Raw genomic sequence first — 115,343 nt, 5'->3', positions numbered from 1 at the left:
TAGACTAATTTTTTAAAAGATGGCAAAAAGAGAGATCTATTTAGGAGATGCTAATTTAAACGACAACTTTGAGAAAGTGGACGGTGAATTTGTCGTTTGTGACAGTGAGAAGTATTACAAGATAAGTCATTACGATGTGATGGATGATTTTTTCATGAGCATCGTTAGTGATTCTGATCACTGGATGTTTTTGTCAAGTAATGGCTCACTGACTGCCGGTAGAAAAGATCGCGACAATGCTCTTTTTCCTTATTATACCGATGATAAAATTCATGATTATCAAAGGATGACCGGGAGTTATACCAGTCTTTTGGTTGAAAAAGATAATAAAACCTACTTATGGGAGCCTTTTTCGAAGGAGACCTCTCAGGTATATAAAATAGTACGTAATCTATACAAAAGCATATACGGTAATAAAATCATTTTTGAGGAAGAGAATCTTGACCTTGGTGTGAGCTTCCAATACTCATGGGCCAATAGCGAAAAGTTTGGTTTCATTAGAAAATCCTCGATTCAGAATACTGGGAATAACAACCTTAAAGTAGAGGTTTTAGATGGCATCCGTAATATATTGCCTTATGGTTTAGATTATGCCTTTCAAAATGAATTCAGCAATTTGCTCAATGCCTACAAGAAAAACGAACTTTTGGCAAAAAGTAAATTAGCAGTCTTTTCATTAAGCTCCATTCCGGTTGACCGTGCTGAACCCAGCGAATCACTAAAAGCTACAACGGTTTGGTCGTGGGGACTTGAGAACAGCACTATTCTTTTGTCTGACAACCAAATTAATAACTTCAAGTCAGGACAAAGTTTAGCCACTGAGGAAGATGTAAGAGCGGCTCGTGGTGCCTACCTGATTAATAATGTTTTTGAGTTGAAAGCTGATGAATCGCAAAAGTGGGGTCTTGTCGCTGAAATTAATCAGGACAATGGTGCTGTAGCTGAACTCAATGATTTTATCCAAACCGAAAATGATATTGACGGAGTTATTGCAATTGATATCGAAAAGGGTACCAGGAATTTGATTGAAATAGTGGCTGATGCCGATGGCTTACAGCAGGGTAGCGATGATTTAAGTTGCGCGCGTCACTTCTCAAATACCCTCTTTAATGTCATGCGGGGTGGAATTTTTAATGATGGCTACCAGATTGATGTTGTTGATTTCAAACTGTTTGTTAATAAGGTCAATAAAAAGCTGGAGGCTGCCTTTTCATCCTGGCTTAAAGAATTGCCGGCTAAATTAACTTATGATGAACTCATTGATAAAGCAAAAACAACTGCTGATACCGATTTAATCCGTATTTGCTATGAGTATTTGCCATTAACATTTAGTCGTCGTCACGGTGACCCGAGTCGCCCCTGGAACAAATTCTCAATTGAAACGAAAAATGAGGACGGCAGTCCCAAATTGAGTTACGAGGGTAACTGGCGTGATATTTTCCAAAACTGGGAAGCGCTGGGACTCTCATTTCCTGAATTTGTGGAAGGCATGATCGCAAAATTCCTGAATGCTTCAACACCCGACGGATACAATCCTTACAGAATTACCCGTGAAGGTATCGACTGGGAGTGTCCCGATCCTAATGATCCATGGGCCTATATCGGTTATTGGGGCGACCACCAGATTATTTACTTACAGAAACTTCTTGAGCTGTCAGATAAATATCATCCTGGACAGCTTGGAACGCTTTTGACTAAGGATATTTTTGTTTATGCCAATGTCCCATATCGAATTAAGTCTTACAAAGATATAGTTGCCAATCCTCAGGATACCATTCAATTTGATGCCGAATTAAACGCAAGTATCAAAGAAAAAGTGGCAGAACTGGGTGCTGATGCACGTATGCTGGCCAATTCCAAGGGCGATCTTTACAAGGTTAATCTGACAGAAAAGGTTTTGGTAACTCTGCTGGCCAAGTTAAGCAATTTCATTCCTGAAGCAGGAATATGGCTCAATACACAACGGCCCGAGTGGAACGATGCCAATAATGCCTTGGTGGGCAACGGTGTATCGATGGTTACGCTGTATTACATGCGTCGCTTCATCAAGTTTTGGTCCGATCATTTAGAAAGCTTATCCAACATTGAAATAACTCTTTCTGGTGAGGTTAAACAATTACTGGATACCATCCATAACTTATTTGCCAATAATACCGCCTTGCTCGAAAAAGGATTCAGTAAAGCGGATAGAAAACTCTTTGCTGATACATTGGGTATAGCAGGAGAAACTTACCGTAACAGCATTTATGAGAAATCCTTTAAAGGCGAACGTATCAGTATCTCTACCAATGAGCTGAAGCAGTTTATGGACGTGGCCCTGGCTTATATGGATCAGTCGATTCGTGCCAACAAGCGTGAGGATGGTCTTTATCATGCCTATAACCTTATTGCTTTTGATTCAGAAGGAATTGCCATCCGCTATCTGTATGAGATGCTGGAAGGTCAGGTAGCTGTGCTTAGTGCCGGTTATTTAGATGCCAAAGAAAGTCTGAGCGTTATGGATGCATTAAAATCTAGTGCTCTGTTCCGTGAAAATCAGTACAGCTACATCTTGTATCCCGATCGTCAATTGCCTCTTTTTGTAGAAAAGAACAACATACCAAAGAATAAAGTTGAAGGTTCATCCTTGCTGTCTAAGTTGGTTGCAGATAATAATACTACAGTTTTATCGCGTGATAAGCTTGGCAACTATCATTTCAATGGTGTAATGCGCAATGCAGATGAGTTAGTAAAAGCTTTGGATGCATTGCCAAAAGAAAAATATGGTAAACTGGTTGATGAAAATAAAGAAGGGGTATTGGCCATTTACGAATCCATGTTTGATCACCAGTCATTTACCGGTCGTTCAGGTACTTTCTATGGCTACGAAGGGTTAGGGAGCATTTATTGGCACATGGTGTCGAAACTTTTACTGGCTGTTCAGGAGAACTATTTTGAGGCTGAAAGAAACAATGCTGATCCAGCAGTGATCGGTCGTTTAAAAGATCACTATTACGAAGTCAAAGCGGGCATTGGTTTGTACAAATCACCCGATTTATACGGAGCTTTCCCAACAGATGCCTACTCGCATACACCCGGTGGCGCAGGAGTTAAACAACCCGGCATGACCGGTCAGGTTAAGGAAGATGTCATCACTCGCATGAATGAACTGGGCGTAGATGTTATCAATGGAGAAATTGTGTTTAACACCTCATTGTTGAACCCGAAGGAGTTACTGGAGGGTGATGCAGAGTTTACCTATTTCGATGTGGATGATAAAGAGCAACGATTGAATCTTAAGGCTGGACAACTGGCATATACCGTTTGTAAAGTGCCGGTTATTTATTCCAAAGCTAATAAAAATGAGGTGGTTGTGACAATGGCTGATGGTAAGAAGAAAACATCCGCCGGCGTTGTAATTGACACTGAAACCTCTGCTCAAATTTTTAAGAGAAATGGTGTAGTTAAATCGATCGAGTTAAAAATAGAATAAGCAAGTAAAGAGGCTGATCTGAAGCCAATCTGTCATGAGAGACAAAACGGCGGATCGGAATCCGCCGCACCTGATCTGTCATTGAAAACAAAGACAAGAACCCCACTGTGGGCGATCTTAATGTTCAGGAGAAGCGATAGTGAAATCAGGTTCCCGAATGCCAGCCTGTCGGGAAGAAGGAGGCCAACTATCCGGGAGTAGTGTTTAATGAAGAATGATAATTGATAAAATTAAAATGAGTATGTCCAGGTTTCTAATCGTATCAATAATACTAGCCTCAACTCTTTTAGCCGGAGTTTCGGGTTGTCGTTCAGGCAATAAACAGCAAAAAGACACAACTGATTCGGAAATGAAATCAGCCTCCATTCAACAAAATGAGGAGGATTTATTGGCCGGAACGTACCGGGCTGTGTGTTATTCAGGGTTTCGCAGCGGACAACATCCCGACAGGGGAGATGGAGCTGTGTTGCCAAGCGATGAAGAAATACTCGAAGATTTAAAGATTATCAGTGAAGACTCTCTTTTTAACCTGATTCGTTTATATGATTCTCAGGAAAACTCAGCTTCAGTCCTTAGGGTTATCAAGGAGCATAATCTGCCGGTTAAAGTGATGTTGGGTATTTGGCTTAAGGCCGAGTTAAGCAATCACGAAGGCTGTGCATGGCTTAATGAGCCCATTCCGCAAGAGGTGCTAGAACAAAACAGACAAGACAACCAGGAAGAAATTCAACGGGGGATAAACCTTGCTAATCAGTATCCTGACATCGTTGCTGCTGTAAATGTGGGTAATGAAGCGTTGGTGGATTGGAATGACCATTTGGTAGAAACAGATTCAGTGATTGCTTATTGCCAAAAGGTAAAAGAGGCCATTAATCAACCTGTCACGGTAGCAGAGAATTATGAGTGGTGGGCTGCACATGGAGAGAAGCTTGCCAATGAACTGGATTTTATTGCCATTCACATTTATCCTGTATGGGAAGGAAAAGATATTGATGAAGGTTTAAGCTACTCCATCGAAAATGTGCAAAAGGTGCGGGACGCATTGCCCAACAGTACCATAGTTATCAGTGAGGCCGGTTGGGCCAGTGAGGGATCAGAATTTGGAGAACGTGCCAGCGAAGATAAGCAATTGAGGTATTACAACGAGTTAATGGCCTGGGCTGATAAAATGAATATTACCACTTTCTTTTTTGAAGCTTTTGACGAGGATTGGAAAGGAGATCCGAATAATCCCCTTGGGGCAGAGAAACACTGGGGCCTGTTTAATATCGACAGGAGTCCCAAAAAAGTTATGACACAGAATAATTAGAAAAAATGCCCTGATCTCTGTTTTCAATTAATCCATTTTTAAAAGTACCGCATATGAATGCCATTAAGATTGCAAAGGAAGATAAAGTACCCGTTTTTCAGAAGGTAGCCTTTGGCTCGGGGCATCTGGCCAATCAGTTATTCCCGGCAGCACTTGGGGTATTTATGGTTGTTTTGGTGATGTCCCTGGGCATGAATCCAATATTAGCAGGAATATTAGGCGCCTTACCAAGAGCCATTGATGCACTGACGGACCCTGTTATGGGCTTTATTTCCGATAATACTAAATCCAAATGGGGACGAAGGAAGCCATATATTTTGCTGGGAAGCGTTATTGCCGGTGTTTCCTTTATGATTATGTGGCAATTAAACCCTCAGAATTCAGAGCTTTATAATTTCGTTTATTTCCTGATTGTATCACTTTTCTTTTACCTTGGCTACACCATCTTTGCCACACCACTTATTGGTCTTGGTTATGAGATGACTCCTGATTATAATGAGCGTACACGGCTCATGGCGGTTTCTCAGTTTATGGGACAAATTGCCTGGATGATAGCCCCCTGGTTTTGGGTGATTATTTACAATCAATCGCTTTTCGATTCGGCACCTGAAGGAGCTCGTATTTTGGCTGTATGGGTAGGTGGTCTTTGTATGGTTTTAGGCATCATGCCTGCTCTGTTTAATAAAGAGATGATTGTGCCCGAAAAGGATAAAATGAAAACTTTATCCATGAGTGAAATGGCCGCTAATTTCAAGCACTTCATGTCCGGCATTAAGAAAACATTCAAGAATAAGCCGTTTCTTCGTCTTTGCGGAGCTACCTTTTTGATTTTTAATGGCTTCCAAACCATTGCCCAATTTGCCTTTTTCATCATTGTCTATTACTTGTTTAATGGTGATAAAGTGGCAGCCGGTAACTGGCCCGCATGGTTTGGTACCATCAGTGCTCTGGCAACCGCCTTTTTGGTTATTCCCATTGTTACCAAAATTTCAGAAAGGATAGGAAAGAAAAATGCGTTCATCATAGCTACATTAATTTCTGTAATCGGATACTCACTCAAATGGTGGGGCTTTAATCCGGATAATCCGTGGCTCATGTTTATGCCAATCCCTTTCTTGTCATTTGGTATCGGAGGTCTGTTTACTTTAATGATGTCCATGACTGCCGATGTTTGTGATTTGGATGAGTTGAAAAACGGTGAACGTCGTGAAGCCATGTTTGGAGCTGTATACTGGTGGATGGTTAAACTGGGTAACGCATTGGCTCTATTGCTGAGCGGTATTGTATTGCACTTTGTGGGCTTTGATGAGCATGTTGATGTGCAAGCAGCTGATGCCATTGTGAATCTCCGCATTGCAGACATTGTAATTCCAATTGCAACGGCCTTATTGGCGATCCTTATTATTTTTCCTTATGACATCACTGAGCGCAAGGCAAATGAGATACGTGAGGCATTGATTGCCCGACGTGGAAAAGTGCATCATGAGGATGAAGAGATTTAATAAAAAATATAAGAACATGGGTAAGATAGGATTTTTTGCAATTATCGGGCTTTTAGTATCAGCAACAAGCTGTAACAGCCCCAAAGAAGAATATAAATTGATATGGCAGGACGAATTTGATTATACAGGTCTGCCTGACTCTGCCAAATGGGATTATGATCTGGAAGGGAATCCCCATGGATGGGGGAATAACGAATCGCAGTTTTATACCAAAGCCCGAAAAGAAAATGCATGGGTGGAAGATGGTAAACTACATATTACTGCTGTCAACGAACCTTATGAAGATAAAGAATTTACCTCTGCCAGGTTAATCTCAAAAGCTGACTGGCAGTATGGTAAGATAGAGGTGAGAGCCCGCCTGCCCAAAGCCAGAGGCACTTGGTCGGCCATTTGGATGATGCCCGGAGGATGGACTTTTTCAGATGGTAACTGGCCTGATGTAGGCGAAATCGATATAATGGAGCATGTGGGATATGATTTGGGCGTTGTGCATGCATCAGCACATTCCAAAGATTATCAATGGCAAAAAGGGACTCAGCAAACAGGTACAATTAATGTCCCTGATGTTGATACTGAATTCCATAATTATAAGCTGGAGTGGACTTCAGATACCTTAAAAGCCTTTGTTGACGATCAGCAATACTTTAATTATGTAAACGAAGGTTTAGGCGTTGATAAATGGCCATACAATAAACCTTTTTACCTGATATTAAATGTCGCCGTTGGCGGAGAATGGGGAAGTGTTGAGGGCATTGATTCCATTGCCTTTCCTCAAACCATGGAAATCGATTATGTGAGAGTTTATCAAAAAAAGTAAGACCATTTTAATCTATACAAGATGTCGAAAACAGTAACAAAATTGTCATTCAAAGAGAAGCTGGGCTATGGCCTTGGTGATACCGCATCCCATTTTGTTTGGGATATGGTCGGTTTTTGGATATTAATTTTTTATACCGATACTTTTGGAATTTCGGCAGCTGCAGCCGGTACTATCATGCTGATTGCCCGCATCTGGGATATGGTTAGCGACCCGCTCATGGGAGTTATTTCCGATAGAACAACCACAAGATGGGGGAAATTCCGTCCATATATTTTATTCACTGCTGTCCCCTATGCTATTTTAGCAGTGTTAACATTCACCACTCCGGATTTAAATCAAACGGGTAAGGTGATATGGGCTGCTGTAACTTACTTTCTATTGATGACTGCCTATACAGCCATTAATCTGCCGTATTCATCGCTAATGGCAGTGATGACCTCAGATTCAACCGAAAGAGCAGGGATTAATACTTTTCGCTTTATCAGTGCGTTTTCGGGGCAGTTAATTGTAACCGGTCTGGCTTTATCTATGGCCATTTACTTTGGCAAAGGCGATTTTAAAACACAAATTGTCGATCATCAGGCCACTGGTGGTGTAGCAAAGGTGGTCAACGCTGATAGTATTCTTTATAAGCTCAATCCGGGATTTGTAGGTATTGATACTATTCGTTATTCAATCGAAGACGAAGAAGAAAAAGTTGCTGATGGGGTTGCCTATGTAGTAGTAACTCCATCTGAAAAAGATACTTTGGATTATGGAAATGGCTTTATGGCTTTTGACTCAACTGCGATAAAAGAGAAGGCCAATGTGGCAGGTGTAATTCCTTACCCGCTGGCCCGTGAAGATGTACATTACATTGACACAGGAATGCTTGAGTCAGTGATTGATGTGCGTGCCAACGACAATATTGTTGATAAGGCTAAAGGCTACCAGTATACGCTTATGGTATTAGGCTTTTTAAGTGTGGTTTTTTTCTTTATTACATTTTTTTCCACAAAGGAACGCGTGCTGCCGCAAGTTTCGAAGCAACAATCGATTCGTGCTGATTTTAAAAACCTGCTGAAAAATAAGCCATGGGTTATTCTGGCTTTAGTTAGCATTGTGTCTTTTATCATGTTTGCTCTTCAGAACCTATCCATTGCGTATTATTTTAAGTACTATATAGGTACGGAGGAAAATGTTCAATTATTTAATGTAGTGAGCAGTATTGCCTTAATTGTGGGATTACCTATCGCAAAACCATTGGCAAAACGTTTTGGAAACCGGAATGTATTTATGGGCAGTACCATTTTGTCAGGTATTTTCTTTGGACTGCTCTACATTCCCGGGCCGGGTGATTATACATTAATCTACATCTTTAATATTTTGGCGAAGTTTACTTATGCCCCTGCAGTGGTTTTACTATGGACGATGTTGGCCGATACCGCCGATTACTCAGAGTGGAAAACCGGCCAAAGAGCTACCGGTCTTATTTTTTCTGCTGCTACCTTTGGTCAAAAAGCAGGATGGGGCATTGGAGGAGCTTTGGCAGGATGGCTTTTGGTATTGTTCAATTTTGAAGCAAATGCAGTTCAAACAGCCGAAACCATCAGTGGCATTAAACTCATGGTTTCCGTTATTCCCGGTATTTTGTATATGTCGTGTGCTGCCCTGCTGTATTTCTATACCATTGATAAGAATACAAATCTTCAGATTCAGGCCGATCTGGAGAAAAGACGAGCGGAGGATAATGGTGAATAATCTGATGCCAGAAGACGAATTTGATGGGTTTTTACTTAAACATGAACTATAATAGAAATATGAGATACCAAATTGTTCATAAATGAGCTGGTTTGCAATGGGCGTTGGCATTTTCCTGTGCTTTGCCAATGCCTTTTTAATCTTTTAAATTTGATAGCTATGATTTCCTGGAAAAATTTACTTCTTTTTATTTGGTTTGGTGTGCCTCTCTTAACGGTGGGATGCACCGAAACGGATAAAGATAATTATGAATTGGTATGGAGCGAGGAGTTTGATTATACCGGACTTCCTGATGAGACAAAGTGGAATTATGATACCATTGGAAATTCATACGGATGGGGTAATAACGAGCTTCAATGCTATACTGTTGGTCGTAAGAAGAATGCATATGTGGATGGCGAAAACCTTGTAATTACTGCAAGAAAAGAAGCCTGGGACGATTTTAATTATACTTCAGCACGACTGACAACAAAAGAAAAAGGAGATTGGCTTTATGGACGCATGGAAATTAAAGCCAATATTCCCGGCGGCAGAGGTATTTGGCCGGCCATCTGGATGCTCCCTACAGATTGGGCTTATGGAGGATGGCCCGAAAGCGGGGAAATTGATATCATGGAGCATGTCGGGTATGAGTCTGATTCAATTTACACCACCGTTCATACCGGAGCTTATAATCACGCAATAGGAACTGAAGTTGGGAAAGCAACTTTTGTGCCTCATTGCGAGGGTGCTTTTTGTGTTTATGCTATTGAATGGAAGAAGGACAAAATTGATTTTTTTATAGATGATGAAAAAGTATTTACATTCGATAAACATAAAGGGGGGACGGATGTATGGCCTTTCGATAAACGTTTTCACTTGATACTGAACGTTGCTGTAGGGGGCCATTGGGGTGGCCTTCATGGAGTTGATGATGACATCTTTCCCGCTAAAATGTTGGTGGATTATGTGAGGGTTTATAAGTTTCTTGAATAATTGTTTATTTCTAAAACCCCTGCAGATATTGGACTGCAGGGGTTTTATTTTTCATCTTGAAATAACAATCTGTCTATTTACCATTCCCTTTCGGGTGATTAGGCTAACTATATATTTGCCGGGCAATAAATGGCTGATATCAATCGAATTTGCACCTTGAGCTGGTATTATTTTTTCAACCACCATTCCATTCAGGGTAATAATTTTAAGACTTTCTATTTCTTCATGATTTGAAAAGAAGAGCCTTTCACTTGCAGGATTTGGAAAGACTGAAAACGTTTCATTTTGTATTGAATGGATATCTGTTGCCACTGACATCACAACTACTGGGTCGGTGTTGCCGGTTATATCAATGGTCCCGGTGTAAGTGTCATAGTCGGGATGGGTTACGGTAATATCATAGACGCCATCAGGGAGATACATGAAAAAGCTGCCGTTTTGATCGGTGGTTACAGTACTTCCGGCATAGGTTTCGATCTCAATGTTAGCCCCACTTATATAAGTAGGTTCCGGATCTCCTCCATCATGTACGGTGAAAGTAACTTCACTTCCGTTCTCAAAATTTAATTCATCAACCAATAAAACAGATCCGGCAACCTGGCTTTCGCCTGCACTGACTCCTACTGAGGTTGACACCGGATCATTATTGGCTGGGTTCCAGTATATGGGCAGGACAAAGGTTTCATAACCTGTTGTGGCATCAATGTCTACCAATGCACCTGCCACGCCCATATCTTCACTATCGTAAAAGTTAACATAGATCCTTGCCATGTCATCACCAACAGGGGTGTAGTTGTAAGCACCGGTCAGAAGCCGAGGCTTTTCATTATAGGCTGTTTTTCCATCCCACGGTTCATCGCCATAAGTTAGTCCTCCGGTCATTACATAACCATCCATTTGTACGTTGGTCAATTGGGCTGCATAGGTTCCGCTGTATGCATTGGTAGTCGGTTCTACATTGGTGACATTGTCTTCCGAAAGCTCCATGTTTGTTGAGGACCAACTCTCCGGATCATTTATCGTTATATCCGACCATGTTTCAAAACTGAAATTTGGTAGAGTTGTACCAACTTCAGATCCGTTATTAAACAGTCTGACATTATCAACCTGAAGCCAGCTGCCATCAATGGGGGTTCCTTCAAAATTACTGCTGGTAAAACCGACAAAAAGCTCAGTGGGTGTGCCGCTTAACGTCAGATCGACATATAAAGAAGACCAGGAACTCTCAGTTCCGTTTATCAATAATTGTCCTCCTCCAATTTCTGAGCCATTGTTATAGGCTACTACAAGGATGAGAGCATCATCTCCGGTCTGAATGTCATATTTTACATCACAAACCAGTTGGTCAACATCCTCTGTCCACGGAATACCACCTGCTGCTCCGGTCTGATTAACTTCACCCTGAATGGCATATCCTGAATAGGTATAGGATTCACCACCCGGGTCGTCCATGGTAACAAGCCGGATTGATGAACTTCCTTCCGTGGCATCTGCTACTTGATAATTGACCAAGGATCCTGCTTCATGGTCCTTTTCTATGTTCCAATTGTCAGGGCCGGAGAGTAAGGCAACGTCCTCCCAGGTTTCAAAACCTCCGTTGGCGATTGGAGATTGAGCATGGATTGAAACTATAATAATACTAAAGGAGAGGATTAAGGAGAACCTTAGTAAACTTTGTTTCATAACTGAATGGTTTTTAAGTTTGTAAATTAGGTAGCTGAAAATTTGATTTTAAAAACAATTCTTGTAAATAATTGTTAAAAGTAGAAATAAAAACTAAGAAATAAAAATGTCGACAAATATGTACATATCTATTTTTTAGTTTCTTAAAGGAAAATCTGTGGGGAATGAAGTGGACTATTGTTTATTTAGGGGCTGCTGAAAAAGTCAAAAGGGCAAAATTTACAAGCCGCCCAATCGAAGGAGTATTGAAATACTTCGAGATTCGGGCGGTGAAGAAAATTTTGTTCTTTTGATTAGCTGTTATTTTAGGATTAAGTGCAAAGAAATTCGAGTGTGATGCGAAATAAGCTTGCACTTTGGAGTTTGTTGATGTGACTTAAGATTTTAGTATTTAATAATGTAAGCGTTTTTCAGCGCCCCCTATTTATGCAGTAAAGCGGAGTACAGGTAAATGCTTTAAAGTATGTTTACGGATCTAAAACAAAAATATTCAAACTGCTAAAATGCTGTTGTGTTCATGGTGTGAAAAGAGTAAAAAGTAGTTGTTCCCTCTACTATATTGACTTCAATTTGTTTTCTAGCAGAGCTATTGCCTGAAAAGTGGAGGTCAAGAGTGTGTTTTCCTTCCGAAAGTGGAATTCTTGTATAGAAAATGGTGTGTGGCAGGGATTGCCAGTTTCTTGTATCTGCCTTTTCTGTAAGTGAATTTAAAATACTAACAATAGTTCCCAGATTTTCATTTTCATTATTGGCCAGCTCTTCCATTGCGCGTTTGGTGGCTACTCTCAAAAGCATATTTCCAAGCTCTCTTACCATTCGGTCTCTAAGGCATTGAAACGCTATCTGGTTAATGTCTTCTGCCTCCTCAAACGATTGAGAGGTGTCGTTGTAGCTCACATAGCCCTGATTAAAAACGGGGGGACGCTCCTCATACTTTGGGAATGCAACACTGAAAAAGGACAAATTCTTAAAGGCTGTCCTTTCACGCGGAGAAAGATTGTCGGAGTGATAGGAGTAATTAAGTCCCAAGTGAGGGTTGCCCAGATGCACCATATTGTTGCTAAAACCAAAATTGGAAATAGTAATGTTCCATTCCGATTTTACAGGTCCCATTCCATTCAGCCAAAAGATCAGAAGTTCACCATCACCTTTTGAAGACATTTGAGGAGCATCCATTTCAAACCTCTCTTCATAATAGTTAACCTGATCTTCAAATCCCGCACGCTGTGCCGACCTTAGCAAATCCTCTTTCAGCTGCTTTGGAGAGTTCATGTTAAATAGCTCTGAGTAATCATCCCGGTAAGTTTCCAGTGCATTTCGGTAGGCTATGAAAGCATTATTGTAATCACCGGCAGCTTCGTAAATCATGCCCATCAGATTGTGGGCAAACGCATCCCGCTGGTATTTGTTTTTGTGGTATTTGTATTTGTCGTTCAATTGATTGAGGCGAATGTTGATTCTTCGGGCTTCTACCAAAGCACCTTCAAGATCCTTAAGGGCCAAAAAATTGAGTGCTTTGTAGAAGTGAACCATAATGGCTTCAAAATCCTCGGGGCGATAAGGCTTTACCATCGGGTTGGAAACCATGGAGAGGGCTTCCCAGCCAAATTGTTTGGTAAAGTCTTCGATGTAGTAATCTGCCTGGTTCAGAAAATCAATACTTTCCTGATAATCTCTCATCATATAAGAGACAACGCCCCGGTTCATGTAATATAAAACCCGGTGATTATTTCCAGCCCATTGTGAATCGTTTTCAAGCAGCCGGTCAGCCTTTTCAAAGTTGCCCTGAGCAATATTCGACTGAACCTGAAAAGTTTTTTGATAAAACGTAGCGCAGGCAGCGGCTAAAGCCGTCAACAGAATGAGTAATATTACTTTCAGGTATCGGCGCATAAGAATTCTTTTGGTACTCTGGTGAGGAAAGAGGAAATAATTGGTTCCTCAACGTAAACCAATCAGTTCTTAATGTATTTACGAATTTTTTTATCGCCAAGCCACACTATTTCGCTGGTTTCAATATCTGTCAGTTCCAGATTTACCTGGTAGAAATTAACACGTTCTTTTTTATAGGTATCTACAGTGGAGTTAATATCACCATTCATCATAAAGTCAGCACCTAATTCTTTTCCCCAGGCTTTTACGGTCTCAGGCGAGGCAAATTCCTGTTGGGCAGCTCTTTCCCGACGCAGTTCTTCTCTTTTATCTCCGGCCTGAACCAGTCTTACTTTTCCCGAATTGATGAAAGCTTGTTCAATGTCTTTTATAAAAGTCTCAGCTTCAATGTGTTCGTGTGATTTGTTGTAAACGAGGCCTACAATGACTACCGGCTTTTCCCCTTCATGGTTTTCCTGATAGTTTGAAAGCCAATTCCCGTTCAAAACCTGCTCGACCATAGCATCCGCTACCATTCTGGAATCTGTATCATTCCACCTTCCGCTAAGATCGATTACTTCTTCTGTGTCAATACGCTCAACTTTTCGTGTTCCGCAACTTTGCAATAGCACTGCAATTGCCAGAATTGAAAGAAAATAAATGGTTGACTTCATGATCCTTGTTGTTATTGGGTTATTAATATTGAAACTATTGTTTCTTAAAAACATCAATTATTCAAGATAGTTTTCAATTTGTTCTATCAATTTTTTCGGTTCGTTACCATTTATCTCAAAAGTTAAATCCATGACATTGTCAAATGTATCCGTAATTCCAACTTTTAAATGAGCCAAAGACATTTTGATAACTGCTTTGGCAGGGAACGCATCATTATCTGAAAAGACAAAAAGAATGTCCACCTTTCTATTGATAAACTCCTTTAATTCATCCGATTTGGGTAAAAAGAAAAATGAAAAATCCTTCAAAGTTGAAAAATAAAGGTTTTTATCACTTATGAAATTTTCATCCGGTTTTTCTGTATCGAAATAGCCCACCGACCAGGTTTGAATATTCTTTGATTTAAGCCTTTTTATGAAGGATTTGGCTTCTTTGCGGCACTCCTCTGAGGATGCATCAAAAAATATGCCGGCACTGTCTATCTCGTTAATTTTTTTCAATTCAACGATGCGATTTATCTTTTTTAGTTTTCTTTTCAGAAAGAAACGGCCTGCTATTTCTCTTTGTTTTCTAAATAAAATCACGGGGTTCTGTTTTCAATGTCACGGGAACCAAACTATTCGGCTCCTATTAGTTTAAGAAATTGGTCTTCATTAAGGATTGTTATCCCTTGTTTATCAGCTTTTTCTCGTTTGCTGGGGCCCATATTCTCTCCGGCTACCAAAATATCTGTATTGCCGGTAATAGACCCGGTATTCTTTCCACCATGGGCTTCAATCAGTTGTTTTATTTCATCACGTGAGTGTTTGGAAAATTTGCCACTTATAACTACTGTTTTTCCATTCAATTTATCCGAAGCTGAATGTTCTTCTTCAGTGGTTCCTTCCACTTGCAAGCCAAATTCACGGAGTTCATTTATCATTTGTTGATTGGCGTCGGAATTGAAAAATGCCAAAATACTTCCTGCAATTTTCTCTCCAATTTCATCTACTTCTATTAGTTCCTCTTTGGTAGCTTTTGAGAGGGCTTCAGCTGAAGTGAAAGTTTGAGTCAGTTTACGGGCAACTGTTTCTCCAACAAACCTGATACCTACAGCATATAAAACTCTTGGCCAGGGAACTTCCAGCGATTTTTTTATGCTACTTATTATGTTTCGGGCAGACTTGTCACCCAGCCTTTCGAGGGTAATAAGTTGCGATGCCCTTAACCTGTATAAGTCGGGTATGGTGCGAACCAATTCCTTGTTGAACAAAAGGTTAATGGTTTCACTTCCCAGTCCGTCAATATTCATCGCCCGTCTGGAAATAAAGTGTTCAAGTTTTCCTTTAAGCTGGGGGGGGCAACTGGCCGAATTTGGGCAGTAATGGGCTGCTTCCCCCTTTACTCTCATCAATGGGGCACCGCATTCAGGACAGTTTTTGATAAATTCAACGGGTTCACTATTGTCCGGACGCTCCTCAATAATAACCCCGGTGATTTTTGGAATTATTTCTCCTCCTTTTTCAACGGTCACAAGATCCTTTATATGCAAACCAAGACCTGAAATAATATCTGCATTATGCAAAGAAGCTCTCTTGACAGTGGTGCCTGCTAATTGAACGGCCTCAAGATTGGCAACCGGTGTCACTGCTCCTGTTCGGCCTACCTGGTAATCGACGGAAGTCAAGCGGGTTTTGGCCTCTTCAGCCTTAAATTTGTAAGCAATGGCCCAGCGGGGTGACTTAGCTGTAAAACCCAGTTCTTTTTGAAGGGGAATGCTGTCAACTTTGATTACGGCACCGTCAATTTCAAATGGGAGATCACGACGAGCTGTATCCCAGTGATTAATGAAATTGAAAACATCATCAATGGCATTGCAAATTTCAGTATGAGGAGATATTTTTAATCCCCATGATTTTGCTTTCATCAGGTTTTCATAGTGACTCTCTGTAGGCAAATTTTCGGATAACATGTAGTACAAATAACAATCAAGTGGTCGCTTGGCTACCAAAGAGCTGTTTTGGAGTTTTAAAGAACCGGCTGCGGCATTTCTGGGGTTCGCAAAGGGGGCTTCACCATTTTTCTCTTTTTCACTGTTCAGTTTTCGGAAGCCTTCCAACGGAAGAAAAATTTCTCCTCTGATAGTAAATTCATCCGGAAAATCGCCCTTAAGTCTGAGAGGAACAGATCTAATGGTTCTTACATTTTCTGTAACATCGTCGCCTACGGTGCCGTCGCCACGAGTTACGGCTTGTTGAAGCTTTCCGTTAATATAAGTAAGTCCAATAGCTGTCCCATCGTACTTTAGTTCACAAATGTATCTGAAATTATCACCAACTAATTTTACAACGCGATTATGGAAATCCTGCAATTCTTCCTGCGAATATGTGTTGCTGAGCGAAAGCATTGGGTATTTGTGACGAACCTGCACAAATTCCTTATTAATATCACTTCCTACACGCATAGACGGGCTGTCAGGATCTGAAAATTCAGGGAATTCCTTTTCCAGATCAACCAATTCCTTCATTTTCCGGTCAAACTCCTGATCCGAAATATCGGGTTGGTTTTCGACATAGTATTTATGATTGTGATAATTAAGCTCATCACGCAACTGTTGTATGTGCTTTTCGGCAGAAGCTTTATCCATTTTATTCGGTTACATGGTTCGTTTAGCAAATTTAGCTTTTTTGAGGGAATTTGGAGGTAGATATTTCAGGAGATTATCCCGGTTTCCTTAAACCATTTCACTGCGGCTTCTATTCCGGATTCAACTGGCTCAAAATTGACCCCTAGATCATTTTTAGCTTTTTGATTAGAGTAAAAGTTTTTAACGCACAGCATTTTCATGTTGGTTAACGAAAGTTGCGTTTTAAGCCCAAACCATCTCATGATATTCCCAATTACGCCTGCAGATAAGAGAACAGGACATGGGACCTTAATAATGAATGGTGTTTTTTTTGAATGAGCAGAAAGCTTTTGAAAAAATTGCTTGTAGGTAAGGTTTTCTCCGGCCATGAGGTAGGCTTGGCCGCTTTTCCCTTTCTTCAGGGCAGAAACCGTACCTTTTGAAACGTCTGTAACATTTACGAAATTCTTACCCCCAGGAGGACAAAATACTAATTTTTTATTGTACCCCATTATTATAATTTTTCCTGAGCTTGGCTTACTATCATAGGGGCCAATCATAAAAGTGGGATTAACCACCATGGCATCAATTTGATTTTTATATTTTAAAACTCGTTTTTGGCCCTCAAGTTTACTTTTTGCGTAATGAGATTCGGAAAATGGAGGTTTTATGGGGGTATTCTCATTGCCGGGATGCTCTTGATTGCCAAAACCAAATGCATTTGCTGAGCTTACATAGACAAACTTTTTGATTTTTGCTGAGATAGCAGCTTTTAAAAGCCTTTCTGTAGCTTCAACATTTACTTTAAGGTAAGGGGCATAACTGGATATGTCGTGGGCAGTAAGTGCTGCTACATGTATCAAATATTCGCAGCCATTCAATGCTTTAATTATAGAATTTTCATCCGTAATGTCTCCTTCGTTGAGTTCCAGTTTTTGATGACGGGGGCCTTTATATTTTCGGCAATCCCGCAACAAACCACGAACCCAGTAACCTTTCTTTAATAACTCTTCAATAACGTTGGTTGCCAAAAGGCCGTTTGCCCCGGTAATCAATACCTTGTTCATCGTAATTTGTATTAATGATTAGAGAATAACCAATCGGGAACTACGTTTTTCTACTCAAATATTTACTGTTAAAACTGTATTTCCCGGGATGCGGCTTTGGTCATTAATCTCATCCTGATTTTTGCGGGGACAAGTGCTAAAAGAAATTTATTAATATAATTTCTTCTTCCGACAAGGATATATGGCTTTTGCTTAAGCATTCGCCTAATACTGACCCTCGCAGCTCTTTCAGGTGTAATGAGTCCTATTTTTCCCAATAAGCCTTGCTTTTCAATTCTTCCTGTAATTTCCGAATTGGTTTTCATGGGTCCTGGTAATACTACACTCACAAAAACAGAAGTGTCTTTTAATTCATTACATAAAGCCCGGGAAAAATGTTGAATGTATCTTTTTGTGGAGGAATAAACCGTTTTGTACCCAATGGGACTAAAAGACGCCATACTTGAAACATTTAGAATGTATGACTTTTCTTGCTTAAGAAGGTTAGGAAGAAGCTGGTGGGTGATAATAGTTGTAGCAAGCACATTAATTTGAATGAGATTATCTACATAGGAAAGATCACTTTTATGAAAAGTTTGAGTGCCACCTTTTCCTGCATTGTTTATCAATATGTTAATGTTGAAGTTTTTGTTGGCCCAGTCGGTCATTCTTAACAGATCTTCTCTGTTTGTCAAGTCGGCTTCATAAGTTTCAGCTTTTACCCCGAGTTCCCTGCATTTAGCTGCTACCGAAAGGATATCCTCATGTGGCAAAGCCACTAATATGACATTTATCCTGCGATAAGCAAGCTCAAATGCTAATAACTCTCCAAAGCCTTTGCTGGCACCGGTTATGAGTGCGTAGGTCTCATTTTTGGTTTTCTCCATGTGAATTGCTTCAATTTTTTCAACCAATGCATTAAACTTTCGTCTTATAAATGACTAATATAGTAATTATTTTCCTCGTGTGATTTGACTTGATAGTTGATTAAAAACTGAAGAAAAAATAGAAAAGGCATCTGAAGAATTGGAAGAGCAAAAAGAAAAGGGAGCTATATCAGATGAGGAATACAAAATGAAACGGGAATGAATTGAAGTGGCTCAACGCAAGGTAGAAGAACTTAAAGAAAGAATTAAAAAGGGAGATTCAGTTAATCTGTCCGGGAAAAAAGAAGAATCAGCACTCAAGATTTATCAGGGGAGTGATATAAAATAAGAAACAATCCCCTTATTAAGAAATGGCAGCTGGGAAGAAATGGGATAAGAATCCCATTTTTTATTCCGAATGCCGTTTTTTACTTTTACCAAAGAAATATTCTGTGATTCGGTTTTTTAATTCAATCAGCATTGGTTGTGCCCATTCGGTCACCAGTGAAGGCAGCAGTCGGATTGGGTGGAGGTAATAGCCAATTTCCAGCAGGCGCAACTCCAATTGCTTTTCGTTGTATTTAGCTTTATAGGCAAGATGCATTTTTTCAGCTCGCAGATCCTTGTAATTTCTGATATGCCTGTAATGGGCTTTCCTTTTATGCTTCTTCATCTTCATCGTCAAATTTAGGGAACATTAATTCAATAAATCTTTTAACTACAGGGCGTTCTATTAGTCTTTTGCGCAAAAGCCAGAAAATAATGGCAGCAAACAAAAAGATAACTCCGGTAAGGGCAAATCCCACCACATAAGATTCCAGCCATTGGGCCAGCAGAACGGCTCCGGCAAGAGAGAAAAACATAAAAACAAAAAAGAACAGATAAAGCATTACGGTTTTAGTCATAAAACTTGAGAAAAACCGGGACAGCTCACCCGCTATATGAAGTTTGGTCAGATCTATACGAACCTGCACATATTCTTCAAACTCTTTTTTTAGTTCATCTATTTCGCGAGTAATATTTTCCTTCATTAGTCCAGAATTAGTACAATGCAAGGTGCAAATTTTTCATAAAATAAAAAAGTTGCTCCGTTAAGAACAACTTTTTAACCCGAAAAATAATCAGGTAATGACCTGGAGGATTATTTGGCTTTTTCAGGTGCCTTACGGTATTCTTCCATAAGTTTTTCAATCCGTGTTTCAAGCTCCTGAATTCTTTTGCGGGCTTCGTCTTTCATTTCGGAGCCTTTTTCTTTAAGTTTATCACGCATCTTGTCCAGTTCGTCTTCCAATTCATCAATCTTTACCTTGATTTGTCGACGAGTGTCTTCTCCTGTTTGTGGGGCATATAAAAGAGCAAGAGCAGCTCCTGCTGCAGCACCAAAAATGAGTCCTCCTAAAAATAATCCGGTATTCTTCATAATGTATTGGTTTTAACGATTTAACATTCAATTATTTAAATATAAAGGTTTTTTTTGGAAATGTCAAATGGTGGAATGGCTGTTGATGATAAAAGCGATCCTCCAAACGTGGTTGTTAACACTTCATTATTAATTCTTTTTCAAAATGTAGTCGTATGTGCAACTATATTATTGAGTGTTGAATTTTTTTGTTGATTTAACAATAATTAGAATTGAGGTTGATTTTTTTATTCACCTGATCTGAATTTTGTTTCATATGTGCATAACTATATTTTAAAGGAATTGTTTAATTTAGCCACATAAAATTTGAATTCTATTTTAAAGATGTCTAACCTGGATTATTCATAAATTATCTATTACGATGTTCAACTACCTGCTAAATTCAGGCGTCCTCAATGAAATTGACTTGAAAATAGTTCACTATTTCCTTTATCAATTTTCTCTGCGGTTGCCTGAATTTATTGGTATTTAAACATCTCATAACGAAAACTCATGAATAAACCAGGCTAAAATCTTGATTTGTTAACAGCTTCAATAAATTTATTTGGTTTATTTTTTTGCAATTTTTGGAGAGGTTGTTGTAATCAGGTATAATGAGAAAATTTTAAAAGAATTTGGCTTTTTGTGGCTTGGAACCATAATTTTCAAGAACAACATATTTATGAGTAGAAAACTATTTTTATTAACGGTGGCATTTACATTTGCTTTTACTAGCGGTAAAGCCCAAAATCCCGAGGTTGGGGAAAAAGCGCCGGAGATTGTGATGAGTTCTCCAGAAGGGAGCGAGATTGCATTGTCTTCACTTTCGGGGAAGATGGTTTTAATTGATTTTTGGGCTTCCTGGTGCGGCCCTTGTCGTAAAGAAAGTCCATTTTTGGTGGAAGCTTTCGAAAGCTTTAAAGATGCGAGTTTTGGGGAGGCAAATGGCTTTACCATTTATAGTGTTTCATTAGATGTAAAAAAAGAGGCCTGGATGAATGCTATTCAAAAGGATGGTATGACATGGAAATATCATGTTAGTGATTTGAAAGGTTGGAAAAACCAGGCAGCGCAACAATATGGTGTTCGTGGAATTCCTGCCAACATTCTTATTAACGGAGATGGCATTGTTGTTGCAAAAAACCTAAGGGGCAGGGAGCTTAAGGATAAGTTGGAAAAGCTCGAAAAAGGCTCTTTTTCGCCATTTTGGAGTGGTTGGTTTAGTCGAAAGTCAGAAAAATAAAATATACGGACATAAAAAAATGCCGGAGGTCAAATCTGATCTCCGGCATTTTTTTATGCTCTACTTTTTTATTGACAAATAACGGCCGCTCTGGCTTCTGCCATGAGTCTTTTCGTCTGCGATTTTAGTTTCATTTTAAGGTCTTCTGTGTTTACATTGACTGCTTGTGTTTCTCCGGTGCCACACATGTCTGCAATCAATTCAGTCTCTCCGCTGGCAGTATCTTCGTATTTTTTACCATTGTACTCGTAATAGCATACATCATCCGTACAACAGGTGGTAGCCAAATTTGGCGCATCACAATTGGCATCAAACGATTCACAAATTTCTTCATCTTCTTCCTGGCAACCAACCTGAATGGCTCCCAGAATACTAAGAAGAATCAGAGGCAGATAAAAAATTTTCTTTTTCATGATCTTATACTTTTGTAATGTCCGTTTTTGAAATTAGACAAAAGGTCTTAATATTTAAAATATGTCTGCTAATCAAGTGGTACTTTATTAAAGGCACTAATTATACTAATAAGTTGCATCAGATGTTTCATTTTGAAAAATATCTTCAAATTGTTCGAAGTTTCTGAACCCTGAATATATCTTCCCTTCAATAACAAACGTAGGGGTTCCGGAAAAATTATTGGCGCTGAATTCTTTATTGTTTTTGCGAATGTATTCGTAGTCATTGTTCTCCAGCAGGCATTGGGCAATATCCGGATTGGCAGCAATGAAATCATCCAGTAATACCTGGAAGTCTTCGGTTTTAACTACATTCGGGTTGGTAATAAGCAGCTCATGAAATTTCTCAAATTTACCAAACTTATTGACACAAACCGATGCCTGAATGGCTTTCATCATATTTTCATCTTCTCTAAGGTTAACTGGCTTGAGTACCACCTTTAGCGTGCCTGTATCAATGTATTTCTCATTTATTTCAGGAAACACCTCTGTAAAGAATAAGGAGCAGAATTTACACTTATAGCTGGAAAACATATACATGGTCAGTGACGCATCGGGAGAGCCCCAGACAATGTCATTTTCGCTTTCTGTTAACGGCTTTTCCAATGGACGTTCCGAATTGTTTTTGTCGCTATAATAATTGACAAGTTTAATGATGATCAATACAAAAATAATGGCCGAAACAACCAACGAAGTTGCCTGTAAAATCCTGTTCATTTTTGGTGTCATATTTTCTGGCTATTTTTTGGCCATATTTCTATTAATTTGCAGCATCTCCATATCTACTCCGGTATCAAAATCTAACAGTAGGGGATGAAAAATAATATTCAGGATTTTTTCCTGTACGTTAATTTTTGTCTGCATTCTAAACCGGTCTTTTTTGTTGTCAAGACCATTTTTCGAATTTCCGTTTATACTGGATGACTGGATGTAAAGTGATTTTAGTTTTGGCTTTTTGTCATCGGGATTGTCAGCCATTTCTTCCTGTTTCTTGCGTATTCTCCTGGTTTTTCCGTGAAGGATTTCTCCAAGGTAAATGCGCAAATGGTACTGGTAATCCTCTCCAAAAGTTTGCATCCCATATGCTGTAATATCCATGGCATTGCTTCGGATGTCAGTTTTAGGGACGTAAAGTGCGTTTTTAAATATAAAGAGCTGGCTTTCCATCGTTTTAAATTGCATATTATCCAATTCGTCCAAACTGGTAAAATCTGCCAGCTCCATGGCTCGTTTGTAATTGTAGAGACCTCCGTCTTCCAGTTTCATATCGCCTTTTACCTGTATTGAGTCCATGACTAATGAATCTCCATGCATGACAATGCGACCATCCATTTTTGTAGAAAACAATCCGCTGAGTTGTTCATGGGATATTTCTTTCTGATCGAAATCGTCAAATTCCTTCAGCAGGGTTGAGATATCCATTTTGTCTATCTGGCTCCTGAATGCTACTACTGACCGATTATCAGGATACAATTCATATCTTATGGCATTGTTTAAGGTGCCATCAAAAGCATCCGTTTTGAATTGATCAATAATAAACAAGCTATCGCTTAGATTAAACAGGCAGGATAGGTTTTCAAAGGTGGATTTGTTGTACTTGAAACTATTTACTGACAGAGTGCCTTTCAGGTTATATTTGAAGTTCAAAAACTCTTCATTATCAGGAGTGTTTTCTCCGGAAATTTTATCGCTGCCAAGACTGTCTTCTTCCATAAAAGCAGCAAAAGCCGAATAATCAAGATCACCAAGGGCAAATTTTCCTGATATGCCCAAAGGGGAGGAATCTTTTTGCAAAATGGCTCCATAACTATTAGTGACACTGGTCGAATCGACCATAAAATCAATGTTGGCATATGTGCCTGAAGTATTGATGATTTTTAAAGAATCATGAGCCATTGAAAATTCTCCTGTCAAATTCTTTACACTCATTAAAGTATCAGGCATCCTAACAGAAAAATTGTTGGCATTGACAATGAAGCTGCTGTTTTCAAATATCAGTGGTTCAATGTCATTCATCATCGAATCTGGCCTTATTTTCCCTGAAGAAGACATGGAAGCCATGATTTCTCCGTTCATAGACATTATCAGGGTATCCGGAACCATCTTTGCAATTTCTCCCATATCCAGATCCATTTTGGCATAAAGTTCGTAATCAGGTTCATTCAGATTGGAAAGACTAGCCGATCCACTAATTAGACTTTTTGTGGTTTGCAGATGCAGGGTATCCATTTTTACTGCCATATTCATATAATCGCTTATTTGCCCTGAAAAACTAAAATAAGCATCGGCATCATTTATCATTACATGATAGGAGGGAATACGAAGGTTGGCATCTTTTATTCTCAGTGTATCCGGCAGGTATTCTATCTCCAAGTCACATGAATCTACAGAAATAAGGGAGTCCATTGTTAGGTTTACTTCTTTGAAGAACAAAAACCCGCGGCTGTTTTGGGCGATCTTGTCCATAAATGTGGAATCTATCTTGTCGGGCAAAACACCTTCGGTGACCAGACGGGCGTCCATTTTGCCTTCCAGCTTGGAGATGAGGGAGTCAGGAATAAAATGGTTCTTCAATTCTTTTAAATCCATATTGGCAGAGAAACTTCCTGAGTATCGCGGATTATCCAGATCCTGAAGAATGAAATCGAGCTCTCCATTGCTTTGGTCGGTCTCAAAATAAAGCTGATTGATGGACAATGAGGTGGATTGATTGTTGTGTAATGATCCGTTGGTAAATTGTCCGTTGAGCTTGATATTAGACAAAGCAGGATAATCTTTTATTTTTATGCCCCCCTTACTGATTTCAAAATCAAAGCTTAATCCCGGCATTATTGAATCAGAGATTACCCCCTTAACGGTGCCCTCAAGTTTGGCTGTGCCAGAGGTGTTTTCAATACCATATTCCTCCAATAGTTCGATTGGGATGTATTTTTTTAATTCTTGAATATCCAGACTTGGAGATGATATCAGTAAACTGGAAAAGAGATCTTCTTTCAGCCCGATTTCTCCTTCGGCTCTTAATTCAATCCCATCTGAAAAAACATGTGCTTTATTGATAAAGACGGAGTCTTTGAGGTATTCCATTTCAAAAACCAATTTTGTTTGTTTCATCAAACAAGCGTTGGTTTCTCCATAATGGCAGTCGGATAAAATGGCTGTTCCCTCAATGGCACTTTCAAAAATTCCATTTTCAAATTCCCCATCCATATATATTTCCGGAACAGATAAAAGCCCTTTTGCATTTATTGTTTTATCGGAATATTGAAGGCGCATGTTTTTAATAGTCAATTCTCGAAGAGATATTTGAAGACCTGTGGCCGTTGTATCCACTGCCTCAGTATGGGTGGTGTCCATTAAAAAATCAATATTTGAAATTCCCGAGGAATCCACTGCGTAGAAACCTTCAGCTCCTTCAACGTCGATCTCTACAATATCAAATCGCTGCTCACTCACAAGGGGTAACATTCTGACAGATACATAGACTTTTTGAATGTTAGCCAGGGTGTCAATTTTATTTTTTGATTCTCCTTTAGAGGGAGAGCCCAGCCAAATATCATTAATTTCCAAAGTAGCCAAAGGAAAGTCTCGCAACAATGAAAATGATATTTCATCATATGTTACCGGTAGCCCGATGCTTTTATTAATCTGCTCCACACTAATGGAAGCTATTCGGTCTTCAGCAAACTCGGCGATGGCAAAAAGTAATACCACTACAGAGATAAATATTAATGCTAAATATTTAAGGAGATTGAAGAATTTTTTCATGCTAAAATGGTCTGAGTTTGGTTGTGTTACATTAGTTGCTTTTTTCTATACGATTTGAAAAGATAGAGGTTAGGCAAAAATAATTGGTTTTTTTTATTCTTCTGGCGTAAAGGATTGTTTTATCTTTACAGTTCCAAACCATAATTATTATGCCTGATCTGAATAAACCAATAACCAGAAAGGAACAAAGAGAAATATTGCTCAGTTATAAGGCTTTGTTAAAAGCCTCGGAGGGAATCACAAGACCCGGCGATATAAAGATGATTCGTGAAGCCATTGAAGTTTCTTTGCAAAAAGGGACGAATATCAGGCGCATTTCCGGAACTCCTGCGCTGTTACATTCTCTTGAAATTGCCCGCATTGTTGTGGAAGAGATAGGAGTTGGTCGGACTTCTCTTATTTGTTCTTTACTGTATGATGTGTTGCGTAACGGGGAAATTTCAATTGCAGAAATCAGAGAGAAATTTGACGACCACGTAGTGATGATTATGGAAGGACTGGGTAAGGTTGCTGATTTGTACAACCGAAATCCTTCAATAAGATCAGAAAACTTCAGGAAATTATTACTGACTTTTGCACAAGATGTAAGGGTAATCCTCATTATTGTTGCTGACCGTCTGCGCACTATGCGCACACTTGACCTTTACTCTGAAGAAAGTCAGCAAAACATATCGTCCGAAGTTGCATACTTATATGCTCCTATGGCTCACCGCCTGGGCTTGTATTCTATAAAGTCCGAGATGGAAGACCTGGTGATGAAATATACCAACCGGGATATGTACAAATTCATCGCTAAAAAACTAAACGAAACCAAAAGGGCAAGAGACAAATACATAAAGGAATTTATTGCTCCGCTCGAGAAAGAGCTGAATGAACAGGGATTGAATTTTACAATTAAGGGGCGCACGAAAACCATAAATTCCATTTACAACAAGATGCTCAAACAGAATGTGGATTTTGAGCAGGTTTATGATCTTTTCGCGATACGAATCATTATCGATACCGACCTGAAAAAAGAAAAGGCAGAGTGCTGGAAAGTTTATTCTATTGTGACCGATAAATACCAGCCTAATCCAAGCCGTTTGCGCGATTGGCTCTCAGTTCCCAAAAGTAATGGGTATGAGTCTCTGCATACCACAGTGTTAGGTCCCAATCATAAATGGATTGAGGTGCAGATTCGTACCCGCCGCATGGACGAGATTGCTGAAAAAGGATTGGCTGCACACTGGCGATACAAAGGCATTAAAAGCGAAAAAGGGCTTGACCAGTGGTTGACAAATGTTCGTGAAATACTTGAAAACCCGGAGGTTAATGCTGTTGATTTTATTGATGACTTCAAGCTAAACCTTTACGATGAGGAGGTGTTTGTTTTTACGCCAAAAGGTGATTTAAGAAGGCTTCCCAAGGGGGCAACTGTGCTTGATTTTGCTTTTGATATTCATTCTGAAATTGGGAAGAAATGTGTGGGAGCAAGGGTGAATCAGAAGAATGTTTCGATCAAGTATAAATTACACAATGGTGATCAGGTAGAAATACAAACATCTTCTAATCAAGAGCCTAAGCAGGATTGGTTGAGCGTGGTATCTACATCCAGGGCACGTACCAAACTAAAGCAGGCATTGCGCGATATTGAATACAAAGAGGCTGAGATTGGCCGTGAATTGCTGGTCAGAAGGCTTAAAAACTGGAAATTAGACTTAAATGACCAATTAATCGGACAATTGGTAAAAAACTTTAAGTATAAGTCCTTACATGATTTTTTCCGTGATATTGCCGAAGATAAACTGGATGTTGTTGCCGTAAAAGACTTTATATTCAGGGAAAGGGAGAGAGAAAAAGAGAGTCTTGAAAACCAGCAGGCTGTAAAGAGTGCTGAAAATTTTGTGACCCCGGTTGAAGATGATGAAGAAATAGGGCAGGATGTACTGTTGATTGACAAGAATTTAAGTAATGTGAATTTTCAATTGGCAAAGTGTTGTAATCCTATTTTTGGAGACGAAATTTTTGGATTTGTTTCTATCAGTGGGGGAATTCGCATTCACCGAACATCTTGTCCCAATGCCCCTGATATGCGCAAAAGATACGGATATCGGATTGTGCCCGCCAAATGGTCAGGGGAAGCAGGGGGCTCTTATCTGGCGACCCTCAAAGTTACAGGGGAGGATGACATTGGCATTGTTACCAATATTTCCCAGGTGGTTTCAAAAGATATGGGGCTCAAAATGCGATCGATTAATGTAGATTCCTTTAATGGTATGTTTGAAGGAACACTTTCGGTATTTGTGAATAATAAGCAATTGCTCAATAGGCTTATGAAGAAGATTAAGAATATCAGGGGAGTATTTGATGTGTCACGTTTTGACTCTGCCTGAAGATTGTACCCCTTTTTATTTGCTCCTTTGGAAAAAGGGAAGTACCACAACTTAGCTTCTTATAAATCGGGAATTAATTAATTTACACTATTGTCCGGTAAAACAATAGTATTTTCTTTTTTGCGCTCAAGCTCCAGAAGAATCGGGACAGGCTGCGCTGGCTTTTCCTTTTTTGTTCATTATCAGGCTTACTTTTAGAGGTAATCACGATTTCCGCTTCGCTCCAATTCTATGGCAAAAAAAAGGAAACAAAAAATGCCGTCGCTTAAATAATGCCGATTTAAGTTTTGTAAGATTTTTGTTATTCAACAACCACCAAAAACTATTATCGGGATCAAACAGTCCGGATTTCTATATGGAAAACAGTTTGATTTATTTGAGGAGATTTTCTTAATGCGAAATGCAAGCTCCCACTTGAGTTACTCTTATTAAAAAACTTAACATTCAGTCAATTGACAGTATAGAGAACTATTTTTAACGGAAACCAATGATTATCTTATTTCTTTTTAGTATTGGGAGATTTCCCTTCCGAAAGTTTTCTATGGCTTGTATCCTTGATTTTGTCGTGTTTGTTTTTTAAATTAATAACAGAAACAAATCAAAACGATAATGTTATGGCTGAACAAAAAATTATAACACTTGCCACCAGAACTTATGAGCACGCTGAAATCATTCGTTCAATATTAGAAGCCGAAAACATTGAGTGTTTTCTTGAGAATCTGAATCTCATTCAAGGAGCTGTTGCAGAAGGTGTGAAAATCAGAATCCGGGAATCAGACCTTGAAAAAGCTGTAAAAATAATGGAGGACGTTGAAAAGCCTGAGCTGATGAAAGCTGAAGAGAAGAAACGAGGTCGTCCTGCCAAATCCCGTATTCTGTTGCCGGTTGACTTCAGTGACTATTCATCCAAGGCAGCTGAAATGGCTATGGATTGGGCTGAATTGCTTGATGCAGAGATAACTGTTATGCATGTTTTTTACAATCCGGTCATCAATACCCTGCCATTTGCAGAAGCTTACGTTTATGATACCAGTATTGATGAAATGCTGATTGACCTTGAAGAGAAAGCAAAGGAAGACATGAATGCTTTTGTCGGCCACTTAAAAGCGCGTAAAAAGACAAAAGGGTTGGAAAGTATCCCCATAAAGACCAAGTTACTTAGGGGAGTTGCAGAAGATGAAATAATTCGCTTTAGCGATGAGTATAAACCGACGGTTATAATTATGGGCACCCGAGGTAAAGACCGTAAGGCATCCGACCTGATCGGAAGTGTTACTGCTGAAGTGATGGAAGGGGCCCATGTCCCGGTTCTTGCAGTTCCGGAGGACTTTAAATATAAAGGCATTGACAAGATGAAGAAAGTGCTTTACGCAACTAATTTTGAGGAGTCTGACTTCGTGGCTCTTGATAAATTGGAAAAAATAGTTAAACCTTTAGATGTTTCCATTACCTTTGCTCATGTATGTGAGAAAACTTCAGAAAAATGGGATCAGTTGAAAATGGAAGGTCTCCAGAAATATGTGGCAGAGAGGTTCCCAAACACCCAAATTGATTTTGACCTTGTGAAAAATGAAGATTTCTGGGTTGGAATGGAAAGTTATGTGAGGAGCCGGCAGATTGATATAATCAGTCTTACCACACATAGGAGGAATATCTTTTCCCGGATGTTTAATCCAAGTATAGGAAAAAAGATGTTGTTCCACTCAACAACTCCATTGCTGGTTTTCCACGCACGAAGAGGATAACCGAAAAAAATAAATAAACCGTATTATTAATGAAGGGATTTGCAAGTGACAATAACTCGGGAGTGCATCCTGATGTAATGGAATCTGTAATTAAAGCCAATAAAGAACATGCAGTCGGTTATGGCGGTGACGAACTCACCGCCAAAGCCGAACAACTTTTTCAGAAAACTTTTGGTCCCGGGGCCAGAGTTTTTTTTGTTTATAATGGGACAGGGGCAAATGTCATTGCACTCCAGGCTATGGCTAACCCTTTTAATGCTGTTATTGCCGCTCAAACGGCCCATATCAATGTGGATGAATGTGGTGCTCCCGAAAAGCATACAGGATGTAAAATGTTGACCGTGGATACACCTGATGGAAAGTTAAAACCGGAGCTCATTCAGCAACATTTGCATGGTTTTGGCTTTGAGCATCACTCACAGCCCGGAGTGGTTTCAATAACGCAGGTTACAGAGATGGGTACTCTCTATTCGTTGGAAGAGTTAAAAAAAATAGCAGATTTTGTCCATTCCCGGGGCTTGTATCTGCACATGGACGGAGCCCGTATTTCAAACGCTGCTGCTGCATTGGGATGCAGTTTTAAAGAAATGACCACGGATGTTGGAGTGGATGTTCTTTCGTTTGGAGGTACCAAAAACGGACTGATGTTTGGTGAAGCAGTTGTGTTTTTGAACCCTGATTTAGGAGCTAATGCTAAATACATTCGTAAGCAGACTACCCAGCTGCATTCCAAAATGCGTTTCATTGCGGCTCAATTCGTAACCTTTTTGTCAGATGATTTGTGGTATAGAAATGCGCATCATGCCAATAAAATGGCAGCCCTGCTTGCTGAAAAGCTTGAGCCTGTTAAAAGAATCAAAATCACCCAAAAGGTGGAGGCCAATGGTGTCTTTGCAATTTTACCGCCACATATTATTGAGCCACTTCAGGAGTCGTACTTCTTTTATATGTGGGACGAATCCCGTCATGAAGTTCGGTGGATGACTTCGTTCGATACAACAGAAGAGGAGATAAACAGTTTTGTTGAGGCAATAAAAAGATTAGTTTAGTTCCTTATGGTTGGTTTATCAATAAAGTAACCAGTTATATCAATATGCAAAAGCTAAATTTCTATGGATTCAGATCTGAAAACAGAGCGAAAAAGGATATTTTACAGTGCGGTATTTCCAATGTTTATTCTTTTGCTCATGTTTTCAGTTCATCTGATTCAGGAACTGGAGGATGTGCACTGGTTTTTTCTTGGTGTAAAACCACTCTCATTGGAAGGGTTACCCGGAATTCTTTCTTCTCCATTTATACATTCCGATTGGGAGCATTTGGGAGCTAATGCCGGACCTTTCTTGATTCTCACCTCGGTGCTGTTTTACGTATATCGGGATATTGCTTTAAAAGTTTTTATCTGGATTTATGTTCTTGCCGGCATTTGGCTTTGGTTCGGCGCACGTGATGCCTGGCATGTAGGAGCCAGTGGTTTGGTGTATGGGATGGCTGCTTTTCTATTTTTAAGCGGCATTATTCGGAACTATGTTCCTCTAATTGCGCTTTCCATGTTGGTGGTATTTCTTTATGGCGGATTGTTCTGGGGGCTTTTCCCTGTCGAGTGGCTTGTTGAATATTCCTGGGAAGCTCATCTATGGGGGGCATTAGCAGGAGTAGTGGTGTCTGTAGTTTTCAGGAAAGAAGGGCCGCAAAAACCTCCGTCACCCATTCTGGATGAGGACGCTGATGAGCAAGAAGAGCAGGCAGGACTGGAGCAGCCGGAAAAATAAAAAGCGGGAAGCTTTCATCGTAAAAGGTTTTAAGGAAAAAGGTGATGGTGTTACGGCAGAAAAACAATGAAAGTCAAATGCCCAAATGCCCATTAGTTTAATGCTTACTGCTGTAATCAAACATCTGATTACGAATATATTGTAAAATATTGATCCAGTGTTGTATTTGATAAATAAAAACAAAAGCGCCCGGCAAAACCGGGCGCAGCTGCTTTAAACCAATAAGGAGATGTTGTTTTAACGGTTCAGGCGACCTGACAATACCCACGGGCTAACAACCTGTCGAAAACCACGTACGGTATACTGTGTGCCAGGCTCAGCCTCAGCAGCTATAGCTGCAGAAATAACCGCCGCTAACTCGTCCTCATTCTCTTCTTCACCATTGCTGTCGGCATTTGCTTCTTGTGGTGCCTTGGCAGCAGGTTTTTCTTCTTCTGCAGGAGCATCAAGAGTTCCATTTTTGCGCATTTCGAAGAATTTCTTTGCAACCTGAGGCAAAAGCGCATAGGTGAGAACATCTTCATCCTGTTCAATGAGATCTTTGATTTCCTCCCGAATTTTGTCCAATTCAGGCTCGATAAGATCAGCAGGGCGACAAGTAATGGCTTCTTCGTCACCAAGGATTTTCTTTCTAATCTCTTCAGAAATAGGCGCTGGGGTCGTTCCATATTCACCCTTCACTACACCTTTCGATTCTTTAGGAACCATTTTGTAACGTTCACCCATCAATACATTAAATACCGCCTGGGTTCCGACAATTTGGCTCGAAGGTGTTACAAGTGGAGGAAAACCAAAGTCTTCACGTACACGTGGTACTTCTTCCAAAACAGCCTCATATTTGTCCATGGCATTGGACTGCTGAAGCTGAGATACCAGATTGGAAAGCATACCACCCGGCACCTGATAGATCAATGCATTGGCATCAACACCCATCATTTTGGGGTTCAGCAGGCCTGACTCCAGCCACTTGTCTTTCATAGGACGGAAGTAAGCCGCAATTTCACTTAACTTCACCAGATCAAGACCCGTGTCGTGCTTGGTTCCCTGCAATGATGCTACTAAAGGCTCGGTTGCAGGCTGAGAGGTTCCTCCGGCCATTGGCGAAATGGCTGTATCCACAACGTCCACACCTGCTTCAATCGCTTTGAGATAAGTCATTGAAGCAACCCCACTGGTGTAGTGGGTGTGCAACTGAACCGGGATTTTTATTTTTTCTTTAATAGCAGTAATCAACTCATAAGCATCAAATGGCTTTAAAAGACCAGCCATATCTTTGATGCATATTGAATTGGCACCCATGTCTTCCAAACGCTTAGCGTCGTTGGCAAACATTTCCAGATTGTGCACCGGACTCGTGGTATAACTGATACATCCTTGAGCATGACCACCTTCTTTAATACACGCCTGAATAGCAGTTTCCATGTTACGTGGATCATTCAAGGCATCAAAAATGCGGATGATGTCCATGCCGTTTGCAACTGCTTTCTGGACAAAATATTCTACAACGTCATCAGCATAATGCTTATATCCGAGCAGGTTTTGTCCGCGAAGCAGCATCTGCAAGGGGGTCTTTTTTGCTTTATCTTTGATTTTGCGCAGACGCTCCCATGGATCTTCATTAAGAAAACGAATACAAGAATCAAATGTAGCTCCACCCCATGCTTCAAGAGAGTGGTAACCTATATCATCAAGTTTTTCAACTATCGGAAGCATCTCCTCCGTCTTCATGCGCGTGGCAATCAGCGACTGATGCGCGTCACGGAGGATAGTTTCTGTAATTCCAACTTTACCCATATAAAATTGTACGTTTTTTCAATTATTCTACAACAATCAATGTATCGCCGGCAGCGATAGCATCTCCTTCAGCAACATTTATTGCTACAACTTTCCCGTCTGCCGGAGAAGTAAGGTCATTTTCCATTTTCATAGCTTCAAAAACCAACAAAGTCTGACCTTGTTTAACTTCATCTCCTTCGGATACTAGCATCTTAAATACACTTCCTGGCATGGGCGCTGTTACTTTATGCCCATTTGCTGATGCAGCAGGTGCCTTAGGTTTTGATGATTTAATCTGATCCGGGCTTATTCCGGTTTTCATTTTTGGAGCTGATTTCAGATTTTTAAATGCTCCTGAAGTTGTTGTTTTTACTTCTTCAACATCTACTTCGTACTGCTTCTCGTTGACTGTGATCAAATACTTCTTCATGTGAATAAAAATTTTGGTCACATGTAACTCACCACTGAATGGCTCGTTGCATGACAGGTTGTTTTTGTGATTATTTCTTATTTTGGGTGTAAAAGTAGATCACAGGAATTAGAGAAAAAAATCTTTAATAAAGATTAACTACCTAATGTATTTAGATGTAAAGATAATTGGATGTAATATGAAATCAATATGTTGGCTCTACTGAAGTTGTTTAATTAAAGAAATACTGCAGTATTTATCTGCTTTTAAACATCAAAAATCCACTTTTATTATGGTTTTTAGAACCAAGGATCCTTCTTGTTTTTTGCATATATTAACAGAAATGCAGAAATATTTCTTTAATGAAGTGCATGTCCGTTTTCAGAATCTTTGTATTTAGTCGGCAGAAAAGTAAAAAACATATTTTATGAGAGTTTTCACCCCAATAGATCGTTAGATGTATAGATATTAGATTTAAGATAAGTCATAACCAGTTGATAAACTGAGAGTTAACTTGAAAAACCATTAATATATAAACAATTGATTCAAAGTTGATTGCAAAAGTTTAACGGACTATTACACCCCAATTAGCTTAATTTTTTGAAACCATAGATGAAAACGAACGTGAGCAATTGTATAACTTTTAATAAGTGAGGAAAGCAGCAAGAAAGAGTTGCTGATTGAAATGGCCTTAAATAATTTGTTAATACTCCGTTGCAATAGATCGTTAGATTTTTAGACATAAGATATAAGATGAATCGTATGATATTGAAAATCTGCACCATAGCACAAACAGTCGTTTAAATATAAATAACTGACTACAAGTGTCTTATAAAAGTTTAACGGAGTATTGCCGTTGAGCATTTGTGAAAATCTATAGGTCAACTTTTTGAAGTTATATGTATGATTGCTTTAAGCCCTGTTTATTTGCACTATATGATTGGTCTTAAATCTAATATCTAAAAATCTAACAGTCTATTGATTTGTTTGACTTGTAAAAACACTAATTCAGTTGTTCAAAATTTAAAAACTTATCTTTGCGTAAATATTGGAGGGAATTTAAAAACTTTGAGGTGAAAGATATATAACACTTCACTTTGCAAACTCAAAAAAAGTGACTAGCTGATGGTAGAAATCATAACAATAGGTGATGAACTTCTTATTGGTCAGGTGATTGACACGAATTCTGCATGGATGGGACGGGAATTAAACTTGGCCGGCTTTGATGTTCAACGGATAACATCTGTAAGCGATAAAAAAGAAGAGATAGAAGAAGCATTAATAAGCGCCGCCAAAAGGGCTAAAATTGTTTTGATGACGGGAGGCTTAGGCCCAACCCGTGATGATATTACCAAAAAGACGCTATGTGAGTTTTTTAATACCCGTTTGGTGTTCAATGATCAGGTTTTTAAAGATATTCAGGAGTTTCTTAGAGGGCGGGTTAAAAACATCAATGATCTTAACCGCGAGCAGGCAATGGTTCCGGAAAAGTGCCAGGTTATTCGGAATGCACGAGGAACAGCCCCTATTATGTGGTTTGATTATAACGACAGTGTGGTGGTTTCGATGCCCGGTGTACCTTCCGAAATGAAAATAGCTATGTCAGGAAGCATTATTCCCCGCTTGAAAGACAAATATACTCCTGGCCATATTTTTCACAAAACTGTTCTTGTACATAACATCCCTGAAGCCGTTTTGGCTGAAATGCTTAGCCATTGGGAAGATAACTTGCCTAAACATATAAAACTGGCTTATCTGCCGGCTCCGGGTAGGATTAGACTTCGCCTTTCAGGTCGGGGGGACGATCTGAATTTAATAAAAACCGGTATTGATAAAGCAGTAGATGCTTTAAGACCAATTATTGGTAATAATATTTATGGAGAAGAAGATCTTTCTGCTTCTGAAGTTTTTGCTTCTTTTTTTAAAAATACGGGCAAGAGCATATCTCTGGCTGAAAGTTGTTCCGGAGGTTATCTTGCTCATCTGATTACATCTATCCCCGGATCTTCCAAGTATTTTGAAGGTAGTTTAGTTACCTATTCAAACAAAATGAAACAACAGCTATTGGGAGTAAAACCTGAGGATATTCAGGAATTTGGAGCTGTGAGTGAACCTGTAGTAGAGCAAATGGCGCTTGGAGCTCTTAAGGCTACAGGCTCAGATTATGCAATTGCCACATCAGGCATTGCAGGACCGGAGGGAGGAACTGAACAAAAGCCGGTAGGCACAGTCTGGATGGCTTGGGCCGGACCCGGGAAAAAAGTAGTGAGTAAAGTTTTTAGGTTTGGGAAGGACAGGGAACGGAATATTGTGAGGACAGGGGAGACAGCTCTTATTGAATTGATGCAAAGAATAAAAGAAGGTGTTTTGTGAAGCTTTGGTTCCGGGATCATTATTTCCTTTCTCGAATGTTATTTGATCATTTGCGCTTTTTTGAGTAAAATATAAGAGAAAAAGTTTGTTTGTTTTAAGAAAAATGCCGTATTTTGCGCTCTGTTTGAAAAACGTATCGAAGAAAAACGGTTGAGCAATGTCAAAAGTTTGTGAAATAACAGGAAAACGCTTTCAGGTAGGAAACAACGTTTCCCACTCAAAGAGAAGGACAAAAAGGAGATTCAATCCAAACCTTTTCAATAAAAAGTTTTATTTACCCGAAGAGGACCGTTGGGTTAGCCTGAAGGTTTCTGCCTCAGGGCTTAGGCTGATTAATAAACTCGGTGTTAAAGCAGCACTGGAGTCGGCCAGGAAAAATGGTTATATTTCAAAATATTAAAAACGGAGGGTAAATTATGGCTAAGAAAAGCAAAGGAAACCGCGTTCAGGTAATTTTAGAATGTACCGAACATAAAGACAGCGGAATGGCCGGAACTTCACGGTATATTACATTGAAAAACCGTAAAAATACTCCGGACCGTCTAGAGTTGAAAAAGTATAACCCTGTTTTGAAGCGTTATACAGTTCATCGTGAAATCAAATAAAAACAGTGAACCATGGCTAAGAAATCAGTAGCATCGTTACAGAAAGGTGCAGGAAAAGGACATACCAAAGTTATTAAAATGGTTAAGTCCTCTAAGACAGGTTCATACTCTTTCCAGGAAGATGTGATACCTAACGATATGGTGAAAGACTACTTTAAGAAGTAATTTCCTGTCCTCACATTAAGTGAGAGAAACAATATAGCCCTCTTCGGTTTTCCGGAGAGGGTTTTTGTTTTTATATCTAACCTGAATAATTCATAAATAAACTATTGCGATGCTCAACTACCTGCGAACTACAATCGTACTCAATAAAATTGATTTGATAATAAATCATTATTTCCTTCATCAATTTTATCTGCGGTTGATTGTATTTCTTGTTATTTGAACATCTCATTAACGAATATTCATGAATTAATCAGGCTAGGGGGTTTTGAGGTTTTATTTGTGATGCTTAATTGGTCAAAAACGGGTTGTGCTTTATTGTTCCTTCGTTGAGAAATAATACCTTTTTCAACCTGTCAGGTTGGCCTGTATTCCTTATCTTTGCAGCGTTTTTTTAATCTAATATTTTTAATCATGAACATTAAAAAGTATTTTTTAATCTCAAAAACGCTGGTCTTCAAACGCTGGCAACATCAAAATTACTCTGTTTTTAATACTTTGCATCGCCATGTGAAAATTGGCATGCTGGGCTTGGCTTATTTTACCTGTCTGGGGTATATGAACACTTTTGCCCAAACTGATACAGCTTCTATTGCTAACAAAATTCGTCTTGCTGAAGTGCAGGTCACAGCCCACAGGGCACCTTCGCTGTATTCCGAGGTGGGACGTTTGATTACGGTGGTTCCCAGGAGTGAGATAGAAGCTTTACCGGTTCAGAGTGTTCAGGGACTGCTAAAGTACATGATGAATGTCGATGTGCGAGAGAGAGGTCCTTTGGGCGTTCAGGCAGATCTTAGTTTGCGCGGTGGATCTTTTGATCAGGTAATGGTTTTATTGAATGGTGTGAATATCACCGACCCTCAGACTGGTCACCATAACCTAAACCTGCCTGTAGATCTTAATAGCATTGATCGAATCGAAATTATTGAAGGCCCTGCTTCGAGGGTGCATGGTCCAAATGCTTTCAGCGGAGCCATCAATATTATTACCGGAACTTTAAAGAACAACAAAGTGTCGGTAAATACTATGGCTGGAGAGAATGGCCTTTATAATGTTGGAGCCACACTAAATCACAACATTGGAAAAACCACCAGTTATCTCTCAGCTAGTAAGGGAGGTAGCGATGGCTACATAGATAATACAGACTTCGATGTATTAAATCTCTTCTATCAGCTTCGTTATATAAAGGAGCACGAAAGCCTGAATTTCCAGACTGGTTATACCAATAAAGCTTTTGGGGCCAATTCTTTCTATACTGCCACTTATCCCAACCAATTTGAACAAACCCGTACCTTCTTTTCCTCTCTTGGTTTCGAAACCGGAAAAACCATTCAATTAAAGCCTAATGTTTACTGGCGTCGTCACCACGACAGATTTGAGCTGTTCAGAAACAGTGAAAATGCTGCCGGCTGGTATGGAGGCCACAATTATCATATGACTGATGTGTTTGGGGGAAACATCAATGCAACAATCCCCTGGAAACTGGGTAAGACATCCGTCGGTGGTGAAGTGCGTTCCGAAAATATTTGGAGTAATAATATTGGAATCGATATGGATGAGCCACTGGATGTTCCGGGGGAATCTGGAAAGCAATTTACTAAAAGCTACCATCGCTCTAATACCTCCTTGTTTTTGGAGCATAACCTTAAAATAGGCAATCTTTCAGTTTCAGGAGGGGTTATGGCTAACTTTAACTCAGGGCTGGATTATCATTTAAATTGGTTTCCCGGGGTAGATGTGAGTTATTGGATTTCACCACGCTTAAAATGGATGGCAAGTTATAATCAGTCATTGAGAATGCCAACATTTACCGATTTGTTTTATGATGGTCCCACTAATGTAGGAAATCCGGATCTTGAACCTGAGGAGGCCTCAACGATCGAGTCGGGAGTCAAGTATGTAAGCAAAGTTGTTTCAGGTCATATTAATGGTTTTTACCGGAAAGGAGAAAACTTAATTGACTGGGGGCGCCAAACCGGAGAAGAGGAATATACTACTTCAAATGTAAATGAAATTAATGCTTATGGTATTGAAGTGAGTACAACTGTCTTTCCTAAGAAACTTGGAGTGCCTTTAATTGAAAAATTAGACTTGAATTATGCCTGGCTGGATCAGGATAAAAATCCCGAAGAAGGCTATGAATCAGTTTATGTTCTAAATCACCTAAAGCATAAATTTAATTTAGGGGTTCAGCACGATATTGTAAAAAATATCTCCGCTCGCTGGAATTTTCTTTTTCAGGATCGCGTAGGTTCGTTTACCAGGTCATCAGACGATGCTTTGATAGAATACAAACCAGTTTGGCTTACCGATTTGAGAATAACCTGGCATAGCCATTCATGGAGGGTCTTTGCAGAAGCCACCAATTTGTTTGACAAGAAGTATTACGATATGGGAGAACTCGAGAGACCGGGCAGATGGATAAAAGCCGGCGTTCAATTCTCGGTTGGTTATTAGAAAAATTATTATTCAATATATTTGAGGGGGCGGAGTGGCATTTAGTGAAAATGCCGCTTCGCCCTTATTTTATTTATATAATTAAACATTTTTTCCTCTTGGATTTTGGGTAATATTGAAACAATGTTAATTTTGTAATGAATTATCCATAAAACCGAAAGAAAATAATATTAAAGAAAAGGTTTAAGTGGGAGTAATAAGGGGCTTGATTATATGTATTTATATATCTTTTTTTCTTGATATTTAATGAATTAATTAAGCTAATTGTTACTAAAGAACAATTGAGCAATGGTTGATCCAAACAAAGAGTTGGTTGTTGAATTAAGTAATCGGGTTGATCGATTGGTTGAGTTGTACCGTAATACAAAACGGGAAAACGAGATGCTTAAAAATGAAGTATCGCAACTTACCAGTCAGTTGAAGGAGGCGGTTAATTCAAAGGCCGAAATTGAGCAGCAACTGGGGCACACTAAAATAGCAAAAGTTCTGGAGAGTGGCCCCGAAGATGTTCAGCAAACCAAAACAAGGATCAATCAGATTGTGCGGGAAATAGATAAGTGCATTGCGCTATTAAATCGTTAAGTACATTAAATGGATGACAAGCTTTCCATAAGAGTAAATGTGGCAGACCGGTATTATCCGCTGCGTGTTGACAGGGATGATGAAGAAAAAATCAGGAAGGCTGCACGTCTGATTAATGAGAAAGTTTTACAGTATAAACAGCGGTATCACGACAAAGATGTTCAGGACTTTTTGGCTATGGCTTCTTTGCAGTATGTTATTAAGATGTTGGACCTTGAAAACAAACATGATTATTCGCCTATTGTAGATGCCGTAAAGGACTTAAACGATAAATTAGAAGCAATCCTGACCGAAGAGTAAACAATTTTATATATTAAAGTTGCCCGCACTTTTTCCTGAAAATACTTTATTGCCTGGCAATAAGGTGTCTAATGATTCAGGACGAGGTTGCGGTTTTTTTGTACCATTTGTTAAATATGAAGTGATGGAAATAATGGAGATAGTAATAGCAATTGTTGCTTTTCTCGCTGGTGGCGGAGCAGCCTGGGTGCTTATACACAAAGCACTTGGTTCCCGTTCAAGGAAAATAATCAGTGAAGCTGAAGCAGAGGCTGAAGTTATCAAGAAGGATAAGATACTTCAGGCTAAGGAAAAATTTTTACAGCTCAAAGCTGAGCACGAAAAGGAAATAAATGCCCGAAATTCTAAAATTGTTGCTGCAGAGAATAAACTGAAGCAAAAAGAATCTGCCTTTTCCCAGAAAATGGAGGAATTCCAGAGAAAGAGAAAGGAAAATGAAGCCATTCGGGAGAATCTTGATCAGCAGTTGGAGTTGGTTGAGAAAAAGAGTGAAGATCTGGATCGCACGCATAAGAGGCAGGTTGAACAATTAGAAGCTATTTCGGGGATGTCAGCCGAGGAAGCCAGGGAAATGTTGGTGGAATCGCTTAAAGCGGAAGCCAAGACCGAGGCAATGTCATACATCAATGACATTATGGATGAAGCTCGCATCAATGCCAATAAAGAGTCAAAACGTATTGTTCTTCAGACTATTCAGCGTACGGCTACTGAAACTGCCATTGAAAATTCAGTGACCATATTCCATATCGATTCTGATGAGATCAAGGGTCGTATTATTGGTCGTGAAGGGCGTAATATCAGGGCATTGGAGGCTGCTACAGGTGTAGAAATCATTGTTGATGATACGCCGGAAGCAATTGTTTTGTCCGGATTTGATCCCATGCGCAGAGAGGTAGCTCGTTTGGCACTTCACCAGCTGGTCACTGACGGGCGTATTCACCCAGCGCGAATTGAAGAGGTTGTGAATAAGGTACGTAAGCAAGTTGAAGAGGAAATGATTGAGAATGGAAAGCGTACTGCTATTGACCTTGGAGTTCATGGTTTACACCCCGAACTGATTAAGTTGATAGGTAAAATGAAGTACCGCTCTTCATATGGTCAGAACTTGCTTCAGCACAGCCGGGAAACAGCCAATCTGTGCGCAATAATGGCTTCAGAGCTTGGGCTTAACGCCAAACGCGCCAAGCGAGCCGGCCTGTTGCATGATATAGGAAAAGTGAGTGACGAAGATCCTGATTTGCCACACGCTATTTTGGGAATGAAACTCGCGGAAAAATACAAAGAAAAGCCCGATATTTGTAATGCTATTGGAGCTCACCATGATGAAGTTGAAATGACCAGCATGATATCACCGGTTATTCAGGTATGTGATGCCATTTCGGGAGCTCGTCCGGGAGCACGGAGAGAAGTTGTTGAAGCTTATATTAAACGTCTGAAGGATCTTGAAACATTGGCATTATCATATCCCGGAGTCTTGAAGACTTACGCCATTCAGGCAGGCCGTGAACTTAGAGTTATTGTTGGAAGCGAGAAAGTTAGTGATCATGAGGCTGATCAGCTTTCTTCTGATATCGCCCAAAAAATTCAAACGGAAATGACCTACCCGGGGCAGGTCAAAATAACGGTAATCAGAGAAACAAGGGCTATTAATTATGCCAAGTAAAATGATACTTAGGTCAAAAAAAGCGGCAATTGCCGCTTTTTTTTTGCAATTTTATGGGAGTTGATTAATCAAAATGGTTCTTTTCATGTTAGTTATGTTCCAGGGGGATAGCAAACCCTTTTGGTTTTTCCGAATTTGAATAATTGAAAGTTGTAACACTATGGGTATTATTACTAACAAAAAAGTCCTGGTAACCGGAGGTGCCGGTTTTATTGGGTCTAATATCATCGAAAAGCTGCTTCAGCAAAATAACGAAGTAACCTGCCTGGATAATTTTTCTACCGGCAAACGTGAAAATATTTCCGGATTTCTCAATCATCCCGGCTTTATACTGATTGAAGGGGACATTCGCAATCTTGACGAATGTCGCACAGCAGTTAAAGACAAAGAGATAGTCCTTCATCAGGCAGCATTGGGGTCTGTTCCGCGTTCAATCAATGATCCCATAACCTCTAATGATGTTAATGTGGGAGGATTTTTAAACATGCTTGTTGCTGCCCGGGATGAAGGAGTGAAGCGTTTGGTATATGCAGCGAGTTCTTCAACTTATGGAGATAGCGAGGTGATGCCTAAAGTTGAAGATAAAATAGGCAAACCTCTTTCGCCTTATGCCATTACTAAGTATGTGGATGAACTTTATGCTGATGTGTTCAGTAAACTGTATGATATGGAGTTGGTTGGACTCCGGTATTTCAATGTTTTTGGGCCCCGCCAGGATCCCAACGGGGCTTATGCAGCAGTGATTCCAAAGTTTGTAAGTTCCCTTATTGCAAGAGAATCGCCTTTGGTAAACGGAGATGGTTCATTCTCCAGAGATTTTACATACGTAAAAAATGTGGTTCAGGCCAATGAATTAGCTGCCATGGTGGAAGATTCCAAAGCGGTAAATACTGTTTACAATGTAGCTTGTGGCGAAAGAACATCTTTAAATGAGTTAGTCGGTCATCTTAAAAACCTGTTAAGTCAATACGATCAGGCTATAGAGAAGGTTGAAATTAAATATGGCCCTGAAAGAAAGGGAGATGTTCCACACTCATTGGCTTCTGTTGAAAAAGGAGAAAAACTTTTGGGATATAATCCTACATATAAGGTTGGAGATGGATTAAAAGAAGCCATTCACTGGTATTGGACTAATTTATCCGTTGCTGCCGGTTCAAATTCATAGCTTATCAGCTTAGGTTTTATTGAAAGCACCCCATTTTATTTTAATTTTGTAATTGTTTTTTGATAATATATTCACTTAACCAAAACATATTATGGCAAAAGTTGCTCTTATAACCGGGATTACCGGTCAGGATGGAGCCTATTTATCAGAGTTTCTTCTGAAGAAAGGTTATATAGTACATGGTATAAAACGACGCAGTTCTTTGTTTAACACTGAGCGTATTGACCATCTTTATCAGGATCCACACGTTGAACACCGCAATTTCTTTCTGCATTATGGAGATTTAACGGATTCAACCAATTTGATCCGGATAATTCAGGAAGTACAACCGGATGAAATTTACAACCTTGCAGCGATGTCCCATGTTCAGGTTAGTTTTGATACACCGGAATATACTGCCAACGCCGATGGAGTTGGAACATTGAGGATTTTAGAAGCCATAAGGCTTTTAGGAATGACAAAAAAAACACGCTTCTATCAGGCATCAACCAGTGAACTATATGGTCTGGTGCAGGAAGTTCCGCAATCCGAAAAGACGCCTTTTTATCCACGGTCACCCTATGCCGTTGCAAAGCTTTATGGATATTGGATAACCGTGAATTACCGTGAAGCTTATGACATGTATGCCTGTAACGGGATACTTTTTAATCACGAATCACCCATCCGGGGAGAAACTTTTGTGACCCGGAAAATCACACGCGCTGTTGCCCGTATTGCACTTGGATTGCAGGATAAAGTCTATTTGGGTAACATGTCAGCCAAGCGTGATTGGGGGCATGCCAAAGATTATGTGAAAGCTATGTATTTGATGCTTCAGCAGGATAAGCCGGAAGATTTTGTGGTTGCAACAGGAGTTACGACAGAGGTACGTGAGTTTGTTAAACTTGCATTTTCAGAGGCAGGTATTGAAATAGAATTCAAAGGAGAAGGAGTTGATGAAAAGGGTTATGTGGTAGCTTGCAAGAATCCTGAATATCAGCTTAAAAAAGATAAATGTGTGGTAGAGGTGGATCCCAGGTATTTCCGTCCCACAGAAGTGGATTTGTTAATTGGTGATCCTGCCAAGGCTCAGGAAAAGTTAGGCTGGAAACCAGAGTACGACCTCCAGGGCCTGGTGAAAGATATGATGGTCAGCGATCTGAAGTTGATGAAGCGTGATAAATACCTGAACGAAGGTGGATACCAAACACTGAACTATTTCGAATAATGGAATTAAACAGCAAAATTTTCGTGGCCGGCCACAACGGGTTAGTGGGATCTGCCATTGTCCGTGAATTGAAAGCCCTGGGGTACAATAATCTCATACTCCGGTCTCGCAAGGAGCTTGATTTACTTGATCAGAAAGCTGTAGAGGCCTTTTTTGAAAAAGAGAAACCGGAATTTGTATTTTTGGCTGCTGCAAAAGTTGGGGGGATTATGGCCAATAATACTTACCGGGCTGAATTTATCTATCAGAATATCCAAATTCAAAATAACATCATTCACTTTTCATGGAAATCGGATGTGAAAAAACTCTTGTTTTTGGGAAGTTCATGTATTTATCCTAAGAACTGTCCTCAGCCCATGAAGGAAGAGCATTTGCTTACTGATGTTCTTGAGTACACCAATGAACCATATGCAATTGCCAAGATTGCCGGTATGAAGATGACTGAATCATATAACCTTCAATATAGAACCAATTTTATTTCCGTAATGCCAACCAATCTTTATGGTCCTAATGATAATTATAATTTAATGGGATCACATGTTTTGCCGGCATTGATTAGGAAGATGCATTTGGCCAAAATGTTAAAATCAAATGATCTGGAAGGTGTGCGAAACGATTTCAGGAAAAGACCCGTAGAAGGAGTGAATCCTGAAGGATCAGAGAAGTACCTGATAGATAAAATGGAAATTTTTGGTATCTTTAAGGCCGGGAATAACGTTGAATTGCAGTTATGGGGAACCGGATCCCCCCGTAGGGAGTTCCTTCATTCATCGGACCTTGCCAGAGCTTGCGTTTATTTAATGAATGAGGTTGATTTTAACGACATCGTAGAAGAAAGAGGTCTTAAAGAAGTTCGGAATTCTCATATTAATATTGGAGTAGGAGAAGATTTGGCGATATCCGAGCTGGCAGAAATGGTTAAGTCTGTAACTGGTTTTGACGGCAATATTGCCTGGGATGATTCTAAGCCGGATGGTACTTTTCAAAAGTTATTGGATGTTTCCCGGCTCAATAATCTTGGCTTTAAAGCTTCTTTTGATTTGGAAGAAGGAATAAATGAAGTTTATGAAGAATATAAATTATAGTTTTTTTAAAATTGTTGGTTGTATGAAATCTTTTAAATTAAATCTTTTTTTACTTTCATTTGTAATCGTTGCATCAATGTCGCTGGTTGCATGTGGAGGAGACGATGGAGACGATAATGGAAACGATACCCCACCCGAGGATACTACTGATCCTGTAATTTCTCTAACATCGCCAACGACTGGTGATTCCTTTGCGAGGGAAACCGGTGTCATTCTAATAAATGGAACGATTTCTGATGATCAGGGGCTGGAAACGTGCAAGGTATCTGTTGCCTATTCACAAAAAAGCGCATCTTCAGAGCTTAAAAGTATTGATGATCCCGTGCCCTTTGATCGTGGACCCGTTGAATATAGCGATATTTCGGGAAAAGAATATTCCTTTACTGATGAAGATCCTTTTGGATTTGTAACTTACGATGCAACTCTTGGAGAGTATGTTTTTACAATAACTGTAGAAGATACTTCGGGGAATACTGCAACAGAAGATATTACGATTAATATTACTGAATAGTATTACATTACCCTGAAAAAAGTAGCAGGGAATCAAAATTTTTTAAGACATCCGGACTTCTTTGTTTGGGTGTCTTTTTTTATTTTGTGAATTAAAACAATCAGTTTTATGGATTTTGACAGGAAGATAGATCGATCGGGAACCAATGCTTTAAAATATGAATTCAGGAAACGGGTTTTTGGAACCGGTGATGTCATTCCGCTTTGGGTGGCAGATATGGATTTTGCGGTTCCCCCGGAGGTATCGGAAGCTATTCAAAAACGTGCCGAACATCCCATATTTGGTTACACCGCTCGCGATGAAAAGTTTTATCAAGCCATTCAGCAATGGCAAAAGAACCAACATGACTGGGATGTTCCGATAGACTGGCTGGAATATATGCCCGGAGTGGTACCTACGCTGATACTGGCCATTCAGGCCTTTTCAAATCCCGGGGATAAGGTTGTTATTCAACCTCCTGTTTATCCGCCGTTTTTTGACGTTATTAAAGATCACGGCCGGGTAATTGAAGGAAATCCCCTTGTCAATACTCCTGAAGGGTATCGTTTGGATTTTGATCACCTTCAAAAAGTAACAGCCAAGCCCAGTGTGAAAATGCTTCTGCTTTGTCATCCCCATAATCCTGTAGGACGTGTTTGGACCCGAGATGAACTTGTTAAGCTGGGAGAAATATGCTTAAAGAATAACGTGCTGGTTGTTTCGGATGAAATTCATGCAGATCTTGTGCACAAAGGTCATAAACATATTCCATTTGCGTCATTGAGGGAGGATTTTGCGGCCAATTCTGTTACCTGTATGGCTCCGAGTAAAACTTTTAATATTGCCGGGTTAAACACTTCCTACATCGTAACCCCTGATGATAAGATTCGAAAAGCGATGCAAAAGCAATTGCAGGCCTATCATTTATTTACAGGAAATATGTTTGGCGCAGAGGCACTGAAAGCTGCTTATACCTTAGGTCAATCATGGCTGAATGAATTGCTGGATTACATCCAGGGTAACATAGATTATGTGATGGAGTTTGCAGCACAAAATATGCCCGAAGTAAAAATTCACAAACCAGAGGCCACTTACCTTATGTGGCTTGATTTTTCTGCCTGGGGATTGTCGGATGCCAAACTTCGCAAATTTATTATTGAACAAGCCGGTATAGGCCTCAATTACGGCCCTACTTTTGGCAAAGAGCAAGGGGCTAATTTTCATCGTCTGAATGTGGCTTCCCCATATAAAGTGATTGAGGAAGCCATGGATCGATTATTGGAAGCCCGTAATACCATCGCAAAATGAAAATTCTGGTAGCACCGGACTCTTTTAAAGGGAGCATCTCTTCAATAGATGCTGCTAAGGCCATAAAAAAAGGGCTTAATAATCAGGATAAAACCTTATTCTGTGACCTGTTTCCTTTATCTGATGGAGGAGAGGGAACGCTTTCAACCATTCAAACATTCTGGAAGGGTGATTTGATAAAAGAAACTGTTATTGATGCCTTGGGAAGTTCCGTCTCAGCCGTTAGGGGAAGCTATAATGACGGAAAAGTTTCAGTAATTGAACTGGCTCAGGCCTCTGGCTTGGGAAGATTATCAGAGAAATTACCTTTAGAGGCTTCAACCTACGGAACGGGTTTGCAAATAAAGAATGCTCTGGAAACAGGCGCAGAGGAGATTATTCTGACATTAGGCGGTAGTGCCACTGTTGATGGTGGGGCGGGGCTTTTTTCTGCACTGAGAGTCCGTTTATTGGATGAAAATGGTTATGACATTCTTCAGGGCAGCAATCCTTTATGTGTGTTCAAACAATTGGACTTTAGTGGATTGTCGGATCGGTTTTCGAGGGTGAAATGGACCATTCTGGCTGATGTTGATAATCCTGTTTTTGGCAGGAATGGGGGAATCAGGACTTACGGACCTCAGAAAGGCTTGTCTGAAAAGCAGATTGTGGAACTGGAGCAAAAGATGCGGGAGTGGGTCAATATTTTAACGGGTCAATCTGACCCGGAAATTGTAAAAATTCCGGGAAGCGGGGCAGCAGGTGCTGCAGCCCTGCCTTTTTTGGCAAAGGGAAATGCACTGGTGGAAAATGGTTTCGACTGGATCAGTAAAACCTTTGGTCTTGAAAAGCTGATTGATGATTGTGATGTGGTGATAACAGGGGAGGGAAGACTGGATTATCAAACAGCGATGGGGAAAGGACCCGGAAAACTAGCTTCTTTGGCCAGGCAAAAAGGAAAAAAGACAATTGCAGTTGTGGGGCGTCAGGAAATTGAAACAGATCTATTTGATCATGTTGTGTCGCTTCAGCAGTTTTCCAATGATGCTTCAACTTTAATGGCACGTCCGGCTCTATTCCTGGAAAAAGCAGGAGGAGATTTAGTGAAACTACTTAACTCTTTTTAAGCGGGTCATTTTTCTGCTCATTACCGGAAATAAAAAGACAGCCGCAAGAATGATCACCGTTCCCAGATAAAAACCACCTGACATCAACTCAGATTCCCCAAAGAAAAGAAATGCCAGTAAGATTCCGTAGATAGGTTCTAAATTTATGGTAAGAACCACGGTATAAGCCGACAGAACATCCATTACTTTTACACTGGCAGCAAAAGCATAGGCCGTGCAAAGAACACCAAGTAAGGCCAGGTAAAACCAATCACTCAGCAGCGGGACCTGAAGGCCTTGATCAAAAGTTCCGTTTACAACCATGAACAGGGTTATGCCCAGAAAACCGCCTCCCATTTCATAAAAACTTATTACCAAAGGCCGATGTCTGGCTATCATCATTTTATTTAAGACGGTAAACAGGCCGGCCAAAAAAGCTGATATCAGGGCAGTTGCAATACCGGCGATGTAGTTTGGCTCAAACTGGAAAATAAGATACAATCCAGTTATTATCAGAAATCCGGTTATCACCTCAAGCCATACGAGAGGCCTGCGAACAAGTGCCGGCTCAAGCAGACTTGTGAACAGGGTGGTGGATGCCAGACATCCAAGGGTTACCGAAATAGTACTGATTTTGATGGCATGAAAAAAGGTGATCCAGTGAAAAGCGACTACAAAGCCTATTCCTGTCAATTTCCAGAAAACAGGCCAGTTTACTCTTAGTGTTTTCCCTCTGATTTGTAAAATAATACCAAGAGCTAAAAATGCAATAAGCATTCTGTACCATACCAGCTGAATGGCATCCAGAGTAATGAGTTTGCCCAATATAGCAGTAAAGCCATATATGAACACGACCAGGTGCATTTTTAGGAGATTCTTGGTAGTAACTTGCATTATTCTGATTTTCGGCAAAAATGAAAGTTTTCATTAGCAAAGACAATGATCTTTCCCATGTTATGGTATAATTATTGTTATTATAGTCTTAAATGTAAATCCTTTCCACCATGAAAAATTTAAGTTTTTATCTATTAACGGTTCTTTTTCTCGGATTATCATCTTTGGCCTTTGCCCAGGATATAACGGTAAATTCCGATGTTGATCGTGCTCCCAAATTTAAAGGGAAACCATCCAATCCGGAAAAATTCCTTGATAAATATATGAACTATCCGGAAGAGGCTCGTCTGGATATTATTGAAGGCGTTGTTAATGTATCCTTCATGGTTACCAATGATGGAAAGTTGATGGAGCCGCAAATTGAAAAAAGTGTGGATCCTCTTTTAGATAGCGAAGCTTTGCGCCTGGTTAGCCTTATGCAGGAATGGAAGCCGGCCAAAAAAGGTGGCGAATTTGTTGATGCCAGAGTTTCTTTATCTGTTCCATTTGAGCTTTCCCGTGAAGAAAAAGAATTTTTTCAATTGCTTAAAAATAAGGGGCTGAAAGATAAGATGCCACTTTTTGTTATTGATGATAAAATTGTAAAAGAGTACATCCGTTTGCCCCAGTACAATGTGAAATCAATACGTGTAATGAAGGGACAAAAAGCCATCGATCGCTTTGGTCCTGAGGCAAAAAACGGGGTTGTCATTGTCACAACTAAAAGGGGAACTCCACCCGTCAAATAAAGTATTAATTAGTGTCGGTCCATAAAGTACCATTTGTGTCGTTATGCTTGCTCCCCAAATACTCATCCCGAAGCATTCGGGACTCCGTTTTTGGGAGCTTCGCTCCCGAAGCCTCGGGATTGCAATTGGCACTTTCTGAACAGACACATGACTAAAAACAAACTTTGCTTAATTTATAGACGGGCACTAATTAAACAGATAAACTTTTCTTTCCTGACCATCAGGAATCCCAATGATGTTGTTGATGTAATCCTGAAGATTAACCAATGCGGCTCTTTTTACATAACCTTCGCCATAAGGCATGCATACTCCCCAGGCTCCTGATTGGCGACAATTCTCCCAATCTTTAACCAATACTGCGGTGTGGTTTTCTACCACAATAATAGCATTGGTATATTCCATCGCTTTGTCGAAAGTTTTACTTACGTTATCACCGGTAAGAGCAAGGGTAGTGTCAGCTTGCTCTGTTGCCAGCTCATCCAATGTGATAATTGGGTTGTGCTCATTAACGTCCACATTCTGGAAGGAGACAATCTCGCCAAAGAATGACTTTACGGTTTCAGTGTTGGTTTGGGCTCCGGATACTACTGAAACGCTCAGGAACAGGGTCAAAAAAATTTTCTTCATAATAATGTAATTTGTTTAGATTAATACAATTCAGGTATAAATTTAAACAATTATGATTGTTTTGTCATGTATTTCAGGTATCAATCCGACTTTTTGATTTAATAATTTGATTGCGCAAGGGCTTCGTCAAAAAAATCAAGCTCATAAGCAATGCTATGGCCAAATACTCTAAGCATTTCCTGCCTTTCTGTTTTGTTGGTTCCTGCCATCTCGCACTCCAGAATATTTATAAATTTTGACACATATTCTCCATAAACATCATCGGCATATGTGTCAAGCCATGGTTGATAAGGATTATTAATTATTGAGGATTGACGGATATTCAGGCCTGTTTCGCGATATACCCAAAAGCATGGCAGAAGAGCGGCTGCCGAAATCGCAGATGATTCATTTAGAGCTGTATTTAAAAGAAAGGAAGTGTAATTGCAACAAGCCTTTGACATCTTCTTTGCAGGTTCAATTTTAAATGCAGGCATTAAGTTTTGGTGAAGAGCTCGCTCAATTTCCAGACCATCTTTTGCCATATGCAGAAAAAAAGAAAACGATTCACGGGTTTTTGATTTGCCGGCAGTAATGGCAAAGGCTCTGGCATCTTGTTCGATGTATAAAGCATCTTGCTGCAGATAATGCTTGAAAGACTCCACAGGCAAGGAGCCATTAGATAATCCCCGGCAGAAGGGATGATTAAAGATTCTTTCAATGAGTGCCTCATTCTCATTCCATAATTGTGCGGTAAATGGTCCGGCGGGCGGTGTATTTAGCTGAAGTAGGGTTTTCATATTAATTCCACCAGTTATGAAAATGATGAACCGGCCCGTGTCCATGACCAATTTGGTAATCCCGTCCGGCTTTAATGGCTTGGTCAATGTACTCTTTACCTTGTTTTACGGCTGTTTGTAAATTTTTGCCTTTTGATAAATGAGCAGCTATGGCAGAAGAGAGAGTACAGCCGGTTCCATGGGTATTTAGAGTTTTGATCCGGTGTGATGGTAAACGAATGATTTCCTCTTTTTCAGCATCGTAAAAAACATCTACAAGTTCATCTTCGGTGAGATGACCCGCTTTGAGCAAAACGGAAACGTTTTGATTAAAGGACAGTTGCTTTGCCACCTCGGGAAGGTCTAACTGGGAATGAATTTCACGACCGAGCAGAATGGAAGCTTCCGGGATATTTGGGGTGATGATAGCGGCCAGGGGCAGTAATTCGTTCTTTAAAGCGGCAATGGCTTCGTCCTGTAATAATTTATCTCCCGAAGTTGCTGCCATAACGGGGTCAATCACAAGGTTTTTGATATTGTATTCCTTAATTTTTTCAGCTACCAGATTTATGACTTCAGATGAATGAAGCATGCCAATCTTTACCGCATCTGCTCCAATATCACTTAGAACTGCATCCAATTGCTTATCAATTGTTGAAATCTGTACGGGGTAAATATCGGAAACCCCTTGCGTGTTTTGAGCGGTGATAGCAGTAATTACTGACATTCCGTAGCATCCACAGGCCGAGAATGTTTTTAGATCGGCCTGAATGCCTGCTCCGCCACCGCTGTCGCTTCCGGCAATGGTGAGGGTTGTATTGTATTTTTTCATATTAACGTTTCATTTTAAGAAATAGAATTTGTCCTCATTATCTCAGACAACTCTTTGGCTGCTGATGCTGGGTCAGTGGCTGAACAGATGGCTGAAACCACTGAAATGCCATTTACACCGGTAAGAATTACATCTGCTGCATTGGTTGGATTAATGCCACCAATGGCGACAGATGGATGGCGGGAAAGCTTGGCTATCTGTGTAGTTCCCCCGAGCCCCAGGCCATGTTCCAGATCGCGTTTTGTGGGAGTGGTGAAAACCGGACTGATACCTATATAATCAATATCAGCATTATTGGCATCTTCGATCTGAGCCTCATTTTCAATAGAGAGACCAATGAGTTTGTCAGGTCCTAATAGTTTACGAGCCATTTTCCAGTGCATATCGCTCTGTCCCAGATGCACGCCATCGGCGTCAATGGCCATTGCAACATCGACACGGTCATTTATTATCAGGGGGATTTTTGCCTGTTTTAGCAGTGATTTTATCTCTAAAGCTTCCCCTATGAATTGCCGGGTGGAGGCGGTTTTTTCTCTTAACTGTACCATGGTGATTCCACCTTTGATGGCTTCTCCTATCACTTCGTTTAGAGGTCTTTCCAGTGATAAGTCCCTGTCAGTAACCAAATACAGGCTCAAATCGAAATGGGGCCTCATAACTTTAAGTGTTTAGAAATGTCTTCACTATTCATATTGTAAAGCGCATCTAAAAAATGCATCTGAAATGATCCCGGACCCTGAGCTTTGGGCGTAACAATTTCGCCGGCTACAGCCATTATGCCCATAGCACAGGCAGCCGCTTCAAGTTGATTTTCGCACACTGCAGCCATGGCTCCTGTAAGGGTGCTGGCAGTACACCCCATGCCTGTTACCTTTGGCATCAGAGGGATATGGTTTTTTATCCTGATGACCTTATTTCCATCAGTAATGTAATCTTTAGGGCCACTAATGCTAACTACGGCACCTGTTTCAAGGCTCAGAGTTTTGGCCATTTCCAGAGCATCATCAGAAGATTGTGTACTGTCAACTCCTTTTGTTTGAACTTCACTACTGATTAGTGCCATTACCTCAGACGCATTGCCACGGATAATGGTTGGTTGGCAGTGCTTAATTATTTGGTGGCAGGTTTCTGTGCGAAAAGAAGTGGCACCAGCACCCACAGGGTCCAGTATAATTGGGATGCCTCTTTCTGAGGCTTTTTTGCCGGCAATTAACATGCCTTCCACCCATTCTTCGCTCAGAGTGCCTATATTCAGTACCAAGGCTGAGGCAATACCAGCCATGTCTTCCATTTCACGGGGGGCATGAGCCATTACCGGACTGGCCCCGATGCTTAACAATGCGTTGGCTGTTGAATTCATCACCACGTAATTAGTGATGTTATGCACCAGAGGGGCTTGATCTTTGAGCTTCCTGAGGTTATCGCTAACGGTTTGTGCTGTAATCATATCAAATTGGTTTTGGTTCAGAGAATTTTAATTTCTTCAATCTCACAATGGTAATAGTCTGTTAAATTTTTGCAATTAGCTTTGAATCAATTGTTTGCAGTGTTACAGTTTCTGGTGTTAATATTCAGATTATCAATTAGTTACGAGCTGTCTTGAATCTAATATCTAAAAATCTAACGATCTGTTGAATGGTTAATTATCAGTTAATTTGAAGGGCTGGTTCTAAGTATTTCATTAAGTTGATCTTCTTCATTTCAAATCTAATAGGTTCTGATATACCTTATAAGGTTAAGAATTATATGTTTCTTTTTTGCCTAATGTGTTTAATATATATTTCTGGACACAAAAAAAGCTGCTTTGCTAATGGCAAAACAGCTTCAATGGATATTGTATTTGATCAGATGTCATTGAAAGACTGTTTCCCTACGCTGTTATTAAACATTTCAGGTGTAAGGGTGTATTCTCAGCCCCCAAAGGAGCACCCCTAACAGTTACCATACAAATTTAAATAATCTGTATCGAATTCAAAATAAATATTTCTTTTATCAAGGATAAGTTGGGAGCCATGAATGATCCTTTGAATAGCGCATCATTTGCTCGGCATATCCTTCGGAGTAATCGGGCACCACATCAATGATGTTGCCATGGTCATCTGTGGTTACATTATAACCAGGGTTGAGGAAGCCGCTGTACGGCGCCAGGTTCAGTTTTTGATATCGTTCCAGAACTTCCTTATGCAAGTCATATTCAATTTTTACGCCGTAATTCTCAACCAGTTTTTTAGCGGTTTCAAAATCACCTTCTGATTTGACCCGCTGAATTTCTGCCAGTAACTCAGCAAAGATATCTCTTAATGCCTGATAATCATTAATGGTGAAAAAAGTCTTCCCGTCTTTCGTTTTCCGTTCGATGACATTACTTGGTTTCCCTTTCTCCATAGCCCATGAAGATATTAACTGACGATTTCGCATGTGGGCCTGCTCAATTTTGTCTCCCAGCTTGATTCGGGTAATCTGCGTTAAAAGGCCATTGCGAATATAATTGTCATATTCAGCCTTAAAAGCTTCATTGTCGGGAAGGAGGTCAATTTCAATCAGCTTAGGATCAGCCATGTAGTACAGTGCAAATAAATCGGCTCTGGTTTCTTCAATGACTGCCCCGTACGCTTTGAGTTCATTTCCTGTTATGCCTTCAAGTAACTGGCCTGAGCCGTGGCCCAGACACTCATGAAGATCGGTATGCAAATTACCGGCAAGAAATCCATATTTGTTATGACGATCAATTTCTTCCTGACTGTAACAGAATTCTTTTAGAAAACCAGTGCCTTTGGCGGCTTGATTGTAGGCATAGGTAATGTTTTCGATAGTAACCGATTTGGAACCATATTCTTTTCTGAGCCAATCGGCGTTCGGCAGGTTGATCCCTATTGGGGTATGCGGATAGCAGTCGCCGCCAAGCATAGCTACATTAATCACCTTTGCCGAAACTCCTTTTACTTTCTTCTTTTTGTGTAGAGGATTGGTAGGGGAATTGTCTTCGAACCACTGGGCGTTTTTACTAATGATTTCGGTTCGATGAGTGGCTTCCAGGTTTTTAAAATTCACCACACTTTCCCAACTTGCTTTCAATCCTAGAGGATCGCCATAGGTTTCAATAAAACCATTGATGAAATCAATCCGTGACTCCTGATCCTGGAGCCATTCAATATTGTAAGCATCGAAAGTACTGAGGTCTCCTGTCTTATAAAAGGCAATCAGTAAGGATATTACCTTTCGTTGTTGCTCGTTTTCTGCAACCATTGATGCTTTTTCAAGCCAATTAACAATCTTTTCTATGGCTTCTGAATAAAGCCCCCCAATTTTCCAGATCTTTTCTGATATTTGCCCGTTGTCTTTTTCAAGGCGAGTGTTCAATCCGTGAGAAACAGGTGCTTTATCATCAGCATTTTTCAGAGAATTGTAATACTCCTCAGCCTCTTGTTGTGTAACACCTTCATAGTAGTTGTTGGCCGAAGTAGTGATCAGATCTTCACCTTCGGCCTGGTTGACCTGTTGGGCATCTATATTTGGGTCAAAAATAACCGGCGTCAGCCTCATAATCAGATCTTCTTTTGTTTCTCCTGATTGCAATGGTAGCAATTCTTCATCAAGAGAAGCCAAAGTTTTCTTGAAAAACTCCTGCGTAAAACCAGGTTCAATTTTGGCTGTGGAATAGTGATGATGAATGCCATTTGAAAACCAAACCCGTTTGAGATAAATTTCTAATTCTTTAAACTGGTCATTAGAGCGATCTTCTGTATAGTGTTCATAAATGGCTTCAAGAGTGCGACGAATAGCCAGATTGTGCTTGTAATTCTGGTCGAAAAGAATATCACGTCCTTCTATGGCTGCCTGTGAAAGGTAAAAAACCAATTTTTTTTGATCCAGCGTTAATTCTTCAAAATCCGAAACGGCATATCGAAGAATTCTCAAATCTGCAAACTGTTCTACAACGTACTGAAATGTATTGTTATTCATAAATAATCTGATGTTTTGACATGAATTGACTTCCGAATAATAACAAACTATTTGGCATTTTGCCTGAAGGACTCTCAAGAATGTGATGAAGAGTCATTTATACAAAAGCAGTTATTGGTTTTAATTGCTTGGTAATTAATTATTTGCGTTGTAATGAATCAGCGTTTAGCCCATTTTAACCTATGAGGTTTCCAATTGATTTTTATTGGAAAAAAGGTTCAATTATACTCTTAAGATACTGAGGAATTCTTGTTGGACGGCGGCTGTCAGCATTCATGAAAGCAAGGACTGTTTCTCCTGAAACCAGGAGTTCGCCCAACTCATTATAAATGTTGTACTTAAAACGGATACGGGAAGTCGGGTATTCATCCACATAGGTTTCGATGGTTATCTCGTTGTCATAAACCGCAGGCCGATGGTATTTTATGTGAAGTTCAGACAAGGGCAGCATTATTCCTTCCTTTTCAATCTTACTGTAAGGCAATCCAATTTCACGAAACATTTCAGTTCGACCAACTTCAAAATACGACGGATACACAGCATTGTTGACAATGCCCATTTGATCCGTTTCTCCGTACCGTACACGGATTTTTGTGGTATGTTTTAGCATGGTTTTTTACTTAAAGGGAGAATCCGGTTCTTTAGCCATATGGTTATACGATAGTTTCTCGATCAGGCTGGGCCACCATTTGCTGAGGAAAACAGTTAATTTTCCCTCTTTAAAGGTCAGTATCAATGTGCGTTTTCTTTTTTTGATGGCTTTGGCAATGTGGCGGGCCACTTCTTCGGCACTCATCATTTTATCTTCGGCACGGGGTGTTTCGCCTTGCTGAGAGCCATTTGCGGTAAGGGCTGATTTACGCACATTGGATGCAGTAAACCCCGGAGCTGCAATAAGCACATGAAGGCCTTTCTTTAAATTTTCGGTCCGTAAAGTTTGAAGAAAACCATGCATGGCAAATTTTGAAGCAGAGTATCCTGTTCGGCCGGGTAACCCAATAAAACCTGCTATGGAAGAAACCCCTACAACAGAACCTTTGGCTTCCAGAAGGTAAGGTAGTGCATACTTTGTACAATAAACAGCTCCCCAGAAATTGACGTCCATTAATTGTTTTAGAATATTAAGATCCAGATCTTTGAATAGAGCCCGCATTGAAATACCGGCATTGTTTACCAGGATATCTATTTTGCCAAACCGACTGACAGTTTGATCAGCAAGGTTTTTGCAGTCTTCTTCTTTGCTGACATCAGTAGGGGTGACCAAAACTTCATGGCCGGCATTGGTCAGTTCCTTCTCAATTTCCTGAAGTTTATCTGCGCTGCGTGCTGCCAGGGATAATTTTGCACCTCGTGAGGCAAACTCCCTGGCACAGGCCAGTCCTATTCCGGATGAAGCTCCGGTGATGATGATTACTTTATTTTTCATTGCAATTTATTTCAAAGTAGTTCGCTAATTTATTTTAAAGGAGTTGATTTTCAGGAGGTATGAATGAACCCGAAAATTACCTTTTTTTATATCTAAAAATCTCTAAATCTATATATCTAATGTACAGATATGCAAAAATGGTCTTTTTTGCCGAAAGAATAAAACCAGAAAGAACAATCCTCCCGTTTGTCTCCCATAATTCCCATTTGTCGTATCAATGTGACGGCTCATCCTATAAACTTTGCTAGCAGCGTCTTTTTAGATCAATTTTGTCGTGTATTCCAATTCAAATTGACTGAAAATGAAAATATCAAGTATTAGAACGGTTTTTCTGATTTTATCATCTGTATTGCTGATCGGGGGTGTTATAAAGGGGCAAACCATGGTAAGCGGTTGCGTTGCCGATAAACACACACAAGAGCCTTTGGTTGGAGCAAATATTATCATCAAAGGAACCTACGACGGAACCATAACCGGAGAGGATGGCTGTTTCACTCTTGAGGTAAATGAAAGAGATGAGTTTACAATTGTCGCCAGTTTCCTGGGTTATCAGTCCCAGGAGCATAACTTTTATACCGGTGAAGAAGAAATTGTTCTTAATATTTCTTTAAAAGAAAGCTCTCAAAGTTTGAATGCAGTGACCATAACTGCCGGAAGCTTTGAAGCAGGTGATAAGAAACGGGCTGCAGTAATGAGTCCGATGGATATTTACACCACTGCAGGATCGCTTGGCGATATAGGAGCCGCATTGAAAACATTGCCCGGAACACAGATTGCACCGGATGATGGCCGGTTGCTGGTAAGGGGAGGAGACGCTTCAGAGACCCGTGTTCTGATGGATGGTGTACTGGCGTCGAAGCCTTATTATTCAAAAGTTCCTGATTTGCCCACAAGGGGACGATTTGCCCCTTCTTTGTTCGAAGGGACCTTTTTTAGTACCGGTGGTTACTCAGCTGAATACGGGCAGGCTCTTTCTTCAGTTTTGGTGCTTGAGTCGCAAGGTGTTGCCTTTGACGAGTTAACGAGTATTTCGCTAATGAACATTGGCGGAGAGTTGTCCAATACCTGGGTAGGGGATGACCGATCATTCTCAGCAGGAGCAGGTTACTACAACTTCGGCCCATATAACTCCTTAGTTAAAAATAATATCAACTGGGATGATGATGTGGAATCATTTAACGGAAACCTCAACTTCCGTCAAAAAGGGGAAAACGGAGGTTTGTTTAAGTTTTTTGCATCTGGTGATTATGGCGGACAATCCTTTTGGGTTCCATCCGGCTCAGGTGATAAGCTAAAAATAGACGATGAGGGAGGAACTTTATATATCAACAGTACATATCATAATGCACTGTCAGAGAAAACAATTGTTAAGCTTGGTGGCTCTTACACATATGATGATCAGAGGATGGTGGCGGGTATGCACCATCAAAACACCCGGGAGGCTGTTTCTGAAGGAAAGCTAAAATTCATCACTCAGTTGAGTAATTCGTTTAAAATTACCTGGGGAGGTGCCTGGCAAAAAAGTGATTTTAATGAAGAATACCAACAAACGGGCGGGGAATTTACTTGGGAAACCAATTTTACGGATCATTTGACTTCAGCATTTGCCGAGTTAGAATGGAACTTAAATTCACGGATGGCCTTTCGTCCGGGCTTGAGATATGAATACTCTTCTCAAACGGAAGAACAGAAAATTTCTCCGAGAGCTGCCCTGGCAGTTAAAACTGGTGATAAAACTTCATTCTCCCTGGCTTGGGGTCATTTTTACCAAGCTGCCCAAACTGATTTTCTTAAATATAACCGGGACATTGAAATGCAGAAGGCAGAGCATTTCATTTTCGGCTTGCAAACTGGTGATTTAAGTTCCCGGCTGTTTAGAGCGGAGGTGTATCACAAGGAGTATGATCACCTTGTTACCGGGGAATACTGGTCTTTTGGAGAGTTTGTTCCCGAAACCAACAACGGGGAGGGATATGCCAATGGATTCGATCTCTTTTACCGCGATAAACAACTTATTAAAAAAACCGACTTCTGGATTTCCTATTCTTATATCGACTCCAAACGAAAATTTATGGATTATTCAGAAAAAGTGGTTCCTGAATTTATTTCGCCACATACGCTAAATGTTGTTGCCAAGCATTTTGTATTACCTATTCGAAGTCAGGTGGGAGTTACATGGTCATGGAATTCCGGCCGACCTTATCACATGCCCGGAGATGAAAATTTCATGTCCCGCACTGCTCCAAATTACAGTGATTTGGGTATGAATTTGAGTTATCTGACCAGCATTTTGGGAAATTATACAATAATTCATTTCAGCGTGTCAAATGTGCTTGAACGTGATCAGGTTTTAGGTTACCGGAGAGTACCCTTGGAGGAAGGTGAGAGCAAGGCTTCTCTTGTAACAATATCTCCTGATGTCAGGCAATTCATGTTTCTGGGAGTATTTATTTCAATTAATTAATCAAACAATTATTTAAAACTTTATTTATGAAAACCTTAGTGATTTCAATTTTAGTGTTTTTTGCAGCTGTTTCTCTTTCAGCAAAGAATTATGAAGAAACTATGAGGTTGACCATTTTAGAAATGTATAAATCTCATACCTCTGGAAAGCTTAATTCTCTTGCCGGCAAATTCTTCAGAATAGGTGAGTCGGAGCAAGATAAGTGGTTGCCCTACTATTATGCTGCTTATTCGTATGTTAGCATTACTTTTAATGTTGATGATTCTGATGAAATAGATGCGAGTCTCGATAAAGCTCAGGAAATGCTGGACAAAGCCATGGGTTTAGCGCCCAATGAGTCAGAGTTGTACGTGCTTCAGGGCTTACTTCATTCCATGCGAATAACAAGTCCCATGCGGGGCATGAAATACTCATCTCTCTCTCGGGAAGCACTTGAAAAAGCAACGAAACTGAATCCTAAAAATCCAAGAATTTGGTTTTGTAAAGCTCAAAATGTTTATCACACACCATCGATGTTTGGCGGAGGAGCCGAAAAAGCCCTCCCTTTGTTTGAAAAAGCAGACTGTCTGTTTGATTCATTCAAAGCACCAAACGCACTTTGGCCTTCATGGGGGGAGGAAAGCAATGAGGAACTTTTGGAAAAAATTAAGAAAGAATTATAGTCCTCTTCCTTAATATGCTTATTATTGTTAATCTCGTTTACATTTAGTAATTCTCAAAATGACCTATAAAACAAAGCAAGTATTAGTAATCCTGTCGTATGGTTTAATTTCCATGTCGATAGGACACTTTTTTCAAAGCATCATGTGTCCCGAGTGTGTAAAAGATCCCATGGCAGTAATTCACAACATTGGATACTCTGTGATGCTGGGGTACGGATTGTTTTTTAATAAATATATTTATGATTTTTGGATTGAACCATTAGTTTCGTGGTTAAAGAAGCCGCTTCGCAGTCTTGGGATCGCATTTGGCATTACTACCCTTTATTCGGCGTTTGTTATTTTCTTTACCAATTGGTTCTGGTTTAAACTGATACAAGAAATTCCTTTCGGAACTTTCTTGAAATATCATAAAGGAATATGGGTTACTGAATTTGTAATTCTCTACTTTATCTCCATGTGGTTTTATGCCAGGGCGTTCTTTATGGATTGGAAGAAAGAATTTAAAGAGCGTGAAAGATTTAAGCGAGAGGCCCTTTCAGCCAAATATGATGTTTTAAAAAGTCAGGTAAATCCCCACTTTCTTTTTAACAGTCTTAATGTTGCCGGAACATTAATAGATAAAGATACCTCAAGTGCCAAGAAATTTCTTTCCCAACTTTCAGGCATGTACCGCGACATTTTAGAGTTACAGGAAGATGACTTGGTTCCCCTGCAACGAGAGCTAAAACTTGCTGAAAGATATCTATACCTACAGGAAATGCGTTTTGGAAAAGCCTTTCATTTTGAATTACCTTCTATAGAGCAATCGAACTCGTTTCTAATTGTACCACTTTCGATTCAAATTTTAATGGAAAATGCGTTCAAACATAATCGGTTTTCTTCCGAGGCACCGATGAAGATCAAAGTTGATATTGAGAATGAGCACCTCGTTGTTTACAACAGTATTTATGCTCAAAGTCAATCAATTGAGTCACTTAATATCGGAATTGAAAATATTAAAGGACGCTATAGTTTTTTGACAGGCGAGAAGATAGAAATTCTGAATCAAAACGGTATATTTGAAGTCAGAATGCCATTGGTAAAAGATGGTGACAAAATTTAAATTCCAACCTGATGAAACGAAAATGAATTTTGGAATGACAAATTCTCAATAGGGCATCCGAAAGTAGTCAGTCTAATTCATCAGAAAGCATTGGATTAACTTAATTTTGTGCGAATGAAACGAGCATGCTTTGGGCGGCAGAAATGAACACCCCAAAGCTTTGGGGACCTTTAGCCTGGTGAGGTCCCTGACTGCCGACAGGCAGGTTTCAGGCCAACAACTTAGAATAATTTTAACGAATGAAAGTTCTGATAGTTGAAGATGAACCGCTTGCTGCGGAAAGGTTAGAGAAAATTCTGAACTCCCTGAATCACCGAATTGAGGTAAAAGGGGTTTGCTCCTCTCTAGCATCAACTCTGGAATGGCTCAAAAACAACCCGTCACCCGATCTGGGGTTTTTTGATATACAACTGGGAGATGGCACCAGTTTTGAAATTTTCGATCAAGTAAAAGTTTCTTTCCCGGTTATATTTACTACTGCTTACGATCAGTTTGCTATTAAGGCTTTTAAGGTTAACAGCGTAGATTATTTGCTTAAACCCCTCGAACAGGAGGATTTACAACGCGCTATAGCGAAATATGAACAGTATCATCACCCCGAATTAAACACTCTTGAAATACAAAAAGCAGTAAGAACAACCGCCGAAATGTTTTCAGAAAACCTAAATTACAAAGAGCGGTTTATAGTTAATGTCGGCGAGCATATCCGGATTGTTAAAACTTCTGATATTGCCTGCTTTTACAGTGAAGATAAAACTACATTCTTACTCACCGGTCATGGTCGTAACTACTATCTCGACCAATCATTAAACCAACTTGAAAACCATTTAAATCCGTCCTGCTTCTTTAGAACCAGTCGTAAGGAAATTATTAACCTTGATTTTGTATCTGATATTGTTAACTACGGAAGATCACGCTTAAAAGTGAAGCTAAATACCGGCGATGCATCTAAGGAGGTAATTGTCAGCCGGGATCGTATCAAATCTTTCAGGAGTTGGTTGGCAGAGGAACAGTGAAAACAGATGGTTTTTTGGTCAAATGGTATTTAGATGCTTTCTAATTGATGCAATTCGTTGATTATTGCTAATGATTTGCAATGTTTTTGCCCTTTAAAATTTTATATTTGCTAATAATTTTTAGAACAAAATTAGATTTCCGGTTCGGGTGAGGAATATAAGATGTTATTTATCTATGCCCCATTGGGTGAGGGGTAACTTCAAAATATGTTGTAAAACACCCTTTTTTTATCCTGGTTTTTATAGGGATAGTTGTTTAATTCTGCTACTTTTGCGGAAAATTTTCTTTAAAAGAGAAAAATCTTTTAACCGGAATCAGAAATTTGCTTGAATTTCTGCTTTGAATATTTTTTTCGGAAAAAAGAGGATTTTGATAAACCGCTTAATATATAATAAACAAATATTTATCATATGAAACCAACACATATTGAACACATCGGTATAGCTGTTAAGAGTCTTGATGAAGCCATACCATTTTACGAAAAAGTATTTGGTCTGGAGTGCTATGCTGTAGAAGAAGTCGCTGACCAAAAAGTTAAAACTGCTTTCTTCAAAGTGGGGGATACCAAGATTGAACTGCTGGAGTCAACTGATGCCGAAGGGCCAATTGGTAAATTTATCGAGAAAAAAGGAGAAGGCATTCATCACATGGCATTTGCGGTTGATGGATTGGATGCGAAATTGAAAGCTGCTGAAGAGCAGGGTGTCCGTCTGATTGACAAGGCTCCCCGCAAAGGTGCTGAAGGACTGAGCATCGCATTTCTTCACCCTAAGTCTACATTTGGTGTGCTTACCGAATTGTGTGAAGCTCCCAAATAACAAATGGATTTTTAAACCCTGAACCATTGTGTATCAGGAGAGGATGAAACTTTTCAATAAATTATCATAATATGTCAAATCAGGATAAAGTCAAGCAATTAATTGAGTTGCGCAATGAAGCGCGTTTAGGTGGGGGTGAAAAAAGAATTGAAGCTCAGCATGCCAAAGGTAAATTTACTGCTCGTGAGCGTATTGAAATGCTTTTGGATGATGGTAGTTTCGAGGAATTCGATATGTTCGTAACCCATCGTTGTACCAACTTTGGTATGGAAAAGAAGAAAATCATGGGTGACGGTGTTGTAACCGGACATGGAACCATCGACGGACGCGTTGTTTATGTTTTTGCCCAGGATTTCACTGTTTTCGGTGGTTCTCTTTCTGAAACTTTTGCTCAGAAAATTTGTAAGGTAATGGACATGGCCATGAAAGTTGGTGCGCCTGTTATTGGAATCAACGACAGTGGCGGTGCCCGTATCCAGGAAGGTGTAACTTCACTGGCCGGATATGCTGAAATCTTTGAGCGGAACATCCTGGCATCAGGAGTTATCCCTCAGATTTCTGCTATTTTTGGTCCTTGCGCAGGTGGAGCTGTATACTCTCCGGCATTGACAGACTTTGTTATGATGACTGAGCAGTCCAGCTACATGTTTGTTACCGGTCCTAAGGTTGTAAAAACTGTAACCGGCGAAGATATTAGCGTTGAAGATCTGGGAGGTGCTCATGTTCACTCTTCTAAATCCGGGGTTTCACATTTCGAACTCGAGAACGAAGAAGAAGGAATCATGTTGACCCGCAAGTTGTTGTCTTATCTTCCTCAAAACAACCTGGAAGAGGCTCCTCTGGTGGATTGCACCGATCCTATTGACCGTTTGGACGATGCCTTGAATGAAATCATTCCTGACAATCCAAACCAGCCTTATGATATGAAGGAGGTTATTTATTCCATCGCCGATGATAGTGAATTCCTCGAAGTACACCGCAACTATGCCAAAAATATCATTGTTGGTTTCTGCCGCATGGGTGGTGCTTCTGTTGGAGTAATTGCCAATCAGCCTAACTTCCTTGCTGGTGTATTGGATGTTGATGCTTCACGTAAAGCAGCTCGTTTTGTGCGTTTCTGTGATGCCTTTAACATTCCTATTCTGACATTGGTTGATGTTCCCGGATTCTTACCCGGTAGTGGTCAGGAATATGCAGGTATCATTACTCATGGTGCTAAACTGATGTTTGCTTATGGAGAGGCTACAGTACCAAAAGTCACCATTACACTGCGTAAATCTTATGGTGGAGCACACGATGTGATGAGCTGTAAGCAGCTTAGAGGAGATCTAAACTATGCATGGCCTACTGCCGAAATTGCAGTAATGGGTGCATCAGGTGCCATTGAAGTTCTCGAGGGTCGGGCAATGAAGGATATTGAAGATCCGGAAGAGAAGAAGAAGTTTATTGCCAAGAAAGAGGAAGAGTATAAAGAGAAATTTGCCAATCCTTATCAGGCTGCTTCTTATGGCTACATTGATGATGTTATTGAGCCGCGTAATACACGCTTCCGTATTATTCGTGGATTTCAGAGTCTGCAAACCAAAAAGCTGACTAATCCTCCGAAAAAACACAGTAACATTCCATTGTAATAAAACAACAATATGAACCATTTCTTAGAAGTTGTAAACTGGTCACAAATATGGGTAATCACGGCTGTAGGATACTCTGTGGTGTTTTCGGCTCTGATACTTTTGATTTTCGTTTTTAAGTTTATGCCCAAGGTGCTAAAATTGCAAATGAAGCGTAAACTTAAGCGGGAAGGCAAATATACCGAGAAGGAAGGGGAAGAGGAAGAATACATTGCCGGTGAGGTAAATGCTGCGATTGGTACTGCTTTGAGTCTGTATTTTTCTGATCTGCATGATGATGAAAGTAAGATAATTACGATTAAACGTGTAGAAAGAAGATACTCGCCATGGAGTTCTAAGATTTACAACATCAACAATGTATTGCCTACCAGAAGGTAGGTTTACATTCCTTACCAGATACTTAATTAATCAAGTTGGAGGCCTGTCTGCCTTTCTTATTTTTAGGCAGACAGGCAGCCCCCGACCTTAAATAAACCGATTGAATATGAAAAAGTTTGATTTTTCCATAAATGGAAATAAATATCACGTTCACATTAAGGACATCGATGAAAATATTGCATCGATAGAGGTTAATGGCACGCCTTATTCAGTGGAGATTGAGCAGGAGGTGAAAAAGGTTAAAACGCCCAAGCTGATTCGCAATGAAGTGAAGCCCAAGCCGGGTGAAGGTCAAATTGTTAAAAAACAATCTGCCGGAGGTCATCAAATTCAAGCCCCTTTGCCAGGTAATATCTTTAAAATTCTGATAAAAGAGGGCGATACGGTGAAGAAAGGTGATACCCTTCTGATTATGGAAGCCATGAAAATGGAAAACAATGTCATGACCGATAAAGACGGTACAGTTAAAGAGATAAAAGTAAAAGAAGGGGATGCAGTACTTCAAAGTGATGTGCTGATAATTCTTGAGTAGAGGCTTTTTATCTTTATTGTCAAATCATTGGAGCTGACATTTTAGCTTCTTTCAAATAGTCTTTAAAGTGAGAAAATTTGTAACAATATTTACATTGGTAGGCCTGTTATTTGTGGTTTCAGTCCTGACCGGCGGTAATGTATCCGCTCAGGATGTATTACAGGGTGGCGGTGCAGAAAGTGGGAGTGCTCTTGTTAAAGGACTGCAAACCTTCTGGCATTATACCGGTTTTTCAAATATTACTTCAGGGAACGTAATCATGATTGCGGTGGGCTTGCTGTTTATCTTTTTAGCCATTCGCTTTGATTATGAGCCGTTGTTGTTAATCCCCATTGGAACGGGGATTCTTCTTGGAAACATTCCTTTCGTTGAAGGATTCCAGATAGGTATCTATGAAGATGGTTCCGTGTTGAACTACTTGTACTACGGGGTAGTTAAAGGTATTTATCCACCCCTTATATTCCTTGGCATTGGTGCCATGACTGACTTCTCTTCGCTCATTTCGAATCCACGGTTAATGCTGCTGGGTGCAGCTGCACAGATTGGTGTATTCGGTACTTTCATTGGTGCCATGGCACTTGGCTTTGAAATTCATCAGGCCGGTGCAATTTCTATTATTGGTGGTGCAGATGGACCTACTGCGATTTTTGCTTCCTCAAAACTTGCTCCCAAATTGATTGGAAGTATTGCCATTGCGGCTTATTCATACATGGCTCTGGTTCCGGTAATTCAGCCACCTATTATGAAGTTGTTGATTAGCAAGAAAGAGCGCTTGATAAAGATGAAACCTCCACGTGCGGTTTCTAAAACAGAAAAGATTCTTTTCCCATTATTGGGGTTGTTGCTCACCTTGTTTATTTCACCTACAGCATTGCCTCTTTTGGGTATGTTGTTTTTCGGAAACCTTCTGAAGGAATGTGGAGTAACTGAGCGTCTGGCTGAAACAGCCCGAACCAAAATGATCGACATTGTAACCATTCTGCTTGGATTAACGGTAGGTGCTTCAACTCAGGCTAGTGTATTTCTGACTGCTGAATCTATTAAGATTTTTGTGTTAGGAGCGGCTTCCTTTATTGTAGCTACTGCAGGCGGACTTTTGTTTGCAAAGCTTATGAATACATTCTTGAGCAAGAAAAACAAAATCAATCCGCTTATTGGTGCTGCCGGCGTATCTGCGGTACCTGACAGTGCTCGTGTGGTACAGCAGGAAGGCTTGAAAAGTGATCCGTCAAATCACTTGCTTATGCATGCCATGGCGCCTAACGTTTCTGGTGTAATCGGCTCAGCAGTAGCTGCAGGTATGATGTTGAGTTTCCTTATGTAATCAGAATATCCTTTTATAGTAATTGGTTGATTGAAAAATAGGTCTCCGGATTAGGAGGCCTTTTTTTGTTTTGTAATATTTAGGACCGCTATCATAAATAAACAGCTACAGGTTTTTCATAAAGGATTTTAGGTCTGTCATAAACCAATTAATATGGTTCATAGGCTATTTGTTGTCTTTCATAAGCGACTCGTTATTATGCATAAACCATTTGATGCTTGTCACAGACCATTTCAGGTGTATCACAAGCCATTCAGGGGTTATCATAAGCCAAGGGATGGTTCTCATAAGCCGCTCAACGCTTATCACAAAAGTTCCGATATGGTGTCAATAGCTTCCTTTGAGTTGCACGAAGAAAGGTGCTGGTAAAAAGGCATGTATGAAAGATTGATAAAAGGAATTGGAATATTATCAGGGTATGGAAAAACTGAATAAACAAGCTTCTGTTGGATATATATAGGAGTAAATGATAACGGGTTTTTACGTACTGAGATGAATAGTGTGTGTTTTTATAAGAAATATATTAGTTTAAATATGTTAAGTAGTTAAAAGCGCATATATTGAGGTCCCTTCAGGAAAAATCGAAAGGAATGGTAAGCTGGGAGGAAGGGGCAGTAGCTGGTTGCTTTGATTTAATTTCCTCAATAAAGGCTTCCAGTTCGCTGCGGCATCTGCCACAAGAGGTTGAAGCGGCTGTAAGATTCATAACATCCTTAATGCTGGCCTGCGGATGTTTGGAAAGTACCTTCTCCACGTCGTTGCCGCCAACCCGGTTGCATAAACAGATAATTCGAGACATAAAACAGACTGTTATTATTAAGTTGCAAAAATAAGACAACACGTAGATTTTGCAATTATCCAAACTCATCTATTCTTTGGAAATTGTCCGGCAGAAAATCAAAATAATACCTGCTGAGTCTCATTCTCAAGATAAAAAAAAGAGCCCCGGTTAATTGATGAAAGCTTTTTGCATCCATTAAACCGGGGCTTTAAATACGTTTTGATGTCTGTTTAAACCATCAAAAATTCTTTTGAACCTTTTACCTCATATCAATAACATCGACATCGGGGTGGGCCTCCTCATTAAATTTAAACATCGATGGCTCCACCGGTACGTTGGTTTTCATTTCTTTAATGTCGATGATGTAGTTGTTTCCATCTTTGCCCAACTGCATGATTTTAGAAATGTGGTTGTTGCTTTTGTTAACATACAATTTAATCCGTGAGAAGGGCTTGTCCCTATCTTCCGGGAAAAGATCAATGATATTTACTTTCTTACCTTTAAGCATTTCCTCTCCGGCAAAAATATACCGGAAGCCATTTTCATGTATGTTGAAAATGTTGGATGGACTCAAAGTGGTTTCATCCATAGGATCCGGTGTTGAAATATTAACTTCACCCACTTCCTTGAGGTGGGTCCAGAGGGTTACTCCATCAAAATAGCTGGTAACGTTCATCACTGTAGCCTTGTATTTATCACCCGAGATAAAAATGGTGCCATCATGCGAATCGGTGATATCGGCCTGGGTGTTTTCCAGTGAAAAAGTAAAATCTGCTTTAATTGAATTGTATGATTGAGTAACCTCAGATACTTTGTCCAGGACTTCTTTGGCTTTCAGTACTTCCGGACTTTGGGCAAAGACAGTACTGCCGGCCAGAAAAATCATCAAACTAACGGTTGCAAAAATGTTTCTCATCTTTAGTCTTGTTTTTTCTTTTCTTTAATCAATTTCCGTTCCAAAATTATTTTTTCATTGCATGAAACCTCCATTTTATTGGCGATTATGCCTATAAATCATTCATAATTAAAACAAAAAAACATTAGGTTTTTTCCCACATCTAAACCATTACTCTTTTATCCTTTAATGGAATCAATCACTTTCTCAAGTTCATATTCGTCGGGAACTAAGACTTGTCTGGCTTTGCTGCCCTCAAATGGCCCCACAATACCTGCAGCTTCTAATTGATCGATGATTCGGCCGGCACGGTTATATCCGATAGAAAATCTCCTCTGAATAAGAGATGTAGACCCCGACTGATTAGCTACCACAATACGTGCTGCCTCTTCAAACATCGGATCACGCTTGGAAAGATCTACTTCTCCAGGCTCTGCAGTTTCCCCATCACCACCATTGTATTCAGGCAGAATAAGTGCTGAAGGATAGCCTTGCTGGGCTCCAATATAATCGTTGATTTGTTCAACCTCGGGAGTATCAACAAAGGCACACTGAACACGTACCAGGTCACTTCCTTGTGTGATAAGCATATCACCCCGGCCGATGAGCTGATTTGCTCCAGGCGAATCGAGGATGGTGCGGCTGTCAATCATTGAAGCTACTTTAAAGGCCACACGGGTAGGGAAGTTGGCCTTAATTACACCGGTGATGATATTGGTAGATGGTCGCTGAGTCGCAATAATCATGTGTATCCCTACGGCTCTCGCCAGCTGCGCAATACGTGCAATAGGCATTTCCACGTCTTTTCCGGCTGTCATAATCAGGTCGGCAAACTCGTCAATGATTACTACAATATAGGGGAGGAATCGGTGCCCCTTTTCCGGATTTAGTTGTCGTTTAACAAACTTATGGTTGTATTCTTTTACATTTCTTGCATGCGCCTTTTTCAACAAATCGTAGCGTTCATCCATTTCAATGGTTAATGAGTGGAGAGTACTAACCACTCTTTGCACATCGGTGATGATCGATTCTTCTTCATCGGGCAACTTGGCCAGAAAGTGTTTTTCTATTTTGCTGTAAATATTGAGCTCGACCTTTTTGGGGTCAACTAAAACAAATTTGAGCTGCGAAGGGTGTTTTTTGTAAAGAAGCGATGTTATGATCGCATTTAGTCCAACCGACTTACCCTGCCCGGTAGCACCGGCAACAAGCATGTGAGGTGCCTTAGCCAGGTCAAGCACGTATGTTTCGTTGCTAATGGTCTTTCCAAAAGCAATTGGAAGTTCAAATTTGCTGTTCTGAAACTTCCTGGATGTAATAATTGTCCGCATAGAGACAATCTCCGGTTCCGAATTGGGCACTTCAATACCAATGGTGCCACGTCCCGGGATGGGGGCAATGATTCGGATACCCAATGCTGCCAAAGATAGGGCAATGTCGTCTTCCAGATTTTTGATCTTGGAAATACGTACCCCCGGAGCGGGAACTATCTCATATAGCGTAATAGTAGGTCCAACTGTAGCCTTAATGCTCTTAATCTGTATCTTATAATCCTCCAGGGTTTTGACAATCCTGTTTTTATTGGATATCAATTCTTCTTCACCTACCTGACCTGAGTCTGTATCATGTTCTTCAAGCAAATCAAAAGTAGGCAGTTTGTAAGACGAAAGGTCCAGGGTGGGATCGTAATCGCCGAGGGGTCTGTCTTCATTGTGATCTGATATTTCCTCAGTAGCTGCTTTTTCTATCTTCAATTCCAGGTCTTCATCTCCTTTGTGCTCGAGAGATTTGTCGGTATTCTCCGGCTCAAAATCCATTTCCAGAGTCTCATCATCCTTTATAACAATCTCCTTTTCTTCTTTAGGATGTGACGGGACTGGAGTGTGGGAAGTGGCAGTTGACTCAGCAGCTTCTGACAGACCACTTACTGCGCGGTCAAGAGACAAGTCCTCATCCAACGGTGCATGAGTTTTTTCGAACTGCTCTTCTTCAGCTCTGATTTTGCTTTGGTGATTTACATTTATCTCCGATTCAGTGCTTTCCTCCGTTTCTGATTGGTCTGATTTTGCTTCTTTCTTTTGGAAAGGTTTTGATATTAATGGAATGAACCAATCGAAGCAAAACGAAAAATAAGCAAGCAGGGTTATAAGAATCAGGATAAATGTTCCGGCCCACCCAATGGCAGCCTGAAACCATTTACTAAGAAAATAGCCATGAGCACCACCAAAGAGCAGGTATTGATCATTAATGGTATCTATAAAGAAAAAACCCAGGGTAACCGAGGTCCAAATGGTAATAAGGGCAGCATGAACAAAGGCTTTGCGGAGCTTCATTATTTTTGCACCAATAAGCTTGATGCCTGTCATGAACAAAAGCACAACAACAGACACTGATGCAACACCGAACCAGTCATTAATAAAGGTATCAGCAAGCCAGGCTCCGAATTTTCCTGTCCAGTTCTGAACAGTGATTTCAGCACTTTTTATAAAGTCCCAAAAAGCAATATCAAATTTACTGCGGTCGGCAAATCCGGTGAAGAAAAAAGACAGAAAAGCCAACGCCAAATAGAAAGAAAATGCCACCAGCGCCAGGCCGGTTATGAAACGAAACTTGAAGTTTTTAAAGTTTGTTTCCCATTTTGACAATCCTGATTTGCGGTTTTTTTTGCCTGTTTTGTTCTTTTTACCGGTACTCATAGTTGTGATTTGATTTTCCGAATGCAAAAATAATAATTTGCACGGCCCTTTTAAGCTATAATGTCAGATAAGTTGTCATTATAACGGGATAACCTATTAAAATTGCACTTTTACTGCAGAATCCCGGCAATGGTTTGTTCAATTTCTTCTATTGTAGTTGCTGAATAATCCGGAGGAACGGCAAAAAGGGATTCGGGAAGTTGGGTTTTTTCTACCGTCTTGGGAGTGAGTTTGAATAATACATCATTGAAATAGATGGAAAACTCAAGCATGACACCCGGCACTTCGCTAAACGGTGTGTTTTTATTGGTGGTAGGCGTGGATATCTCCGGTGTGTACCAGACTTCAATTTCTGTTTTTTGTTTGTCGTTTAAGTGTATCGTGGCTTTGTGTGATTCATACCCCAGAATTGTGCGGGTAGAATCTTTAATAAACTTAACCTGTCCTTCCTTTAAGCTTCTGAATATGAATAATTTTTTACTTTCCGACGATGGTACAAACATCTTCTTATTGATGATTTTCAGCAGGGTGCTACTACTGTCGGTGGAATGGTCGGATATAAAATCAAGCGAATAAAGGCCCAGTTCGCCCTTAAAGGAAATTCGCTCGCTGCCATCTCTGAAATAATAAGTCATCTTTTCCGGGAGGAGAAAAGAAAATGATTTTTCCATTATTTCAGGGGTGTAAGAAATCGTGTACTCTACGGAGCCTTCGCTGATTTCGGGACTGCCTTTTTTCTTTTTGCTTTCGCAACCCCAAAGCAGGAATAAAACAACAAAAATGGCCAATATGTAAGTGGGATATTTCAAAACAAACAGGATTTAAAAGATTGCTTTTATAGTAATTGGTTGCGGTATGTGGGTGATTTTTGAAAAAATGACTTTGAGATAAGGGTAATTTGACTTATGGACGGCAAGGGAGAAGGCCTGTTTTGTGAATATCAAAACTAAAACAAAATTCCCGGATTAGGTAATTACTTATCGCTTTAAAGATGTTACTCGTCAAAATTACCAATGTTTTGACTATGGCGAATATCATATGACGCTGCTGACAACAGTCATAGGATATTCTGCTTTTTTTCCCGTATATAGCATTGTCAGTGATCGATGTTCATTAAACAGAAATCAATGATCAGTGTTCAGCGATATGTTATTCGGTGAATATTAAACCCTGATGCTGATATCTTTCATCTAAAAAAATCTTACATGAGTAAACTAGCTGTAATAGCCCTTGGCGGTAACGCATTGCTCAGAAGCAATCAGTCGGGCACTATTGAAGAACAAGAAGCCAATACAACAGAAACACTTGAAAACCTGATTTTCCTGGTAAAGGAAGGCTACAATTTGGTGTTTACTCATGGCAACGGACCTCAGGTAGGTAATATTCTACTCCGTAATGATGCCGGAGAACAACAATACGGTATTCCGCAAATGCCGCTGGATATTTGTGTTGCTGACAGTCAGGGAGGTATTGGTTACATGATTGAAAGATGCCTGCTAAATGTTCTGCGTAAGCATAACCTTAACCGAAACGTACTGACATTAATGACCCTTACTGAAGTGAATCCCGAAGATCCCGCATTTCAGAATCCGATCAAGCGAATTGGGAAAGTTATGACGAAAGAAGAAGCTGACCGTCTAAACGCCGCAAAAGGCTGGATATTTAAAGAAGACAAAAAGAGCAAAAATGGTTATCGTAGGGTGGTTGCTTCACCCGAGCCGCAGTCTGTTATGAACTGTGAAGTGGTTGAAAGCAATGCCCGTGCAGGCACTATTGTCATCGCTGTGGGTGGAGGAGGAATCCCCGTTTATACGGATGAGGAGGGGCTGGTTCGTCCTTCAGAAGCTGTGGTTGATAAAGATCTGGCATCTTCTAAATTGGCTTCACAAATAAAAGCTGATGAGTTTTATGTGCTTACCGATGTGCCTTTTGTATATGCCAATTTTGGTGAAAAAAACGAGGAACGACTGGAGTTTTTGAATCATTCAGATACTCTTAAATACCTGAAAGAAGGAACTTTTGGCGAGGGCAGTATGGCTCCAAAGGTTAAAGCGGCCCTGTCTTTTATTGAGAAAGGAGGACGTCAGAGTATCATTACAGAATCTAAAAAATTAGAGGATAAGTCGTATGGTACCAAAATTACCATGGAGTATGACGAAAAAGACTTGCATAAGTATGATTAAGCGTTTGCATCTGAATTATAATGATGTATGAACCGCTATTTTGTTTTTGTTATAATCTGCGGATTAGCAATTGGGAGAAATATGCTTTCATCCTGTTGAATATGATCAAAAGAAAATATGAATATCCGGTTACTTACCTAATTGAAAATAAAGAGGGGCTTTGCCCCTTAAACCCCAATTACTTTTTTGTCTTGACACAAAAAAGTAATCAAAAAAATTATTTCATGATTATTGCTATACTCAGCATTGTTCAAGCAAGCTTGACACTGCTTTCGCTAATCGCAATAATTCAAGGCTGTGACCGCTTCACTCAAAAAAACAGCGTTTGATGGCTAAAATCTTTTAAACTCTCCCGATTTAAGTTTTGTAAGGTTTTTGTTGCCCAAAAACCAACAAAAACTAATCTCGGGATCAAACAGAAAAGATTTTTTAACGCCATCTTCACTTGTTTTTTTGGCTCACCGGTCAAGGCCGTCCTTTTCGGCGGGTCTGCTTTCAAGTTGGGTATAAGAACGGATACTCATTAAAGAAAATTTTTAAACACCTATAAATCTGTAAAAAATGGCTTTTAATTTAAAAAACAGATCATTTTTAAAATTACTGGACTTTTCTCCAAAAGAAATCGGGTTCATGCTCGATTTATCGCGTGAGCTTAAAGCTGCCAAGTATGCTGGTACCGAACAGCCGCGGCTCACAGGGAAAAACATTGCCCTGATATTTGAAAAAACATCGACCCGCACACGGTGTGCATTCGAAGTAGCGGCACATGATCAAGGGGCACATGTGACCTACCTGGGGCCATCAGGCACACAAATAGGGCACAAAGAGTCGATGAAAGATACTGCCAGGGTATTGGGACGTATGTACGACGGTATTGAATACCGGGGCTTCGGACAATCCATTGTGGAGGAGCTTGCCGAATATGCCGGAGTTCCTGTGTGGAACGGACTTACAGATGAGTTTCATCCCACTCAGATATTGGCTGATTTCCTCACCATGACTGAACACTCGAATGTGCCGCTCAACCAGGTATCGTTTGCATATTTGGGGGATGCCCGCAACAACATGGCCAATTCACTGCTGGTAGGTGGTGCTAAAATGGGAATGGATGTCCGCATTGTAGGCCCTTCCTCGCTTCAGCCCGATGCCGAATTGGTTGCTCAATGTCGTGCAATTGCTGAAGAAACGGGGGCTCAAATTACCATCACTGATAACGTGGCCGAAGGCGTTGCCGGATGTGACTTTCTTTATACTGATGTGTGGGTATCAATGGGTGAAGGTGACGATGTTTGGAAAGACCGCATCGATTTACTCAAGCCCTATCAAATTAATGCTCACACGATGCAGAAGACCGGTAACCCTTCCTGCAAATTTTTGCACTGTCTGCCGGCCTTCCACAATCGTGAAACCAAAGTGGGAGAGGGTATCTTTAATAAATTTGGTCTTAACGGTCTTGAAGTTACTGAGGATGTGTTTGAATCACCAGCTTCAATTGTGTTTGAACAGGCCGAAAACCGTATGCACACCATCAAAGCCGTTATGGTTGCTACGCTGGGAAGCTAATTTTTTTGTGTCGGTCAATAAACTAAAAAATAGATTGTTAGATATTAAATTTAAGGTAAAGGCTGTAGTTTAGTTTTGCGATGATATTAACAATTAGGTTCTTTCTATAAATTACGTGCCTTGTGAATGACACAAATAGGGCTAATCCATCAAGTCCCTGATAAGCTTGCCTGCCGGGAGGCAGGGGGCGAACTTAAATAACCCCGGGGCAACTGTCCCGGGGTGAAACATGCTCCCGGCACTGGGTCCCTGAAAGGGGCCAACTAATTCGGAAAGCGAGAGCTTCCTGGATGAATACCGTAGGTTGATCGAAGAGAGTTGAATTAAGATCGATGATACCTTTTTCCTGATTGATTAAGTTAACTGACAGGGATCAAGATGCAAAGAGCTCGACCTGCAAAAGAGCTGGAGGATGTTGACCCCTTATCAGGGATCTTAGGGGGGGGGGCATCCAATCCCCGGGACTTTCGCCCCGGGGTTATTCGGATTCGCCGCTTTCAGCGACAGGGTGGTTCTTCTGTATGAGGGGGCTTTTTAAGTGTTCGATGTTTCTTGTACGTTCCTGATAAGAGGCCAACTATTCCGGATATTGTAGTGGGTTATGAGATGTTGGCCTCATTCAAAAACTAATCATATCCATATATTCACCCCTGGCAGGTGTGTCCGGGGTTATTTAAATTTGCCCCCCTGTCTGCCCTGCTTACTGCCAGGCAGGCATTGGTGGAATTTAATAAAATCGCCATTTTAAACTACAGCCTAGGTAAATCATAACCAATAGAATCAGAGTTGATTGCAAGAGTTAAAGGACTATTAAACTAAGCAAACAGTGTCAAAATTTAAGTGCATATTCAGATAGTTTCATTTACAAATCCTGTCCCGATTTTTCTTCGGGGGCTTGCGAAGCCCGAAAAGACGCGGTCCAGATCCTTCGGGATGAGTTATTTTCGGGCAAGCGCAACGCGGTAAATGGGACTTTATGGACACGCGCTATTTAGGTTAATGGGTTTTTAGCCTGTTTTATTCATGAATTATCGCTTATAGACTCGCAAAGCCTTTTATTCATAGGCTTTGCGAGTTTTTTATTATCGGTATGAGTCTCCGGATAGCTTATCCTGTTACCGGAATACTTGCTGTACCTCTGCAGCTTAGTCTCTTACTCTACTGAAAATATCTTTCCTCTGTGCAAGAAGCCTCCCGGAATCGGGAGAGTGTGTTTCATCCCTGCAAGATGGTTTTCTTAAGTCCGCCAGTCTGTTTCACGCCTGCAGGACGTTTTCATGAACGTTGGAGAGGTTCCTGCAGACTGCACAAAAGATTATTCCTGAAAAATATAGGAATATGCTTTACTTTTTATTATATTTTGGTTGGATTATTTTAGCTCAAAGTAATAACGGATTACTGAACTAGAACAAATGAATCTGGAGGCCTTATGAAAAATAATAAATCAAAAATTTCTTTGGGATTTACCGATCAAACGTTCGAGCAGGGTGTTCATATTTGTCAGATATACAATAGCGAAGAAGATCGACAGGATATTTTGTTTGATTTTTTGGTGACTGGATTAGAGAATGGTGAAAATGTAACTTGCTTTTCGGAAAATGAAACTGAAATTTCACTTTCAGACTTCCTCAAAGAGAAAGGGATTTCCTACCAGCAGGCAAAATCCTCCGATATATTATCATTGTATAAAACCGGAGATATATATTTTGTGGATGGTAAATTTGACCCTGATAAAATGCTGAAATTACTTCAGGATTTTTATGAGGAGAGTTTAAGAAAAAATCGCAAAGGAGCAAGAGTTCTTGGTGAGATGACTCCCAAAATAGATCATATTCCGGGTGGTTCCAGATTATTGGAATATGAATCAAAAGTAAGTCTGCTGTTGCGCAAATTTCCAGTAACAACAGTTTGTCAATATGATTCCCGTCAGTTCGACGGGGCAACAATAATGGATATATTAAAAGTGCATCCGTATATGATTGTGCGTGGCGCTGTTGTGCAGAACCCTTTTTTTATTCAACCTGAAGTGTACCTCTCTCAACAAAATAATCATTTTTAATTTTATTATTGTATTAATATGCTGCTGAACTAAAATTTAACCTATGCTAAAGGCTGAAGTTGTTGGACAATTGCTTTTAATGCAGAGTGTATTAATCAATCTTCCTGATGATAAATCAATATTTAGTTTTATTTCCAGGGGCCTGACGGATATTCCCGGTGTTGATGCTGTGGATTATTCCAAAACCTCCTTTAGCCAGACAGATGATTCAGCAATTGATATTCCCCTTGAAAAAAATGGTCACAACTTTGGAATCCTGAGATTTAAAATATCAGATTCTCAAAAATTTTCGCATTATCAGCCCTATTTGATGAACCTCCTCTTTGTGGTTGAAGTTGTCATTGAGGAACGATTTCAGCGTCAAATAAACCAAAAGAATCAGAAAGAACTTGAACTGCGTGTAAAGGAAAGAACCCGTCAGTTAAGTGATGAGATTGAAGAACGAAAAATTATTGAAGAAAACCTGAAGGAGAGCGAAACCCTGTTCCGGACTGTTTTTGAGAATGCTTCAGCAGGGGTTTGCCTGATTGGTTTGGATGGCCGTTTTTTAAAGGTTAACCAACGATTCAGAGAATTATTGAAATACGAAAATGATGAATTAAAAGGTCTGCATTTTAATGATCTTACTCATTCTGATGATAAAGAAATTGGAAGCTCAATGATCCAAAAACTGATAGCCGGAGATCTTGAAAATGCCATTTATGAAAAAAGATATTTGACTAAAAGTGGAGAGGTTTTATATGCACTGGTTTCAATGGCTCTTCTACAAAATGAAAAACACGAACCCCAATATTTTATTGTTTACTTACAGGATATAACCAGACAAAAAAATACTGAAATAAAACTTCGTGAGCAGGAGTTTCAATCCCGTAACCTGGCCAATTCCGGTTTTGCACTTCTTTGGAAAGCAAATACTGAAAAACAATGCATTTACTTCAATGAGCCATGGTTAAACTTTACCGGACGTACCCTGGAAGAAGAAATCGGCTTTAAGTGGACTGAAAATGTTCATCCCGAAGATGTTAAAGGTTGTCTGGAGATTTTTACATCAGCCTTCGATAAAAGGGAGTCCTTTGATATGGAATACCGAATTCGACATGTAAGTGGCGAATACAGATGGATCCGGGATTTGGGGACACCAAATTACAACACACAGGGAGAGTTTGTGGGATATATCGGGCATTGCTTCGATATAACAGAAAGCAGGCGGACTGAAGAAAACCTTCGGAGAAGCTACGAAATTCAAAAAATTACAGCCCAAATATCGACATCATTCGTGGAGGCAACATCTAAAAATTTTGATTCCAAAATATCCAAAGCACTTGCCGAACTGGGTGTTTTTTACAAAGTTGACCGGGCATACCTTTTCCTGTTTTCGGATGATTTCACAACCATGAGCAACACGCATGAATGGTGTAATGAGGGAGTAACCCCGCAAATGGATTATATCCAAAACACACCGATTGATTCGATGCCCTGGTTGAAAACCCAACTATTTGATCAGAAGATTTGTCAGGTGGAAGATGTTGATAAACTTCCTGTTGAGGCCAGTATTGAAAAAGAAGAATTTCAAAGGCAAGACATTAAATCACTTATAACGGTTCCGGTATCGAGCGGACAGCAAAACTATGGTTTCATTGGGTTTGATGCTGTAAAGCAAAAATACAGCTGGAATAATTATGAAAAGCACAATTTAAAAATCATTGCCAAAAGTATAGGGGATACTCTTGCCAATCTCCATTACGAAAACCTTCTCAAAGAAGCAAAAGAGAAAGCAGAAGAAAGCGACAGGTTAAAATCAGCCTTTCTTGCCAATATGAGTCATGAGATACGAACCCCTATGAATGGTATTCTGGGCTTTGCCGAACTTCTCAAAACCGGCTCACTATCCGGAGAAGCACAACAAGAATACATTAATATTATTGAGCAAAGCGGGATGCGTATGCTCAATATTATCAATGATATAATCGATATATCTAAAGTTGAAGCAGGTCTTGTAAAAGTCCATTTGCATGAGGCAAATATTAATAAACAGATTGAATACCTCTTTACTTTTTTTAAACCTGAAGTTGAGAATAAAGGAGTTCGTTTTTCCTGCAAAGTCCCTTTGCCCGATAATGAGGCCATTCTTCAAACAGACCGCGAAAAACTCTATGCCATACTTACAAATCTGGTGAAAAATGCAATCAAATTTACCAATGAAGGGTTTATTGAATTGGGATATGATCTGGTTTCTCCCGATACAAATGATAACTTCAACGAGGCTTACCTCAGGTTTTTTGTGAAAGATTCCGGAATTGGAATATCAGAGGATATGCAAGAAAATGTCTTTCATAGATTTATTCAGGCAGATAATGCAGGAAGAAATTTGCAAAATGGTGCTGGTCTTGGATTATCAATTACAAAGGCATATGTTGAAATGCTTGGTGGAAATATCTGGGTTGAAAGTAAAGAGGGTAATGGTTCATCATTTTATTTCACGCTTCCTTATTGTCCTTATAACTCAGATTTTGATAATGAAGAAAAGAAAAATCCAATCTCCGACACCGAATTAAAGAATTTGAGCCTGAATGTTTTAATTGCTGAAGACGATGAGCCTTCACAAATTCTGATTTCCAAAGCAATAGAATCTATCAGCAAAGAAGTGACAATTGTTAATACAGGGCTTGATGCTGTTAAAGCATATCGGAATAATCCCGATATCGATCTGATATTTATGGATATGCGAATGCCTGATTTAGATGGTTATAGTGCAACAAGAGAAATAAGAGAATTCGATCAAAACGTTATCATTATTGCTGAAACAGCATTTGGCTTGTCTGGAGACAAAGAAAAGGCAATTGCTGCGGGCTGTAATAATTATATTGCTAAACCCATCAATCCAACTAAGCTTGTCAGCTTAATAAAACAGTATTTTTAGTCTGTTCCCTCCTTTTTTAGCGACATTCCGGTTACGAAACCAGCAATTGCACTACTCACCATTATTAATAAACAATCGATCTCGAATTATTATTTTTCCCTGAATAAATCTTTTCCCTGGATTTTTATTGAATACAATATCCCCAAATTTTTTTGTAAATTATAAGAAATTTTAAAAAACCTATTAACCATGGAAGATTACTCAAACAGAATTAGCAAATGTCCTGTTACCGGAGCAGGTGGCAGTCATAGTAATGCAGGTGGCGGAACCAAAAACCGTGATTGGTGGCCCAACCAGTTGCCACTGAATATTCTTCGCCAACACTCGTCTTTATCCAACCCGATGGGAGAGGATTTTGATTATGCTGAAGAATTTAAAAAGCTTGATTTTAATGCCTTAAAAAAAGACTTGCATGAGCTTATGACCGATTCTCAAGATTGGTGGCCGGCAGATTGGGGCCATTATGGAGGCCTGTTTATCCGTATGTCATGGCACAGTGCAGGTACTTATCGGTTAGCCGATGGCCGGGGCGGAGGTGGCACCGGTAATCAACGATTTGCTCCGCTTAACAGCTGGCCAGATAATGTGAGCCTGGACAAAGCAAGACGATTGCTCTGGCCAATAAAACAAAAATATGGCAAGAAGATATCCTGGGGAGATTTAATGATCCTTGCCGGTAATGTAGCTTTGGAATCAATGGGATTTAAGACTTTTGGTTTTGGTGGTGGTCGTGAGGATATTTGGGAGCCTGAACAGGATATAAACTGGGGACCTGAGCAGGAATGGCTGGCAGATGAGCGTCATGATGAAGACGGAAATCTGGCAGGTCGGTTAGCTGCAGATCACATGGGTCTCATTTACGTAAATCCGGAAGGCCCCAATGGAGAACCTGATCCTGCTAAATCGGCTTACTACATTCGTCAATCCTTTAAAAGGATGGCAATGAATGACTATGAAACAGTTGCACTCATTGCGGGGGGGCATACCTTTGGAAAGGTGCACGGAGCAGCTCCGGAAGAGCACAATGGTCCCGATCCGGAATCTGCGCCTATGGAAGAACAGGGCTTAGGCTGGAAAAACGATTTCGGTACCGGTAAAGGGGCTGACACAATTACCAGCGGGTTGGAAGGTGCCTGGACCAACAGACCAACAAAATGGGACATGGGGTTTTTCGAAAACCTCTTTGAATATGAGTGGGAATTAACCAAAAGCCCCGCCGGGAAATATCAGTGGACACCTAAAGACGAGGCCGCCAAAAACAAGGTGCCTGATGCACATATTCATGGTAAGATGAATGCGCCCATCATGCTTACAACAGATCTTGCACTGAAAGTGGATCCTGAATATGAAAAAATTTCAAGGCATTTTTACGAAAATCCGGACGAGTTTGCTGATGCTTTTGCAAGGGCCTGGTTTAAACTTGTTCATCGTGATATGGGACCTAAGACCCGTTATCTTGGCCCCGAAGTGCCTGAAGAAGATTTGATTTGGCAGGACCCAATTCCGAAGGTTGATCATGATCTAATTGATGAAAAAGATATTGCTGAATTGAAATCGAAGATTCTCGCATCAGGGTTAACCGTTTCTCAGATGGTTTCTACTGCATGGGCTTCGGCTTCAACATTCCGGGGCTCGGATTACAGAGGAGGGGCGAATGGAGCTCGTATCCGCCTGGAACCTCAAAAGGACTGGGAAGTTAACAACCCGCCTCAGCTACAGAAAGTATTGAAAGCACTTGAAAACATCCGGGAAGACTTTAATAAGTCTCAATCAGGAAATAAAAAAGTTTCCCTTTCTGATTTGATTGTTCTGGCAGGATGCACCGGAGTTGAAAAGGCAGCCAAAGATGCCGGTTTTGATTTTTCTGTGCCGTTTTTTCCGGGACGTATGGATGCCTCTGACGAACAAACCGATGCTGAGTCTTTTGAAGCATTAAAACCTGAAGCCGATGGTTTCCGAAACTATTTGAGCAAAAATCATAGAAGATGTGCAGAGGAATTGTTGATAGACAAAGCCCAACTGCTGACTTTAACGCCTCCCGAAATGACTGTTTTAGTTGGGGGAATGCGTGTTTTAGATACCAACTTTGATGGTTCAAAACATGGGGTTTTTACCAATAAATCAGGTGCATTGACCAACGACTTCTTCGTTAATCTGCTGGATATGGGAATAGAATGGAAGCCTACATCCGAAAGCAGGGAGTCTTTTGAGGGTAAGGACCGCAAAACAGGAGAGAAACGATGGACAGGAACCAGAGTTGATCTGGTTTTTGGTTCAAGCTCAGAACTCAGGGCTTTAGCCGAGGTGTATGCCAGCGCAGATTGCAAAGAAAAGTTTGTCAAAGATTTCATTGCAGCATGGGATAAAGTGATGAATCTTGATAGATTTGATTTGATTTAAAGCAATACTCCGTTGAATTTTTATAAAAGTCTAAAGTTCAAGCTCTTGCGAGTGAACGAGCTTTCGTTTTAAAGCCCGGATTATCAGTGTTATATGATTTATCATAAATCTTATTTCTAACAGTCTAACGATCTATTGGTAAAGAGGATACTGTTTTTAAAAACAGATTCAGATTTGACTTTTGAAAAATGAGGGTTTCATTCTTATTGTGGCCCTCATTTTTATTAAAATTCATTCTTCGTCCGGTGTTTTCACATAGCTTAATTAATCCTCTTTTTTCAGACCATTTACATCCGGTAAGAAGGTGGGGATGCAGAGTAGAGTATATTCATGGCCTCCGCGCTCAGCAGAGCATTTTGTTGAATTCTTTTTGCAAGGCTGTTAGTGGCTGAAATTTAGTTAAATATTGCAAAACATGAAAAACCCCTGGTTAAAGATATCTCCTTCCGATTATGAATCCCACATGATTGAGGTTGGTCAATTGCAAACTCTCAACGAGCTTACCAAAGAATTGCTGGAAACGTACAGACCATCAAGCTTTGCTTTGCTTGGATGTTGCACGGGAAATGGATTGGAACATGTTGATCCTGATGTTACAACTAATGTTTATGCCATCGATGTTAACCCTGGATATTTGGAAATATGCATGGAGAGATATGCCTCACAAATTCCCGGATTAGAGGTAATAGAAAGTGATATTGACAAAGAAGGGTTGTCAATTCCAAAAGTAGATCTTTGTTTTGCAGGATTAGTGCTGGAATATGTTAAACATTGCGAAGCCATAAATAATATATTGCCTGTTATAGAGGAAGGAGGCACTTTGGCAATTGTTTTTCAGAAAAACAGGGAAGATGCCTTTGTCTCAAAAACAGCTTACAAATCACTCGAACAGCTATCTGGCATTTCTAATGAAATTAACGAAAATAAACTGGGAAAGTGGATGGAAAGCAGTGGAATGACATTGCAAAGCAGGAGAGAGGTTAAACTAGCCAATTCTAAATCATTTATATCTCTTGCTTATACAATGAGTCGTTAGTTCCTAAGCTTTTGGACAGATACAAGGTTTAAAATAAAGGCTTAAGTTTATGATCGCGTGGTAATTTTTTGAAAAGGGCAATAAGAGTCTCACTCTAAACTCTAATTAGAGTCTGTCCATAAAGTACCACTTACCGGGTTATGCTTGCCCGAAAATTACTCATCCCGGAAGGATCGGGACTGCGTATTTTCGGGCTTCGCTCCCGAAACCTCGGGATTGTAAATGAAACTTTCTGAACATGCACATAAATTTTGACACTGCTTACTTAGTTTATAGACCCACACTATTTAAAAGTACTTTTTCACTGCGCAAAGAAAAAGGCCATCCATTTTTTGGACAGCCTTTTGTGCAAAACCCCAAATTATTAAAATTTACCTTTTAATCTTAAACTGGTTAGCTAAGTCCATTAATACTTCTGCCTGATTACTTAGCTCTTCAGCTGTTCCTGCCAACTCCTCTGCTGAGGCAGCATTGGCTTGGGTGCTCTCATTAAATTGCTGTGTGGCATTTGTGACTTGTTGCACATTAGAGGCTTGCTCCTGAGATGATATATTGATCTCCTCAATATCATCATTCAAAGTTTTAAGTTGTGGTACAATCTCTTTTATGAACTCCATTGTTTGCATCGACATTTCTGAACTTTCGTTTATTTTCTCAGTAATTTGCATAGCAGATGAAGTGGTGCTTTCACTGAGTTTTTGGACCTCACGAGCTACAACAGCAAAACCTTTTCCATGTTCTCCGGCACGAGCAGCTTCTACTGCTGCATTCAGTGAGAGTATCTTAATGTTTTGGGCAATGTCATTTATCAATCCACTCAGTTCGGCAATTTCCTGTTGCATTGCCGCTGCCTTTTGGGCATCATCATTCAGGATATTGAATTTCTGCAACATGTTGCCACTTCCTTTTTTTATCTCCTGGCTTTTATTGGCATTTTGCTGAACACTGGCAGACATTTCTTCCATGTTGCTGCTAATCTCTTCTCCTGTGCTGGCTTGCTCATTAGTTGAAGAGCTAAGAGTTTGACTGCTACTTCCCAATTGTTGAGATGCCGAGGTGATGTTTTCACTGCCCTGCTGTATCTCTTTTACGAAGTATTGCAGCTTCTCAACCATTTTGGAAAAACTCTCCGCCAGACTTCCAATTTCATTGTCAGACTTTATGGAAATTTCATGTGTCAAATCTCCCTTTGCAATTTCAGAGCTGATAGCATCTAACTCAATTAACGGTTTTATTTTACGACCGATATAGTACCTCATTCTGAAAACGAAAAACAAAATCGCAAAAATTATGGTGGGAATAATCCAGTAGGCAGCAGAAATTACATTGGCAAAAACGTACTTAGCATGCACTTTTGCCTGGAGCTGCCATGGCATTTGGTGATCGTTAAAATGAATGGGGTTTGTTATTGCACCCACAGGCCCTTCAAACCACTGGTCTATTTGGCCTTCCTGCAGGTTTTTTAGACGCACCTCCGGATTCAGACAATCTTCCTCAATGGTTTTTCCAACCAACTCCGGATGGAAAGAATGGGTGAGGTAGGTGCCTTGGTTATCAAGTAATGCCACTGATGAATGTCCGTCGTATATCTTAACATCTTTCAACTGTTCATAAACTGCATCCATATCGACATCACAGCCAATTATACCTGCAAATTTACCATCAAGAGTTATAGGATAAGAAATAGTATAAACCAACTCACTTTCTCCACCTGTTTTTCTTCCATATGGATTGGTAACGTAAGATTTTAGAGTCTTTTTTGGCTGGGTGTAATAGTTGCTTTCTTCGTAATTTTCAAATGAAGATATGTTGGATTTCGAAATATAGATATGATAATTTCCGGCCTCATCAATTACCTTTTCTCTCTGTCGCTCTCTTCTATTTACATTAACATATTCAGATTCAATCACAAGAAAAGCTCCGCTTAGGTTTTCCTCATAAGAAAGAAAGTCGGATAAATAATTTACCAGGAATTCGCCATCAAATTCCTTTTTATTCATGTCCGTAAGCTGAAAAGAAATGGTTCGTTCCAGATTTTCAATTAGAAGTGTGTATTCTGCATTATCCTTTTCAATGCTTTGTGCGCTGTTTTTGAGCGATAAATCTCCGTAAACCATACTACTATACATGATTTCTTTCTGGAAGAAATATAAAATCACAGATAACAGTACAAGAGTTGATATAATAAATATTCTAATAGAATTATTTACTATTAACTTTGCTAAAGATTTTCTTTTTAATTCCATGGTCTTTTTGAGTAAGTGTTAAAAAATTGAACGACAGAACATATAATGTTTAAATTAAAAGGTTTTAAAAGCCCAATATACGCCGTAATACCTATAAGGTTTAGTAAATTTGTCTAAATTGTTCTAATAATATTTAGTCTCATTAAAAATAAATTAATAGTGCTCTGTGTTTTAGAGTATTGTTGCTTTAGCTACAAAATAATTATTTATCAATTATTCTTTATAAAACTAAAGAATTATTTTTGTAAAATAAATTTTAAGTTAGACGCCATGATTTGGAATGATGATGAGAGCTTATCAAGAGAGAAACTGAGTGAAGTTCAATTGATTCGACTCCAAGATACTGTAAACAGTGTTTTCGCAAAGGTTTCCCACTACAGAGCCAAAATGGAAAAGGCCGGAGTTACTCCTGAGGATATAAAAACTCTTGAGGATTTACGAAAATTGCCTTTTACTCTTAAATCAGATTTGAGGGATACTTACCCATTTGGCTTGTTTGCTGTTCCGGAACATGAGGTGGTTCGTCTTCACGCATCAAGTGGAACTACCGGTAAGCCTATTGTAGTGGGATACACCGAAAATGACATCCACACCTGGCGTGAAATGATTGCCAGAACTATGTATGCGGCCGGTGTTAATGAGAAGGATACTGTGCAGGTAGCTTATGGCTATGGGTTATTTACAGGTGGCATGGGGGTTCATTATGGTGCCGAAAAAGTTAAAGCCAGGGTGATACCCATTTCCGGAGGGAATACGAAAAAACAGATTGAATTGATGGAAGATTTCGGAACCACCGTTTTAGCTTGTACGCCATCTTATGCATTGCATTTGGCTGAGGTGATTAAAAGCAAACCTGGTTTAAGACAGAGGTTGAAACTTAAAACGGCCATACTAGGTGCAGAGCCCTGGACTGAACAAATGCGAAAACAAATTGAGGAGCTGCTTGACATTGAAGCCTACGACATTTATGGGCTCAGCGAAATTATTGGTCCGGGAGTGGCCCATGAATGCAAGTATAAGAATGGTTTGCACATCAATGAAGATCATTTTATTCCAGAAATCATTGATCCGGACACTTTGGAGCCTAAAAAACCGGGAGAGGAAGGCGAGCTGGTCTTTACGACTATTACCAAAGAGGGAATTCCCATTATTCGTTATCGAACAAGAGATTTAACTTCATTAAACTATGAAAAATGTGAATGTGGACGTACCCTTGTAAGAATGAATAAATGTCAGGGGAGGAGCGATGATATGCTCATCATCCGTGGAGTTAATCTTTTTCCTTCACAGATAGAAGCTGCTCTTCTTGATTTGGATGCTACTAGTCCCCACTACAATCTTCATGTCAGTCGTGATGGAAACCTTGATAATTTAAGAGCAGTTGTTGAGCGTAAAGAAAATTGTAATTCAGATGTAGAGATTCTTCACAAGAAAGTGAAGTCCCACATTCAGCATTGTATTGGTTTGAGTTTCGAGTTGGAACTGGTTGAACCAAATAAACTAGAGCGATTTACAGGAAAGAGCAAACGAGTTTTTGATACGAGGAAGAATTAATAAACTGAAAAAAAATGAATACAGGGTTAATTAGTATGGCTGCTTATCTTCCGGCCAATAAATTAGAAGATAAAATGGCAAAAGCATTGCCCGAATTTCTAAAAAATCAAACATTACTTCCCGAAGAATACATTAAAAGTATTGAAGATACCGGATGCCTTCCCGGCTCGGTTGAAAACAACTACGATGGGTGGGAGAGTCAACCATGGTTCGATGCCTGGCTGAAAAGTCTGGCTCCAAAGAAACAGGCAGATCCGTTTCAGGGAACCAGCGAAAGAAGAAGAGTTCCCAATGACCCTGCTTCAGTTACAGAAAGCATTCATCCGCACCCAATGTTGCCATCGGACGCCGAAGTTATAGCAGCTTCTATGGCCATTTTGCGATCAGGCATGAATCCTGACGATATTGATCTGGTATTGGCTCACTCGCAGGTGCCGGACAGGCCGCTGCCTCAGAATGTGTCCCTGGTTCAGCATAAACTGGGATTAAAAAATGCAGGAGCTTACTCGGTGGATACTTGTTGCTCTTCATTTGTATCTATGATTGAAGTAGCTGTTGGAATGGTAAAATCAGGAATTAAGAAAAATGTTTTGATTGTTTCATCCTACATCGACAGTCATGTAAACGATAAAAGTACCCATTTTAGTGTGGATACCGGAGATGGAGCAGCTGCAGGCATTGTGTCTTCATGTGAAATGGGATATCTGTCGTCTCATTCCTCCAGTCACGGAGACCGGCATGATGGTATTGTTTTCGAGAGTCGATTGCCATTGCTATATAAAGGATTGCATACGTCCCCGGATCGACGTCAATTGGTGACTACCTTTTTTAACCGGGATGCCTGTAAAGAAATTGCCATCAATGCCGAAAAAGACATGTCCTTTGTTGTTTCCCGTGCATTGGAAAAGGCCAATATGACGACCGAAAATGTGGATTTCTTTGTTACCCATCAACCGGTGGCATGGGCAGGAGAAGCCTGGCGAAAAGCAGTTGGTATTTCGGAAGACAAATTTTATGAGTCTTTTAAAAAGTATGGAAATATTGCAACAGCTGCTGCAGCTACCAATTTTACAGAGGCACTCGAGAAGGGGATGATAAAACCTGAAGATATGGTACTTGTTGCTTCCAGTGGAGCAGGGGAAAATCACATTGCGGTTATGCATCAGGTCTCTAAGGCACTTATAGAAAATATGAAGCGCTTTAATTAGCCCTTATGTTTGTAATTGGGAGTGCATAAGTTTCAACCCACTAAATTAAATTAGTGTCTGTACATAAAATACCACTTGCTGCGTTACGCTTGCCGCCAAAATACTCATCCCGAAGCATCGGGACTGCGCTTTTGGCGGCTTCGTTCCCGAAGCCTCGGGATTGGAACTGGTACTTTCTGACCAGACACATGACTACTTAGTTTCATTGCTGACTTTATAGACGGGCTAATTAATCAATTCAGTTTGTTTTTTTTATACTCTCAGCGAATATCAGACTTCCGATGTAGCGGAATTTTGTTCTTCCGGAGACAGCAATATTTGTTCATCATTAGACTATTGGATATTTTAAAGCATTTTTATGAGTGAGGTAAATCTTGAACTTTCAAAAACCCGGCCAATAAGGCCTTCTGTTCCGGTTGGTATTGTTGGGGTAGGAAGTTATCTTCCACCCAATGCGGTAACCAATGAAGAGTTTACAAATGCCGATCTATCTAAAGAAGAAAAAGACTTTATGGCGACCAAAGCCGGCATCAAAAAACGTCGTTGGGCCAAAGATGAAACGATTACCGAAATGGCGGTTAAGGCCGGCAAAAACGCGCTGCAAAATTCCGGTATTTCACCATCAGATCTTGATATGGTAATAGTGACTCATATTACAAGAGATCTTAAGCAGTTAACACCCCCCAATTCAGTAACCATTCAGACAGAGTTGGGAGCCACCAACGCTACAGCTATTAATATTGACCAGGGGTTTACCGGGTGGATGTATGCTTTAATGACTGCAGCTTCCTACATTTCTTCAGGGTTTTATGAAACGGTAATGGTGGTGTCGGCTGAATCGATTATGCCACATACCGACAGTACCATTATGAAGTCAATGCTTGTGGGAGATGGATCGGGTGCCTTTATTTTGAAAGAAACCGAACCTGGTTTTGGCCTTCAGGTTTTTCATCTGATGTCGAGTCAGTACCAGGAGGTCGCAGCAGGAGTAGGAATTCAAACCGCCAAAGCTGGTCCTGCAGACAAAGAGCCATCACAGAAAGCCTTTTTCAATATAGCCCCCAATAGTTTTCAAAGAGACTTACCCTATGTAAAGCAATTCTTGCCTTTTTCCCTAAAGCAATCCTTAAATGCTATTGATAAAAAGCCCAATGAAATTGATCATTATATTTTGGCTCAAAAGTTTGACTGGCTCAACAGGCAATGGGCTGATTACATTGGGATAGATTATTGCAAAGTACATCAAACGCTGGAAGAACATGCCTGTATGGAAACTGCAAGTATACCTGTCATTACACACGATGCTATAAAACAAAGAAAACTAAAGAAAGGGGATTTGGTGGCATTTGCTGATCTTGGTTCAAATTGGTCTGTGGCTTCAGCTGTATTTAAGTGGTGCATTTAGAAGAATAGATGATAATTTCCGGAGCTTTAGTTCCGGAGCTCCGGAAAAACTAATCCTAAGGTTTCAGAAAATTTTAAATTTCCTTTTTGAGTTGCTTTTTGGCTTCTTCCCATATTTCATCCATTTCCTGCAAAGACAGTTTTTTTAGGTCAACTCCTTGTTTTATAGTTTTTTCTTCAAGGTAATTAAAGCGTTTAATGAATTTCTGATTGGTACGTTCAAGAGCATTTTCAGGGTTAACACCGTAAAGTCGCGCTGCATTAATTAGTGAGAAGAAAAGGTCTCCAAATTCATCTTCAATGGCATCTTCACGGCCATTTTTCATTTCTTCCTGCAATTCCCCCAGCTCTTCCTGAACTTTATCCCATACCTGATCCCTGTGTTCCCAGTCAAATCCCATCCCTCTGGCTTTATCCTGAATACGGTTGGCTTTTACCATTGCGGGCAATGATGTGGGTACGCCGGACAGAACAGAGCGGTTTCCATCTTTTTCTTTTAGCTTGAGTTGCTCCCAGTTCTGTTCTACTTCCCTGGCATCCTTGACCTGAGTCTCTCCGAATATATGAGGATGGCGGTAGATCAGTTTTTCGATCAAAGAATCAATGACATCTTTAATCGAAAAAGCATTCTTTTCCTCGCCTATTTTTGCATAAAAGACAATGTGTAGTAGTAAGTCACCCAACTCTTTGCGAATTGATTCCTCCGATTTTTCAAGTATGGCATCTGCAAGTTCATAGGTCTCTTCTATTGTCAGCGTCCTGAGAGACTCATTGGTTTGTTTGCGGTCCCATGGGCAATTTTCCCTTAATTCATCCATGACTTCCAACAGGCGTCCAAATGCTTCTTTCTTCTCGTTCATAGTAAATTTCAATAATAGATATTTTCTATTCAAAAGTAGTGATAATAGATGTTGTGCGAAAATGTAGTCGTAAATTTGTCAAACCCCGGTTGTTGGGAACAATTCGGTCTTTTTGAACCCGGAGATTGTTAATTTTTACAAAATATATCTTAACTTGCAGCCCGGAAAATCAAAAAAACCGGTGAAGAAACCAAGACCATATGAGTGTCCCTGCTTTTGATGTAATACTTGTATTTCTTGTTCTGGCGTTTATCCTCATTTCCCTGTATCGGGAATTGATGGGTGCGGCATTCACATTCTTCATTGCAGTAATGGTGCTTGGGATCTTTAAAGTCCTGACCCCGTCCGAAATCCTTGCAGGGTTTGCCAACGAACAGATAGCCGTTATTATAATGTTGTTGTTGCTCGGGGACACCATTCGCCAAACCTCGGTGATTGAGGCAATCTTTGAAAAAGCCTTTCCACGCTCCATGAAGTATAAAGGGTTTCTGGCCCGAATGATGATCTGGGTGGGAGGTTTCTCTGCATTTTTGAATAACACACCATTAGTTGCGGTGATGATGCCCTATGTGCACCAATGGAGTCGCCGGCATAATATTGCACCTTCCAAATTATTAATGCCTCTTTCTTATGCTGCTATTCTGGGAGGGTGTGTGACGCTTATAGGGACCTCTACAAACTTGATAGTCAATGGCATGGTCGTTGATCAGGAGATTTTCCCTGATATGCCGTCACTGGACATGTTTGACTTTTTTTGGGTAGGATTTCCTATGTTAATCATAGGTATGGTATATCTATATTTTTATTCATACCGCATGCTTCCAGACCGAAAAAGCGTCATGGAAGAATACTCCAATGGGGAGCGAAAGTACCTTGTTGAAGCCGAGGTAAGACGAAATAGTCATCTGGTAGGAATGACACTTTTGGAGTCCGAAATCAGGGAGATGGAAGGACTATCTCTTATCGAAATTATTCGTGGAAACCGTGTTTTTCAATTGCTTTCGGATAATTTTCGACTTCAGGAGGGAGATTTGCTGAGATTTGCAGGTGAGAATAAAAACGTCGTTCGCTTACTTTCAAAGAATTCAGGTTTGACCTTGCCTTTAGTGGGGATGATGTCCAAACTGAAAAAAACCCAGGTAATTGAAGTTGTTGTATCGCATAATTCCACTTTAATTACCAAAACCGTCAAGGAGGTTAATTTCAGAGGACGATATGATGCGGCTTTGCTGGCACTTCACCGCAACGGAGAGCGGGTTGTGGGTAAAATGGATGAAGTAAAACTTAAGGCCGGTGACGTATTAATGCTGCTCGTTGGAGAGGCTTTTATGAGCCGTGCAGAAAGTGAACAGGATTTTTATCTTATTTCCAAAGTCCGCGAATTTAACCGTACTGAGAAATATAAAGTTTATACGCTTCTTGGTGGAACTTTATTGGCCATATTACTTTCGGCCGTAAAACTTGTTCCTTTGTTTATTGGATTGTTTGTAGTCTTGGTTGTAGTGTCGGCACTTAAGATAGTGTCGCCCAAGGATATGCCCAAGAGTATTGACTATAACCTGGCTGTTATAATTGCTCTCTCTTTAGCTCTGGGAACAGCCATGATTAAGACCGGCGTGGCCGATATGATTGCTGATTTAATCATTAGTGTCTTTCTGCCATTTGGAAGGGTCACGCTACTTTTTGGCATCTATCTGATGACAACAGTGCTTGCAGCCTATATTACCAACAAAGCCTCAGTTGCCATAGTATTCCCCATTTCTCTGACAGCTGCCAAAACTCTAGGGTTAGATCCTGAACCATTTGCACTGGTTGTTTCATTTGCAGCTGCAGCTAATTTCATTACGCCAATTGGATATCAGACAAACCTGATGGTGTATGGTCCGGGGAATTACAACTTCAAAGATTTCTTTAAAATTGGTTTTCCGCTCACCATTATTTATATGGTGGTAACCATCACCATTCTCAGTTTAATGTATTTTTAATAATGCCCAAGTAGCCTGGCAATTTTATCAATAAGTTTATTTTTATTCGGATCAATGGGAGTGCCTTTTGACTTAGCTGAAAGCAATTGTTTACGAAGTTCAATAAAAGCCTCAGAGACACTTCTTAAAGATTGCGATTTTTCTACCAGCTGACCTTCAAGCATTTCAATCTTACGACTTGTTTGATCGAGCTCATTTTTCATTCCGGAATAGGAAGCTGCCAGTTCGTTATACCGCTCTTTTACGTCTTTGATTTGTGTCTTTAATTTCGCTTGTCTTTCCTTATTCATTTCAAGAGAATAATGTAGACTTACCGTGTCATTTGTGAGTTCCGTGACTTTTTTCCGAAGAGTTTGTAGTTCATTTGCCCGTTCGATACTTGTGTTTTGCTGAGATTTGTACCTGCTTTTTATATGGGCTAATTCATCCTTCAATTTAGATGTTTCGTCCTTTAATGCTTCACTTTGCGAAAAAAGGTCTGAAACTTTGTCTGATTTAAGTGCATTGCTTTTGTGCAATTTATACTTCATGGATTCAAAATCTGCCATGGCCTGGTCTAAGTCACTCAGAAGGGCCTTGTTTTCATTGCGGGCGTCATTAAGACTGTTCTGAAGAATGTTTCTCTCGCTTACCATGGCTTCATATTTCTTTTTGGAAACCACGCATCCAGAAAGAATAAACATGATTAAAACGCTGATTGACAATATTCTTTTCATCTTACTTAAATTTACTGTTTAATAATTCAGAACTACACTTTCTTTTTTGAGTAATTACTGTTGCTTCAAATATTACCAAGGCAAACAATCAAAGTTTTAAATAAACTTTTTCTGATGTACCAAGCTTTTTATACATTTAACCTTGTAAAGGGCTGAGTCGATTTATATGATTTACGGTTTCATCAAAAATAAGAAAAGTATGCAGGCAAAAAAAAATATATTAATTCTTACCGCATTCCTGGGGCTGTTTTGGTTGGGTGCAATAGCACAAGAAAAAGAGTTATCAGGAAAAGTACTCGATGCCTCAAATGGGAGAGCTGTTGAATTTGCAAATCTTGGCATAACGGGTACATTTAAGGGAGATGCTACCGATCAGGATGGAGTATTCAGCATTCGCATTAAACCTGATCTATATCAAAACCGATTGCGGGTTTCCGCTGTTGGTTATGAGACAAAAGAATTTCTTATTTCCAGGTTAATCGAGAATAATCCCCTGATAATTAATCTTCAGCCAATGGTTTATGGAATTGATGAAGTTGATGTTGAAGCACCCTCGAGAATTCTTTACGGAATGCTGAAGGATGCAATTCGAAAGCTGAAGGATAATTATGTAACCGGTGTTTATAGTGCTGAACTACAATACAGTGAAAGTGTAGATGAGAAGGAACGAAATCTAACACTTGATTATACAGATTTGAGTGGCTATCAGGAAAGAACCAGACGATCAGCCTTCACCGACCGTAATTATAAGATCATCGAAGGTGTCAGGAATTTTGATATTACTCCCTTTGCAAACGGATTGCACAGAGTTGAGGAGTTGCTTGGATTTGATTTTTTGAGACACCCCGGGAATGTTCTTGACAGTGCTTTTGTCGATTATTATTCCGTTTGGGAAATGGATAATTATCTGAAGAATGGAAAGCAAATTATGGTAATTGCTTTCGAAAGCAAAAACCCAAAATATGAGTATTCCGGAGATGCACAAATAGAAAGCCTCAAGGGGGAAATTCATCTTGACAGAGACGAGCTGAGTATTTTGGAAATTTCCGCTTCTTACCAATCTAATGGCCGTTTCAGGTATGGAAGATCCTTTTTTGTGAATGAAGAACTCGCTGATATCAATGATACGGGAGAATTGGAATATTCAGTTAAGGTTGTTTATGACGATATAGCAAATAGTAAAAAAGCTTTGAAGAGTGTAAAATATATAATAAAGCCAGCGAAGGCCGGAGCAGAAAACAGCTCCTACGAATTGGTTTTTAATAATTTTTCTCAGGGAGAAATGTCTGTGACAGAAAAAAGTCGTCAATATTATGATGATGTATCAATTTTCTCTTCAGGATTTTAGATTTTAATTTGGCTTAAGTTTGTTATTGCGTGTTTTTTGGGGGCGCACCTTACCAATGGCCGACCTAATTCGGTGCTACCTTTTCATGAGTACCAATGATGCCCTTTTTACTTTAATATGGTGACTTTGTCCTTGCAAGGCCTTGCACTATGCAATCTCTAAGGGCAAAAACGCATTTTTAAACTACAGCCTTTAATTTTAAAAGAAAAATGGGTTGTCCTGCTGATATCAGGACAACCCATTTTTTCATGAAAATTTTAGTTTATATGTGTTTGTAACAGCGTACCCAGTTTATTTCCATTATTGCGGGCAAATCTTTCTCTTTAGGCTCTTCTGGAAGAATCGTGCTAAATGACAGGTACATTGGTTCCTCCGGGATGTTTTTTGTCTGACGAAATACCTCCACACCATTGATCTTCCATACCAACTCTTTTGGGGACCAGTCGAGGCTGTAGATGTAATAATCTTTTGTGAAATTGGCACCCTTTATCCGTTTCCTGGCTTCGGTTAATTCCTTCTCTTTTAATTTTGAAATTACTCCGGTTTCCAGGGCTTTGCCTCCGGAGAAAACAGATTTAAAGATATCTATGTGCGGGGTCATTTTTTCTCCCACCATCCAAAAGGCATTTACAATGGGGGAAGAGGCGTTAAAACGCACTTTTGCTTCGAAACGACCATATTGCTGGCGAAAACTTTGACCAGTGCTTACAAGGCCTGAGGTGAAATTAAATTCTTTTTCCCTGAACCCCCAGGAAGGATTCCAGGCTTTTCCTATTGCTGTTTCGCGCTGAGTAGTTATTCTCAAATTGGAATCACGAAGCTCCACATTAGAGTCTGAAAACAGCTGTTTTTCATTCTCCAGTGAATAAGTATCATTCATTAACGCTTTGCCCCAATAGTAACCTGTAATCCATTTGTTTCGATCAAGATTGGCTTTGTCAAAATCATCTTGAAAAGTAATTTCCCATTTTTTAAATTCCTCAAATGGCTTTTCTTGTTTGGTTTTCAGATACCAGACAATGTCCTTGTTTTTTTTCAGATCAGAAAACTCATTAAGCAAAGCTGCCTCATCTGATTTCTTAAAGCGATGCTTGTCCTCCATATAATCTTTAAAGTCCTTGAATTCTTTAGATTCAATGGTGGCTTTTAGTTCGAAAAAATTGGTAAGTTTCTGGCTGTCCTCTAGTTTTTTGAATGTTTGGTAGGCTGAAGACTTTTCAGATTTGATCGCCCATTTTATGGAATGATCATTTTTAAGTCTTTTATATTCCTTGTAAGCATCATGAGCTTCAGATTTTTTGAAATCAGAAGAGGCTTTGGCTTTATAAAATTCAGGAGAGTTGGTGTATTTTTCAAGCTCCCGGAAACGTTTAAATTTATCCGACTCCAAAATCTCTTCAGTTTTTTTGCCTTGGCCCGATTTACTGAGTTTAAGGTAGGTTTTTATGTCCTTGCTTTTATCAAGTTCTTTAAATCGCTTCAATTGCTGATATTGCTGAGTGTCTTTAAATTTTTTGTTCTTAAGTTCATCAACACGCTTCTCAAAATCTCCGGAGTGAACCTCGTGATCCAATTCCAAATACCTTTTCAAAAGTGTGGATTCACTAATTTCCTGAAATTTCCTGAAATTCTCTCTTAATTCAATCTGAGCGGCTTCATATTTTCCGGTATCCGGAAATTTACTGCCAAATATTGATCCAAATATACCCGCCATGGCTTATTTATAGTTTTAATTATATACTTCTTTTCCTTGTAAAAATCGGAATTTTTTGGGTTATCTATTCAAACGCACCAACCGGTCGTGGGTTTCACTAAAATGTATTTTTCCTAATGTATTAAATACCATGCCTTGGTGTGTGAAGAATAAAAACGGAACAAACCCCACTTTTAATTTCATGGCAAACAATTCTTTTTGTAAATACATCAACCCACACGAATATAATACATTGCTTTGTAAAAATTTAGGAATTTCGAATATTTATGATGACTAAACATTGTAGGCAAGTCGGATTTGGGTAAAGTTATTTTTTTTCAATCAGGAAATGAGATTATTAGGAATTACGGGGTGTGTAGAAGCATTTTTTTAAAGAAAAAGTGTTTTGGGGAAACAAAATTTTTTTACCTTTGCACTCGCTGTTCAGGAAAAACGAAATAATAGATTTCAAAATTCCTCAAATACGTTCTTAATAATTGCGAAAATAGCTCAGTTGGTAGAGCACGACCTTGCCAAGGTCGGGGTCGCGGGTTCGAGTCCCGTTTTTCGCTCGGTTAGTATTTCAAATGTTTGGAACTTTTTTTGAAGTGTTCCAGGTTGTGAGTTTTAAAAAAGGGAGGAGAAGTCTATTCCGAATCATCGGAAAGTCCCGTTTTTGCTCAAATTGAAGTTTTAAGATTAGAAATATTTTTTTTGCCCAGATGGTGGAATCGGTAGACACGCTAGCTTGAGGGGCTAGTGGCCGTTAGGCCGTGCAGGTTCGAGTCCTGTTCTGGGCACTTAAAACCCCTTGGAGATATTGATTTCCAAGGGGTTTTGTTTTTTTGGGGGAACGTTTATGTAAAGAGTGATTTTTTTGGACCACATCCATTTTTTTACACAAAATCACTTTGCTCACCTCCAAGAAATATGTCATTAAAGCCTGTGGTTCAATATTTTGATCTCCGGTCTTTTTTTGTTTCAAAATTTTGACAAAAAAAAGGTGACCCGAAAAAACGAATCACCTTTTGTATTAATGGGAGCCACACCAGGTGGATTATTTAAACTCCTGACGACAGGATTTGAGTACACCTGAAAAGCGGGGATCCTCCGTGTCCGAAGACAACCCGAAGGTTGAGGCCTGCCCTTTCAACAGGTAGTTTTACTCGGTATTATTGTAGTGTTGAGTTTAACAATCAATAACACTGGTGTGGCATATCTTTATCAAAGAACTTCTAATACAAAAGTAGCTTAAAGCAGCCTTCTATGCAAGCTTTTACTTTCTTTTTGAGTGTTAATTTAGAAGAATTAAATCAATGTCGCTGAATGTTAGGGACAAAACGTTGAAGCAGGTTATTTTTGTTTTTAAAATTCGTTTTCCCGGGATTTTAATATTTTTGCTATTATGAATCAGCTGCCAAAATATTCTGTTATTGATGTCGAGACCACCGGTGGAAAAGCAGGGGTGGGGCGTATTACAGAGATTGCTGTCTACTTGATGGAAGGCGAGGAAATCATTGATAAATTTGTAAGTCTGGTCAATCCTGAGTGTTACATTCCTCCTTACATTAGCCGGCTTACAGGTATTACAAATGAAATGGTAGCTGAAGCTCCCCGTTTCTTTGAAATTGCGAAGAAAGTGGTCGAAATAACTGAAGACTCGGTTTTTGTTGCCCACAATGCTCCTTTTGATTACTCGTTTGTAAAAAAAGAATTTGAGGGGTTAGGATATGATTACAATCGAGAGGTGATGTGTACCGTCAGACTTTCCAGGAAAGTTATACCGGGGCATCGATCCTATAGTCTTGGACAGTTATGTCAGGAATTAAGGATTCCTTTATCAGATCGGCACCGCGCCGGGGGGGATGCTCATGCAACAGCACTGCTTTTAAGGCATCTTTTCGAGATAAAGGGCGATTTCATTCTTCCAGAGGACGATCTTGATTTAAAAGGGATTAATGCGGAGCTTGATATGAAAAAGATCCGAAGGTTGCCCGAAACTCCAGGAATTTACTTTTTTCACAATGCCAATAATGAAGTTATTTATATTGGAAAAAGCCGAAATGTGCGGAAACGAGTGCTTTCTCACCTGGGAGCAAAAGGAAAGAGGGGGCTCAGGATGAAGGAACAGCTCACTGATGTTTCTTATGAGGTAACCGGAAGTGAACTGGTCGCGTTATTAAGGGAGTCGGATGAAATAAAGGAACAAAAGCCTCTGTTTAACCGGGCCGGCCGTAAAACCCGATTCAATTGGGGTGTTTTCTCCTTTAAAGATCAAAAGGGTTATTACCGCTTCCTCATAGACAGAGTCAATAGTAACACACGACAACCATTGGATGCCTTCTCTTCGAAAGACAATGCGGTCAGCATGTTGTCTAATTGGGTTGAGAAATATGAATTATGCCGCCAATTATGCGGGTTAGAGAACAAACAAGGGCCATGTTTCAACTATTCGGTAGATCAATGTAAAGGGGCGTGTACAGGCGAAGAACCATCAGATCTTTATAATAAGAGAGTTCAACAAATGATTGATGATCTGAATTTTTCATCTCCCAATTTTGTGATTTTCGATGAAGGAAGAAAAGCTGGAGAAAAATCTTTTGTGTGGATTGAAAAAAATGTACTTCGTGGCTTTGGATGGTTGAGCGAGGAGGATACTATAACACATCCTTCAGAACTGGAAGGCTTTGTTGTCGGAGGTGTCGACAACCGAGATACCCGGCAGATTGTGCGCTCATATCTTGTAAAAAAGTCTTCCAGCCGTGTTAAAATCCTAAAATACTAAATTGTTTATTTTCCTTTTCTCCGTGGAAATTGCACAAATCCACGTTGCATAGCGGGCAAAGGATGCACTCCCTGGTTGGCATACCGGACGTCTTCAATTGTGTAAAACGCCTTTGGATTGCTCTTTTTAATTATACCTGTAGCCAGTTCAAAATTGGAACGTTTACTTACACAGTAAATCACGGTTACTTTTCCTCTGGAGCCGAATGCATCATGCCAGGTTACCCCGAAACCTCTTTCAGATAATTTCTGAGCCAACTCAATTCCGGAATTTTGCGTAATAATCTGAAGATTAACATAGCCTATGGCCAGTTTTTCTTCTATAAGAAGTCCTATGTAATTCCCCGCGGCAAAACCGGCTGAATAAGCGATAAAATAGAGCCAGTTATCCAGATTTTCAAACACTTTTGTCATGGCCAGGAGCCAAATAAGGATTTCAAAGAATCCCAATACCGGAGCAAGTATCTTTAATCCTTTGGATATAAAAACAATACGTATGGTTCCTATGCTGACATCTGCCACTCTTGCAAAAAAGATGAGGGCAGGGATCAATATCCAGGTATACCAAAAACCTTCAGTAAGCATTGATTGCGATTTGAATGTGATAAAATTGGTTGATTAGGTTGAGTTTCAGCCTATTTCCTTTCATTTGATAACGATTGATGGTAAAACCACATAATCAGTCTCATAGCAGGAAATACGATGGGGTTAAATTTAGAACAAAGCCAATGATTTGAAAATAGGTGGGAAGAAAAAAATTGTGAAGAGTTGTATGTAATTGTGCCTTCCATCCAGAAGATGTTCTGGATGGAAGGCACACGGTTATTTTTAGAATTCAGTGCTAAAGTGAAACTTTATATTCTTGAAGTTTTCGCGGGCCATATCAAGCATATAAGAAGAGTCGGCTAAAAACACGTCACGTCCAAACTTATCTTTGGCCATATATTGGTTTTTACGCTTTTTGAAATCCTGAAGCTCTGTTTCGTCATCCGATTCAAGCCAACAGGCTTTGTATAGATTTATTGGCTCGTAACGACAAGAGGCGCCATATTCATGCAATAAGCGATATTGAATCACTTCAAATTGTAATGCACCTACCGTTCCTATTACTTTACGCCCGTTAAACTGACTCACAAAAAGCTGCGCCACTCCTTCATCCATCAACTGATCAATACCTTTTGCCAATTGCTTGGATTTCATAGGATCAGCATTTTCTATATAGCGGAATAGCTCGGGAGAAAAACTTGGAAGGCCCTTAAAATGAAGGGGCTCATTTTCGCTTAGACTGTCTCCGATTTTGAAATTTCCTGAATCCGGAATGCCAATTATATCACCTGGAAAAGCTTCATCCACAATGGATTTTTTTTCGGCCATAAATGCAGTAGGACTGCTGAACTTCATCTGTTTTCCCAGTCGCACATGCTTGTAATTGGTGTTTCTTTGAAAATGACCTGAACAAATTTTCACGAAGGCCAAACGGTTTCTGTGATTGGGATCCATGTTGGCATGAATCTTAAAAACGAAACCACTGAATTTTTCTTCTGATGGCTGTACTTCCCGCTCTTCAGTAACAGATGGACGGGGCGAAGGGGCAATTTCAAGAAAGCAGTGTAACAACTCACGAACACCAAAGTTATTTAAAGCACTTCCAAAAAATACAGGAGCTACCTTCCCTTCGAGGTAAGGGGATTTATCAAATTCGGGATAAACACCATTCACTAATTCCAGTTCTTCCCTCAACTCTTCGGCAGAACTTTTACCAATTTCATCAGCAAGTTTGCCATCATTTACATCCAGACTAATACCTTCCTCCAGCGTTTGCTTGTTAGGTGTAAAAAGATAAAGGCTTTGCTCAAAGAGGTTGTAAACACCTTTAAAGTCAGGGCCATTGCCAATGGGCCAACTCAATGGTCGTACCTCTATTTTGAGTTCTTCTTCAATTTCGTCTAAAATCTCATATGGATCTCTGGACGGACGGTCCATCTTGTTAACAAAAACAATTACCGGAGTGTTGCGCATCCGACAAACCTCCATGAGCTTACGAGTTTGGGCCTCAACACCTTTTGCCGCATCAATAACGATTATTACACTATCTACAGCGGTCAATGTACGATATGTGTCTTCAGCAAAGTCCTGGTGACCTGGTGTGTCAAGGATGTTAACCTTGTAACCTTTGTATTCAAAGCCCATAACCGATGTGGCTACAGAGATACCACGCTGCTTCTCAATTTCCATAAAATCGGAAGTTGCGGTCTTTTTTATTTTATTAGACTTTACAGCTCCTGCAACATGAATAGCTCCGCCAAAAAGGAGGAACTTCTCCGTAAGGGTCGTTTTTCCTGCATCAGGGTGACTGACAATGCCGAATGTACGGCGACGTTGTATTTCTTCTTTAAATGCCATCGTAAGAATATATTTCAGGTTGCAAAATTAGTCAATGAAATTAAACCCCAAAGCTAATTTGAGTGTTTTGTATATGTGTTTTGCGCTTTGATGCTTTTATGCTTTACTTTGTTTAATCATGAAAAAGGGAATAATAATGCAAGATTCTTTACACGACAATAGTCATTCACTTAAGAATTGGGCTAATTATCATGGGCATTGCTTCTTTTGTGACGGAAAACAAGAGCCTGAGGTATATGTAAAAAAAGCTATAGAATGGGGTATGACGGTGCTCGGAATTTCGAGTCATGCACCAGTTGGCTTCGATACTGACTGGAACATGAAAGAGGAAAAGCTTTCTGAATATCTTAAAGTTTTGTCGCACCTGAAGGAAAAATATAAGGAGAGGATAAAGCTTTTAACCTCTATGGAAGTTGATTACATTCCCGGGGAGGCTGGTCCGTCTCATCAACGTGTTGTTAATGCAAATCTCGATTATATTGTTGGTTCTGTCCATTTTGTGGAGGCTTATGATGATGGTACACATTTCTCAATAGATGATTCTACCGAAGATTTTACAAGAGGATTGAATCAGATTTTTGGCGGAGATATCCAAAAGTTAGTAAAAAGATATTTTGAACTCCAGAAAGAAATGATTGCCAATGAGCCGCCTCATATACTGGGACATATGGATAAGATCAGAATGCACAACAGAAACCGGTTCTTTTTTGATGAGAAAGACAAATGGTATTTAGACGAGGTTAGAAGTACCATGAAGCTGGCAGCTGAAAAGGGAGTTGTTGTTGAGATTAATACCAAATACTTTGAGCGGGCCGACTTTTCTTTTCCTTCGCGTGATCATTTCCGATGGATGGGGGAAGAAAAAATTCCGGTTACTTTGAATAGTGATGCTCATCATCCTGATAAACTACTTTCCGGTTTTAAAGAGATATTGGAAATGGTTGAAAATTCAGGAATCACTGAATTGTGGCATTATCATGGCAATGGTCAAACTTTTGTTCCAAAAAGATTCAGCCGGGACACTATAAAATGGTAGGTTTGGTTTAAGAATGTGATTTTTGAGAGCGATTGGCTTTTGTTTTCTTAATAAAAATGCCTTTCCGCTAACATTTATCATGTTTTCCTCTCTTTTTTTCCTACATTTGTTAATCATTAATGAATAAGCTCTGTAGCTGAATAGATTTTAAACGTTTTTTCAGCATTTCTGGAGCTTTTTTTTCGCACTAAGAAATTATAATTCAAGGAAAAACAAAGATTCATGAAAGTATTGAAATTTGGCGGCACCTCAGTCGGATCTGTTGAAAGCATCCGTAAAGTAAAAGAAATTGTTCATGCCAATGAAGAGCAGACGGTAATTGTTGTATCTGCCATGGGCGGTATAACGGATAAGCTTATTCAAGCTGCCAATTTGGCCGCCGAAGGAAATACTGCGTATACTGATGTTGTTGAAAATATTATAGAGCATCATAAAAATACTGTTCTGGAGTTATTTCTGAATCCCAATGAAGCTGAAGGAATTCTTGAATTTATTGCTCCGGAACTGGACGAACTGAGATCCATCAATAAAGGAGTGTTTCTTATTCGTGAACTAAGCCGCAAAAGTCTGGAAAGTATCTCAGGAATAGGAGAGCGGCTCTCCTCAAAAATAATTTCGCGGTTTTTGGAGGCCCAATGGTACGATAGCCGTGAGTACATCAAATCGTTTTATGAGTATGGCCGCAGCCAGGCAGATCTTGAGGCAACGAACAAATTGCTTTCCAAAGTTTATCCAAATATTGGGAAACGTTCTCTTTTTCCAGGTTTTATCAGTAGTAATCTGAAAGGTGAAAATACCACTCTGGGACGAGGTGGTTCGGACTATACGGCTTCTTTATTAGCTGCAGCTTTCGATGCAGATATGCTTGAAGTTTGGACTGATGTGGATGGTTTTATGACTGCTGATCCTCGGGTGATTAGCCGGGCATATTCAATCGGGCATCTCAGTTATGCCGAAGCCATGGAGTTGTCTCATTTTGGCGCCAAAGTGATTTATCCGCCAACCATCTTGCCGGTTTATCAGAAGAATATTCCCATAGCAATAAAGAATACTTTTAACCCCGAAGCTCCCGGAACCCTCATTGATGGAGTTAAAGAAGTATCAGGACCAAAACAGATTAAGGGCATCTCATCCATAAAAAATGTTTCTTTACTCACCGTTCAGGGAATTGGAATGGTGGGAGTAACAGGTATTTCGATGCGATTATTTGCATCACTGGCGGCAAAGGAAGTAAATGTTATTTTAATATCTCAGGCTTCATCTGAAAACAGCATCAGTATTGTTATTGATAGTAGTCAAACTGATCTTGCCAAAGCTGCCATCGAGAAAGAATTTAAACGCGAATTGGAAGACCGGCAGATTAGTAGCATTGTTGTGGATGATCATATGGCGGTGGTTGCCATTGTTGGTGAGAATATGAAGCATTCCACCGGTATGTCGGGACTTCTCTTCAATAGTGTTGGAAAAAACGGGGTAAATGTTTTTGCTATTGCCCAGGGAGCTTCAGAGCTTAACATTTCTTTCGTCATTAAAGAGAGGGATATTAAAAAGGCTTTAAACGTCATTCACGAATCTTTCTTCTTGTCGGATTACTCCCGCTTAAATCTTTTCCTTGTGGGTAAAGGAACGGTAGGCAGTAAACTCATAAACAAAGTGGGAACTCAGGCTGAAAAACTGATGAAGGAAAACAGTCTCAAAGTTCGTCTTGTAGGTTTGTCAGGTAGTAAGGGAATGGTTCTTGATCCCGAAGGCCTGGAAGCATCATCTGTTGTTGAAAAGCTTGAGAAAGAAGGAATAGAAGGAAGTGTTCATGATTTTCGGGACAGAATAATCGAAATGAACCTTGCCAATTCTGTTTTTGTGGATTGCAGTGCCAGTGAGGAAGTTGCTGGCATATATCATTCACTTCTGGATGCCAATGTATCTGTTGTTACGGCCAATAAAATAGCAAGTTCTTCATCATACGAAACTTATCGCAAACTAAAAGATACTGCACGTGAAAAAGGTGTTAAGTTCTTTTTTGAAACCAATGTGGGAGCGGGGCTTCCTATTATTGCACCTATTAATGACCTGGTGCGTAGTGGCGATAAAATTGTTCGTCTCGAAGCAGTCTTATCAGGTACTTTGAATTATATTGTAAACACCCTTTCTGCGGAAAAGCCACTCTCCGAAGTTATTGTAGAAGCCAAAGAAAAAGGCTTTAGCGAGCCTGACCCAAGAGTAGATCTGAGTGGAACCGATGTTGTAAGAAAATCTCTCATACTTGCTCGGGAATCGGGTTACGGGTTGGAAGAAGCTGATGTGGAAGTAGCCCCTTTTGTACCGCAGGAATATTTGGATCTGCCTACTCTTGATGCATTTATGGATAAGGTGAAAGAGTTAGATCCCGTATTTGAGGCAAAACGCCAAAAAGCAAATGAGCAAGGCAAGAGATTGCGATATGGCGCACAGCTCACCTCCGATGGCAAGGCAAAAGTTGGTTTGATGGAGGTTGATAAGTCTCATCCGTTTTTTGAACTTGAAGGAAGTAACAACATTGTTTTAATCTGGTCGGAACATTATTATGAGCATCCCATGCAGATAAAAGGATATGGTGCAGGTGCTGATGTTACAGCGGCAGGGGTATTTGCCGACATTATTAAAGTCGCAAATGTTTAGATGAAATTTCTCTGCCGGCATGAAGTACAAAAGCCATCTTTAAGTTAATACTTTCAGATGGCTTTTTATTTTGTCTGAAGCGGAAAACTGGACTGGAACCCGCGACTCCCAGCTTGGGAAGATGAAGCTCCACCAACTGAGCTACTTCAACAAATATTTTATATAGAGTCTCGCGAGGCATCTGACCGTTCAATGCTAAGTCAAAGTAAAAAAAGGGGAGAAGAAATTCAATACTTCAGGGATGCTTCCTTGGCCGGTTTTATAGGAATTGTGAATGCAAATGTGCTGCCTTTGCCCGGGAAGCCCTCAATAACGAATTCTCCATGATGCTGTTCTATAAATTCTGTGGTTATAGCCATTCCGGGTCCTGATCCTTTTGCTCCATAAGTTCCTTTCGTGGATGTAGAGTTTTCAATATAAGTTACATAAATGGAAAATAATTCCATTTAAAATTCCACAGAATAAAAAGTTTACAAATTACTAGTGTCAAGTCAAGCATAGTCTGACGGCCCAAGCCTTGCTCTTTCTACCTTGTGCTTCTCAAAAAAAAGACTCACGTAGCTACGGCTATGCTTACTTTTTTGTTGAATTTGCACAAGGTGAAAAATTGCGGCGGCTTACAGTGCATTCTAAACTTGACTTGACACTAGAAAAATAACAGCTTGGGATGGCATATTCATTTTTTGTTGTTTTTATACATTCTAAAAATCAGCATTTTTCTGTATTGTGATTGATTTTTGTCAGTTCTATAAAAAAAATAATTACATTTGTCATGGTTTTGTACGAAGAAAGTGCTAAATCAAAAGTTGATCATTATACTTGTTTTGTATATTTATTACACATATTCATATGTTTCATGCATAAAATATTATTGAAGGCTCTTTGCTAGCAAACGTCAATTAATAGTTTAGTAAATTCTTTTATAAAAAATATAATTTTTTACAGTCTCTAATCCCGGAACAGATTAGATTTTAGGTTTGACCGGCATTGTCACAGCGATAATGCCGGTTTTTTTTCACTTAGTATAGAAAAATCCTTCTTTCTCTGGTTTAGTATTCTCTTCTTTATTTGCTTTTCCTTATTGATTATTGAGGTATCTATAGGTTTTTTGTGGTATTGTTTTCTATTTATCGCTTCAGGTTGAACAAAATTTACTCGGAAGTGGTTTGTAGTAAAAACAGAATAAAATGATATTGTTTTTATTTAGACTTTGTTTAAATAGTTAAATGTTTTATTTTTGCCACTCAGAAATAACAAAAATTAAACCCAACTGATATGTCAACATTTGAAATAGTGATGCCCAAAATGGGTGAAAGCGTTGAAGAAGCTACCATTACAAAATGGTTTGTCAGCGTAGGCGACAAGGTAGAAGAAGATGATCCTGTGCTCGAAATAGCGACGGATAAAGTAGATTCTGAAATTCCTTCTCCTGTTGCCGGAACAATTAAGGAAATTAAATATGAAACCGATGATGTAGTTGCTGTAGGTAAACCTGTTGCAATAATTGCATTGGAAGGGGAAGAAGAAGAGGATGAATCGTCCGAAAAAAGTAAAGGCCAGGAAAAGGAAGAGGCTCCAAAAAAAGAAAAAGAAGAAACCCAGTCTTCCCAACAGGTGCAGTCGAAAACTGAAGGTGAAGATAAGCAGGAAAGTGATCGGTTTTATTCTCCTCTTGTTCGCAGTATAGCCAGTGAGGAGGGTGTTTCTTTCAAAGAATTGGATTCCATTTCAGGAAGTGGACGTGAAGGTCGGGTAACCAAAGATGATTTGTTAAATTACCTTGAGAATCGTGGTGAAGCAGCTAAAAAACCAACTGCCGCCGCAAAAGAAAAATCTCCTGCCAAAGAATCTGCACCAACTACTTCCAAAACAGTTCAGGCTCCAAAAGTAACTGCAGGTGAAGGTGATGAGATTGTTGAAATGGATCGGCTCCGAAAATTGATTGCTGATAATATGGTGATGTCTAAGCAAGTTTCACCTCATGTTACTTCAGTGGTTGAGGCTGATGTTACCAACCTCGTATTGTGGAGAAATAAAGTGAAAGATCAATTTCAGGAAAAGTATGGCGAGAAACTGACTTTTATGCCAATGTTTACTGAAGCTGTAGCCAAAGCTTTGAGGGATTTCCCAGGAGTTAATGCTTCCGTCGACGGCCACAATATTATTTACCGGAAGAATGTGAATGTCGGTATTGCGGTTTCACTACCTTCCGGAAACCTAATTGTTCCTGTGGTAAAGCAAGCAGATCAAAAAAACGTGGTTGGACTAGCTACCGAGATGAACAGATTGGCAAAAGCTGCTCGTGCAAATAAGTTATCTGGCGATGAAATCCAGGGAGGAACTTTCACAATAACGAACTTTGGATCATTTAAAAATACTATTGGTACACCTATTATTAGTCAACCACAAGTAGCCATTCTTGCAACCGGTACCATTGAAAAGAAACCTGCAGTGGTTGAAACCCCTACAGGTGATGTCATAGCCATTCGTCATAAAATGTTTCTGTCTCTATCATATGATCATCGTGTTGTTGATGGCGCTCTGGGAGGTATGTTCCTCAGAAGAGTAGCTGATTATCTGGAGGAAGCAGATCTTGATCGAGACATCTAATACTTCAATAAATGAGTTGTTTTGCATTGTTAAACAACTCATTAAGACAAATCATTGCTTAATAAAAGAAAAAGGAAACACAATATGAAAAGTAATGTTCCTGAAAACTATTCGGTAAAGAAAACCGATAAAGAAACTTTGCTAAAGTGGTACAAGCTCTTGTTTCTTGGGCGTACTCTTGACGAGCGGGCCCCCAATTACCTGAAGCAGGCCATAGGCTGGTCATACCATGCGCCGGCAGCCGGACATGATGGTATTCAGCATGCTATTGGGCAGAATTTTAAAAAGGAAAAAGACCACCTTTTCCCATATTACCGAGATCTTCAGACATGTATATCTGCTGGTATGACCGCTGAGGAGGTAATATTCAACGGTATTTCAAAAGATGCTGATGTTGCAGGTGGTGGACGTCACATGTCAAATCACCTGGCTAAACCGGCCTGGAATATTCACAACGTTAGCTCTGCTACCGGAAACCATACTCTGCATGCTACCGGACTGGGAAGAGCATTGAAAACTTATAAAGAAGACGATGCTGTAGTTATTAGCTCACAGGGCGAAAGCTCTGTTTCAGAAGGGTATGTATACGAAGCTATCAATGGTGCTTCCAATGAGAAATTGCCCGTTGTTTTTGTTTTTCAGGACAATGGATATGGAATTTCTGTTCCAAAAGAAGATCAAACTGCCAATAGAAAAGTAGCTCGCAACTTTGAAGGATTCAAAAATTTGCGAATCATCTATTGCAACGGAAAAGATGTATTTGATTCCATGAATGCCATGGAAGAGGCTGTTAACTGGGCAAAAAAAGAGCAGAGGCCTGTTGTGGTTCATGCCAATTGTGTTCGCATTGGTTCACACTCCAACTCAGACCGTCATGAGCTTTATCGTGATGAAAACGAGTTGAGTTATGTGAAAGAATATGATCCTCTCGCAAAGTATCGCAGAATGTTATTGCGTTATGAAAGAGCAACAGAGGATGAATTAAAAGATATTGAAGAGAAGGTTACCAAAGAGGTTAAGGATGCCCACAAAAAGGCCATCAAGGCTCCCGATCCCAAACCTGAATCAATTCATGATTTTGTGCTTCCGGAGCCTTACACGAGTGAAAAATATCCGGAGGGGACCCATAATGACGATGGCGAACCGATAAAGCTTATTCAAGCTCTAAATGAAACTCTGAAATCAGAGTTTAGAAACAACCCGGATACATATATTTGGGGACAAGATATTGCCAACAAAGATAAAGGTGGTGTCTTTAATGTATCAAAAGGGATGCAGAAAGAATTCGGGAAGACCCGGGTTTTCAATGCGCCAATTGCCGAAGATTACATAATGGGAACGGCCAACGGAATGACTCGCTACAATGATAAAATCCGTGTGGTTGTTGAAGGAGCGGAATTTGCCGATTACTTCTGGCCTGCCATGGAACAATATGTTGAAATGACTCATGAATATTGGCGAACCAAGGGACAGTTCTCTCCTAATGTAACAGTGAGACTGGCTTCAGGAGGTTACATCGGGGGTGGCCTTTATCACTCTCAAACCACCGAGGGTGCCCTGAGTACCTTCCCCGGAGTAAGAGTAGTTTATCCTTCATTTGCGGATGATGCTGCAGGTTTATTGCGTACGTCCATTCGTTCAAAAGGGATGACCCTCTTTCTGGAACCAAAGGCGTTATATAACTCGCCGAAAGCAGCAGCTGTCGTTCCTGATGATTTTGAAGTTCCATTTGGAAAAGCAAGAATTAGAAGAGATGGTAAACACATGACCATGATCACTTATGGTAATACCACTTATATGTGTCTTGAAGCGGCTGAAAAAATGAGTAAAGAAGACGGCCTTGAAGTTGAAGTAATTGACCTAAGGTCGCTGCTTCCATTGGATAAAGAGACCATTTTTGAATCGCTCAAGAAAACTTCGAGAGCATTGGTTGTGCATGAGGATAAAGTATTTGGAGGATTTGGAGGCGAACTTTCAGCCATAATCGCTGACGAAGCCTTTGAGCTGCTTGATGCACCTGTAAAGAGGCTGGGCTCTGAATTTACACCCGTTGGATTTAATCGGATTCTTGAAGGCGCTACTTTACCTAATACAGATAAAATTCTGAAAGCAGCCAGAGAGCTCGCCGGGTATTAATTAAGCTGGTTCCTGATTAATGTAAATGATGCTTTCCAAAAATTTTATGAGACCAAATATTAAGTGCTAAACAAACCTATAAGACGATGCTCTGATTTTAAGTATTGGGGTTTGGAATCGTTAAACCAATATCGCACAATTTTAGTTATCAGATAATGGAATAGCATCAACATAAAAGTCTATTAGATAATTATATTGAGAAAAAAATTGAAAGATGAAAAAGATAGGTGTCTTTTATAGTTTCAGATCACATAAAACCAAGAAGCAGGTAGGCAAAATGATCAAACATCTGGGTGAAAAGGGAGTTGAAGAAGTAAATGTGGATGAAGCTACACACAAAGATTTTGAGAAATTTGATAATTTCATTTTTGCTGTTCCAACCTGGTTCGATGGTGAGTTGCCCAACTACTGGGATGAGTTTCTGCCCTCTATTGAAGAGGATGACCTGAAAGGCAAGAAATTCGCCCTGTTTGGAGGTGGAGATCAAAAAGGCTATCCTGAAAACTTTGTTGACGGCATCGGCATCATGGCCGAATTCGTAGAAAAACGAGGAGGAAAAGTGGTTGGTCATACCTCAACCAAAGGGTATACATTCGAAGGTTCACGTGCTCAACGTGGCAATAAATTTGTTGGCCTGGCACTTGATATTGAAAACCAGGCAGCGCAAACAGATGAGCGCATTGAAAAGTGGATTGAGAGTGTAAAAAAAGCTTTCAATGAAAGCTAGTAAAACTTTTGTGGAATATTTCTTTAAATAGTTTTGCAAAGTTCATTCAAAAAACTACTTTTGTACCCGCAAAACAAACAAAGGCGACTCAGTAGCTCAGCTGGTAGAGCAACGCCCTTTTAAGGCGTGGGTCCAGGGTTCGAATCCCTGCTGGGTCACCATTATAAACCGCATTTAAGTATTTACTTGAATGCGGTTTTTTTATTCCCTCCGGATTAACATAATTAAGACTTGTATGTTTTGTTTCTTGAGTTCTGCTTTATTAGGATAGATGAAAAGTTCTTCTGTTGTGGTGTTCGATGTTTAATCCCAGACCGCAATCGGATATTCAATCCACTATTTGCCAGGGAAGTTTAATCTTCTTTTTTAGGATTTCATGAGGGAAAATGATCGCTATATGAATCCGATAAATTGGAGTTTATGGAATTCGCCATTCGCCATTATAATATGCAGTTTATGGAACCAAAGAAAGCAAATGCATTAAAAATTCCATGGTCATTCATGAAGTTACCTCATAGCATGGCAATTTGCTACAATTGATTTTTAAACTCCCTGTTGGGCTTTACTATGGTCTCTATTGGTCACTGAGGTTTTTTTAATCCAATAAATTTAACTGTTGAAACTTGCTTAAAATTACAGGCAGGAGAGTAGGAGTAATTGATTTATCCATGTTACACTTGTAAACAATTTAATTTCGAAAGATTTCCGTAGCTAAAGAGCTTATTCAATCAGACATAAAACTCACTTTTTCAGTATATTAAAGCATTTTATTAAAGCAAAAGTAAAAACTTCCATGGGAAGTGCATGAATTTTTATGCATTATTCAATTTTTAGCATGGTTTTTTGTTGTTTATTATTTAATAACCAGTAGTTTAAGCAAATCATCTAAACCAAATGTATAAGTATTGATTATGGGTTATCATAACACCTTATTTTTAAAGGCTTAATGCTTAGTGATAGCTTTTTTACGGAAGTATTACTATAGTGGTTTAGGAGAGAAATATTCATTAATAACCAACACAAGTAATATACTTATACATCTAATATTTAATAAATTAAAATCTAGCACATAATGTATACATACAATTAATGCATTTGGCAAAATATAAGAGTGTTTAAATTCATTGTTCTGTTACATTTGTAACCAAAATATTTACATGCCAGTTTGAATATTTCAATTGTTTATTTATTACATTTGTAACAACAATTTTGCATCAGTTTTCCATTTACAACAATACAATGAAGGAACGTTTACAAGAGATACTTAAGCAGGAGAGATTAACACCAGCAAGGTTTGCAGAGTTGGTTGGGGTGCAAAGATCAAGTGTAAGCCACATTATATCCGGCAGAAATAAACCGAGTCTGGAGTTTTTGCGCAAGATAATGACATCATTAGAGCATATTAGCCCCGATTGGTTAATATCAGGTGTTGGACCTTACAAAAGGGCTGATATAGCTGATTTCGCTATGAAAACTAAACAAGAAGATTCTGATGCTTCTGTAAATGGGACCATAAAGTTTCCCTCACTGGTTAATTCCGGCAAAAAAGAATCAGAATCCACTGACGGTTCCTTGGAAAGAAATACTCCTGGAATTGAAAAAACAACAAAAAAAGGAGATTACTCATCTGAACAACCTAATACCTTTGAAAAAGGAACCGAATCGCAATCTTATTTGCAGAATAACTCTACATATAAGAGAAAGCAGATTGTAAAAACCATTCTTTTCTATGACGATCAGACATTTGAGGTTTTTTATCAATCCTAGGGAACATCATGTTCAAAATATTTATTTCCTACTGGCGTTTGCGCTCTATGCATTTGAACTTCAATTCCGCCTTTATTGCTGCATTCCACTAAGATGTATCTTAATAATGATAAGGAAATAAACCCCATCTTAGAATGATGAAGTTAATAGTTCGATTGATACTTGTAAGTTTTTCCTGCCTTATTGCTTCGCGGTCTCAATTCTTAATATTGTAAGTGTGTTTTACTCAAAAATTGCAGGAAAGATACTGAACCAGAAAAAGGGTTAGCTAAGATTAGAGTTTTCAAACATTGATCCCTTTTAATGTGACCCTTTTTCATATATTTGCATGGAAATCATTTTTAGAGTACAAACTAAAAAGCATGTTTACAGATGTGAACATGTAAATGGAAATTATTGCAATGCCAAAGAAGTTTAAAGAAAATTTTAAGGTAATAGCCAATGAGCGGCAGACTTCTGAGTTTGTTGTATTGACTCTTAAGCACCCTGGTCAACTTCCTGAAATGTTTCCCGGACAATTTGCTGAAGTAAGGGCAGATGGTGCCATGGAGGCTTATTTGAGACGGCCACTTTCCATTCATGACGTTGATTATACAAACAACACCTTGAAGTTGCTAATTCAGGATGTTGGACCTGGCACACACCAGTTATCTTCCTTACAAAAAAATGATGAAGTAAACCTGGTTTATCCTTTGGGCAAAGGTTACGATCTGCCTGATAGCGATAAGGTATTATTAGTTGGTGGGGGGTGCGGAGTAGCACCACTGCTTTTCCTGGGAAGATATTTAAAAGAGAATGGTATTAAACCGCGCTTTTTAATTGGAGCCAGAAGTAAATCAGACCTTGTTGAACTGGACGCCTATAATAGATTAGGAGAAGTGTTTGTTACCACCGAAGATGGTTCCATGGGAACAAAAGGGTTTGTTATTCATCATCCGGTAATGAAAACCTTCGATCCGGATTTTGAGTGGTTATATACCTGTGGACCTGAAGCTATGATGAAAGTTTTAGCTAAATATTCAAGAGAACGTAATGTAAAATGTCAGGTATCACTTGAAAATACAATGGCCTGTGGCATTGGGGCTTGCCTGTGTTGTATTACACCTACAGTTGAAGGCCATAAGTGTACTTGTATTGACGGACCTGTTTTTGATGCAAATTATTTGAAATGGTAGATTTATCAGTAACACTCGGAAATATAAACCTCAAAAACCCGGTGATGACCGCTTCCGGTACATTCGGGTATGGAGAAGAATATAGTGATTTTATCAATATCGAAGAGCTTGGCGGTATCATAGTTAAGGGTACCACAGCTACCGCCCGGGAAGGAAATGCTTATCCCAGGATGGCTGAAACCCCAATGGGAATGCTTAATGCAGTTGGTCTTCAAAATAAGGGAGTTGATGCTTTTGTGAATGAAACGTGGCCCAGAATTAAGAAATACGATACTAACTTTTTTGTTAATGTTTCCGGGTCAACGGTTGAAGAGTACATCGAAACAGCCGAAAAAATCGCATCGATTAATGAAATTCCCGGCATAGAACTTAATATTTCATGTCCCAACGTGAAAGAGGGTGGAATGGCTTTTGGAACAAGTTGTCCATCTGCGATTGCCGTAACCGAAGCTGTCAGAAAAGTATATCCCGGGCATTTGATGGTTAAATTGTCACCCAACGTTACTGATGTAACTGAAATTGCGAAAGGAGTGGAAGGTGCAGGCGCTGATTCGGTTTCACTTATTAATACGTTATTGGGTATGGCCATTGATGCAGAGACAAGAAAACCTATTCTGTCAACTGTAACCGGTGGCCTTTCGGGGCCATGTGTGAAGCCCGTTGCACTGCGCATGGTATGGCAGGTTGCATCTTCTGTCGACATACCGGTCGTAGGACTGGGAGGAATTTCATCAGCCAGAGATGCCATTGAGTTTTTATTAGCCGGGGCATCCGCCATACAGGTAGGTACGGCCAATTTCAGAGAACCAGATGTTACAGCTAACATTATTTCCGGAATTTCTGATTATATGGAGAGGCATAATATTTCTGAAATAAGTGATATTACCGGTGGCTTAATTATAGAAAAGTAAACTGAACACTTTACAAGTGTAATCAATTCTTTGTTTACCAATGTAACAAGCAGCTAATTACAAAACTAAACAGATACTTGTTTTGCATAAACCAATATTTACCCTTTTAATCTTTTTTTCGCTTGTAAGCGGATTAAAGGCAGCATCCAATACTGTTAGCTTATCTGATAAAGCTGAAATTTCTATACTTACATGCGCACCAGGGGAAGAATTGTATTCTGTCTTTGGGCACTCTGCCATCAGGGTTTCTGATCCAAAGAACGAAATAGATCTGGCCTTTAATTACGGGACATTCGATTTCAACACTCCATTTTTCTATTTAAAGTTTGGACATGGCAGTCTCGATTATATGTTGTCTGTATCGAGCTTTAAGAGATTTATGCGCGAATATTTTGTAGAAGGAAGATCTGTTTGGGAACAAGAACTGGCACTGTCACCTCAGCAAAAACAAGATAT

At 39.8% G+C, this 115,343-nt stretch carries 93 protein-coding genes, 3 tRNA genes and 1 riboswitch (2 of these 97 running past the window's edge); of the genes, 61 read left to right on the top strand and 35 right to left on the bottom strand.

Annotation, left to right across the window (positions count from 1 at the left end):
* The 7 genes from DDZ16_RS07265 to DDZ16_RS07235 form a co-directional block, all read left to right on the top strand.
* Positions 1-3, top strand: partial view of a hypothetical protein gene (locus tag DDZ16_RS07265; protein ID WP_109263770.1) — the end only. 882 nt of this gene lie to the left of the window's left edge; only the last 3 of its 885 coding nucleotides appear in the window; its start codon lies beyond the left edge, outside the window; the stop codon is at positions 1-3.
* Between the two features lie 16 nt (positions 4-19).
* Complete coding sequence (locus DDZ16_RS07260; RefSeq protein ID WP_109263769.1) at positions 20-3,472, top strand: hypothetical protein; 3,453 nt, start codon at positions 20-22, stop codon at positions 3,470-3,472.
* Positions 3,473-3,713: 241 nt separating this feature from the next.
* A complete protein-coding gene (locus DDZ16_RS07255) occupies positions 3,714-4,781 on the top strand; it encodes a glycoside hydrolase family 17 protein (protein ID WP_158275626.1) in 1,068 nt (355 codons plus the stop codon).
* 53 nt (positions 4,782-4,834) lie between these two features.
* Positions 4,835-6,283 (top strand): MFS transporter, encoded by a 1,449-nt coding sequence (locus tag DDZ16_RS07250; RefSeq protein ID WP_109263767.1) that lies wholly within the window; start codon positions 4,835-4,837, stop codon positions 6,281-6,283.
* 16 nt (positions 6,284-6,299) lie between these two features.
* Positions 6,300-7,100 carry a glycoside hydrolase family 16 protein gene (locus DDZ16_RS07245; RefSeq protein WP_109263861.1) on the top strand — a complete coding sequence of 267 codons (801 nt, stop codon included), beginning with the start codon at positions 6,300-6,302 and terminating at the stop codon, positions 7,098-7,100.
* 21 nt (positions 7,101-7,121) lie between these two features.
* On the top strand, positions 7,122-8,843 hold the full coding sequence (locus DDZ16_RS07240; RefSeq protein WP_109263766.1) for an MFS transporter: 1,722 nt from the start codon (positions 7,122-7,124) through the stop codon (positions 8,841-8,843).
* A 159-nt stretch (positions 8,844-9,002) separates the two neighbouring features.
* Positions 9,003-9,818, top strand: coding sequence for a glycoside hydrolase family 16 protein (locus tag DDZ16_RS07235; RefSeq protein WP_198416683.1), 816 nt, complete (start codon positions 9,003-9,005; stop codon positions 9,816-9,818).
* A 51-nt stretch (positions 9,819-9,869) separates the two neighbouring features.
* On the opposite strand, the gene DDZ16_RS07230 is transcribed toward DDZ16_RS07235, so the two are convergent.
* The 10 genes from DDZ16_RS07230 to DDZ16_RS07185 form a co-directional block, all read right to left on the bottom strand.
* Entirely contained in the window at positions 9,870-11,501 is a 1,632-nt protein-coding gene (locus tag DDZ16_RS07230) for a T9SS type A sorting domain-containing protein (protein ID WP_109263765.1), read from the bottom strand.
* A 498-nt stretch (positions 11,502-11,999) separates the two neighbouring features.
* Complete coding sequence (locus DDZ16_RS07225; protein WP_109263764.1) at positions 12,000-13,394, bottom strand: COG3014 family protein; 1,395 nt, start codon at positions 13,392-13,394, stop codon at positions 12,000-12,002.
* Positions 13,395-13,456: 62 nt separating this feature from the next.
* The gene (locus DDZ16_RS07220; protein WP_109263859.1) at positions 13,457-14,047 is read right to left on the bottom strand and encodes a penicillin-binding protein activator LpoB; all 591 of its coding nucleotides are present in this window, start codon (positions 14,045-14,047) and stop codon (positions 13,457-13,459) included.
* 57 nt (positions 14,048-14,104) lie between these two features.
* Positions 14,105-14,632, bottom strand: coding sequence for a DUF6913 domain-containing protein (locus DDZ16_RS07215; RefSeq protein WP_232526584.1), 528 nt, complete (start codon positions 14,630-14,632; stop codon positions 14,105-14,107).
* A 32-nt stretch (positions 14,633-14,664) separates the two neighbouring features.
* Positions 14,665-16,674, bottom strand: coding sequence for an NAD-dependent DNA ligase LigA (gene ligA / locus DDZ16_RS07210; protein WP_109263763.1), 2,010 nt, complete (start codon positions 16,672-16,674; stop codon positions 14,665-14,667).
* 65 nt (positions 16,675-16,739) lie between these two features.
* Positions 16,740-17,720, bottom strand: a complete 981-nt coding sequence (locus DDZ16_RS07205) for an NAD-dependent epimerase/dehydratase family protein (RefSeq protein WP_109263762.1) — start codon at positions 17,718-17,720, stop codon at positions 16,740-16,742.
* A gap of 68 nt (positions 17,721-17,788) precedes the next feature.
* A complete protein-coding gene (locus DDZ16_RS07200; protein WP_109263761.1) occupies positions 17,789-18,586 on the bottom strand; it encodes an SDR family NAD(P)-dependent oxidoreductase in 798 nt (265 codons plus the stop codon).
* 388 nt (positions 18,587-18,974) lie between these two features.
* Complete coding sequence (locus DDZ16_RS07195) at positions 18,975-19,238, bottom strand: hypothetical protein (protein ID WP_109263857.1); 264 nt, start codon at positions 19,236-19,238, stop codon at positions 18,975-18,977.
* Complete coding sequence (locus tag DDZ16_RS07190; RefSeq protein ID WP_109263760.1) at positions 19,225-19,596, bottom strand: phage holin family protein; 372 nt, start codon at positions 19,594-19,596, stop codon at positions 19,225-19,227. The genes DDZ16_RS07195 and DDZ16_RS07190 overlap by 14 nt, the downstream gene beginning before the upstream one ends.
* Positions 19,597-19,706: 110 nt before the next feature.
* Positions 19,707-19,985: a YtxH domain-containing protein gene (locus tag DDZ16_RS07185; protein WP_109263759.1), complete on the bottom strand. Its 279-nt coding sequence runs from the start codon at positions 19,983-19,985 to the stop codon at positions 19,707-19,709.
* A gap of 661 nt (positions 19,986-20,646) precedes the next feature.
* Between DDZ16_RS07185 and DDZ16_RS07180 the strand changes: the two genes are divergently transcribed.
* The gene (locus DDZ16_RS07180) at positions 20,647-21,207 is read left to right on the top strand and encodes a TlpA family protein disulfide reductase (RefSeq protein ID WP_109263856.1); all 561 of its coding nucleotides are present in this window, start codon (positions 20,647-20,649) and stop codon (positions 21,205-21,207) included.
* 68 nt (positions 21,208-21,275) lie between these two features.
* On the opposite strand, the gene DDZ16_RS07175 is transcribed toward DDZ16_RS07180, so the two are convergent.
* From DDZ16_RS07175 to DDZ16_RS07165, 3 genes are all read right to left on the bottom strand, one after another.
* Positions 21,276-21,620 carry a hypothetical protein gene (locus DDZ16_RS07175; protein WP_109263758.1) on the bottom strand — a complete coding sequence of 115 codons (345 nt, stop codon included), beginning with the start codon at positions 21,618-21,620 and terminating at the stop codon, positions 21,276-21,278.
* Positions 21,621-21,725: 105 nt separating this feature from the next.
* Positions 21,726-22,376, bottom strand: a complete 651-nt coding sequence (locus DDZ16_RS07170; protein ID WP_158275625.1) for a DsbA family protein — start codon at positions 22,374-22,376, stop codon at positions 21,726-21,728.
* A 21-nt stretch (positions 22,377-22,397) separates the two neighbouring features.
* Positions 22,398-25,424 carry an AsmA family protein gene (locus DDZ16_RS07165; RefSeq protein ID WP_109263756.1) on the bottom strand — a complete coding sequence of 1,009 codons (3,027 nt, stop codon included), beginning with the start codon at positions 25,422-25,424 and terminating at the stop codon, positions 22,398-22,400.
* Between the two features lie 149 nt (positions 25,425-25,573).
* Between DDZ16_RS07165 and DDZ16_RS07160 the strand changes: the two genes are divergently transcribed.
* From DDZ16_RS07160 to DDZ16_RS07145, 4 genes are all read left to right on the top strand, one after another.
* The gene (locus tag DDZ16_RS07160) at positions 25,574-27,796 is read left to right on the top strand and encodes a RelA/SpoT family protein (RefSeq protein ID WP_109263755.1); all 2,223 of its coding nucleotides are present in this window, start codon (positions 25,574-25,576) and stop codon (positions 27,794-27,796) included.
* Positions 27,797-28,410: 614 nt separating this feature from the next.
* Positions 28,411-29,541: a universal stress protein gene (locus DDZ16_RS07155; RefSeq protein WP_109263754.1), complete on the top strand. Its 1,131-nt coding sequence runs from the start codon at positions 28,411-28,413 to the stop codon at positions 29,539-29,541.
* A 29-nt stretch (positions 29,542-29,570) separates the two neighbouring features.
* Positions 29,571-30,590 (top strand): threonine aldolase family protein, encoded by a 1,020-nt coding sequence (locus tag DDZ16_RS07150; RefSeq protein WP_109263753.1) that lies wholly within the window; start codon positions 29,571-29,573, stop codon positions 30,588-30,590.
* A 63-nt stretch (positions 30,591-30,653) separates the two neighbouring features.
* On the top strand, positions 30,654-31,310 hold the full coding sequence (locus tag DDZ16_RS07145) for a rhomboid family intramembrane serine protease (protein WP_109263752.1): 657 nt from the start codon (positions 30,654-30,656) through the stop codon (positions 31,308-31,310).
* Positions 31,311-31,547: 237 nt separating this feature from the next.
* On the opposite strand, the gene DDZ16_RS07140 is transcribed toward DDZ16_RS07145, so the two are convergent.
* Positions 31,548-33,104 carry an oxaloacetate decarboxylase subunit alpha gene (locus DDZ16_RS07140; protein WP_109263751.1) on the bottom strand — a complete coding sequence of 519 codons (1,557 nt, stop codon included), beginning with the start codon at positions 33,102-33,104 and terminating at the stop codon, positions 31,548-31,550.
* Positions 33,105-33,126: 22 nt separating this feature from the next.
* A complete protein-coding gene (locus DDZ16_RS07135) occupies positions 33,127-33,516 on the bottom strand; it encodes a biotin/lipoyl-containing protein (protein ID WP_109263750.1) in 390 nt (129 codons plus the stop codon).
* 1,104 nt (positions 33,517-34,620) lie between these two features.
* Here DDZ16_RS07135 and DDZ16_RS07130 point away from each other — a divergent pair.
* From DDZ16_RS07130 to DDZ16_RS07065, 14 genes are all read left to right on the top strand, one after another.
* Entirely contained in the window at positions 34,621-35,868 is a 1,248-nt protein-coding gene (locus DDZ16_RS07130; RefSeq protein ID WP_109263749.1) for a CinA family nicotinamide mononucleotide deamidase-related protein, read from the top strand.
* A 157-nt stretch (positions 35,869-36,025) separates the two neighbouring features.
* A complete protein-coding gene (gene rpmB / locus DDZ16_RS07125; RefSeq protein ID WP_109263748.1) occupies positions 36,026-36,268 on the top strand; it encodes a 50S ribosomal protein L28 in 243 nt (80 codons plus the stop codon).
* 16 nt (positions 36,269-36,284) lie between these two features.
* Positions 36,285-36,473, top strand: a complete 189-nt coding sequence (gene rpmG / locus DDZ16_RS07120) for a 50S ribosomal protein L33 (RefSeq protein ID WP_109263747.1) — start codon at positions 36,285-36,287, stop codon at positions 36,471-36,473.
* Positions 36,474-36,485: 12 nt separating this feature from the next.
* Positions 36,486-36,638, top strand: a complete 153-nt coding sequence (locus DDZ16_RS07115) for a DUF4295 domain-containing protein (RefSeq protein WP_109263746.1) — start codon at positions 36,486-36,488, stop codon at positions 36,636-36,638.
* Positions 36,639-37,049: 411 nt separating this feature from the next.
* Positions 37,050-39,092 carry a TonB-dependent receptor gene (locus DDZ16_RS07110; protein ID WP_109263745.1) on the top strand — a complete coding sequence of 681 codons (2,043 nt, stop codon included), beginning with the start codon at positions 37,050-37,052 and terminating at the stop codon, positions 39,090-39,092.
* Between the two features lie 288 nt (positions 39,093-39,380).
* Entirely contained in the window at positions 39,381-39,674 is a 294-nt protein-coding gene (locus tag DDZ16_RS07105) for a hypothetical protein (RefSeq protein WP_109263744.1), read from the top strand.
* Between the two features lie 9 nt (positions 39,675-39,683).
* Positions 39,684-39,974 carry a cell division protein ZapA gene (locus DDZ16_RS07100; RefSeq protein ID WP_109263743.1) on the top strand — a complete coding sequence of 97 codons (291 nt, stop codon included), beginning with the start codon at positions 39,684-39,686 and terminating at the stop codon, positions 39,972-39,974.
* Positions 39,975-39,993: 19 nt separating this feature from the next.
* Positions 39,994-41,637, top strand: coding sequence for a ribonuclease Y (gene rny, locus DDZ16_RS07095; protein ID WP_232526583.1), 1,644 nt, complete (start codon positions 39,994-39,996; stop codon positions 41,635-41,637).
* A gap of 160 nt (positions 41,638-41,797) precedes the next feature.
* Positions 41,798-42,802, top strand: coding sequence for an SDR family oxidoreductase (locus tag DDZ16_RS07090; protein WP_109263742.1), 1,005 nt, complete (start codon positions 41,798-41,800; stop codon positions 42,800-42,802).
* 91 nt (positions 42,803-42,893) lie between these two features.
* A complete protein-coding gene (gene gmd, locus DDZ16_RS07085) occupies positions 42,894-44,009 on the top strand; it encodes a GDP-mannose 4,6-dehydratase (RefSeq protein ID WP_109263741.1) in 1,116 nt (371 codons plus the stop codon).
* A complete protein-coding gene (locus DDZ16_RS07080) occupies positions 44,009-45,094 on the top strand; it encodes a GDP-L-fucose synthase family protein (protein WP_109263740.1) in 1,086 nt (361 codons plus the stop codon). Before gmd ends, DDZ16_RS07080 begins: the two co-directional genes overlap by 1 nt.
* Before the next feature lie 76 nt (positions 45,095-45,170).
* A complete protein-coding gene (locus DDZ16_RS07075) occupies positions 45,171-45,605 on the top strand; it encodes a DUF4625 domain-containing protein (RefSeq protein WP_232526582.1) in 435 nt (144 codons plus the stop codon).
* 108 nt (positions 45,606-45,713) lie between these two features.
* Positions 45,714-46,892 (top strand): MalY/PatB family protein, encoded by a 1,179-nt coding sequence (locus DDZ16_RS07070; RefSeq protein WP_109263738.1) that lies wholly within the window; start codon positions 45,714-45,716, stop codon positions 46,890-46,892.
* Positions 46,889-47,998 carry a glycerate kinase family protein gene (locus DDZ16_RS07065; protein WP_109263737.1) on the top strand — a complete coding sequence of 370 codons (1,110 nt, stop codon included), beginning with the start codon at positions 46,889-46,891 and terminating at the stop codon, positions 47,996-47,998. Before DDZ16_RS07070 ends, DDZ16_RS07065 begins: the two co-directional genes overlap by 4 nt.
* Here the strand turns inward: DDZ16_RS07065 and DDZ16_RS07060 are convergent.
* Positions 47,981-48,871 (bottom strand): DMT family transporter, encoded by an 891-nt coding sequence (locus DDZ16_RS07060; RefSeq protein WP_109263736.1) that lies wholly within the window; start codon positions 48,869-48,871, stop codon positions 47,981-47,983. The genes DDZ16_RS07065 and DDZ16_RS07060 overlap by 18 nt on opposite strands.
* Before the next feature lie 110 nt (positions 48,872-48,981).
* Between DDZ16_RS07060 and DDZ16_RS07055 the strand changes: the two genes are divergently transcribed.
* Positions 48,982-49,599 carry an energy transducer TonB gene (locus tag DDZ16_RS07055; protein ID WP_109263735.1) on the top strand — a complete coding sequence of 206 codons (618 nt, stop codon included), beginning with the start codon at positions 48,982-48,984 and terminating at the stop codon, positions 49,597-49,599.
* 186 nt (positions 49,600-49,785) lie between these two features.
* Here the strand turns inward: DDZ16_RS07055 and DDZ16_RS07050 are convergent, their stop codons facing one another.
* The 8 genes from DDZ16_RS07050 to DDZ16_RS07015 form a co-directional block, all read right to left on the bottom strand.
* Positions 49,786-50,226: a cupredoxin domain-containing protein gene (locus DDZ16_RS07050; protein WP_109263734.1), complete on the bottom strand. Its 441-nt coding sequence runs from the start codon at positions 50,224-50,226 to the stop codon at positions 49,786-49,788.
* 98 nt (positions 50,227-50,324) lie between these two features.
* Positions 50,325-51,005: a TenA family protein gene (locus DDZ16_RS07045; protein WP_109263854.1), complete on the bottom strand. Its 681-nt coding sequence runs from the start codon at positions 51,003-51,005 to the stop codon at positions 50,325-50,327.
* Position 51,006: 1 nt separating this feature from the next.
* Positions 51,007-51,816, bottom strand: coding sequence for a bifunctional hydroxymethylpyrimidine kinase/phosphomethylpyrimidine kinase (thiD, locus tag DDZ16_RS07040; RefSeq protein ID WP_109263733.1), 810 nt, complete (start codon positions 51,814-51,816; stop codon positions 51,007-51,009).
* Between the two features lie 14 nt (positions 51,817-51,830).
* Positions 51,831-52,472 carry a thiamine phosphate synthase gene (gene thiE, locus DDZ16_RS07035; RefSeq protein WP_109263732.1) on the bottom strand — a complete coding sequence of 214 codons (642 nt, stop codon included), beginning with the start codon at positions 52,470-52,472 and terminating at the stop codon, positions 51,831-51,833.
* Positions 52,469-53,263 (bottom strand): hydroxyethylthiazole kinase, encoded by a 795-nt coding sequence (gene thiM / locus DDZ16_RS07030; protein WP_109263731.1) that lies wholly within the window; start codon positions 53,261-53,263, stop codon positions 52,469-52,471. The genes thiE and thiM overlap by 4 nt, the downstream gene beginning before the upstream one ends.
* A 403-nt stretch (positions 53,264-53,666) precedes the next feature.
* Positions 53,667-53,759: riboswitch (TPP riboswitch) on the bottom strand.
* Between the two features lie 49 nt (positions 53,760-53,808).
* Positions 53,809-55,779: a dipeptidyl-peptidase 3 family protein gene (locus DDZ16_RS07025; protein ID WP_109263730.1), complete on the bottom strand. Its 1,971-nt coding sequence runs from the start codon at positions 55,777-55,779 to the stop codon at positions 53,809-53,811.
* 202 nt (positions 55,780-55,981) lie between these two features.
* Complete coding sequence (locus DDZ16_RS07020) at positions 55,982-56,389, bottom strand: acyl-CoA thioesterase (RefSeq protein WP_109263729.1); 408 nt, start codon at positions 56,387-56,389, stop codon at positions 55,982-55,984.
* Between the two features lie 6 nt (positions 56,390-56,395).
* Positions 56,396-57,205, bottom strand: coding sequence for an SDR family oxidoreductase (locus DDZ16_RS07015; RefSeq protein WP_109263728.1), 810 nt, complete (start codon positions 57,203-57,205; stop codon positions 56,396-56,398).
* A 301-nt stretch (positions 57,206-57,506) separates the two neighbouring features.
* Between DDZ16_RS07015 and DDZ16_RS07010 the strand changes: the two genes are divergently transcribed.
* The 9 genes from DDZ16_RS07010 (at position 57,507) to DDZ16_RS06970 (ending at position 67,133) form a co-directional block, all read left to right on the top strand.
* Positions 57,507-59,669: a TonB-dependent receptor gene (locus DDZ16_RS07010; RefSeq protein WP_232526581.1), complete on the top strand. Its 2,163-nt coding sequence runs from the start codon at positions 57,507-57,509 to the stop codon at positions 59,667-59,669.
* 26 nt (positions 59,670-59,695) lie between these two features.
* A complete protein-coding gene (locus DDZ16_RS07005; protein WP_109263727.1) occupies positions 59,696-60,331 on the top strand; it encodes a tetratricopeptide repeat protein in 636 nt (211 codons plus the stop codon).
* Between the two features lie 58 nt (positions 60,332-60,389).
* The gene (locus DDZ16_RS07000; RefSeq protein WP_109263726.1) at positions 60,390-61,433 is read left to right on the top strand and encodes a sensor histidine kinase; all 1,044 of its coding nucleotides are present in this window, start codon (positions 60,390-60,392) and stop codon (positions 61,431-61,433) included.
* A gap of 239 nt (positions 61,434-61,672) precedes the next feature.
* A complete protein-coding gene (locus DDZ16_RS06995) occupies positions 61,673-62,449 on the top strand; it encodes a LytR/AlgR family response regulator transcription factor (RefSeq protein ID WP_109263725.1) in 777 nt (258 codons plus the stop codon).
* Positions 62,450-62,860: 411 nt separating this feature from the next.
* On the top strand, positions 62,861-63,268 hold the full coding sequence (gene mce / locus DDZ16_RS06990) for a methylmalonyl-CoA epimerase (protein WP_109263724.1): 408 nt from the start codon (positions 62,861-62,863) through the stop codon (positions 63,266-63,268).
* A 71-nt stretch (positions 63,269-63,339) separates the two neighbouring features.
* Positions 63,340-64,899 (top strand): acyl-CoA carboxylase subunit beta, encoded by a 1,560-nt coding sequence (locus tag DDZ16_RS06985; protein WP_109263723.1) that lies wholly within the window; start codon positions 63,340-63,342, stop codon positions 64,897-64,899.
* A gap of 12 nt (positions 64,900-64,911) precedes the next feature.
* Positions 64,912-65,277 carry an OadG family protein gene (locus DDZ16_RS06980; protein ID WP_109263722.1) on the top strand — a complete coding sequence of 122 codons (366 nt, stop codon included), beginning with the start codon at positions 64,912-64,914 and terminating at the stop codon, positions 65,275-65,277.
* Between the two features lie 106 nt (positions 65,278-65,383).
* Positions 65,384-65,809, top strand: coding sequence for a biotin/lipoyl-containing protein (locus tag DDZ16_RS06975; protein ID WP_109263721.1), 426 nt, complete (start codon positions 65,384-65,386; stop codon positions 65,807-65,809).
* Positions 65,810-65,876: 67 nt separating this feature from the next.
* Positions 65,877-67,133 carry a sodium ion-translocating decarboxylase subunit beta gene (locus DDZ16_RS06970; protein WP_109263720.1) on the top strand — a complete coding sequence of 419 codons (1,257 nt, stop codon included), beginning with the start codon at positions 65,877-65,879 and terminating at the stop codon, positions 67,131-67,133.
* 571 nt (positions 67,134-67,704) lie between these two features.
* On the opposite strand, the gene DDZ16_RS06965 is transcribed toward DDZ16_RS06970, so the two are convergent.
* The 4 genes from DDZ16_RS06965 to DDZ16_RS06950 form a co-directional block, all read right to left on the bottom strand.
* Positions 67,705-67,932: a (2Fe-2S)-binding protein gene (locus tag DDZ16_RS06965; RefSeq protein WP_158275624.1), complete on the bottom strand. Its 228-nt coding sequence runs from the start codon at positions 67,930-67,932 to the stop codon at positions 67,705-67,707.
* Between the two features lie 241 nt (positions 67,933-68,173).
* Positions 68,174-68,830: a LolA family protein gene (locus tag DDZ16_RS06960; RefSeq protein WP_109263718.1), complete on the bottom strand. Its 657-nt coding sequence runs from the start codon at positions 68,828-68,830 to the stop codon at positions 68,174-68,176.
* A 158-nt stretch (positions 68,831-68,988) separates the two neighbouring features.
* Positions 68,989-71,505: an FtsK/SpoIIIE family DNA translocase gene (locus tag DDZ16_RS06955; protein WP_109263717.1), complete on the bottom strand. Its 2,517-nt coding sequence runs from the start codon at positions 71,503-71,505 to the stop codon at positions 68,989-68,991.
* Positions 71,506-71,615: 110 nt separating this feature from the next.
* Positions 71,616-72,314 (bottom strand): hypothetical protein, encoded by a 699-nt coding sequence (locus DDZ16_RS06950; RefSeq protein WP_232526580.1) that lies wholly within the window; start codon positions 72,312-72,314, stop codon positions 71,616-71,618.
* A 396-nt stretch (positions 72,315-72,710) separates the two neighbouring features.
* Here DDZ16_RS06950 and DDZ16_RS06945 point away from each other — a divergent pair, with 396 nt between their 5' ends.
* From DDZ16_RS06945 to DDZ16_RS06915, 7 genes are all read left to right on the top strand, one after another.
* Complete coding sequence (locus tag DDZ16_RS06945; RefSeq protein WP_109263715.1) at positions 72,711-73,688, top strand: carbamate kinase; 978 nt, start codon at positions 72,711-72,713, stop codon at positions 73,686-73,688.
* A 561-nt stretch (positions 73,689-74,249) separates the two neighbouring features.
* Entirely contained in the window at positions 74,250-75,251 is a 1,002-nt protein-coding gene (locus DDZ16_RS06935) for an ornithine carbamoyltransferase (RefSeq protein WP_109263713.1), read from the top strand.
* A 378-nt stretch (positions 75,252-75,629) separates the two neighbouring features.
* Complete coding sequence (locus tag DDZ16_RS20720) at positions 75,630-75,776, top strand: hypothetical protein (RefSeq protein WP_158275623.1); 147 nt, start codon at positions 75,630-75,632, stop codon at positions 75,774-75,776.
* 904 nt (positions 75,777-76,680) lie between these two features.
* On the top strand, positions 76,681-77,310 hold the full coding sequence (locus tag DDZ16_RS06930; protein ID WP_109263712.1) for an MEDS domain-containing protein: 630 nt from the start codon (positions 76,681-76,683) through the stop codon (positions 77,308-77,310).
* A gap of 43 nt (positions 77,311-77,353) precedes the next feature.
* On the top strand, positions 77,354-80,230 hold the full coding sequence (locus DDZ16_RS06925) for a PAS domain S-box protein (RefSeq protein ID WP_109263711.1): 2,877 nt from the start codon (positions 77,354-77,356) through the stop codon (positions 80,228-80,230).
* Between the two features lie 189 nt (positions 80,231-80,419).
* On the top strand, positions 80,420-82,630 hold the full coding sequence (gene katG / locus DDZ16_RS06920; protein ID WP_109263710.1) for a catalase/peroxidase HPI: 2,211 nt from the start codon (positions 80,420-80,422) through the stop codon (positions 82,628-82,630).
* 415 nt (positions 82,631-83,045) lie between these two features.
* The gene (locus DDZ16_RS06915; RefSeq protein WP_109263709.1) at positions 83,046-83,666 is read left to right on the top strand and encodes a class I SAM-dependent methyltransferase; all 621 of its coding nucleotides are present in this window, start codon (positions 83,046-83,048) and stop codon (positions 83,664-83,666) included.
* A gap of 371 nt (positions 83,667-84,037) precedes the next feature.
* On the opposite strand, the gene DDZ16_RS06910 is transcribed toward DDZ16_RS06915, so the two are convergent.
* Entirely contained in the window at positions 84,038-85,795 is a 1,758-nt protein-coding gene (locus tag DDZ16_RS06910; protein ID WP_158275622.1) for a methyl-accepting chemotaxis protein, read from the bottom strand.
* A gap of 387 nt (positions 85,796-86,182) precedes the next feature.
* Between DDZ16_RS06910 and DDZ16_RS06905 the strand changes: the two genes are divergently transcribed.
* The 3 genes from DDZ16_RS06905 (at position 86,183) to DDZ16_RS06895 (ending at position 90,079) form a co-directional block, all read left to right on the top strand.
* Entirely contained in the window at positions 86,183-87,466 is a 1,284-nt protein-coding gene (locus DDZ16_RS06905; RefSeq protein WP_109263707.1) for a phenylacetate--CoA ligase family protein, read from the top strand.
* A 14-nt stretch (positions 87,467-87,480) separates the two neighbouring features.
* Positions 87,481-88,674 (top strand): 3-oxoacyl-ACP synthase III family protein, encoded by a 1,194-nt coding sequence (locus DDZ16_RS06900; protein WP_109263706.1) that lies wholly within the window; start codon positions 87,481-87,483, stop codon positions 88,672-88,674.
* Between the two features lie 358 nt (positions 88,675-89,032).
* A complete protein-coding gene (locus tag DDZ16_RS06895) occupies positions 89,033-90,079 on the top strand; it encodes a 3-oxoacyl-ACP synthase III family protein (protein WP_109263705.1) in 1,047 nt (348 codons plus the stop codon).
* Positions 90,080-90,152: 73 nt separating this feature from the next.
* On the opposite strand, the gene mazG is transcribed toward DDZ16_RS06895, so the two are convergent.
* Complete coding sequence (mazG, locus tag DDZ16_RS06890) at positions 90,153-90,938, bottom strand: nucleoside triphosphate pyrophosphohydrolase (RefSeq protein ID WP_109263704.1); 786 nt, start codon at positions 90,936-90,938, stop codon at positions 90,153-90,155.
* A 200-nt stretch (positions 90,939-91,138) separates the two neighbouring features.
* On the opposite strand from mazG, the gene DDZ16_RS06885 reads away from it, so the two are divergent.
* Positions 91,139-92,923 (top strand): SLC13 family permease, encoded by a 1,785-nt coding sequence (locus tag DDZ16_RS06885; protein ID WP_109263703.1) that lies wholly within the window; start codon positions 91,139-91,141, stop codon positions 92,921-92,923.
* On the opposite strand, the gene DDZ16_RS06880 is transcribed toward DDZ16_RS06885, so the two are convergent.
* Entirely contained in the window at positions 92,920-93,639 is a 720-nt protein-coding gene (locus DDZ16_RS06880) for a hypothetical protein (protein WP_146192206.1), read from the bottom strand. The two genes, DDZ16_RS06885 and DDZ16_RS06880, sit on opposite strands and share 4 nt — an antisense overlap.
* A 199-nt stretch (positions 93,640-93,838) precedes the next feature.
* Between DDZ16_RS06880 and DDZ16_RS06875 the strand changes: the two genes are divergently transcribed.
* The gene (locus DDZ16_RS06875) at positions 93,839-94,987 is read left to right on the top strand and encodes a carboxypeptidase-like regulatory domain-containing protein (RefSeq protein WP_158275621.1); all 1,149 of its coding nucleotides are present in this window, start codon (positions 93,839-93,841) and stop codon (positions 94,985-94,987) included.
* A 262-nt stretch (positions 94,988-95,249) separates the two neighbouring features.
* Here the strand turns inward: DDZ16_RS06875 and DDZ16_RS06870 are convergent, their stop codons facing one another.
* Positions 95,250-96,701 (bottom strand): glycoside hydrolase family 16 protein, encoded by a 1,452-nt coding sequence (locus DDZ16_RS06870; RefSeq protein ID WP_109263700.1) that lies wholly within the window; start codon positions 96,699-96,701, stop codon positions 95,250-95,252.
* Positions 96,702-97,179: 478 nt separating this feature from the next.
* Here DDZ16_RS06870 and DDZ16_RS06865 point away from each other — a divergent pair.
* The 3 genes from DDZ16_RS06865 (at position 97,180) to DDZ16_RS06850 (ending at position 99,465) form a co-directional block, all read left to right on the top strand.
* Positions 97,180-97,252: transfer RNA gene (locus DDZ16_RS06865), tRNA-Gly, on the top strand.
* Between the two features lie 144 nt (positions 97,253-97,396).
* Positions 97,397-97,480, top strand: a tRNA-Leu gene (locus DDZ16_RS06860).
* Between the two features lie 605 nt (positions 97,481-98,085).
* The gene (locus DDZ16_RS06850; RefSeq protein WP_232526579.1) at positions 98,086-99,465 is read left to right on the top strand and encodes an exonuclease domain-containing protein; all 1,380 of its coding nucleotides are present in this window, start codon (positions 98,086-98,088) and stop codon (positions 99,463-99,465) included.
* Positions 99,466-99,470: 5 nt separating this feature from the next.
* Here DDZ16_RS06850 and DDZ16_RS06845 read toward each other — a convergent pair whose 3' ends face one another.
* The gene (locus DDZ16_RS06845; RefSeq protein ID WP_109263697.1) at positions 99,471-100,049 is read right to left on the bottom strand and encodes a DUF2179 domain-containing protein; all 579 of its coding nucleotides are present in this window, start codon (positions 100,047-100,049) and stop codon (positions 99,471-99,473) included.
* A 243-nt stretch (positions 100,050-100,292) separates the two neighbouring features.
* Complete coding sequence (locus DDZ16_RS06840; RefSeq protein ID WP_109263696.1) at positions 100,293-101,867, bottom strand: peptide chain release factor 3; 1,575 nt, start codon at positions 101,865-101,867, stop codon at positions 100,293-100,295.
* A 136-nt stretch (positions 101,868-102,003) separates the two neighbouring features.
* Here DDZ16_RS06840 and DDZ16_RS06835 point away from each other — a divergent pair, with 136 nt between their 5' ends.
* Together DDZ16_RS06835 and thrA are read left to right on the top strand one after the other, a co-directional pair.
* Positions 102,004-102,903, top strand: a complete 900-nt coding sequence (locus DDZ16_RS06835; RefSeq protein WP_158275620.1) for a histidinol-phosphatase — start codon at positions 102,004-102,006, stop codon at positions 102,901-102,903.
* A 222-nt stretch (positions 102,904-103,125) separates the two neighbouring features.
* On the top strand, positions 103,126-105,561 hold the full coding sequence (thrA, locus tag DDZ16_RS06830; RefSeq protein WP_109263694.1) for a bifunctional aspartate kinase/homoserine dehydrogenase I: 2,436 nt from the start codon (positions 103,126-103,128) through the stop codon (positions 105,559-105,561).
* A gap of 227 nt (positions 105,562-105,788) precedes the next feature.
* On the opposite strand, the gene DDZ16_RS06825 is transcribed toward thrA, so the two are convergent.
* Positions 105,789-106,007: an ATP-binding protein gene (locus DDZ16_RS06825; RefSeq protein ID WP_109263693.1), complete on the bottom strand. Its 219-nt coding sequence runs from the start codon at positions 106,005-106,007 to the stop codon at positions 105,789-105,791.
* Between the two features lie 829 nt (positions 106,008-106,836).
* On the opposite strand from DDZ16_RS06825, the gene DDZ16_RS06820 reads away from it, so the two are divergent.
* The 8 genes from DDZ16_RS06820 to DDZ16_RS06785 all read left to right on the top strand — a co-directional run.
* Entirely contained in the window at positions 106,837-108,171 is a 1,335-nt protein-coding gene (locus DDZ16_RS06820; RefSeq protein WP_109263692.1) for a dihydrolipoamide acetyltransferase family protein, read from the top strand.
* Between the two features lie 84 nt (positions 108,172-108,255).
* Positions 108,256-110,307: an alpha-ketoacid dehydrogenase subunit alpha/beta gene (locus tag DDZ16_RS06815; RefSeq protein ID WP_109263691.1), complete on the top strand. Its 2,052-nt coding sequence runs from the start codon at positions 108,256-108,258 to the stop codon at positions 110,305-110,307.
* Positions 110,308-110,521: 214 nt separating this feature from the next.
* The gene (locus DDZ16_RS06810; protein WP_109263690.1) at positions 110,522-111,034 is read left to right on the top strand and encodes a flavodoxin; all 513 of its coding nucleotides are present in this window, start codon (positions 110,522-110,524) and stop codon (positions 111,032-111,034) included.
* 85 nt (positions 111,035-111,119) lie between these two features.
* Positions 111,120-111,195 (top strand) — tRNA-Lys (locus tag DDZ16_RS06805).
* A 1,078-nt stretch (positions 111,196-112,273) separates the two neighbouring features.
* Complete coding sequence (locus DDZ16_RS06800) at positions 112,274-112,801, top strand: helix-turn-helix domain-containing protein (protein ID WP_109263689.1); 528 nt, start codon at positions 112,274-112,276, stop codon at positions 112,799-112,801.
* Positions 112,802-113,202: 401 nt separating this feature from the next.
* Positions 113,203-113,976 (top strand): dihydroorotate dehydrogenase electron transfer subunit, encoded by a 774-nt coding sequence (locus DDZ16_RS06795; protein ID WP_109263852.1) that lies wholly within the window; start codon positions 113,203-113,205, stop codon positions 113,974-113,976.
* Positions 113,970-114,887, top strand: coding sequence for a dihydroorotate dehydrogenase (locus DDZ16_RS06790; RefSeq protein ID WP_109263688.1), 918 nt, complete (start codon positions 113,970-113,972; stop codon positions 114,885-114,887). Before DDZ16_RS06795 ends, DDZ16_RS06790 begins: the two co-directional genes overlap by 7 nt.
* A gap of 82 nt (positions 114,888-114,969) precedes the next feature.
* A protein-coding gene (locus DDZ16_RS06785) for an Lnb N-terminal periplasmic domain-containing protein (RefSeq protein WP_232526578.1) crosses the window boundary here: on the top strand, positions 114,970-115,343 show its start. Its footprint extends 808 nt past the window's final position; 374 of the gene's 1,182 nt are visible here — the first part of the coding sequence; it begins with the start codon at positions 114,970-114,972; its stop codon lies off the right edge, out of view.

Source organism: Marinilabilia rubra, assembly GCF_003121985.1.
Classification (GTDB): Bacteria; Bacteroidota; Bacteroidia; order Bacteroidales; family Marinilabiliaceae; genus Marinilabilia; species Marinilabilia rubra.
The sequence above is the reverse complement of the archived record's forward strand: the minus strand, read 5'-3'. Positions and strand labels throughout refer to the sequence as shown.

Coding starts and splice junctions, on each gene's coding strand:
- DDZ16_RS07025 (WP_109263730.1), bottom strand. CDS start 55,779: ATGAATAACAATACATTTCAGTACGTTGTAGAACAGTTTGCAGATTTG.
- DDZ16_RS07005 (WP_109263727.1), top strand. CDS start 59,696: ATGAAAACCTTAGTGATTTCAATTTTAGTGTTTTTTGCAGCTGTTTCT.
- DDZ16_RS06930 (WP_109263712.1), top strand. CDS start 76,681: ATGAAAAATAATAAATCAAAAATTTCTTTGGGATTTACCGATCAAACG.
- rpmG (WP_109263747.1), top strand. CDS start 36,285: ATGGCTAAGAAAAGCAAAGGAAACCGCGTTCAGGTAATTTTAGAATGT.
- DDZ16_RS07075 (WP_232526582.1), top strand. CDS start 45,171: ATGTCGCTGGTTGCATGTGGAGGAGACGATGGAGACGATAATGGAAAC.
- DDZ16_RS07170 (WP_158275625.1), bottom strand. CDS start 22,376: ATGAACAGGATTTTACAGGCAACTTCGTTGGTTGTTTCGGCCATTATT.
- DDZ16_RS07145 (WP_109263752.1), top strand. CDS start 30,654: ATGGATTCAGATCTGAAAACAGAGCGAAAAAGGATATTTTACAGTGCG.
- DDZ16_RS20720 (WP_158275623.1), top strand. CDS start 75,630: ATGCAAAGAGCTCGACCTGCAAAAGAGCTGGAGGATGTTGACCCCTTA.
- DDZ16_RS06980 (WP_109263722.1), top strand. CDS start 64,912: ATGAACCATTTCTTAGAAGTTGTAAACTGGTCACAAATATGGGTAATC.
- thiM (WP_109263731.1), bottom strand. CDS start 53,263: ATGATTACAGCACAAACCGTTAGCGATAACCTCAGGAAGCTCAAAGAT.
- DDZ16_RS07130 (WP_109263749.1), top strand. CDS start 34,621: ATGGTAGAAATCATAACAATAGGTGATGAACTTCTTATTGGTCAGGTG.
- DDZ16_RS07000 (WP_109263726.1), top strand. CDS start 60,390: ATGACCTATAAAACAAAGCAAGTATTAGTAATCCTGTCGTATGGTTTA.
- DDZ16_RS07020 (WP_109263729.1), bottom strand. CDS start 56,389: ATGCTAAAACATACCACAAAAATCCGTGTACGGTACGGAGAAACGGAT.
- DDZ16_RS06795 (WP_109263852.1), top strand. CDS start 113,203: ATGCCAAAGAAGTTTAAAGAAAATTTTAAGGTAATAGCCAATGAGCGG.
- DDZ16_RS07205 (WP_109263762.1), bottom strand. CDS start 17,720: ATGAACAAGGTATTGATTACCGGGGCAAACGGCCTTTTGGCAACCAAC.
- DDZ16_RS06880 (WP_146192206.1), bottom strand. CDS start 93,639: ATGAAAAGAATATTGTCAATCAGCGTTTTAATCATGTTTATTCTTTCT.
- DDZ16_RS06895 (WP_109263705.1), top strand. CDS start 89,033: ATGAGTGAGGTAAATCTTGAACTTTCAAAAACCCGGCCAATAAGGCCT.
- DDZ16_RS07250 (WP_109263767.1), top strand. CDS start 4,835: ATGAATGCCATTAAGATTGCAAAGGAAGATAAAGTACCCGTTTTTCAG.
- DDZ16_RS06925 (WP_109263711.1), top strand. CDS start 77,354: ATGCTAAAGGCTGAAGTTGTTGGACAATTGCTTTTAATGCAGAGTGTA.
- DDZ16_RS06820 (WP_109263692.1), top strand. CDS start 106,837: ATGTCAACATTTGAAATAGTGATGCCCAAAATGGGTGAAAGCGTTGAA.
- DDZ16_RS07160 (WP_109263755.1), top strand. CDS start 25,574: ATGCCTGATCTGAATAAACCAATAACCAGAAAGGAACAAAGAGAAATA.
- DDZ16_RS07185 (WP_109263759.1), bottom strand. CDS start 19,985: ATGAAGAATACCGGATTATTTTTAGGAGGACTCATTTTTGGTGCTGCA.
- DDZ16_RS06840 (WP_109263696.1), bottom strand. CDS start 101,867: ATGGCATTTAAAGAAGAAATACAACGTCGCCGTACATTCGGCATTGTC.
- DDZ16_RS06975 (WP_109263721.1), top strand. CDS start 65,384: ATGAAAAAGTTTGATTTTTCCATAAATGGAAATAAATATCACGTTCAC.
- DDZ16_RS07240 (WP_109263766.1), top strand. CDS start 7,122: ATGTCGAAAACAGTAACAAAATTGTCATTCAAAGAGAAGCTGGGCTAT.
- rpmB (WP_109263748.1), top strand. CDS start 36,026: ATGTCAAAAGTTTGTGAAATAACAGGAAAACGCTTTCAGGTAGGAAAC.
- DDZ16_RS06845 (WP_109263697.1), bottom strand. CDS start 100,049: ATGCTTACTGAAGGTTTTTGGTATACCTGGATATTGATCCCTGCCCTC.
- DDZ16_RS07255 (WP_158275626.1), top strand. CDS start 3,714: ATGTCCAGGTTTCTAATCGTATCAATAATACTAGCCTCAACTCTTTTA.
- DDZ16_RS07150 (WP_109263753.1), top strand. CDS start 29,571: ATGAAGGGATTTGCAAGTGACAATAACTCGGGAGTGCATCCTGATGTA.
- DDZ16_RS07175 (WP_109263758.1), bottom strand. CDS start 21,620: ATGAAAAAGAAAATTTTTTATCTGCCTCTGATTCTTCTTAGTATTCTG.
- DDZ16_RS07105 (WP_109263744.1), top strand. CDS start 39,381: ATGGTTGATCCAAACAAAGAGTTGGTTGTTGAATTAAGTAATCGGGTT.
- DDZ16_RS06955 (WP_109263717.1), bottom strand. CDS start 71,505: ATGAGTACCGGTAAAAAGAACAAAACAGGCAAAAAAAACCGCAAATCA.
- DDZ16_RS06905 (WP_109263707.1), top strand. CDS start 86,183: ATGATTTGGAATGATGATGAGAGCTTATCAAGAGAGAAACTGAGTGAA.
- DDZ16_RS07180 (WP_109263856.1), top strand. CDS start 20,647: ATGAGTAGAAAACTATTTTTATTAACGGTGGCATTTACATTTGCTTTT.
- DDZ16_RS06825 (WP_109263693.1), bottom strand. CDS start 106,007: ATGGAATTATTTTCCATTTATGTAACTTATATTGAAAACTCTACATCC.
- mazG (WP_109263704.1), bottom strand. CDS start 90,938: ATGAACGAGAAGAAAGAAGCATTTGGACGCCTGTTGGAAGTCATGGAT.
- DDZ16_RS07190 (WP_109263760.1), bottom strand. CDS start 19,596: ATGAAGGAAAATATTACTCGCGAAATAGATGAACTAAAAAAAGAGTTT.
- DDZ16_RS07045 (WP_109263854.1), bottom strand. CDS start 51,005: ATGAAAACCCTACTTCAGCTAAATACACCGCCCGCCGGACCATTTACC.
- DDZ16_RS07015 (WP_109263728.1), bottom strand. CDS start 57,205: ATGAAAAATAAAGTAATCATCATCACCGGAGCTTCATCCGGAATAGGA.
- DDZ16_RS07200 (WP_109263761.1), bottom strand. CDS start 18,586: ATGGAGAAAACCAAAAATGAGACCTACGCACTCATAACCGGTGCCAGC.
- DDZ16_RS06800 (WP_109263689.1), top strand. CDS start 112,274: ATGAAGGAACGTTTACAAGAGATACTTAAGCAGGAGAGATTAACACCA.
- DDZ16_RS07230 (WP_109263765.1), bottom strand. CDS start 11,501: ATGAAACAAAGTTTACTAAGGTTCTCCTTAATCCTCTCCTTTAGTATT.
- DDZ16_RS06935 (WP_109263713.1), top strand. CDS start 74,250: ATGGCTTTTAATTTAAAAAACAGATCATTTTTAAAATTACTGGACTTT.
- DDZ16_RS07235 (WP_198416683.1), top strand. CDS start 9,003: ATGATTTCCTGGAAAAATTTACTTCTTTTTATTTGGTTTGGTGTGCCT.
- DDZ16_RS07060 (WP_109263736.1), bottom strand. CDS start 48,871: ATGCAAGTTACTACCAAGAATCTCCTAAAAATGCACCTGGTCGTGTTC.
- DDZ16_RS07055 (WP_109263735.1), top strand. CDS start 48,982: ATGAAAAATTTAAGTTTTTATCTATTAACGGTTCTTTTTCTCGGATTA.
- DDZ16_RS07100 (WP_109263743.1), top strand. CDS start 39,684: ATGGATGACAAGCTTTCCATAAGAGTAAATGTGGCAGACCGGTATTAT.
- DDZ16_RS06815 (WP_109263691.1), top strand. CDS start 108,256: ATGAAAAGTAATGTTCCTGAAAACTATTCGGTAAAGAAAACCGATAAA.
- thrA (WP_109263694.1), top strand. CDS start 103,126: ATGAAAGTATTGAAATTTGGCGGCACCTCAGTCGGATCTGTTGAAAGC.
- DDZ16_RS07115 (WP_109263746.1), top strand. CDS start 36,486: ATGGCTAAGAAATCAGTAGCATCGTTACAGAAAGGTGCAGGAAAAGGA.
- DDZ16_RS06915 (WP_109263709.1), top strand. CDS start 83,046: ATGAAAAACCCCTGGTTAAAGATATCTCCTTCCGATTATGAATCCCAC.
- DDZ16_RS07140 (WP_109263751.1), bottom strand. CDS start 33,104: ATGGGTAAAGTTGGAATTACAGAAACTATCCTCCGTGACGCGCATCAG.
- DDZ16_RS06910 (WP_158275622.1), bottom strand. CDS start 85,795: ATGTATAGTAGTATGGTTTACGGAGATTTATCGCTCAAAAACAGCGCA.
- DDZ16_RS07090 (WP_109263742.1), top strand. CDS start 41,798: ATGGGTATTATTACTAACAAAAAAGTCCTGGTAACCGGAGGTGCCGGT.
- DDZ16_RS06960 (WP_109263718.1), bottom strand. CDS start 68,830: ATGAGAAACATTTTTGCAACCGTTAGTTTGATGATTTTTCTGGCCGGC.
- gmd (WP_109263741.1), top strand. CDS start 42,894: ATGGCAAAAGTTGCTCTTATAACCGGGATTACCGGTCAGGATGGAGCC.
- ligA (WP_109263763.1), bottom strand. CDS start 16,674: ATGGATAAAGCTTCTGCCGAAAAGCACATACAACAGTTGCGTGATGAG.
- DDZ16_RS06870 (WP_109263700.1), bottom strand. CDS start 96,701: ATGGCGGGTATATTTGGATCAATATTTGGCAGTAAATTTCCGGATACC.
- DDZ16_RS07245 (WP_109263861.1), top strand. CDS start 6,300: ATGGGTAAGATAGGATTTTTTGCAATTATCGGGCTTTTAGTATCAGCA.
- DDZ16_RS06790 (WP_109263688.1), top strand. CDS start 113,970: ATGGTAGATTTATCAGTAACACTCGGAAATATAAACCTCAAAAACCCG.
- DDZ16_RS07260 (WP_109263769.1), top strand. CDS start 20: ATGGCAAAAAGAGAGATCTATTTAGGAGATGCTAATTTAAACGACAAC.
- DDZ16_RS07165 (WP_109263756.1), bottom strand. CDS start 25,424: ATGAAAAAATTCTTCAATCTCCTTAAATATTTAGCATTAATATTTATC.
- DDZ16_RS07080 (WP_109263740.1), top strand. CDS start 44,009: ATGGAATTAAACAGCAAAATTTTCGTGGCCGGCCACAACGGGTTAGTG.
- DDZ16_RS06965 (WP_158275624.1), bottom strand. CDS start 67,932: ATGTCTCGAATTATCTGTTTATGCAACCGGGTTGGCGGCAACGACGTG.
- DDZ16_RS07155 (WP_109263754.1), top strand. CDS start 28,411: ATGGCTGAACAAAAAATTATAACACTTGCCACCAGAACTTATGAGCAC.
- thiD (WP_109263733.1), bottom strand. CDS start 51,816: ATGAAAAAATACAATACAACCCTCACCATTGCCGGAAGCGACAGCGGT.
- DDZ16_RS06945 (WP_109263715.1), top strand. CDS start 72,711: ATGAGTAAACTAGCTGTAATAGCCCTTGGCGGTAACGCATTGCTCAGA.
- DDZ16_RS07070 (WP_109263738.1), top strand. CDS start 45,714: ATGGATTTTGACAGGAAGATAGATCGATCGGGAACCAATGCTTTAAAA.
- DDZ16_RS07220 (WP_109263859.1), bottom strand. CDS start 14,047: ATGAAGTCAACCATTTATTTTCTTTCAATTCTGGCAATTGCAGTGCTA.
- DDZ16_RS07110 (WP_109263745.1), top strand. CDS start 37,050: ATGAACATTAAAAAGTATTTTTTAATCTCAAAAACGCTGGTCTTCAAA.
- DDZ16_RS07225 (WP_109263764.1), bottom strand. CDS start 13,394: ATGCGCCGATACCTGAAAGTAATATTACTCATTCTGTTGACGGCTTTA.
- DDZ16_RS07010 (WP_232526581.1), top strand. CDS start 57,507: ATGAAAATATCAAGTATTAGAACGGTTTTTCTGATTTTATCATCTGTA.
- DDZ16_RS07065 (WP_109263737.1), top strand. CDS start 46,889: ATGAAAATTCTGGTAGCACCGGACTCTTTTAAAGGGAGCATCTCTTCA.
- DDZ16_RS06810 (WP_109263690.1), top strand. CDS start 110,522: ATGAAAAAGATAGGTGTCTTTTATAGTTTCAGATCACATAAAACCAAG.
- DDZ16_RS06900 (WP_109263706.1), top strand. CDS start 87,481: ATGAATACAGGGTTAATTAGTATGGCTGCTTATCTTCCGGCCAATAAA.
- DDZ16_RS07195 (WP_109263857.1), bottom strand. CDS start 19,238: ATGAAGAAGCATAAAAGGAAAGCCCATTACAGGCATATCAGAAATTAC.
- DDZ16_RS07050 (WP_109263734.1), bottom strand. CDS start 50,226: ATGAAGAAAATTTTTTTGACCCTGTTCCTGAGCGTTTCAGTAGTATCC.
- DDZ16_RS06875 (WP_158275621.1), top strand. CDS start 93,839: ATGCAGGCAAAAAAAAATATATTAATTCTTACCGCATTCCTGGGGCTG.
- DDZ16_RS07135 (WP_109263750.1), bottom strand. CDS start 33,516: ATGAAGAAGTATTTGATCACAGTCAACGAGAAGCAGTACGAAGTAGAT.
- DDZ16_RS06885 (WP_109263703.1), top strand. CDS start 91,139: ATGAGTGTCCCTGCTTTTGATGTAATACTTGTATTTCTTGTTCTGGCG.
- DDZ16_RS06985 (WP_109263723.1), top strand. CDS start 63,340: ATGTCAAATCAGGATAAAGTCAAGCAATTAATTGAGTTGCGCAATGAA.
- DDZ16_RS06995 (WP_109263725.1), top strand. CDS start 61,673: ATGAAAGTTCTGATAGTTGAAGATGAACCGCTTGCTGCGGAAAGGTTA.
- katG (WP_109263710.1), top strand. CDS start 80,420: ATGGAAGATTACTCAAACAGAATTAGCAAATGTCCTGTTACCGGAGCA.
- DDZ16_RS06850 (WP_232526579.1), top strand. CDS start 98,086: ATGAATCAGCTGCCAAAATATTCTGTTATTGATGTCGAGACCACCGGT.
- DDZ16_RS06835 (WP_158275620.1), top strand. CDS start 102,004: ATGCAAGATTCTTTACACGACAATAGTCATTCACTTAAGAATTGGGCT.
- thiE (WP_109263732.1), bottom strand. CDS start 52,472: ATGAGGCCCCATTTCGATTTGAGCCTGTATTTGGTTACTGACAGGGAC.
- mce (WP_109263724.1), top strand. CDS start 62,861: ATGAAACCAACACATATTGAACACATCGGTATAGCTGTTAAGAGTCTT.